Origin of the sequence: Paenibacillus chibensis (assembly GCF_004001045.1) — a bacterium.
Classification (GTDB): Bacteria; Bacillota; Bacilli; order Paenibacillales; family Paenibacillaceae; genus Paenibacillus_AQ; species Paenibacillus_AQ chibensis.
On the sequence record NZ_BIMK01000011.1, the window covers coordinates 1 to 115,343 of the forward strand.

General features: G+C 50.5%; 104 protein-coding genes, 1 tRNA gene, 4 pseudogenes and 1 riboswitch (1 of these 110 running past the window's edge). Of the genes and pseudogenes, 85 read left to right on the forward strand and 24 right to left on the reverse strand.

The genetic code is table 11. From position 1 onward, the window contains the following. The first annotated feature begins 318 nt into the window (after positions 1-318). From PCH05_RS10850 to PCH05_RS10870, 5 genes and pseudogenes are all read left to right on the forward strand, one after another. Positions 319-921, forward strand: coding sequence for a hypothetical protein (locus PCH05_RS10850; protein WP_127602414.1), 603 nt, complete (start codon positions 319-321; stop codon positions 919-921). Positions 922-932: 11 nt separating this feature from the next. Continuing rightward, the gene (locus PCH05_RS10855) at positions 933-2,030 is read left to right on the forward strand and encodes a hypothetical protein (protein ID WP_127602415.1); all 1,098 of its coding nucleotides are present in this window, start codon (positions 933-935) and stop codon (positions 2,028-2,030) included. Between the two features lie 775 nt (positions 2,031-2,805). Continuing rightward, entirely contained in the window at positions 2,806-3,726 is a 921-nt protein-coding gene (locus tag PCH05_RS10860; RefSeq protein ID WP_127602416.1) for an AraC family transcriptional regulator, read from the forward strand. Between the two features lie 119 nt (positions 3,727-3,845). After that, positions 3,846-4,373, forward strand: a pseudogene (locus tag PCH05_RS27650) (aminoglycoside phosphotransferase family protein); the annotation flags it as partial. Between the two features lie 279 nt (positions 4,374-4,652). Continuing rightward, positions 4,653-5,222, forward strand: a complete 570-nt coding sequence (locus PCH05_RS10870) for a GNAT family N-acetyltransferase (RefSeq protein WP_127602522.1) — start codon at positions 4,653-4,655, stop codon at positions 5,220-5,222. A 442-nt stretch (positions 5,223-5,664) separates the two neighbouring features. Here the strand turns inward: PCH05_RS10870 and PCH05_RS10875 are convergent, their stop codons facing one another. Beyond that, positions 5,665-6,210 carry a TetR/AcrR family transcriptional regulator gene (locus tag PCH05_RS10875; protein ID WP_127602523.1) on the reverse strand — a complete coding sequence of 182 codons (546 nt, stop codon included), beginning with the start codon at positions 6,208-6,210 and terminating at the stop codon, positions 5,665-5,667. A 213-nt stretch (positions 6,211-6,423) separates the two neighbouring features. On the opposite strand from PCH05_RS10875, the gene PCH05_RS27505 reads away from it, so the two are divergent. The 3 genes from PCH05_RS27505 to PCH05_RS10890 all read left to right on the forward strand — a co-directional run bounded on the left by PCH05_RS27505 (position 6,424) and on the right by PCH05_RS10890 (position 8,093). Continuing rightward, positions 6,424-6,579 (forward strand): hypothetical protein, encoded by a 156-nt coding sequence (locus tag PCH05_RS27505; protein ID WP_174806251.1) that lies wholly within the window; start codon positions 6,424-6,426, stop codon positions 6,577-6,579. A 68-nt stretch (positions 6,580-6,647) separates the two neighbouring features. Next, positions 6,648-7,061 (forward strand): cupin domain-containing protein, encoded by a 414-nt coding sequence (locus PCH05_RS10885; protein ID WP_127602417.1) that lies wholly within the window; start codon positions 6,648-6,650, stop codon positions 7,059-7,061. Positions 7,062-7,256: 195 nt separating this feature from the next. Further along, positions 7,257-8,093: an SDR family NAD(P)-dependent oxidoreductase gene (locus PCH05_RS10890; protein WP_127602418.1), complete on the forward strand. Its 837-nt coding sequence runs from the start codon at positions 7,257-7,259 to the stop codon at positions 8,091-8,093. A gap of 45 nt (positions 8,094-8,138) precedes the next feature. Here the strand turns inward: PCH05_RS10890 and PCH05_RS10895 are convergent, their stop codons facing one another. Beyond that, positions 8,139-9,077 carry a helix-turn-helix transcriptional regulator gene (locus PCH05_RS10895; protein ID WP_127602419.1) on the reverse strand — a complete coding sequence of 313 codons (939 nt, stop codon included), beginning with the start codon at positions 9,075-9,077 and terminating at the stop codon, positions 8,139-8,141. A gap of 101 nt (positions 9,078-9,178) precedes the next feature. Between PCH05_RS10895 and PCH05_RS10900 the strand changes: the two genes are divergently transcribed. Then, positions 9,179-9,628: a VOC family protein gene (locus PCH05_RS10900; RefSeq protein ID WP_127602420.1), complete on the forward strand. Its 450-nt coding sequence runs from the start codon at positions 9,179-9,181 to the stop codon at positions 9,626-9,628. A 92-nt stretch (positions 9,629-9,720) separates the two neighbouring features. Here PCH05_RS10900 and PCH05_RS27510 read toward each other — a convergent pair whose 3' ends face one another. The 3 genes from PCH05_RS27510 to guaD form a co-directional block, all read right to left on the reverse strand. Next, a complete protein-coding gene (locus tag PCH05_RS27510; protein WP_127602421.1) occupies positions 9,721-10,305 on the reverse strand; it encodes a hypothetical protein in 585 nt (194 codons plus the stop codon). Between the two features lie 142 nt (positions 10,306-10,447). Then, positions 10,448-11,803 (reverse strand): uracil-xanthine permease family protein, encoded by a 1,356-nt coding sequence (locus PCH05_RS10910; RefSeq protein WP_127602422.1) that lies wholly within the window; start codon positions 11,801-11,803, stop codon positions 10,448-10,450. Positions 11,804-11,839: 36 nt separating this feature from the next. Continuing rightward, positions 11,840-13,204, reverse strand: coding sequence for a guanine deaminase (gene guaD, locus PCH05_RS10915; RefSeq protein WP_127602423.1), 1,365 nt, complete (start codon positions 13,202-13,204; stop codon positions 11,840-11,842). A 274-nt stretch (positions 13,205-13,478) separates the two neighbouring features. On the opposite strand from guaD, the gene PCH05_RS10920 reads away from it, so the two are divergent. After that, a complete protein-coding gene (locus tag PCH05_RS10920) occupies positions 13,479-14,609 on the forward strand; it encodes a beta-ketoacyl-ACP synthase III (protein ID WP_127602424.1) in 1,131 nt (376 codons plus the stop codon). Between the two features lie 109 nt (positions 14,610-14,718). Here PCH05_RS10920 and PCH05_RS10925 read toward each other — a convergent pair whose 3' ends face one another. Further along, positions 14,719-15,138: a GNAT family N-acetyltransferase gene (locus tag PCH05_RS10925; protein WP_127602425.1), complete on the reverse strand. Its 420-nt coding sequence runs from the start codon at positions 15,136-15,138 to the stop codon at positions 14,719-14,721. A gap of 169 nt (positions 15,139-15,307) precedes the next feature. Here PCH05_RS10925 and PCH05_RS10930 point away from each other — a divergent pair, with 169 nt between their 5' ends. After that, complete coding sequence (locus tag PCH05_RS10930; protein ID WP_127602426.1) at positions 15,308-15,724, forward strand: iron chaperone; 417 nt, start codon at positions 15,308-15,310, stop codon at positions 15,722-15,724. A 102-nt stretch (positions 15,725-15,826) separates the two neighbouring features. On the opposite strand, the gene PCH05_RS10935 is transcribed toward PCH05_RS10930, so the two are convergent. Further along, entirely contained in the window at positions 15,827-17,470 is a 1,644-nt protein-coding gene (locus PCH05_RS10935) for a histidine kinase N-terminal 7TM domain-containing diguanylate cyclase (RefSeq protein ID WP_246049472.1), read from the reverse strand. A 196-nt stretch (positions 17,471-17,666) separates the two neighbouring features. Between PCH05_RS10935 and PCH05_RS10940 the strand changes: the two genes are divergently transcribed. The 12 genes and pseudogenes from PCH05_RS10940 (at position 17,667) to PCH05_RS10985 (ending at position 28,272) form a co-directional block, all read left to right on the forward strand. Then, positions 17,667-18,608, forward strand: a complete 942-nt coding sequence (locus PCH05_RS10940) for a phosphotransferase (protein WP_127602428.1) — start codon at positions 17,667-17,669, stop codon at positions 18,606-18,608. Positions 18,609-18,642: 34 nt separating this feature from the next. Beyond that, entirely contained in the window at positions 18,643-19,662 is a 1,020-nt protein-coding gene (locus tag PCH05_RS10945; protein ID WP_307719530.1) for a phosphotransferase family protein, read from the forward strand. Positions 19,663-19,701: 39 nt separating this feature from the next. After that, entirely contained in the window at positions 19,702-19,845 is a 144-nt protein-coding gene (locus PCH05_RS27255) for a hypothetical protein (RefSeq protein WP_164766619.1), read from the forward strand. A 244-nt stretch (positions 19,846-20,089) separates the two neighbouring features. Then, positions 20,090-21,610, forward strand: coding sequence for an aldehyde dehydrogenase (adh, locus tag PCH05_RS10950; RefSeq protein WP_127602429.1), 1,521 nt, complete (start codon positions 20,090-20,092; stop codon positions 21,608-21,610). 15 nt (positions 21,611-21,625) lie between these two features. Next, positions 21,626-22,003: a DUF779 domain-containing protein gene (locus tag PCH05_RS10955; protein ID WP_127602430.1), complete on the forward strand. Its 378-nt coding sequence runs from the start codon at positions 21,626-21,628 to the stop codon at positions 22,001-22,003. Positions 22,004-22,165: 162 nt separating this feature from the next. Further along, entirely contained in the window at positions 22,166-23,089 is a 924-nt protein-coding gene (locus tag PCH05_RS10960; protein WP_127602431.1) for an AraC family transcriptional regulator, read from the forward strand. 279 nt (positions 23,090-23,368) lie between these two features. Beyond that, positions 23,369-23,947, forward strand: a complete 579-nt coding sequence (locus tag PCH05_RS10965; protein ID WP_127602432.1) for a GNAT family N-acetyltransferase — start codon at positions 23,369-23,371, stop codon at positions 23,945-23,947. A gap of 101 nt (positions 23,948-24,048) precedes the next feature. Next, positions 24,049-24,130, forward strand: a riboswitch (ZMP/ZTP riboswitch). 68 nt (positions 24,131-24,198) lie between these two features. Further along, positions 24,199-25,035: pseudogene (locus PCH05_RS27655) on the forward strand (bifunctional 5,10-methylenetetrahydrofolate dehydrogenase/5,10-methenyltetrahydrofolate cyclohydrolase); the annotation flags it as partial. Between the two features lie 60 nt (positions 25,036-25,095). Beyond that, positions 25,096-25,701 (forward strand): annotated as a pseudogene (locus PCH05_RS27660) (cyclodeaminase/cyclohydrolase family protein); the annotation flags it as partial. Between the two features lie 2 nt (positions 25,702-25,703). Next, positions 25,704-26,543, forward strand: coding sequence for a phosphotransferase family protein (locus PCH05_RS10975; RefSeq protein ID WP_127602433.1), 840 nt, complete (start codon positions 25,704-25,706; stop codon positions 26,541-26,543). 229 nt (positions 26,544-26,772) lie between these two features. Next, a complete protein-coding gene (locus PCH05_RS10980; RefSeq protein WP_246049474.1) occupies positions 26,773-27,630 on the forward strand; it encodes a helix-turn-helix transcriptional regulator in 858 nt (285 codons plus the stop codon). Between the two features lie 129 nt (positions 27,631-27,759). Further along, positions 27,760-28,272, forward strand: coding sequence for an ankyrin repeat domain-containing protein (locus tag PCH05_RS10985; RefSeq protein ID WP_127602434.1), 513 nt, complete (start codon positions 27,760-27,762; stop codon positions 28,270-28,272). Positions 28,273-28,425: 153 nt separating this feature from the next. Here PCH05_RS10985 and mtnB read toward each other — a convergent pair whose 3' ends face one another. The 7 genes from mtnB to PCH05_RS11020 form a co-directional block, all read right to left on the reverse strand. After that, complete coding sequence (gene mtnB, locus PCH05_RS10990; protein ID WP_127602435.1) at positions 28,426-29,106, reverse strand: methylthioribulose 1-phosphate dehydratase; 681 nt, start codon at positions 29,104-29,106, stop codon at positions 28,426-28,428. A gap of 3 nt (positions 29,107-29,109) precedes the next feature. Further along, positions 29,110-29,787 carry a 2-hydroxy-3-keto-5-methylthiopentenyl-1-phosphate phosphatase gene (locus PCH05_RS10995; protein WP_127602436.1) on the reverse strand — a complete coding sequence of 226 codons (678 nt, stop codon included), beginning with the start codon at positions 29,785-29,787 and terminating at the stop codon, positions 29,110-29,112. Beyond that, the gene (locus PCH05_RS11000) at positions 29,784-31,007 is read right to left on the reverse strand and encodes a 2,3-diketo-5-methylthiopentyl-1-phosphate enolase (protein ID WP_127602437.1); all 1,224 of its coding nucleotides are present in this window, start codon (positions 31,005-31,007) and stop codon (positions 29,784-29,786) included. The genes PCH05_RS10995 and PCH05_RS11000 overlap by 4 nt, the downstream gene beginning before the upstream one ends. Continuing rightward, a complete protein-coding gene (gene proC, locus PCH05_RS11005; RefSeq protein ID WP_127602438.1) occupies positions 31,004-31,864 on the reverse strand; it encodes a pyrroline-5-carboxylate reductase in 861 nt (286 codons plus the stop codon). The genes PCH05_RS11000 and proC overlap by 4 nt, the downstream gene beginning before the upstream one ends. 51 nt (positions 31,865-31,915) lie before the next feature. Beyond that, the gene (locus tag PCH05_RS11010) at positions 31,916-33,163 is read right to left on the reverse strand and encodes a glutamate-5-semialdehyde dehydrogenase (protein ID WP_127602439.1); all 1,248 of its coding nucleotides are present in this window, start codon (positions 33,161-33,163) and stop codon (positions 31,916-31,918) included. 34 nt (positions 33,164-33,197) lie between these two features. Beyond that, the gene (gene proB / locus PCH05_RS11015; protein ID WP_127602440.1) at positions 33,198-34,301 is read right to left on the reverse strand and encodes a glutamate 5-kinase; all 1,104 of its coding nucleotides are present in this window, start codon (positions 34,299-34,301) and stop codon (positions 33,198-33,200) included. A 356-nt stretch (positions 34,302-34,657) separates the two neighbouring features. Continuing rightward, positions 34,658-35,866, reverse strand: coding sequence for a pyridoxal phosphate-dependent aminotransferase (locus tag PCH05_RS11020; RefSeq protein WP_127602441.1), 1,209 nt, complete (start codon positions 35,864-35,866; stop codon positions 34,658-34,660). Positions 35,867-36,056: 190 nt separating this feature from the next. On the opposite strand from PCH05_RS11020, the gene PCH05_RS11025 reads away from it, so the two are divergent. Continuing rightward, positions 36,057-36,872, forward strand: a complete 816-nt coding sequence (locus tag PCH05_RS11025) for a carbon-nitrogen family hydrolase (RefSeq protein WP_127602442.1) — start codon at positions 36,057-36,059, stop codon at positions 36,870-36,872. Positions 36,873-36,932: 60 nt separating this feature from the next. Here the strand turns inward: PCH05_RS11025 and PCH05_RS11030 are convergent, their stop codons facing one another. Next, positions 36,933-37,847, reverse strand: a complete 915-nt coding sequence (locus tag PCH05_RS11030; RefSeq protein WP_127602443.1) for a LysR family transcriptional regulator — start codon at positions 37,845-37,847, stop codon at positions 36,933-36,935. A gap of 178 nt (positions 37,848-38,025) precedes the next feature. On the opposite strand from PCH05_RS11030, the gene leuC reads away from it, so the two are divergent. The 21 genes from leuC to PCH05_RS11135 all read left to right on the forward strand — a co-directional run bounded on the left by leuC (position 38,026) and on the right by PCH05_RS11135 (position 68,261). Next, complete coding sequence (gene leuC, locus PCH05_RS11035) at positions 38,026-39,447, forward strand: 3-isopropylmalate dehydratase large subunit (RefSeq protein ID WP_127602444.1); 1,422 nt, start codon at positions 38,026-38,028, stop codon at positions 39,445-39,447. Positions 39,448-39,461: 14 nt separating this feature from the next. Further along, complete coding sequence (leuD, locus tag PCH05_RS11040; protein WP_127602445.1) at positions 39,462-40,064, forward strand: 3-isopropylmalate dehydratase small subunit; 603 nt, start codon at positions 39,462-39,464, stop codon at positions 40,062-40,064. Between the two features lie 238 nt (positions 40,065-40,302). Further along, entirely contained in the window at positions 40,303-41,814 is a 1,512-nt protein-coding gene (locus PCH05_RS11045) for an N-acetylmuramoyl-L-alanine amidase family protein (RefSeq protein ID WP_127602446.1), read from the forward strand. Positions 41,815-41,849: 35 nt separating this feature from the next. Continuing rightward, positions 41,850-42,485 carry a GerMN domain-containing protein gene (locus PCH05_RS11050; protein WP_127602447.1) on the forward strand — a complete coding sequence of 212 codons (636 nt, stop codon included), beginning with the start codon at positions 41,850-41,852 and terminating at the stop codon, positions 42,483-42,485. Between the two features lie 269 nt (positions 42,486-42,754). Beyond that, positions 42,755-44,209: an N-acetylmuramoyl-L-alanine amidase family protein gene (locus PCH05_RS11055; RefSeq protein WP_127602448.1), complete on the forward strand. Its 1,455-nt coding sequence runs from the start codon at positions 42,755-42,757 to the stop codon at positions 44,207-44,209. A gap of 29 nt (positions 44,210-44,238) precedes the next feature. Then, positions 44,239-44,892: a GerMN domain-containing protein gene (locus PCH05_RS11060; RefSeq protein ID WP_127602449.1), complete on the forward strand. Its 654-nt coding sequence runs from the start codon at positions 44,239-44,241 to the stop codon at positions 44,890-44,892. 214 nt (positions 44,893-45,106) lie between these two features. Further along, entirely contained in the window at positions 45,107-47,839 is a 2,733-nt protein-coding gene (locus PCH05_RS11065; RefSeq protein ID WP_127602450.1) for an S-layer homology domain-containing protein, read from the forward strand. An 87-nt stretch (positions 47,840-47,926) separates the two neighbouring features. Beyond that, the gene (nth, locus tag PCH05_RS11070) at positions 47,927-48,589 is read left to right on the forward strand and encodes an endonuclease III (protein WP_127602451.1); all 663 of its coding nucleotides are present in this window, start codon (positions 47,927-47,929) and stop codon (positions 48,587-48,589) included. Between the two features lie 49 nt (positions 48,590-48,638). Next, complete coding sequence (locus tag PCH05_RS11075) at positions 48,639-48,911, forward strand: NAD/NADP transhydrogenase alpha subunit (protein WP_127602452.1); 273 nt, start codon at positions 48,639-48,641, stop codon at positions 48,909-48,911. A 209-nt stretch (positions 48,912-49,120) separates the two neighbouring features. Beyond that, on the forward strand, positions 49,121-52,777 hold the full coding sequence (locus PCH05_RS11080) for a dynamin family protein (protein WP_127602453.1): 3,657 nt from the start codon (positions 49,121-49,123) through the stop codon (positions 52,775-52,777). 407 nt (positions 52,778-53,184) lie between these two features. After that, complete coding sequence (locus PCH05_RS11085) at positions 53,185-54,957, forward strand: ABC transporter ATP-binding protein (RefSeq protein WP_127602454.1); 1,773 nt, start codon at positions 53,185-53,187, stop codon at positions 54,955-54,957. A gap of 56 nt (positions 54,958-55,013) precedes the next feature. Continuing rightward, positions 55,014-56,822, forward strand: a complete 1,809-nt coding sequence (locus PCH05_RS11090) for an ABC transporter ATP-binding protein (protein ID WP_246049489.1) — start codon at positions 55,014-55,016, stop codon at positions 56,820-56,822. A gap of 223 nt (positions 56,823-57,045) precedes the next feature. Next, positions 57,046-58,236 carry a formate-dependent phosphoribosylglycinamide formyltransferase gene (gene purT, locus PCH05_RS11095; RefSeq protein ID WP_127602526.1) on the forward strand — a complete coding sequence of 397 codons (1,191 nt, stop codon included), beginning with the start codon at positions 57,046-57,048 and terminating at the stop codon, positions 58,234-58,236. After that, positions 58,226-58,687, forward strand: a complete 462-nt coding sequence (locus PCH05_RS11100) for a GNAT family N-acetyltransferase (RefSeq protein ID WP_246049475.1) — start codon at positions 58,226-58,228, stop codon at positions 58,685-58,687. The genes purT and PCH05_RS11100 overlap by 11 nt, the downstream gene beginning before the upstream one ends. A 230-nt stretch (positions 58,688-58,917) precedes the next feature. Next, complete coding sequence (locus tag PCH05_RS11105; RefSeq protein WP_127602457.1) at positions 58,918-60,597, forward strand: response regulator; 1,680 nt, start codon at positions 58,918-58,920, stop codon at positions 60,595-60,597. Between the two features lie 7 nt (positions 60,598-60,604). Next, positions 60,605-62,380: a sensor histidine kinase family protein gene (locus tag PCH05_RS11110; protein ID WP_127602458.1), complete on the forward strand. Its 1,776-nt coding sequence runs from the start codon at positions 60,605-60,607 to the stop codon at positions 62,378-62,380. Continuing rightward, complete coding sequence (locus tag PCH05_RS11115; RefSeq protein WP_127602459.1) at positions 62,377-63,357, forward strand: substrate-binding domain-containing protein; 981 nt, start codon at positions 62,377-62,379, stop codon at positions 63,355-63,357. Before PCH05_RS11110 ends, PCH05_RS11115 begins: the two co-directional genes overlap by 4 nt. A 195-nt stretch (positions 63,358-63,552) precedes the next feature. After that, positions 63,553-64,608, forward strand: coding sequence for a galactose ABC transporter substrate-binding protein (locus PCH05_RS11120; protein WP_127602460.1), 1,056 nt, complete (start codon positions 63,553-63,555; stop codon positions 64,606-64,608). A gap of 119 nt (positions 64,609-64,727) precedes the next feature. Then, positions 64,728-66,239 (forward strand): sugar ABC transporter ATP-binding protein, encoded by a 1,512-nt coding sequence (locus PCH05_RS11125; RefSeq protein ID WP_127602461.1) that lies wholly within the window; start codon positions 64,728-64,730, stop codon positions 66,237-66,239. Positions 66,240-66,261: 22 nt separating this feature from the next. Continuing rightward, the gene (gene mglC, locus PCH05_RS11130) at positions 66,262-67,290 is read left to right on the forward strand and encodes a galactose/methyl galactoside ABC transporter permease MglC (protein ID WP_127602462.1); all 1,029 of its coding nucleotides are present in this window, start codon (positions 66,262-66,264) and stop codon (positions 67,288-67,290) included. 194 nt (positions 67,291-67,484) lie between these two features. Continuing rightward, positions 67,485-68,261 carry a CAP domain-containing protein gene (locus PCH05_RS11135; RefSeq protein WP_127602463.1) on the forward strand — a complete coding sequence of 259 codons (777 nt, stop codon included), beginning with the start codon at positions 67,485-67,487 and terminating at the stop codon, positions 68,259-68,261. A gap of 130 nt (positions 68,262-68,391) precedes the next feature. Here the strand turns inward: PCH05_RS11135 and PCH05_RS11140 are convergent. Further along, positions 68,392-68,464, reverse strand: a tRNA-Lys gene (locus PCH05_RS11140). Between the two features lie 259 nt (positions 68,465-68,723). Between PCH05_RS11140 and PCH05_RS11145 the strand changes: the two genes are divergently transcribed. The 10 genes from PCH05_RS11145 (at position 68,724) to PCH05_RS11190 (ending at position 79,980) form a co-directional block, all read left to right on the forward strand. Next, positions 68,724-69,569 carry a GDSL-type esterase/lipase family protein gene (locus PCH05_RS11145; RefSeq protein ID WP_127602464.1) on the forward strand — a complete coding sequence of 282 codons (846 nt, stop codon included), beginning with the start codon at positions 68,724-68,726 and terminating at the stop codon, positions 69,567-69,569. A 32-nt stretch (positions 69,570-69,601) separates the two neighbouring features. Further along, positions 69,602-70,576 carry an ABC transporter ATP-binding protein gene (locus tag PCH05_RS11150; protein ID WP_127602527.1) on the forward strand — a complete coding sequence of 325 codons (975 nt, stop codon included), beginning with the start codon at positions 69,602-69,604 and terminating at the stop codon, positions 70,574-70,576. Next, complete coding sequence (locus tag PCH05_RS11155) at positions 70,569-71,558, forward strand: ABC transporter permease (RefSeq protein WP_127602465.1); 990 nt, start codon at positions 70,569-70,571, stop codon at positions 71,556-71,558. Before PCH05_RS11150 ends, PCH05_RS11155 begins: the two co-directional genes overlap by 8 nt. An 80-nt stretch (positions 71,559-71,638) precedes the next feature. Beyond that, positions 71,639-73,624 carry a DNA topoisomerase IV subunit B gene (gene parE / locus PCH05_RS11160; RefSeq protein WP_127602466.1) on the forward strand — a complete coding sequence of 662 codons (1,986 nt, stop codon included), beginning with the start codon at positions 71,639-71,641 and terminating at the stop codon, positions 73,622-73,624. Between the two features lie 11 nt (positions 73,625-73,635). After that, positions 73,636-76,080: a DNA gyrase subunit A gene (gene gyrA / locus PCH05_RS11165; RefSeq protein ID WP_127602467.1), complete on the forward strand. Its 2,445-nt coding sequence runs from the start codon at positions 73,636-73,638 to the stop codon at positions 76,078-76,080. 166 nt (positions 76,081-76,246) lie between these two features. Continuing rightward, positions 76,247-76,657 carry a MarR family winged helix-turn-helix transcriptional regulator gene (locus tag PCH05_RS11170; protein ID WP_127602468.1) on the forward strand — a complete coding sequence of 137 codons (411 nt, stop codon included), beginning with the start codon at positions 76,247-76,249 and terminating at the stop codon, positions 76,655-76,657. A 38-nt stretch (positions 76,658-76,695) separates the two neighbouring features. After that, positions 76,696-77,916: an MFS transporter gene (locus PCH05_RS11175; protein ID WP_127602469.1), complete on the forward strand. Its 1,221-nt coding sequence runs from the start codon at positions 76,696-76,698 to the stop codon at positions 77,914-77,916. A gap of 195 nt (positions 77,917-78,111) precedes the next feature. Continuing rightward, positions 78,112-78,456, forward strand: a complete 345-nt coding sequence (locus tag PCH05_RS11180) for a YojF family protein (protein WP_127602470.1) — start codon at positions 78,112-78,114, stop codon at positions 78,454-78,456. Between the two features lie 41 nt (positions 78,457-78,497). After that, on the forward strand, positions 78,498-79,154 hold the full coding sequence (gene bshB2, locus PCH05_RS11185; protein WP_127602471.1) for a bacillithiol biosynthesis deacetylase BshB2: 657 nt from the start codon (positions 78,498-78,500) through the stop codon (positions 79,152-79,154). A gap of 73 nt (positions 79,155-79,227) precedes the next feature. Continuing rightward, the gene (locus PCH05_RS11190) at positions 79,228-79,980 is read left to right on the forward strand and encodes an SAM-dependent methyltransferase (RefSeq protein ID WP_246049477.1); all 753 of its coding nucleotides are present in this window, start codon (positions 79,228-79,230) and stop codon (positions 79,978-79,980) included. Between the two features lie 65 nt (positions 79,981-80,045). Here PCH05_RS11190 and PCH05_RS11195 read toward each other — a convergent pair whose 3' ends face one another. Together PCH05_RS11195 and PCH05_RS11200 are read right to left on the reverse strand one after the other, a co-directional pair. Next, positions 80,046-80,765: an RluA family pseudouridine synthase gene (locus tag PCH05_RS11195; RefSeq protein ID WP_127602472.1), complete on the reverse strand. Its 720-nt coding sequence runs from the start codon at positions 80,763-80,765 to the stop codon at positions 80,046-80,048. Positions 80,766-80,773: 8 nt separating this feature from the next. After that, on the reverse strand, positions 80,774-81,637 hold the full coding sequence (locus PCH05_RS11200) for a class I SAM-dependent methyltransferase (protein ID WP_127602473.1): 864 nt from the start codon (positions 81,635-81,637) through the stop codon (positions 80,774-80,776). Positions 81,638-81,770: 133 nt separating this feature from the next. Here PCH05_RS11200 and PCH05_RS11205 point away from each other — a divergent pair, with 133 nt between their 5' ends. The 9 genes and pseudogenes from PCH05_RS11205 to PCH05_RS11235 all read left to right on the forward strand — a co-directional run bounded on the left by PCH05_RS11205 (position 81,771) and on the right by PCH05_RS11235 (position 89,336). After that, entirely contained in the window at positions 81,771-82,181 is a 411-nt protein-coding gene (locus PCH05_RS11205; protein WP_127602474.1) for a hypothetical protein, read from the forward strand. Then, a pseudogene (locus PCH05_RS27665) lies at positions 82,126-83,033 on the forward strand (4-hydroxyphenylacetate 3-hydroxylase N-terminal domain-containing protein); the annotation flags it as partial. The gene PCH05_RS11205 and the pseudogene PCH05_RS27665, both read left to right, overlap by 56 nt. Positions 83,034-83,114: 81 nt before the next feature. Further along, a complete protein-coding gene (locus tag PCH05_RS27670; RefSeq protein ID WP_246049490.1) occupies positions 83,115-83,729 on the forward strand; it encodes a 4-hydroxyphenylacetate 3-hydroxylase C-terminal domain-containing protein in 615 nt (204 codons plus the stop codon). Positions 83,730-83,776: 47 nt separating this feature from the next. Continuing rightward, on the forward strand, positions 83,777-83,926 hold the full coding sequence (locus PCH05_RS27265; RefSeq protein WP_164766621.1) for a hypothetical protein: 150 nt from the start codon (positions 83,777-83,779) through the stop codon (positions 83,924-83,926). 171 nt (positions 83,927-84,097) lie between these two features. Continuing rightward, positions 84,098-85,027 carry a carbohydrate ABC transporter permease gene (locus PCH05_RS11215; protein ID WP_127602529.1) on the forward strand — a complete coding sequence of 310 codons (930 nt, stop codon included), beginning with the start codon at positions 84,098-84,100 and terminating at the stop codon, positions 85,025-85,027. A gap of 52 nt (positions 85,028-85,079) precedes the next feature. Further along, positions 85,080-85,946, forward strand: coding sequence for a carbohydrate ABC transporter permease (locus PCH05_RS11220; RefSeq protein WP_127602475.1), 867 nt, complete (start codon positions 85,080-85,082; stop codon positions 85,944-85,946). A gap of 97 nt (positions 85,947-86,043) precedes the next feature. After that, positions 86,044-87,423: an ABC transporter substrate-binding protein gene (locus PCH05_RS11225; protein ID WP_127602476.1), complete on the forward strand. Its 1,380-nt coding sequence runs from the start codon at positions 86,044-86,046 to the stop codon at positions 87,421-87,423. 83 nt (positions 87,424-87,506) lie between these two features. Next, positions 87,507-88,337, forward strand: a complete 831-nt coding sequence (locus PCH05_RS11230) for a sugar phosphate isomerase/epimerase family protein (protein WP_127602477.1) — start codon at positions 87,507-87,509, stop codon at positions 88,335-88,337. A gap of 36 nt (positions 88,338-88,373) precedes the next feature. Further along, positions 88,374-89,336 carry a Gfo/Idh/MocA family protein gene (locus PCH05_RS11235; protein WP_127602478.1) on the forward strand — a complete coding sequence of 321 codons (963 nt, stop codon included), beginning with the start codon at positions 88,374-88,376 and terminating at the stop codon, positions 89,334-89,336. 104 nt (positions 89,337-89,440) lie between these two features. Here PCH05_RS11235 and PCH05_RS11240 read toward each other — a convergent pair whose 3' ends face one another. Beyond that, complete coding sequence (locus PCH05_RS11240; protein ID WP_127602479.1) at positions 89,441-89,863, reverse strand: GNAT family N-acetyltransferase; 423 nt, start codon at positions 89,861-89,863, stop codon at positions 89,441-89,443. Positions 89,864-90,056: 193 nt separating this feature from the next. Between PCH05_RS11240 and PCH05_RS11245 the strand changes: the two genes are divergently transcribed. Beyond that, entirely contained in the window at positions 90,057-91,190 is a 1,134-nt protein-coding gene (locus tag PCH05_RS11245) for a 5-methyltetrahydropteroyltriglutamate--homocysteine S-methyltransferase (RefSeq protein ID WP_307719532.1), read from the forward strand. Between the two features lie 116 nt (positions 91,191-91,306). Here PCH05_RS11245 and PCH05_RS11250 read toward each other — a convergent pair whose 3' ends face one another. Next, a complete protein-coding gene (locus PCH05_RS11250; protein ID WP_127602481.1) occupies positions 91,307-91,549 on the reverse strand; it encodes a hypothetical protein in 243 nt (80 codons plus the stop codon). Positions 91,550-92,092: 543 nt separating this feature from the next. On the opposite strand from PCH05_RS11250, the gene PCH05_RS11255 reads away from it, so the two are divergent. The 13 genes from PCH05_RS11255 (at position 92,093) to PCH05_RS11315 (ending at position 106,576) form a co-directional block, all read left to right on the forward strand. After that, a complete protein-coding gene (locus tag PCH05_RS11255) occupies positions 92,093-92,950 on the forward strand; it encodes a MurR/RpiR family transcriptional regulator (protein WP_127602482.1) in 858 nt (285 codons plus the stop codon). Between the two features lie 295 nt (positions 92,951-93,245). After that, positions 93,246-94,160, forward strand: coding sequence for an N-acetylmuramic acid 6-phosphate etherase (gene murQ, locus PCH05_RS11260; protein WP_127602483.1), 915 nt, complete (start codon positions 93,246-93,248; stop codon positions 94,158-94,160). A gap of 35 nt (positions 94,161-94,195) precedes the next feature. Next, complete coding sequence (locus PCH05_RS11265; protein WP_127602484.1) at positions 94,196-95,617, forward strand: ABC transporter substrate-binding protein; 1,422 nt, start codon at positions 94,196-94,198, stop codon at positions 95,615-95,617. Between the two features lie 87 nt (positions 95,618-95,704). Then, positions 95,705-96,607: a carbohydrate ABC transporter permease gene (locus PCH05_RS11270; RefSeq protein WP_127602485.1), complete on the forward strand. Its 903-nt coding sequence runs from the start codon at positions 95,705-95,707 to the stop codon at positions 96,605-96,607. A 21-nt stretch (positions 96,608-96,628) separates the two neighbouring features. Next, the gene (locus PCH05_RS11275; protein ID WP_127602486.1) at positions 96,629-97,489 is read left to right on the forward strand and encodes a carbohydrate ABC transporter permease; all 861 of its coding nucleotides are present in this window, start codon (positions 96,629-96,631) and stop codon (positions 97,487-97,489) included. Position 97,490: 1 nt separating this feature from the next. Continuing rightward, complete coding sequence (locus PCH05_RS11280; RefSeq protein ID WP_127602487.1) at positions 97,491-98,687, forward strand: anhydro-N-acetylmuramic acid kinase; 1,197 nt, start codon at positions 97,491-97,493, stop codon at positions 98,685-98,687. Positions 98,688-98,717: 30 nt separating this feature from the next. Beyond that, positions 98,718-99,686, forward strand: coding sequence for a GNAT family N-acetyltransferase (locus tag PCH05_RS11285; RefSeq protein WP_127602488.1), 969 nt, complete (start codon positions 98,718-98,720; stop codon positions 99,684-99,686). Next, positions 99,686-100,393, forward strand: coding sequence for a PIG-L deacetylase family protein (locus tag PCH05_RS11290; RefSeq protein ID WP_127602489.1), 708 nt, complete (start codon positions 99,686-99,688; stop codon positions 100,391-100,393). Before PCH05_RS11285 ends, PCH05_RS11290 begins: the two co-directional genes overlap by 1 nt. A gap of 122 nt (positions 100,394-100,515) precedes the next feature. After that, positions 100,516-101,655 carry an exo-beta-N-acetylmuramidase NamZ family protein gene (locus PCH05_RS11295; protein WP_127602490.1) on the forward strand — a complete coding sequence of 380 codons (1,140 nt, stop codon included), beginning with the start codon at positions 100,516-100,518 and terminating at the stop codon, positions 101,653-101,655. A 61-nt stretch (positions 101,656-101,716) separates the two neighbouring features. Next, positions 101,717-103,282, forward strand: a complete 1,566-nt coding sequence (locus PCH05_RS11300) for a glycoside hydrolase family 3 protein (protein WP_127602491.1) — start codon at positions 101,717-101,719, stop codon at positions 103,280-103,282. Between the two features lie 41 nt (positions 103,283-103,323). Beyond that, positions 103,324-104,244: an N-acetylglucosamine kinase gene (locus PCH05_RS11305; protein ID WP_127602492.1), complete on the forward strand. Its 921-nt coding sequence runs from the start codon at positions 103,324-103,326 to the stop codon at positions 104,242-104,244. Positions 104,245-104,514: 270 nt separating this feature from the next. Beyond that, positions 104,515-105,690 (forward strand): winged helix DNA-binding domain-containing protein, encoded by a 1,176-nt coding sequence (locus tag PCH05_RS11310; protein ID WP_246049481.1) that lies wholly within the window; start codon positions 104,515-104,517, stop codon positions 105,688-105,690. 22 nt (positions 105,691-105,712) lie between these two features. After that, the gene (locus PCH05_RS11315) at positions 105,713-106,576 is read left to right on the forward strand and encodes a tetratricopeptide repeat protein (RefSeq protein ID WP_164766622.1); all 864 of its coding nucleotides are present in this window, start codon (positions 105,713-105,715) and stop codon (positions 106,574-106,576) included. A gap of 1 nt (position 106,577) precedes the next feature. Here PCH05_RS11315 and PCH05_RS11320 read toward each other — a convergent pair whose 3' ends face one another. Beyond that, entirely contained in the window at positions 106,578-107,078 is a 501-nt protein-coding gene (locus PCH05_RS11320; RefSeq protein WP_127602494.1) for a hypothetical protein, read from the reverse strand. A gap of 370 nt (positions 107,079-107,448) precedes the next feature. Here PCH05_RS11320 and PCH05_RS11325 point away from each other — a divergent pair, with 370 nt between their 5' ends. Further along, complete coding sequence (locus tag PCH05_RS11325; protein WP_127602495.1) at positions 107,449-108,501, forward strand: hypothetical protein; 1,053 nt, start codon at positions 107,449-107,451, stop codon at positions 108,499-108,501. Between the two features lie 142 nt (positions 108,502-108,643). Here PCH05_RS11325 and PCH05_RS11330 read toward each other — a convergent pair whose 3' ends face one another. After that, positions 108,644-109,264, reverse strand: coding sequence for a DUF1796 family putative cysteine peptidase (locus PCH05_RS11330; protein WP_127602531.1), 621 nt, complete (start codon positions 109,262-109,264; stop codon positions 108,644-108,646). 238 nt (positions 109,265-109,502) lie between these two features. On the opposite strand from PCH05_RS11330, the gene PCH05_RS11335 reads away from it, so the two are divergent. From PCH05_RS11335 to PCH05_RS11355, 6 genes are all read left to right on the forward strand, one after another. After that, positions 109,503-110,351 (forward strand): sulfite exporter TauE/SafE family protein, encoded by an 849-nt coding sequence (locus PCH05_RS11335; RefSeq protein ID WP_246049482.1) that lies wholly within the window; start codon positions 109,503-109,505, stop codon positions 110,349-110,351. 251 nt (positions 110,352-110,602) lie between these two features. Continuing rightward, positions 110,603-111,046 (forward strand): hypothetical protein, encoded by a 444-nt coding sequence (locus tag PCH05_RS11340; protein ID WP_164766623.1) that lies wholly within the window; start codon positions 110,603-110,605, stop codon positions 111,044-111,046. A 122-nt stretch (positions 111,047-111,168) separates the two neighbouring features. After that, complete coding sequence (locus PCH05_RS11345) at positions 111,169-111,834, forward strand: spermine/spermidine synthase domain-containing protein (protein WP_127602498.1); 666 nt, start codon at positions 111,169-111,171, stop codon at positions 111,832-111,834. A gap of 200 nt (positions 111,835-112,034) precedes the next feature. Next, positions 112,035-112,373, forward strand: coding sequence for a hypothetical protein (locus PCH05_RS27270; protein ID WP_164766624.1), 339 nt, complete (start codon positions 112,035-112,037; stop codon positions 112,371-112,373). Next, positions 112,373-113,566: a GIY-YIG nuclease family protein gene (locus PCH05_RS11350; protein ID WP_164766625.1), complete on the forward strand. Its 1,194-nt coding sequence runs from the start codon at positions 112,373-112,375 to the stop codon at positions 113,564-113,566. Before PCH05_RS27270 ends, PCH05_RS11350 begins: the two co-directional genes overlap by 1 nt. Positions 113,567-113,608: 42 nt before the next feature. Further along, positions 113,609-114,379, forward strand: coding sequence for a nucleotidyltransferase domain-containing protein (locus tag PCH05_RS11355; RefSeq protein ID WP_174806252.1), 771 nt, complete (start codon positions 113,609-113,611; stop codon positions 114,377-114,379). Between the two features lie 110 nt (positions 114,380-114,489). Here the strand turns inward: PCH05_RS11355 and PCH05_RS11360 are convergent, their stop codons facing one another. Together PCH05_RS11360 and PCH05_RS11365 are read right to left on the reverse strand one after the other, a co-directional pair. Next, positions 114,490-115,089 carry a YjgB family protein gene (locus PCH05_RS11360; RefSeq protein ID WP_127602501.1) on the reverse strand — a complete coding sequence of 200 codons (600 nt, stop codon included), beginning with the start codon at positions 115,087-115,089 and terminating at the stop codon, positions 114,490-114,492. Positions 115,090-115,251: 162 nt separating this feature from the next. Continuing rightward, a protein-coding gene (locus PCH05_RS11365) for a lipase family protein (RefSeq protein WP_127602502.1) crosses the window boundary here: on the reverse strand, positions 115,252-115,343 show its 3' end. Its footprint extends 703 nt past the window's final position; 92 of the gene's 795 nt are visible here — the last part of the coding sequence; its start codon lies off the right edge, out of view; the stop codon is at positions 115,252-115,254.

The following is a 115,343-nucleotide window of genomic DNA, read 5'->3' on the forward strand; positions in this document are numbered from 1 at the left end:
CCTTTTTTTGCTATTTACCTTCATCTCAGTTATATAGCCTTGTGGGAAATCTATAATGCAGAAAGCGGGATGAGGGGCTTCGCTCGTCGGGAGACTTCCAACTTCACCTTCTCCCTACGGGAGTAACGGTTCAGTAGGAATCTCCATCAATTCGTTGCATTCGCCTGCGGCGACCGTTCACCCTTCGGGATTCACTATGAAACGAATTGCGACTCGCTCGCCCCTTGGGAAAGCAGTTGCCCATTCTGGGCAAGCGTCTCATTCGAGACGCACAAAAGCCCAAATAAACCCCATCAACTATCAAAGGAGGTAACTGTCATGCCGAGAAGAAACAAGCCTTACATTACGCAATATTTTGAGCGTGACCGTAATGCATTCACCGCATTATTTCGTACTGGACATGTTAGATACGAGCATTTACTTCAATGTGGATTAGCAGATTCCAGAATCAAAAATTTAATGCGAGATGGTCATTTCGAGAAGGTGTTTTACAAGCAAACTGGTGAGATCAAGGAATGTTACAAACTCACTAAATCTGGACGAACTTTAGCATATCAGCTTTGGGGATTAGATAAGCAGTACCATGCACAAAATCCGTTGCATGATACTGTGATTGCAGACAAGTATTTTAGCATCCCATTGGAATCTCGTGATCAGTGGGTTACGGAAAGTCAAATTCGTGATAAGTTTCTGGAACGATTAGATGAACTGAGGAATCAGGGAAAAGAAGAGGAAGCAAGGATTTATGAGGATATGCATAACAAAGGGTTAATATCGATGCCAGATGCCGTATATGTCGATGAAAACGGAACAGAAATTGCTTTCGAAGTGGTCACGAACACATACGGTCAAGAAGAAATACAGGCAAAAGAAACACTTGTGAAATTAATGAATTATGGATACGAAACATCCAAAGCGTAGGAGGTGAAAAAATGAGCAATATAAACGAAAAGAAACAACGAGTAAGTGAGCGGTATCATGAGTATTTGTTTATTATCTATCATTTTGGCAACAAGGTAATCCTCATGAAACAGCTATTCCGATACGCCCGAATTCTTGGCTTAGCTCAAAGTTATTCAGTCTTTTACGGACAAATTAAGGAATTAGCTGAAGCCGAGATTATACGCAGAGAACCATTTACTGCTTATGGGAAAAAGACACAGCTCCATATGCTCACATTAAAGAAATTCGGAATCCGATTCATTGAGGGTAAAGGAAGCAGTCAAAGTGTAGCGGCAGTCCCGAAATCATATACAAATGAACGTATTCTCGTCTCAATATTCAAAAATTGTTACATCTTGAATAAGTTAATCCCTCGAATACAACAAAAATGCCCCAATATCACCGTTGAGACAGTCATCGAATTTATTAATAAAGATCATAGTAACATTCTGGAATCAAAAAATCGGGGCGTTGTGTTCTTGCATAATATCCTTGATTGTCCAACACTTCATCCCTACTTGAACTCTGACGAGATCAATTATGAAATCAATCGGTTAACGGACATTAAGCAAAAACGTTTAATGGGTTTAGTGGGAGGTGCTTCGCCATCGGAATGTAAAGATCAACTATCCATGTCTCCGAAGCTTACAAAACTGGACTCTTATTCAATAGACAGTTTGATAAATGCACATGTGTATATCGCTCAAGTAAAGATCGTCCAAAATAAACCGTTAATTACTTTATTGCTGTTTGATGTTTATAACAAGCAGGCTATTTACCGAATGGTAACTCAAATTGCATGTGCCTTTCATATGTTCGGACGTTATTTTAACGATTTTTCACTGGGAGTAGGGATTGTCGGTATAGACGAAGTTGCGTGTAGAATATTGGAATCGGAAGCAGAAGCAGAAGCAGTAGTAAGTCATTTCTTTACAAAAGAAATAAGGGGTTCAAGATTGTCTCGTATCTTAGCAGATTGGAGTGTTAGTTCCATTGAACAGGAGCTAATTCAAATCCGATTTACGCATTACGATATAACCAACCAGTATTTGGAGGGCATTAAGCATTCCAATTTAATAAGAAAATGAATCGAGGCAAGTCCATCATTAGGGGTGGATTGGTCTTTTTCATTTGTCAGTTATCAACTCGATTCGACTTGTATATGATATGAGATCTTTCAAAGGAAGTGAAAAGCAATGTCATACCAACTTGCAAAATCGAATAACAAAATAGTCCGTTTAAGAGATTTCGGATGTGAAAATAAAAAGCATCGGCGTTGAAGGTATGATCGCCTAAAAATTTAACCGAGGAACTAACCCTTCCTGGCAGTGCCGTTGATGGTGGGCGTGTTTGCCTTGAAAGTTCGGTAAGGCATAGCCTGCCATAGCCGAACTTATAAAGATTTCCTTCTTCATTGAAGGATGTGACTGTCCTGGTTCCCGAAAGGGATAGGGGGGCAAGCAATAATCGTGGTGATTACGGAGCGTTTGATACCAGACCTTGGCTCCGCTGAGCTTGTCGCTATTTGCGAGGCTGATGATACGGATACCTCGGCGATTATACGTCATATTACTATCACAGCTCACCCTTGCTACGCTTAAATTAACCATTTTGGCGTAGCAGGGGGGGGCATCGAGCCGTTTGCCTAACTCAAACCGCCATATTAAAAAAACAACCCGATGCTGATGCATCAACTTAGCGGTTGCGTAGATAAGCATCAGAAGGCGAGATGGTCGGGGAGGCAGAAACCGATAGGTATAATAAACAATGTATTTCTTACTACATGTAAGGTATCCTTGTAATACATTTCAAGTGTATAATTTTGGTAGTTAATATTACATAGAAAATTGGGGAATTCGAAAAATGAATAAAGACTATAAAGATAGAATTGATAGAGTAATTGAATATATTCGGCAAAATAGTAATCAAAAACTCAACCTCGATATGTTGGCGGACGTTTCATGTTTTTCAAAATATCATTTTACAAGAATATTTACATCGATTGAAGGTGTGACCCCAGTAGCATTTGTAAATCGAGAGCGATTACAGAAGGCTGTATATTTTTTGGCTGAAACCAACAAAACCATATTAGAAATATCAAATCAATGCGGGTTCGAATCAGTATCAACCTTCAATGCTCTCTTTAAGAAGCACTATGGCAAGACCCCAAGCGAAATTAGAAATAGCATAAAGAAAAATAGCAATTTCTCTTTACATTTCAGCAAGAAGCAAGAAGAGTTATCTCCTCCTGTGGATTACAATAGAGATGGGAGAAATCATCTCTTGAAGAGGGCTTGGGATAAAATGATAACAATTAAGGAACTGCAAGAATATGAAGTGGCGTATGTTAGACATGTTGGAAGCTATTTGGACACTCATGTTGCATGGGAGAAGTTGGGACACTGGGCTAACCAACAAGGACTTACTCCGAAAAATCATTATTTTATAGGAATATCCTTGGATGATGGAAATCTTGTAGAAGAATTGGCTTGTCGTTACGATGCTTGTGTTACTTTGCCATGTGGATTTGAAAAACACGAACAACATAAAACGCACGTGGAATTTAAAACACTTTCTGGTGGAATGTATGCTTTATATCCGTACTACGACACAATTGATAAATTCGTTCTCGCCTATCAAAGCGTATTCGGTTTATGGTTGCCGAATAGTGAGTATGATGCCGACGATAGACCATGCCTCGAATTTTGTATGAATGATCCTGCTAAGGATAAGGAAGGGAAATGCAAAGTCGATTTATACATACCTGTCAAGACGAGAATATAAATAATCGTATGGAAGGATGATCATTATTGGGTAGCCCTATAAGTAATGTGGATTGGGTAGAAAAAAATGAAATTATGAATGATTTATTGAATCAAGAAGCCACCTTGACCACGCATTCAATGAATCATGGATTTGAAGCTGAAGTCATGAAAATAAGTTCAGATAATGAGAGCTTTGTATTGAAGGTATGGAATAAGAGTTCCAAACCTGATATTCGTTTTCAATTCCATTTATTGAATGTTCTTTTCGAACGAGGAATATCAGTCTCTAAGGCAGTTGGTTGGGGGATAAGTCCAAATGGAGATAAGGTGTTGTTAACAAGTTTTGGAGGTACGCCCGTTCATAAACTGAATGAAAAGAAAATGACTGAAATTGCGAGCATATTATCAAAAATACATCAAATCCACGTTGAAGAGATTGGAAACATACATCTTCCAAAGTACGATTTTATTGAATACTTTTTTCCTGGGGTCAGAGAACATGATGACATATTTAATGCGTTATCCTCTCTTATTCGAATAACTCCAATAAAGCAGGAATGTATTATTCATGGTGATTTTCATTTAGGAAACTTATTGGAGGACAATGACCGATACACCGTAATAGATTGGACGAACGGACAATTAGGGGATTCCAGATATGATTTTGCATGGTCTCTAACGCTACAAAAGATATACATTTCGTATGGACATGCACAGGTGTTTCGTTCAGGTTATCTGTTGGAAAATAATATTCAGCAGGAAGAACTTGAAGTTTTTGAAGCTTTGGCTTGTCTCAGGTGGATATTGCTTAATAGAAACGGTGGTGTACTCAAACGACCTAATACAATGGAGAAAGTAAAGAACCTAATCATAAACAATCGATTCCTTAATGAGTTGGAGTTCAAAGATTTTCCAATAATAAAGAAAGTATGGAGCGGTGACGGTATGAACTTAGAAGCAGTTTTTGATCAATTTCCTATCCTAAAGTCAGATGAATTCGTATTGAAAAAGATTGAAGATCATCATTTAGACGAAGTTTTTGAAATCTATGACAATGATATAGTATTTGAATACTGCGGTATAATACCCAAACATAATAAAGATACTGTGAAAAACATGATAGGGCATTTCGAGAGAGATTATAATAAAAGGTTAAGGGTTAAATGGGGAATATTCTACAATTCTCAACCCGATCGGTTGCTTGGTATTATTGAGGCTCTTGATTTTAATCAAAAGGTAAATGTGGTGACGATTGGCTACTTTTTGACGGAATCGCATTGGGGAAAAGGAATTGCTACCGAGGCTCTAAAAATATTACTCAATTTCTTGTTCATGGATGTCAACGTAAACAGAATTCAGGCAGAAGTGATGCCTCTAAATGAGAATTCAAAAAAGGTACTATTGAAAAACGGCTTCATCAAAGAAGGAATGCTAAGACAAGCAACATTATGGTCAGGTAAAGGGATTGTCGATATAGAGATATACAGTATTTTAAGAGAAGATTATATAAAATGATCGTGAAAATGAATAGTTACTGCTAATTTGCATATAACATAAGGTAAATATATCAGGCGTACTGTTTAGTACATCTTTTCTCGGTAAGGAAATAAAACAGTAAAAAATCAAGTTGGTAAGTGAGAATGGAAGGGGATGAGTTTTTCTCCTTCCATTTATTTTTACCTTGCGTAACGAATCGGATATAATGGGACAGTGACTTAAAGGATGAATACGGTCACATCTTAGTTTAATCTACCGTCAGCACTCATCCCATGTGGAGTCGGTCCTATTGCTGGTTAGAAAATGAGATGGTAGCATGCCGCCCTGTATTTTTCGAAAACCTAAAAACCCAGCCATCTTCTCCATGAAGAATGGCTGGGTTTTTATTTGAATGCTAAAGAAGTAAATAATAGATGGAAAGCTCTGAATGATCTCCTATCGCGGATGTCCCTCAGACCTCTTATAAATTCCTGTCCAACAAGATCCCTACTTGTTCTGCCACAACATGAGTCGGTTCGGATAATCCATGGGTGAACCAGTTTTCGACGATCTCAACGACAGCGGCTCCAAAGAATTTAAGAATTAATTCCTTGCTTAAACCTTGATTTATCCCTTCGGTTATATCTACATCGCGCTCCAATTCCTCGATTACAAATTTCAGGAAATGATTACGAAAAGCAGAAGTCCCCTTAGTGCCAAGCATGGTTGAAAAGAATGAAGAATGACGTTCAAAGTATTCAAACCAAATCAGATTCCCCTCGGCAAAACTCATCTCCGATGCTGATTCGCAAAGCTTCCTCAATTCATCGATATGTTCCTTGATGAGCTTATCCAGTAAATCATATTTATCCTCATAGTGATCATACACGGTTCTACGACCGACATTGGCCCGATCGGAAATATCTTGAACCGTAAGTTGATCAAAGCCTTTTTCGGACAAAAGTTGAATAAAAGCCTTCTTGATGGCTTCTTGTGATTTGAGTACTCTTCGATCTACCTTTGGCATCTGCTTCACCGATCTTTCTATCGAATAACCGCACAATATCTAATCATTTGTATCATAACGTACAAAACATCGTATTTTGATAATTGAAGACGTTCTTTTAACATTATATATTATACACAGATGTGCGATATCGCATCAATATATGTTTTCTGACGCATTGTTGCTTCCTTCGGGATTATTAGGAAATGGAAACCATCAAGAGGAGATGAGAATATGGATCGTGTGGAGAAGAGCCGTGAAAAATTCCAACAGCTGTTTGGCGATCATGTACCCGCCTCATATTTTACGGACCCGGAGTTCCAGGATTTCGGCTTTCCTAGAGCGCTAAATGCGTTAGCATGCGTGAACGAAATAATTCCTGAAGATTAAGTCAAGCTATAGCAAGATGTTTTAATCAAGATTATTCAAAACCATACCGTTCATTGGAGGAATTAAACATGGCTAAGCATGAAGAAGTGAAACATGGTGTGATTTTCCCGGCAGGAGTAAAAAACGACGCATTCGCACAATTTTTTGTGGGACAAAGCTATCTTAACACCCTGATTGCCGACCCCAAAGTGAATGTAGGGGTAGGGAACGTAACCTTTGAACCGGGATGCCGTAACAACTGGCATATTCACCGTGACGGATTTCAACTGTTATTGGTCACAGGAGGCGAAGGCTGGTACCAAGAAGAGGGACAGCCTGCTCAGTTCCTGACACCCGGCGATGTGATTGTCACTCACGATGGCGTGAAACATTGGCATGGCGCTGCTAAAGACAGCTGGTTTGAACACATTGCGATCACGGCCGGCAAGCCGGAATGGCTCGAACCCGTTTCCGATGAAGTATATGAACAAGCAGGCAAATAAGCTCTTATAAACGAAAAGGGGACGACATTTTGACCCGTAAATTTCATATTGAAAGACGTCGAAAAATTGCAGGATGGCGGGCTATCGCTGAAATATACAGCAAAACCGGTTGTTGGATCGCGGAAACTTACAGCGACTTCAAGAGATTTTTAATAAGAGACATCATCTACACATACAAAATTGGAGGAATACCCTATGTTTGAACAAAAAGTTTGGTTTATTACAGGAGCAGGGCGCGGTATGGGAGTTGATATGGCAAAAGCAGCCTTGGCAGCAGGTCATAAGGTCATCGCTACGGGTCGGAATACGGATAAAGTAACGAACGCGATCGGCAAAGCAGAAAATCTGCTCGTGGTGAAGCTGGACATTACCAATCTTGAGGAGTCCCAAGCCGCCGTCAAAGCAGGCGTAGATCGTTTCGGAACGATCGATGTACTGGTCAATAACGCCGCCAGCTTCTATGCGGGTTTCTTTGAAGAGCTGACTCCGGAGCAAATTCAAAAACAGCTCGACACCAACCTTATTGGGCCGATGAATGTCACAAGAGCCGTTCTTCCAGTTATGCGCAAAGCTCGTTCCGGTCATATTATTTCCATTTCTTCGCTCGCTGGCATCGTCGGGCAAGACTTCTGCGTTGCGTATTCCGCTTCCAAGTTTGGTCTTGAGGGCTGGATGGAGTCTCTTCATTTGGACGTTGCTCCATTCGGAATTCACACCACGATCGTTGAGCCAGGCTTCTTCCGTACAGCATTGTTGGAGCCGGAATCGACCCATTGGGCGGAGCTTAGCATTGGTGACTACGCGAAACGTACGGCAGAAACACGTTCGGCATGGGAATCCATGAACGGTAAACAAGCTGGTGATCCGTCCAAGCTTGCCCAGGCTCTTCTGACCATTGCCAGTGAGAAGCAGCCGCCACAACGCTGGATTGCCGGTGCCGATGCTGTTGCTGCAATTGAACAAAAGGTGAATGATCTTCAGAAACAGATGGATGCATATCGCGACTTATCGATGTCTCTCTCATTCGAATAAGTTAAGTTTTGGGATCGAATATTATAGGAGTATGTATGGAGGAAGCTATATCTTTTGATAGTGTTTTAATAGATTTTCCATTCGATCTTGAATGATTTGTTTTAACGAATCAGGTTTCACTGAAATTACATGATGGCCAAATTTCAAGAAGTAGTCTGCGATAAAATCCTCTTCTCCTGGTTGATAGAAGCCCTTAATAACGTTCCCCTCGCGGCTCTCTAATTTCATCGAAGGATAATGTTCTTTATAGAAAATATCCTGGGCATGTTCGGAAATCTCCACTTCAAAATCAATCCTATTCTCGGAACGGTGAATGTCTAAGGAGCGGCTGATAAGTTCATCGACGGAAAAGGGAGAGTTCATGTCCTTTTCTTCGAAAAAGGTAATTCTGTCACATCTGAAAACGCGGTGTTTATTCGTAGTTAACTCGATTCCAGCAGCATACCATTGACCGAATTTGGCGGAAATTTTGAAAAATTGAACATCGTAACGTTTTTCTTGATTATTTTTGGCGTATTGAATTCTGCAGCTGCTCTCATGAAGAATGCTCTTGAGAATTTGATCTAAAAAACGGCTCACATGATGATGCGGATACATCTCAAATTGAAGGACTTTTTTCATGTTGCGAATCTGCTTGATTTGTTCTTTGGAGAGGCAGTTTTCAAACTTCTCTTGCAGCCGATTCACGCTTAAATGAAATGGCGTGGATTGATAAGCTTCCAGCGTCAACATGGCAAAATACAGGGCATACACTTCATCCATCGTAAAAATAATGGGCGATAGCAGCCTGTTTTTCAACAAGCCATATCGTCCATGTCTGCCTTGCTCCGAAAAAATGGGCATGCCCAATGCCTCCAATGAGCTGATATCGCGCAGAGCCGTGCTTTTTGAAATATGGTATTTATCCATGAGGTCACGTAAATTAAAAAATTCCCTGCCGTTCAAGTATCTGATCATGTCGTTCAATCTTTCGGATTTCTTCACCGTCATTCTCCTTGGAAAGGTGTCAATATTTGAAGCCTTTCTATTCTATAATAAACTCAAGGCAGACATCAAATAACCGAATTCCAAAGGAGACGGATCCAATGAGCGCAACGCTGGAAGTAGCTATTTTCTTATCCATGAACGGAAGAGCGAAAGAAGCACTCGCTTTTTACCAAAACCACTTTAATGCAGAGGTATCGTTGCTCGTTACCTATGAAGACATTGCCAAGCGCGACAGTTCGCTGCAGCTTACGGATCAGAATAAGCATGATATTGCTCATTCTGTCCTATCTATCGGCAAAACCAAAATCATGCTGGCGGAAAGCCACATGGATACGGGAGAAAAATACACCGTTGGAAATAACACCTCACTGTGTATTCAAAGCGCAGACCTAGAAGAAATTGAACGTTTTTACAAGAGCTTGACCGCAGATGATCGGGTTCGAATCCTTGCTCCTTTATCCGGCAATGTGTTTAGCAAAGCATACGGCGTTATTGAAGACCCGTTCGGCATTCAAATCCAGTTGATGTATGATGATCGGTTGAAATAAAACTTGCATATAACGAAGAAAATGAAATATTCATCAGTGATCGATAGAACTCGTTATGTATCGGTAGGACGCTTGTTTAAGACTCGATGATATTATTTAGGCTTACCTGCTCTCCATTTAAATCCGCAGTTCATGCATCCATTGACGATTTCATTTCTTCCAACGAATCCGACTAAAATGCTTACCGGCACGGATAAGCTCATGGATATCCAGCAGATAATGGCAACGATCGCAATGAAACCATCCATACCGCCACCAGCTGTGCCGCTTCCAGTACTGCTGCCAAGCTTCACGTTAGCGAAGAGCAGATAAGAGCCGAATATGCCGATTACAATAAGCACGAGTGGGAGCAAAAACATCGTTGCGAAAGTTTTGAACATCTTCGAAAAGCTGTAGCCTCTTTTGTTGGCGACGATTTGTTGTGATCTGCATTTACGACATGCGACCATCTGATTTCCTGAATTATTCGGACGAGGTTCCGTTTTCCCGGATTGACCCGTTCTATGCTGGCTGCTTTGGGGAACGGGTGACCGGGATTGACTGCCGGCTGTTCTCGCAGCTTGGCCAGTCCCGGTTCTATTGGTATACGGTGTTGCAGGTCTTGGCGTTTTTTGCATGGATATGCGGCTCCTTTTTGTCGATAAATTGTTAGAATAGCTGTATTCAAATTTCGGCAAGGTTTTCCAAAATCCTCCTTAAAGTCCCCCTCGTTCACATATAGAATGGGGGCAAGTGAAATGGAAAAGACCATACCAACAAGAGGCTGCCTCCATAATGGAGACAGCCTCTTCTATTACGGAGCAGGAATCCTGGATTCCATTATCTCCGGCGCGGCAATAGCTTATTCAATAGAATCGCTGCCAGCGAAGCGGCCAGAATCGGCGAACCGAGCAAATACTGCACGAACGTAGGCAGGGAATACAAGAAATCCTTCGGAATGAGCACCAGCGCCAGGGTCAGAATCATCGGCACGGCAACGACGTACATTTCTTTTTCACCGATTTTCTCGTTTTTCATGACCTGAATGCCGTTAATCGCGATAATGCCGCACACGATGGTGAATACGCCGCCGATGACCGCGGTAGGAATGGAAGAAATCAGTGCCGCCAGTTTGCCTGAGCATCCGAAGAGGACAAACCATCCGCCGACGGCCAGAAAAACACGGCGGCTCGCAATGCCAGTGATGGAAATGATGCCTGCATTCGTCGAATATCCGGTTACTGGCGTCGAACCGAGTACGGCAGCGATCAGACAGCTGATGCCTTCACCGATGACACCGCGGTTAATGTTCTTCTCGCTTAATGGTTTATCGATCACGTTACTGACGGCGAACCATGTGCCTGTGGTTTCTGCCAGCAGGACGAGATAAATAATGATCATGGTGACGATTGCCGAAAAGTTGAACGAAAAGCCGAAATCGGCAAACGGCATCTGAGGCATGCTGAACCATCTGGCCTTGGATACGGCCGAGAAATCCAGGACGCCCATGAAATTGGCCGCAATGCAGCCGGCAACGAGCGCGATCATGACGGACATAATCCGAAAGATGGATCCTTTGCGCGGGATGAGCGAACCGAGAATGACGAACAGGATAAGCACAGCGCCCGAGATCAGGGCTAAGAGTACGTTTTGATTCATCGTCGCGTCAGCGGCGCCGTAGATGTTGTCCCGTATGGCAACAGGCAATAATGACAGTCCGACAATGAAGATAATCGTACCTCCGACAATCGGCGGAATCAAGGATTTGACGATTTTGTTGAAAAAGCCGGTAAAGCCCAAAATAATGACCAGCACCGCGCCAATCAGGCTTGCGCCAAGCACGGAATTCCAGCCTAGCTGCCCGCCGCCGCTAGCGGCATAAATGCTCACAATGGCACCCAGCGGTACATAGGAAGGACCTTGGGCGATCGGCAGCTTCATGCAAAAATACGTTTGTACGATCGTTGCCAGACCGGCTGCGATAAACGTCGATTGAATCAAAGCGCTGGACTGGCCCGATTGCAAACCGATCAACATGGCGATCAGGAAAGGCACGACATAAACGTCCATAGCCAGTACATGCTGTAAGCCGAGAAGGATGGACTTGGCGGCCGATACCTTTTCATCGGGTAAAACCGTTAATTGCTGTGGTTCGGATTGCAATGGAAGTTCCTGCTTGTCTGCTTGCGTAATCACTCGGATGGACACCTCTGATGGTTTATTTTTTCAATTCTAACGCGAATGCACTCTTTCGCCCTGCACCCATACTTCGCGAATGTTTTCCGGACGTACGAGATACAGTATTTTTTGGAACACATCCTCTAACGCTTCCTTGTCATCAAAAATCGGCAATTTGGCGGATGGCAGCTTCGTATCGATAATCTGCACATCCCACGCGAATTTTTCCTCGATACGCCCGATCGGAAGGCTTAAGCTCTCACCCCCGCCGGCCGTCGCGAGATAGAACGCTTCATGAACCGTGATACGTGATCCAGGTACGCCGCGTTCTTGGGCAGGCAGGGAGGTGTTCACTCCATCCTCGAGCATGCGCGACGAAATGACCGCTTGTCTGATGTTATCGAACAGACTGGGCGAGAAGCCCCCGGAAATATCCGAGCCGAGTCCAATCTCGACGCCTTTTGCATGGAAATGGGCGATCGGAATGACGCTGTTGGCAAAGTATGCGTTGGAAATCGGGCAATGGGCAACCGCGGTTCCGGTTTCAGCGAATAGCTCCGCATCGGGGTCATCCAGGAAGTTGCAATGCGCCATGACCGATTTGTCACGGAGCAGGCCAAAGTCATGCAAGGCAAAGGCGTCGTTTTTATCGAACCGGTCTTTGACATAGCCATGCGCCCAATCGCTTTCGCTGCAGTGCGATTGAACATACGTATCATATTTGTCAGCCAGCTCGCCCAAGCCTTTTAAGGCCTCATCCGTGCAGCTTGGAATGAACCTCGGGGTCACGACCGGATATACTCCTTGCTTCGTCGTTTTGGCCAATTCTTTGACGGCTAGAATGAATTCCTCCGTATCCGCCAGTGCGGTAGGGGTATCCGCGTCTCGATAGAAATCAGGATTCTGCTGCGGATCATCCATGACGACTTTTCCCACGAGTCCGCGTTGACCTTTATGGGCACATATTTCGGCCAGCAGGAGACTGGCTTCTTTATGCACCGTCGCAAAATAGAGTGCCGTGGTTGTCCCGTTCGCAAGCAATGTGCTTACCACTTCATCGTAGATGGCTTTTGCAAAATCCAGATCCGCGAATTTGGATTCCAGAGGAAAGGTATACGTATTTAACCAGTCATAGAGCGGAATGTCGAGTGCCGTCCCTGATTGCGCCCATTGAGGTGCGTGCACATGCAAGTCGATAAAACCAGGCAGGAGGTATTGCCCTTCCGCTAATGAATGGAAATGGTTTTTGTCCTGATACGCATCTAGCAGAAGTGGATAGTCAGGTTCATCCGGTGCCACGATTTTTTCAATCGTCCCGTCCGAATGGATACAAAAGAGATGATCCTTCAGGATTTGAATTTCTTTGGGGGATTTGCTGGTGAATGCAGTGCCTCGGAATATTTGCTTATAATTTTTCATTTTACCCGCCTTAATGTTCGTCTTTTAAGATGTATTTGTAATTATAATTCGTAAAGATAGACAAGTCCATACTGAAAAGACGAATAAATACAAAATAGCATTTCAAAGGGGCTATGAATATGGAAGGCGGGGAGCATTCGCATAAAATTAAAATTGATGAAATCGATGGAATATAATGTAATAAAAACGTCATAATCTATCTAATTCCAATACTTTACAATTGTCGAATGATAGATAATAATTAACAAATATACAATATATTGCGAGGTGCTCTATGAATCCGGTTTATATCACGAGTATAGGCAAGTTTCTGCCCGGCGCTCCGGTAAGCAATGATGAAATCGAGGACTATCTCGGCAAAATTGGAGGGAAGTCTTCCAAAACGAAGCGGATCATTCTGGAAAAGAATCAAATCAAGTATCGTTACTATGCGATGGATCAAGAGCAAAGGAGCTTGTACTCCAACGCGGAAATGGCCTCCCGTGCGATTGGCGATGCTTTTGAACGACATGGCAACATCACCGCCGATGACATCGGTTTCCTGGCGACGGGAACGACTCGAGGCGATGTGCTTCTGCCTGGCTTTGCCAGCATGGTACATGCGGAAGCGGGTTTACCCGTCATGGAGATCGCTTCGCATTCCGGATTATGCGCAAGCGGCATGCAAGCGCTCAAAAATGCTTTTGTACATATCAAATCCGGTGAGCACGAAGCTGCTATCGCCTGCGCCAGCGAGTTTTTGAGCCGTGAATTCAAACATACCAAATTCGAAGCCCAAGGCATGACGAGCCGCGTTCCCTTCGATACCGATTTCTTGCGTTTTATGCTGTCGGACGGATCGGGTGCGGCGATTTTGCAGAACAAGCCTTCCTCAACGGGGCTCTCACTGCGGATCGAGTGGATTGATAACAAGTCGTATGCGAATCAATACGATGTGTGCATGTATTCGGGACTCAGCAAAGAGGACGGTTATCGCTCCTGGCTGGACTACCCTTCGATTCATGAGGCTGCGGATCACGGAGCGCTCAATATGAAGCAGGATGTCAGATTGGTCAATGAAATCACCAAGGTGGGGACGGATCGGTTTTTGGAGCTCGTGAAGGAAGGACGGCTGAACCCTGAGGAGATTGATTGGATGGTTTGCCACTACTCCTCGCATTTTTTCAAGGAAGAGATATTCCGGCTGCTTGCCGAAGCGGGAGTGGTCATCCCGGATGAAAAATGGTTTACCAACCTGTACACCAAAGGCAATACGGCGGCGGCTTCCATCTATATCATGCTGGAGGAGATCTTTAACGAAGGACATCTTGCCGAGGGCCAGCAAGTGGTGTGCGTCGTTCCTGAAAGCGGTAGATTCCAAGCGTCTACGATGCTCTTGACCGTGGTGGGACCAAGGGCTGAATAAATAGAGAAAGCAAGGGCTCGATGCTTTTGAAAAAGGGACTGGAACTCGATTAGCCTAGTTTCGAATAATTAATCCAAAGGCACAAGACGCTTGTGCCTTTTTTTCGCTGCTAAAGATCCTTTTTTAAATAATAGTGCGTAAAGCCTCCGGCATTCTCAATCGTCCCATAGACGACAAATCCTTGCTTTTGATAGAAATCCAGTGCTTGAAAGCTTAAGGTATCGAGCTTGATAAAATCGCATTGTGCCGCTTTGGCGATGCTTTCCGCCTCGGATACAAGCTTGGTTCCATATCCGCTTTTTCGCAGCCGTTCATCCACGAACAAATACTCAATCTCCATCCAGTTCCAGCATATTTCGCCGGTGATTCCCCCGAAAATTTGGCCCGCGGCATCTTTTAAATACAGCTGTACCTCCTGGTATCTGCCTTTGAATTCATCCGGGAAATGCATCAAGTTAAACTGGATCATTTGGTTGACGACGTAATTTTTGTCCTCGGTATCGGAGGTCCTGGAGATATACAGTTCCATAAGTTTGCAGCGCTCCTTTCGTTCTCTGACGCAAATGGTTTTGTCACTTTCCTGATGTATAATGTAATCAATGTAATCACACCATGCGAAGTGCAAAGCATAAAACACTTTCGATAAGCACGTCAACATTCCCGGCGTGTCCAGATGAATCAACAAGGGAGCTGAACCCATGAACGACAAGAAAACAGTTTACGGATCGATCGACGAGTATATCGCTGCGTTTCCGCTTGACGTGCGGGATATCCTCCAAACGCTGAGACGGGTGATTCAAGAATCGGCGCCGAAGGCGAAGGAAAAGATCAGCTACCAGATGCCGACGTTTGAGCTTCACGGTAATCTCGTGCATTTTGCCGCTTTTAAACACCATATCGGTTTTTATCCTGCATCGGGCGGTGTTGAGGAATTTCGGGAGGAAATCAAGGCATACCATACGTCAAAAGGGACCATTCAGTTCCCGTACGATCAGCCGCTTCCGGTTGAGCTGATACGCCGCATCGTTGCATTCAGGGCCGAGCGTAATCTTGAGAAAGCCGAAAATAAAAAGAAGAAGATGAAGCAACAAAAAGACAAGCCGACGACCCTTTAATGCTTCAGCGGTTCGGCCTGTCTATTTTTCCTGTAAAACGATGCTCAATCCATAATGAAATAATTATGTAGGTATGCATTTTTGCACATGATGTATGAAACTTTAGCGGACCGCGCCGACCATCCGGTTGCGACCCTCTCGTTTGGCTTGGTATAACACTTGGTCAACGGCTTGAAACAGGTCATTGATCATGGCTTTGGCATTCGTGACCTCATCATGCGGCTGCTCATGTATTGACAATACCCCGATGCTCACCGTGATGGACAGGGTCTGGTTGTCATGCGGAATGCAGATGTGATTGCTTTCGACGGCGAATCTTATTTGCTCCGCGAGAAGATCTGCTTCCTCGGAGGAGGTTTCCGGCAAATATACGATGAATTCCTCGCCCCCAAAGCGGGCCAGCACATCTTGAGGCCGGAGCTTCTGCTTAATCGCGTTCACCGTGCTGCAAATGACCTCATCACCAACCATATGTCCATAATTATCATTGATCAATTTGAAAAAATCGATATCCAGCAACAGGATCGAAAAAGGATTGCGCGATTCATTCTTTTTAATGACTTCATGCTCCAAATGCTGGGTCAGATATTCCCGGTTGTAGCATCCGGTTAAACCGTCTGTGATCGCCATTCGCCTCAATTTCTCATTCGTCAGATACAGCTCCTGCTGCATGGCGATCAAGGATTGATTCTGCTCATGCAGGATTTCGTTCTGCAAAGTGGTCTCATCAATCAGAAGACGCAGCTCGGTCATATCCTGAAACGAAATGATCCGCCCGACCCGATTGCCGCCGACCAGGATCGGTGAGACATGGAGATGAACGTAGCGCTCTTCGGCTTTCGTGTAAAGAACGTCGAGCTCAGTGGTCTTTAGCGGGCTTTCCCGATAATTCCGGATGAACAGCCCGATGCTGTCGGCCGGACCCTCCTTGGGAAGGATAGCCGTGATATCGAATCGATCCCCGATGCGGAGTTCGATTTCCGCAGGCAAGGACTGGTTGGTTTCAACAATGATCTCTTCGTCGTCCAGGACCACGATGCCGAGCGTGATCGTATTAATGATATCCTGGTGGGCGATGGTTACGATATCAAACACCTTGTCCCGGTGAATGGCGATGATAAAGAATAAGGCCGAACATAAAATACCCAGCGACGTCAGTCCCGGAATAACGGTATTGGAAATCGGAAAAAGCACATTAAACCAGATATCTGCCGCAATGAATGAAAGCACGACCACGATTCCTCGGAGCACCTGCTGTACCTGCTTTTTGAATCGGGCCGAATGGTTGGAAACCAGCGTCTTATAAATCAGATACAGCGAAACAAATCCGTATCCGATTAAAACCGGGGCTGTAATCCAGAAAAGCGGTCCGTAGATTCGCTCAGAATACCCGCCTAGGACAGGCTGCACAAACCATTCATGGGGATTCCATATGGTAAGCAGCGCTCCGAGCAAGGCTGGGATCGGGATCGTCAGTGATACGATCCGTTTCGGCGGCTTGGATTGATTCGTGAGCAGCAGCGTGAAGTACAGCCATCCCACCGCCAGAAAAGCCATGTCCACAAAAGCGAGTTTTACGTATAATAATTGAAGAATGGGATCCTTCGTCATCTTGATCGCAAACTGGCTGAAAGGCCATAGCATCATGGCGGAATGAAAGGCCATATAAGCTTTGTGCAGGTTCGTAATCGTAACGGAGGCAAATACGTAAACCAATAAAACAAACAGAAGGATACATACACTCAAGTCGATCCATGCCATAGCACCCAATGTACACCTCTTATGTAAAATATAATCTACTTATTCTACCATGAACGAATGGAAAATGATGTTTCTAATTTTTAACGATCAATTTAATCACGATCAATATATCTATATGAAAACATACTCTATGATAGTAACTATTGTAAAGAAATTAAATGGATAAATAAGGAGTAAAGAGATGGGAAAAGCGAATATATGGGATGCGGATTGGGAAGTTTCGAAAGAATTGGCGGGCAGATTAATATTCGGCCAATTTCCACAGCTGGCTGGAAAGCCGCTCCGTTTACTGGGGTATGGCTGGGATAATACCGTCTATGCGGTCGGAAATGAATTCACCTTTCGTTTTCCGCGCAGAAAAATAGCCGTGAATTTGCTTGAGATGGAAGGGAGAATCCTGCCACAGCTTGAGGAGTACATCGACATTCCATACTCCAAGCCGCTTTTTTTCGGGCAAGCCTCCGAAGACTTCCCTTCGCCTTTTTTAGGATATACGTATTTGGAAGGAACGTTTCCCATCGGATTGACGGATGAGCAGCGCCTCCGATCTGCCAGTTCCCTTGCGCGATTTTTAAAAGGCCTGCATGCATTTCCGGTTGCAGTCGCTCGAGCGCAAGGCGCTCAGCAGGATCACCGTAACCTGATCGACATCGCTTCCCGAAAAGAAAGGATGCTGGGTTTCTTAGGCGAGCTCAAAGTTCATTTGACAGCGGATGAAGTGCGTGTAATCGAAAGCTATTTAAGGCAGATTACGCTGGACCAGGCAAGCCCGAGAGAAGTATTCATGCACGGAGATTTGCATTTCAAAAACATGCTCGTAGACGGGACAGGCGGCATATCCGGAATCATAGATTGGGGAGACATGAATATCGGTCATCCGGGCTGTGATTTGAACATCGCTTACAGCTTTGTTCCCCCGCAAGCGCGGGCTGCCTTTTTCCAAGAATACGGGGCAGTAGATGAAGAAACAAAAATATTGGCACGGATGATCGCGGTCTATATACCGATGCTGATTCTTATACAGTCCATAAGCGATAACGATGAAAGCACAGCGAAGGAAGCCAAAGCGGTGATCTTCCGGGCGCTTATCGATGAAGACTCGGGGCAGGAAATGATGGATTAGAGGCCGAAACAGAAAGTATTCCAAGTAATGGCGGGTGATTCTTCTGTCCACAACGATCTACTTTTTTTCCAACCCAATCGGAGAGGTCACGGACCGACAATTGCAGGCGGTTCTGGACCGGTATGGTCTCGGAACCCTGATATCCTGCGAAAATCCGCTTCATGGCGTCGGTAAGCAGACCCTCATAATCCATTCTTCCACGGGCGAATATGTGCTCAAAGGGAAGCCGCTGTTTGATACGCAGTTCATTGAAGAGCAGTATTTCGTGCATAATCTGCGCTGCAGGACCGAACTGCCCGTGCCTGATCCTTATGAAGTCGATGAAACTCAACATATTTTGGCTTTTCGTTATGCTGTCATGCCTCGGCTGCCGGGAATGCATCTTTCAGGCACGGAGGCCGAACTTGAGACAGATGAGAAGAAACAAATCGCTGAACGGTATGCGGAAGGGCTGCTGCAGCTGCACAGCTGGAAAACGACCGTGTTTGGCGAATTCGCTCCTGATGAACCGGGAGATATTCGCCCTTTTGCAGGAGGATATCCGGCCTGGCTCTATGAGAGAATACGCTACTGGCTGAAGGATGCTGCGAAGTACTCCGAAATCACGGAAGCGGATGCCATTTGGGTAGAACAAGTGCTTCAAGCCTCGGCGACTGCATTCCGGCAGCTGCAAACACCATGCTTCGTGATGGGCGATTATAAAACAGATAACATCCTGATGAAGCGAACCCCGGACGGCTGGCGCTTGAGCGGCATTTTCGACTTTACGACGGGTTATTTTGGCGACGGTATCGCCGATTTGCCGCGGATGGTTGCCATGTATCTGGAACAGGGAGAGCAAGAGCTGGCCCAGCATTTGATCCGCGCGTACTATAACGGATCGGATGATCGGGAAGGCTTTCTAGACCGCTTCAGAGTCCATATGCTGCATCAGCGGGTATTGGATTGGGGATGTGCGAAAGCAACGAACAGCGTCACGTGGGATCCGCAACTTACCTTTACAGATTGGGCGTCGCCCTTTACGGAAGCTGCCACGCAGCTATTCTATCCATGAGCTGAACCCCATGCAACAAATGTAAATCCAAACGCCTGCTTGGAAAAGATTAAGATGTACATCCTGGAAGATTACTATGACCTGGATGGCAGCTATCAAAAGAGTAGAGTCTCGTATTACGAATCGGAGAAGCAGCAGCTCAAAACACATATTTTGGATGCGATCCGAATACTAAATAAATAGATATATGTAAAATAGTTCCAACAACCTATTGGAGCCACTCTACGAATCTCGTATGATGGAATAACCGCCTGGGAAAGGAGGACCGATGCAGGCGCGCTCTACAAAAGCATATATGCATTAAGCGAAAGAGCTTCTATCAATCATTTTGTATGCGCTTACTTATGATCGTTTTAGTTTCTTCCAATGAACCTTGACTGATGAGATGACATGACATGAATCTTAAGTTAGAGGAGGCTGTTCGTACATGGTATATGCGGAACCAGGACAGAATGGATCGAAAGTGACTTTTAAGAAGCGTTATGAAAATTATATCGGCGGCAAATGGATTGCTCCCGTACAGGGACAATATTTTGAAAATATATCGCCGGTGAATAACCAAGCTTTCTGCGAGGTGCCGCGTTCGACCGCGGATGATATAGAGCTGGCCCTCGATGCAGCCCACGAGGCCAAAAACACTTGGGGACGCACCTCCGTGGCAGAACGGTCGGTAATCCTCAATAAAATCGCAGACCGCATCGAGAATAATCTGGAGATGCTGGCTGTCGCGGAAACATGGGATAACGGCAAGCCGATCCGGGAGACGATGGCAGCAGATCTGCCGCTTGCGGTGGATCACTTCCGCTATTTTGCCGGCTGTATCCGGGCACAGGAGGGATCGCTCAGCCAAATCGATGACGATACGGTCGCTTATCATTTCCATGAACCGCTGGGAGTTGTGGGACAGATCATTCCTTGGAATTTCCCGCTGCTGATGGCGACCTGGAAGCTGGCGCCCGCGCTCGCAGCCGGCAACTGCGTTGTGTTGAAGCCCGCCGAACAGACGCCGGCTTCGATTCTGGTCTTGATGGAGCTCATTGAGGATCTGCTCCCTCCGGGCGTGGTGAATATCGTCAACGGCTTTGGTCTGGAAGCAGGCAAGCCGCTTGCGTCCAGCAGCAGAGTCGCTAAGGTGGCGTTCACGGGCGAAACGACCACGGGACGGCTCATCATGCAGTATGCCTCTCAAAATCTGATCCCTGTGACGCTGGAGCTTGGGGGCAAGTCGCCGAACATCTTTTTTGAAGACATTATGCGCCAGGACGATGCCTTTTTTGATAAGGCTTTGGAAGGCTTCACGCTGTTCGCACTCAATCAGGGAGAGGTGTGCACATGTCCTTCCCGCGCTCTGATTCAGGAATCTATCTACGATGAGTTCATGGAGCGTGCTTTAAAGCGCGTTGCTGCCATCAAGCAGGGGAACCCGCTGGATCCGGCGACCATGATTGGCGCCCAGGTGTCCACGGAACAGATGGAGAAAATCCTCAGCTATATCGACATCGGCAAACAGGAAGGCGCCGAATGCCTGATCGGCGGCGGGAGAGCTTCCATAGCCGGAGTTTATTCGGACGGCTATTACATACAGCCGACGGTGCTGAAAGGCGAGAATCATATGAGAATTTTCCAGGAGGAAATTTTCGGGCCGGTGGTCGCGGTGACAACCTTCAAGGACCAGGAAGAGGCGCTCGCCCTTGCGAACGACACGCTTTACGGCTTAGGGGCAGGGGTATGGACACGGGACGTGAATACGGCATACCGGGTTGGACGCCAGATTCAAGCCGGCCGTGTGTGGACCAACTGCTATCATGCTTATCCGGCGCATGCCGCTTTCGGCGGATACAAATCCTCTGGAATCGGGCGCGAGAATCATTTGATGATGCTCTCTCACTATCAGCAGACCAAAAACCTGCTCATCAGCTACAGTCCGAACAAGCTCGGATTTTTCTGAGATGGGGAGCTTCCGATGATTCCGGAGGAGAGCGGTGTTCGCAAGGTGATCGCAACGGAGGAAGCGCTTGCGTTGATTGGATTTCTTCAGGCCAAGCATGGACCGGTCATGTTTCATCAATCCGGCGGCTGCTGCGACGGCAGCTCCCCCATGTGCTTTCCTCTCGGCGAATTTCTCGTAGGGGACAGCGATGTGAAGATGGGAGAGATCGGCGGCGCTCCTTTTTACATGAGCAGAGCCCAGTACGAATACTGGAAATATACGCAGCTCATCATCGACGTCGTTCCCGGCCGGGGAGGCATGTTCTCGCTGGAGGGGCCTGAAGGCAAAAGGTTCCTGACGCGTTCCCGCGTGTTTAGCGAGGAGGAGCTGCAGGAATTGAATTTGAAATAACCGCGAATAGACGCCATTCAAGCTCCTTGAGGGATTATCCTTCGAGGAGCTTTATATGTCCGGGCACAGCGGTCCCGAATCTTAAATTAGATGCTTCCCCAGGCTTCGATTTTGCATGTATAATTCTGGTAAACCTGATGAAATGAGAAACGGAGATCCCCTGTGACAAATCTTCCATATCAAGAAAGAATCGATTCTGTCATCCGGTATATTCAGGAGAACAGCAGCGAGAAGCTGACCCTGGACCAATTGGCTGCCATATCCCATTTTTCAAAATACCATTTCAGCCGCATCTTCTCGGCAACCGTCGGCATGACGCCCGTCGCTTATGTGAACCGGGAGCGCGTCCGGAAATCCGTGCAGCTTCTGGCCGAAAGCCATCTGACCATGCTGGAAATATCCAGCCGCTGCGGCTTTGACTCGATATCCGCCTTTCATGCGGCATTCAAAAAGCATTATGGCATGTCGCCTGGAGAAATGCGGAGAAGCATCGGGCAATCGAGCAATTTTCAGGCAGACCTGAGCAATAATCCGGAAGAATCGGCATCTGCAACCCATTACAATAGGAATAGTACATCATCACTATTCACGAGGATGTGGGAACAGTTGATTCGAATCGAAGCCATGTCGGACGTCGAAGTCGCATGTGTCAGGCATACAGGCAGTTATCTGGATACGTACAAGGCCTGGGACAAGCTGAGTCAGTGGGCAGGGGAGCGCGGCTTGACCCCGGACAGAGAACGGTATATCGGGATTTCTCTCGACGATATTCGTGTAGTCGATGAACTGGCGTGCCGTTATGACGCCTGCGTCACTATACCGGAGGGCTTCGTCAAGGAGGGCAATGAAGATGTGCGATTCGCGACGCTTTCCGGCGGTTGTTATGCCGTGTATTCCTATTATGATACGATTGATAAATTCTTTCTCGCATTTCAAAACGTATATGCCATCTGGCTGCCAAACAGCGGATATGAAGCGGATGACAGGCCCTGCCTCGAAGTGTGCCTGAATGATCCCGCTAAGGATCCGGAGGGTAAGTGTAAGGTCGATCTATACGTACCGGTGAAGAAAAGAGGGATGGTTTGAATCCGAAAACATCGTTCGCGGGAAAAAGGCCGCAGCATCCCCTGCACCCCTTCGAGTGGGTGGAGTCAACGCCTGCATTGGAAGAGCTCTTGGCACTGGAACCGGCAGTTCCAGGGAATACCGTGGGTCCGCTGGATGCTGCTCAGCCGAATGGGAAGTGTACCGCAGGAAGCCTTTATTCAGAACAAGGCGGCTTCTCTTATGAGCAAAAATCGTTATATAAAAGAGCAGGCATTAGCTGGCTATATAGTTCACAAGAAAACATGGGACGGTGATAGCATGAATATCGAAGCGGCTTTTGGATCGTTTCCAGTATTGAAATCGGAAGTCATTCTCCTGAAAAAGATCGAGCTCCTCCACGTGGACGAGGTCTTTGAAATTTATGACAACGACAACGTCTTTACCTACTGCGGCATCATACCTAAGCACAACAAGAATACGGTCCAGAACATGATCGGTCACTTCGAGCGCGATTATCTGAAAAGGACAAGGATGAAATGGGGCATATTTGCCGTGCAGGAACCGGATCGATTGCTGGGGATTATCGAGGCTTTTGATTGGAATTCCAAGGTCGGATCGCTGTCAGTGGGTTACTTTTTGGCTGAGCGGCATTATGGGCAAGGAATAGCAACCGCTGCGCTGAAGCGCTTGATCTCGTTTTTGCTGGAGGAAGTCCATGTCAACCGGATTCAAGCGGAGGTGATGCCAAGCAATGAAGCCTCCAAAAAGGTGCTGCTGAAGAACGGTTTTGTGAAAGAAGGACTTTTAAGGCAAGCGGCAGTCTGGTCGGGAAAAGGAATTGTCGATCTGGAAATATACGGATTATTGAAAGCGGACTATGGGAACCGCTCTTCATGACCGAGTGTACTCGGCCGCTGATTGGAGAGCCGACGGCGAATTATGAAGCATTCCGGACTGCTTTCCGCACGAATTTATGCTACAATAATCCTAAATTGATTACAGCCGTGTGTGACTGGCGTAACGTGGGGATACCACGAGGGAGCACATGGATCATAACAGCCGTACGCCTGGGCGAAGTATTTGGTGGTTCCTTGAACCGGCCAAGTACTTTTTTCTGTTTATAACACCATTTATCGGAGGCGACTGGAATGAGCATGCTGCTTAAAACGAAAGATCTGGCGAAAGAGGTTTCGGAATCGATTATGGCCGAGGTGATCCGGCTGAAGGAAACTGGAGTCCAGCCGCGGCTGGCTACGATTTTGGTGCAGGGGGATCCCGCATCGGAGTATTATGCCAAAGCAAAAGAGAAAAAGGCCCATCAGCTGGGCATCGCTTTCGATTTGATCACATTCGGGCCTGAGGTGGACGAGCAGCGTTTGCTTGAGGAAATCGAACGACTCAACCAGGATGCGTCCGTTCACGGAATCATGCTGGAGCTGCCGGTACCCAAGCAGATCAGCGTTCAAAAATGCTCGGATGCGATCGCGCCGGTAAAAGACGTGGACGGCATATCCTCGGCGAACAAGCTGGCCTGCATGACAGGAGCCACCGGCATTTATCCGGCAACGCCGCAGGCCTGCATCCGGATCGCCAAGCACTTCGGCTTCACGCTGAAGGGTAAACACGTCGTGCTGGTAGGACGCGGCGAAACAGTCGGCAGACCGCTGATGCAGCTGCTGCTTCGTGAAAACGCCACGCTGACCGTCTGCCATTCCCATACGCAGAATCTTGCCGGCCATATCGCCAATGCCGACATTCTGATGACCGCAGCAGGGCATGCCGGACTGGTCACCGCAGACATGCTGCATCCGGAGCTGGTCGTCATCGATGCGGGAATCAATGAGACGGAAAACGGGATTACCGGGGATGTAGTTCCGGACGCGGCAGAAGCTGTCAAAGCCGTTACACCCGTGCCAGGCGGCGTAGGAACGCTGACCACGGTGATGCTGTTCGATAACCTCTTGCTGGCGATCCGCCTGCAGCAGGCGGGTCAAGCCGAGAAGACAGACGCGGCAACGCCGGTTTTTGATCAAACGATCCGGGATTTCCTGCAGTCCGCTGCATCCAGCGCACCTACGCCGGGCGGCGGCAGTATTGCCGCTTTGTCCGCAGCACTTGGGGCATCCATGGGTTCCATGGTGGCCAACATTACGAGCGGACCGAAATTCGAGCATGTCCAAGACCAGATGGCCGGAATCGTAAAGTTCATGCAGTCCGCAATGTGCGAAGCCGAAAGCTTCCTGAAGAAGGATATGGAATCATTCGCCGGCTATATGTCTGCTTTGGCTTTGCCGAAATCAACGGATGAGGAAAAGAAACTCCGCTCCACCGAGCTGCAGAAGGCTGCCGTTCAAGCTGCTTCCGTACCGCTTCACCTGATGAAAAGAAGCTGCGAAATCATGACTGAGCTGGACAAGGTAACGGATGTTGTCAATAAGAATGTCATTTCCGATCTGGGAATCGCCCTCATCAATCTGGATGCAGCGGTTCAGGCAGCGTGGATTACAGTGGAGATCAACCTGGGCAGCATCAAGGACGAGAGCGTACGCAGCTCCTTCCGGACGACGGGAGCGGAGCTTGCAAGCCGATCGGCCGAGCTGAAGCAGCGGGTATTGGATAAGATTAAGGAGAAGTTGGTGTCATCGTATTGATCATGAATCTATGGGAAGAAATCGTGAAAAGCATAGATGCTGGCGCCAGGCTGCTTCGTTCCGCCGCGCTCACAGGCGGCGTTTCCGCGGAAGTGACGATGCTGGAGATAATGAAAACAGACGGACAGAAGGAAAAGCTGGTCGTCCGTCAGCATGGTGCTGCGGACCGCAGCAGGAACCCTCAGATTGAGCAAGATGAATTCAGGCTGCTGCGCGGACTACATGCGGCGGGGCTTCCGGTTCCCCGCCCGATTTTTTGCGCCGGAACCGAAGCGCCGAAGCCCTACGTCGTCACCGAATTTGTAGAAGGACAAGTGGATATGTCGCCGGTGAACCTGATCGCAACTGTGGAGAGCATGGCTGACACGTTAACGGACATACATCAAGTGGATTGGTCACGGTACGGTCTGCATTTTCTACCGAAGCAAACGGATTGGTGCGCAGCCTTACTGGGCAAACAGCCTGCGCAGTCGGATGAATCGCTTCATGAAACTCTCATCCGCGGAATACTGGCAACGACTTGGCCGCTGCCCCATGCCCATAAGGATGTGCTTCTGCATGGGGATTACTGGCCGGGAAATCTCCTCTGGAACGAAGGGCGGCTTGCCGCCGTGATGGACTGGGAGGATGCGGCGCTGGGAGATCCGCTTTTCGATTTTGCCAATGGAAGGCTTGAAATCCTGTGGGCTTTCGGTGAAGATGCGATGCAACGATTTACGAAGAGGTATCAATCACGCTTCCCGAAGCTGGACTACTCGCTGCTTCCCTGCTTTGATCTCATGGCCGCACTCAAGCCTGCAGGCGGATTGTCCAATTGGGGACTTGAGCCGGAGATCGAGTGAAGTATGCGCGAACGTCATCGTTGGTTTACCGCCCAGGCCATCGGGCAATTGAATGTTTGAAGTACGATCACACGCTAGGACATGGTTTTCATAACGGATATACAGATAACCGGCGATAAGCCGGTTATTTTATTTTGACAACGAAGCATTTACAATGGATAGATATAGGATTCATTCCATAATCAAGAATCTGCATGAGGTAGGGATAGGTAGGAAGGAGCGCGGGGCAATGAGTAACCGGAACAAGAACGATTATTCGCCGATCCTTCATGAGAAGAGCGCCGAGTATTACTGGAAAGGGACGGGAGCGCTGTCCATCAAAACCTTCAGCGGCGGAAGGGCGATGTACCAAGCGGGACATGGGCATTTTGCGGTGGAGGAGGGCAGATATTTGCTGCTTAATCAGGGGCAGGAATACAGCATCAGCATTGAAGCGGACCGTCCTGTCGAATCCTTCTGCGTGTTTTTTCCTGAGGGCTTTGTACCGGAGGTCGGAAGGAGCTTGACGATGCCGGTGAATACACTGCTGGACGAGCCCTTTCGGTCGGATAATGGACAGATTGATTTTGTCATGAGAACCTATGAGATCCTGCCCGAGCTTTCGTGCGTTCTTCAGCAGATGAGGCTCGACTCCATGCAGCAGCTTCATGACGAAGCTCGCTTGGAGGAGCAGCTGTATGTTTTGGCCAGCGTCCTGATCGGTGAACATCTTCAGGTAAGACGCCAAATCGCTGAGCTTTCATCCATCAAAGCTTCGACACGGCAGGAATTATACCGCCGCCTTTATACGGGATATGAGTATATCCTCGCTTATTATAAGCAGCCCATCTCAGTGTCGGAGGTGGCGGAAGCAGCATGCCTGTCAACCAATCATTTCCTCAGAAGCTTTAAGCAGCTTTTTGGTGCCACACCCTACCAGATCATAAAGGAGAAACGGCTGCGGGAAGCGGAAAGGCTCCTCAGGCATACGGATTTGCAGGTGACTGAGATTTGCTTCGAGGTTGGTTTCCACAGCCAAGGTTCCTTCAGTGCTTCGTTTGCCCGGAGGTTTGGCGACAGCCCATCGGCTTACCGCCATGAGAAATGATCTTGCAGCTTTCAGCCTCCATGTCTCAAGGATCAAGACCATAAAAAAGGTGATTTTGAAGAAGTCAGCTGGCACATCCTGATCTATGCTGGTACATATCATTTATCAATCGAAAAGAGGGAATGGAGCATGAATTATCCATCGACGGAGCCATATTTTCAGGCAGCCAGGGAAGGAGATGCGGCACGGCTGCAGATGCTGCTGGGCTCGCAACCGGACCGAGCGAACATGGAAAATGAAGAAGGTTTAACTCTGTTAGGCTATGCCGCTCATTATGGGCAGGTTGAGGCGGTAAGGGTGCTTATTGAGGAAGGGGCAGATATCAATGCGGTTTCCCACTCCCGGATATCATATATTCCCTCCAATACGGCACTGCATGCAGCCATCGCCGGAGAACGAAACATGGATGTCATTCGGCTGCTGCTGAGTCATCAGGCGGATACGCGTATTTTTGACAGCAATGGGCATACATGCCTCCATACGGCAGCGTATCATGACGACAATACCGGGCTGATTCGTCTTTTACTGGAGCACGGAGCGGATATCCACGCGCGTTTGGGCGAAGGGGAATCTGCTTTGTCGTTGGCGGAGAAGCAGGGAAACCATCAGGTGGCGGAGCTGCTCAAGCAATATGGCGCATAATCGACCGTTAACAAAAGCGTCTACCGAAGGTTTTTCAAAGATGACAGACCGTTGATTCCTATGTTACAGAGATGGCCATGCTTCGAATTTAATATTATATGATATTTAAAAAAGCCCCGACTGTATCTTAGGATACGTCAGGGCTTGTCTTGTTTATGAACGGCGGCCGTCGGCATTTACTGGCGGGACGCTGCTTTTGAGCAGCATGCTGTGATACAGGTATTCAAAAATGAATTCGAACGCTTCCAGATGCTTTTTGGCTTCAAACGCGTTTTTGCCCCACGCGTAGATGCCGTGTCCGCGCAGAAGAATTCCTGGGATGCGTTCATCCAGTACGTCCGGCACCAATTCCGCGATTGACGGGATATGGGCAAAATTCGGCAGCACAGGGATGGAAACCGGCGCGTTTTCTTCCCAGATGTTAAATGCCTTAATCAGCTCGATCCCCTGGGCCGGAACCGCGCCTTGATCGCCGAACCATTCGCTGATGACATTGTTGAATACGGTATGGACGTGGAAAACGGCGCCGCAGCCGGTCATGCGGTAGATTTCACAGTGTATGAGAGTCTCCGCGCTCGGCTTCAGGCTCGTCGTTTCCACGGCGAGGCCGCTTTGATCCACGAACAGAAAGTCCTCCGGCGTGCTCAGCGATTTGTCCTTGCCGCTTGCGGTGATGGCGAAGTAGAACTTTTCCGGATCGAAATCGCCTACGCGCATGGATAAGTTGCCGCTGGTTCCGGGAAACCAGTTCTTCGCGGCAAACTGCTGCTTGATTACGCGGAGCTCGTCCAGCACCTGCTGTTTATGCTCCAGACTGATGCTTGCAAACGTCATAGGTTACAGCACTCCTTGTTGATGTTTCTGTTTGAGGTCGGCAATGATATCAAAAAAGTTCTGGAAAGGCATATGCTTCACGCCCAGTTCAGCGCATTTATCCGTCAGAATGGAGCGGGAGTACACCATGTCGGCAATTTTGGCTCCTTCAAAATCCGTCAGGCTGTCGCCGATCAGAATCCGCTCGTACTTCTCCTCAGGGAAACGGCGCATGACGGTTGTCTTGCACATGCCGCATCCATTCGTACATGGATCCTGGCACGGATGCGGCCATAAAATTTCGATGGTGTCCCCGCTGAAGTCCGCGCCATTGCAGAAGATATGATCCGCCGGAATATTAAACGGTGCGAGCAGCGGATCGATGAAAAAGTCCATGCCGCCACTGGTCACGTAAAATTCGATCTCAGCTTGCTTCACATAATCAAGGAATTCGCGGAAACCTTCCCGAATCCCCGCGCGGTTTAGTACGAAGTCCACGATCTCATCCTTGCGGCTGGCAGGCAAAAGCGCGAACATCTCTCCGACGCCTTGGCGCAGCGTAATTTCCTGATCCACGGTCCGCTTCATGATCGGCTCATAGCCCTCCGGCTTGAAATGCTTCATGATCGCTACGATATTGTCGGAGAGGGTGATCGTTCCGTCAAAATCGCAAAAGATAACGGGCTTTTTGCCTGCTGTCATCGTTCTCCCCCCCATGCTTCAAGCGCTGCTTTAAGCTCCGGATGTGCGGCGTCCGCATATTCCGCCAAGCGGATGCCCTGCTGCGCCGCTTCAATGGCTTGCACGAAAGCGCGGCCGCCGGCTTCGGTTCCCATCGGATGACCATGGATGCCGCCGCCGGCATTGACGACCACATCCTGGCCGAAGTCGCGGAGGATCAGCGGCACAAGGCCGGGATGAATCCCTGCGGATGGAACCGGCATGCTGGTTCGGATAGGAAGCGCAGATGTAATCAATTCGTCGCGAATCGCCATGTTTTCTTCACGCGGCATCGTGACCGACCCGTAAGGCGAAGGGAAGAGGACCAGGTCCGCACCGGCAAGGCGCATCAGCTGGCCAAGCAGGACGGAAGCGGAAATACCATAGTGCTGCGACGGATAGTAGGCGCCGGCCAGCGCCGGATGCGCTGCAATCGGCACGGTAATTTCCGGATCCGAGCTCAGCTCGTGCAGCACATCATAGCCATAGGACAGCACGTTGAAGAGCAGGGCGTTGGCACCGGCATCAATGGCTTTAAGAGCGTGCGATTTCAGGCTCGAAGTGCGGCCGGTCAAATTGGCTGCATACAGCAGCTTTTTCCCGGTCTCGCGGCTGGCCGCTTCCGCAGCCTTGAGACATACCTCGACGCGTTTCTCGATCGGCGTCAGCTCATTTTCGAACAATATTTCATCGTCTTTGATGAGGTCTACACCGCCCAGCGCCTGCTTGGTGAACTGGTCGCGCAGCTCATCGATGTTCAGGCCGATGACGGATTTGAAAATGCTCATCAGCAGCGGACGGTCGTGAACGCCTAGAATGTCACGGATGCCTTGAATGCCGTATTTGGGGCCGGGGAATGCGGAAAGATAGTCATCCGAAAATCCGAGCTTGGTGAGCTTGATCCGGCCATCCATGGAAATTTTGCCGAAGACGGTTACCAGCAGGGCAGGAATGTCATTGCTGAAATTGACGTCAGGATAAGCAATGGTCACATCCGCAAAGCGTTCTCCCGGCTGCAAGCCTTCCGGCTCATGCACGTCGACCTGCAGGACTTGTCCCAAATGCTTTTGCATGGATTCGCGTTTGGCCTGCGGCAGCTCCGTCCAGCTGCCGACGGTCATGCCGACGGCAATTGATTCGGCTTTTTTGCGAAAATCCGCTTTGTCATCATATAAGCGATATGTGGCCGTACAACTGCTCATGAAATTCCCTCCTTCAAAGCGGCTCCCATTTCCTTCGAGCGTTCTGCGCAGCGGGCGACGGCAGCTATGACCGTTTCGAAGAATTCGCCCTTGTCGAGCGTTTCCAGCGCGGCCTGCGTCGAACCGTTAGGAGAAGTTACCTTTGCCCGAAGAGCCGCTGGCTCTTCGCCCGTCAGCTGCACCATGCGGGCTGCTCCCAGCACGGTCTGAACGGTCAGTTCGCGGCATTGCTGCGGCGTTAACCCGCCGCGGATGCCCGCAGCCATCATCGCTTCCATCATATAGTAGATGTAGGCCGGGCCGCTTCCGGAAATGCCGGTGAGGATTTCGAGCTTGTCCTCTTCGACGATCGTCACGGTACCGACCGCGCCGAATAAGGTCATCACGATTTGGCGCTGTTTGTCGTTGATTTCCTTGGAGTAGGAAATTCCTGTTGCCCCGAGTCCGATGGAGCTGGACGTATTCGGCATCGTTCTGGCTACCGGCTGATTACGGCCAAGCAGGTCTTGGATTGTCCGTATGGTCAGACCGGCAATGACCGACACGATGAGGGTGTCATCCGAGAGCAGCGGTCCGAGCTTGCGCAGGACTTCCGCCGCATCTTTGGGTTTGATGGCAAGCACGATGACCGGGGAGCTCTGCAGGATATCGGGAATCAGATCTGCATCGTTGCTGACCTGAACGCCATAGAGATGCTGCAGTTCTTCTAATCGGCTCGTGTTGGTACGGTTAAGCATGGTGATGTCGGATGCCTGGACTACTGATTTGCCGATCAGGCCCTTCACGATGGCCTCAGCCATCGCGCCGGCACCGTAAAAGGCTATGAATTCTGTAATCATCGCTTGTTGTTGACTCATTTTATCCAATCCTCCCGGCGGGTGCTTCGTTGAATGAATCAAGCAGAATAGCTACCCGCGAATTTGTCCATTGCCATGGATGATATATTTGGTGGAAGTCAGAGCAGGAAGTCCCATTGGACCGCGCGCATGAAGCTTTTGCGTGCTGATTCCGATCTCCGCTCCAAATCCGAATTCGAAACCGTCGGTAAACCTTGTTGAGGCATTGTGATACACTGCTGCGGCATCGACCTCCTGCAGGAAACGCTCTGCGTTAGGCGTGCTTTCGGTCACGATGCATTCGGAATGCCTGGTGCCGAAGCGATCGATATGAGCCATGGCTTCATCCAAAGTATCGACCAATTTGACGTTTAAAATATAATCATTATACTCCGTTGCAAAATCCTGCTCGTCGGCAGGAGTGGCCCAAGGCAGAATGTGCAGCGTATTGGCGCAGCCGCGGATTTCTACGCCTGCCGAACGAATCTGCTCGGCAAGCCGTTCCAGGTGCTTCGCAGCAAACCCGCTGTTCACCAGCAGCGTCTCCATGGAGTTGCAAACCGAAGGCCGCTGCGCCTTGGCGTTGATGGCGATGGCTTCCGCCATCTCAGGCCGAGCGGTTTCGTCTACATACGTATGGCAGATGCCCGCACCCGTCTCGATGACGGGGACGGTGGCATTTTCCACGACATTGCGGATCAGCGACTGGCCGCCGCGCGGAATAATGACATCGAGAAGCCCGTTCAGCTTGAGCATTTCATCAACCGAAGAACGGTCGGCGCTTTCGATAAGTTGGATCGCATCCGGTGGAATATCCGACAGCGCCAGGGCACTGTGCAGCACCTCCACGATTTTCCGGTTGGAGGAAAGAGCAGAGGAGCCTCCGCGGAGCACGACGGCATTGCCTGCTTTCAGGCAAAGTCCGGCAGCGTCGACCGTAACGTTTGGACGTGCCTCATAGATAATGCCGATCACGCCGAGCGGTACGCGGACTTTCGTGATCTGCAATCCGTTGGGGCGCTCGAAGCTGTCCAGCACGTCGCCGACGGGATCCGGAAGGGATATGATCTGCTCCAGCCCTTCAGCAATAGCGTCAATGCGCTGCGGGTTCAGCGCAAGCCGGTCCAACAGGGAAGGTGATGTGCCTTGCGCCTGTCCACGTTCCAGATCTTCGCGGTTGGCAGCGATAATCTCGTCTTTATGGTTTCTTAATCCGTCAGCCATCGACTGCAGCGCCTTATTTTTCTGATCCGTACTCAGCCTGTTAAGCACGGCTGCGGCAGTTCTGGCTTGTTTGGCTTTCGCCTTTACTTCACTCATGTATAAACCTCCTTCTCGCATGACTCTATGATTTTTATTTTAATGTAATCCATTCATCCCTGTGAATCACTTCTAGGCGATGGACCATCTCCAAGGTTTGGATGACTTCAGAGCTGCTCATGCCCTGGATGCGCCGGAGCTGCTCGACGTCATAATTCACGATTCCCCGGCCGAGCACGGTGTCTTCCATACTGAGGACCTCAACCACGTCGCCGGCCTGAAAATGTCCTTCTACCTCTTTCACACCTACCGGCAGCAGGCTGTGACCCCCATTAACGAGAGCTTGCTCCGCACCCGGGTCTACCTTGAGCGATCCCAGCGGGGTAGACATGAATCCGAGCCACTGCTTTTTCATCGGCAGCGAATGGAGGCGGGTATCGAAATAGGTTCCTCTGCCTTGACCGGCAACCGCGTCGCGAAGGTCCCCTACAGAGTCTACCTTGCCGACAAAAACCGGAACCCCCCCACGCATGGCGATCTTGGCGGCGTCGATCTTGGAACGCATGCCGCCGGTGCCGACGGATGATCCCGCTCCACCGGCGATCGCGTAAATTTCTTCCGTGATTTCTTCCACATGATCAAACCGGACAGCGTTCGGATGATTGCGGGGATCGGCGGTATAAAGGCCGTCTGTATCCGTCAAAATGAGAAGCTGCTGCGCTTTGACCAGATTAGCCACGAGCGCGGAGAGCGTATCGTTATCGCCGAATTTGAGCTCATCGACCGAAACGGTGTCGTTTTCGTTGATGATCGGGATTGAACCCTGCTTGAGCAGCTCTTCGATTGTCATACCGGCGTTGTTCATGCGCTTGCGGTTCCCGAAATCGGTTCGCGTGAGCAGAATCTGCGCGGTGGTGATGTCATGGGAGGCGAAAGCTTCCTGGTAAGCCTGCATCAGCAGCGCCTGGCCGACAGCGGCTGCGGCCTGCTTTTCATGCAGCAGCTTGGGACGGAAGCTGTATCCGATCGCGAGGAAGCCCGCGGCTACCGCTCCCGATGTTACGAGCAGGACTTCACATCCCGCTTGTTTTAAAGCCGATATTTCGCTCGCGAAAAAAGCAACGGCGTCCCGGCTTAGCCCGCCCTCTACGGATGTAAGCGAGCTGCTTCCAATTTTGACGACGACTCGCGTCGACATAATGCATCACTTCCATTTTCATATTATAGGCTTATGCTTCATAACTTCCATAGAACAAAAAAAGCTTTCGTCCTTTAAGTAAAGGACGAAAGCTTAGCTTCCGCGGTACCACCTTTATTGATGACCTGAATCATCCGGCTTGAGGCCTTGTAACAGAAGGCACTGTCCCGCAGGTTGCTGCAGGCCGTTCAGGGGTAGGATTCGGAGGGCGTTCGGGTAAATTCTTTCAGCCGGTGGAATTTACTCTCTGTTTGCGCGTTTTTGCCGCTCGTACTGGTCCCGTCGTCACGTTTGCAAGGTATGGAAAACCCGTTATTTCACATAGAATACCACGGAATATCCGGGTTTGCAAAAATTTAACCGAAAATTTTCAATTCCCCGATTCGTCTCGCGGCTTCCCGGAGCCTTTCTTCGGAGGTCAAGAGGCCAACCCGCACATAACCTTCGCCATGCTGGCCGAAACCGATGCCCGGAGCTACGGCCACCTTGGCTTGTTGCAGCAGCAGATCGGCAAAAGAAGCCGAAGTATGCCCTTTCGGGACAGGCAGCCAGCTGAAGAAAGAACCGCCTGGCTTATCGGCATGCCAGCCCACTTCGGACAAGCCTGCGAAGAAGGCGTTTCGGCGGGATTCATAGCGGTTGACCAATTCTTGCACGCAGTCCTGGGAGGCGGTAAGCGCTTCGGCCGCCGCGGCTTGAATGCCGCCGAACAAGCTCACATAGATATGATCCTGAAACTGATTGATCATGGATATGATTTCCCTGTTACCCAGCGCAAAGCCTACGCGCCAGCCGGCCATGTTATAGGTTTTGGATAGCGTGTAGAACTCAACGCCGACCTCCTTCGCGCCCGGTGCCTGCAGAAAGCTCACGGGACGCTGCCCGTCGAAGCCGATCGCGCCGTAAGCGAAATCGCTGGCAACGACGATGCCGTGCTCAGCCGCAAATTTGACGGTATCCTCGTAAAAGGAGAGCGGGGCGGTGGCAGAAGTCGGATTGTTCGGATAATTCAAAAACATGAGCTTCGCCCGTTTGCGATCTGACTCGGAAATGCTGCCGAAGTCCGGCAGGAAGGCGTTATCCTTGCGGAGCGGCATGAACGACATTTCCGCTTTTGCAAGCGCAACGCCGGACCAGTAATCCGGATAGCCGGGATCGGGAACAAGACAGAGATCGCCGGGGTTGAGCAGAATTTGCGGAAGCTCGACGAGTCCCGTTTTTCCGCCGAACAAGATGGCGACTTCAGTCTCGGGATCCAGCTTGACGCCATAGTCATCAAAATAGCGTTTGGAGATCGCCTCCTTCAGGAAGCTGAAGCCTGTAAAAGGCGAGTATTTATGGTACAGCGGATTGGCAGCCGATTCCTGGAGCGTTTGGACGATATGGGGCGGTGTGGGCGTGTCAGGATTGCCTTGTCCCAGATTGATAACGTCATGTCCGGCTGAAATTTCGCGATTGACCTTCTGCACGAGCGTCGCGAAAAACTGCGTCGGCAGCTTCGTCATCACTTCGGCAGGCTCGATATGAAATGCAGATTCATAGGACGGATTCTCTGTAGATTTCATCTTATTCATCACTCCGGTTCTTGCTCTAGGCTTCTCAAATAGAATAGATTTAATCTATCATGATTTAACCGGGCTGTATAGAGGGATTAGGGCGTACTTGCCCGATTCTCTTCCTGCCTATATGATGGATACAACATGGCGGTACGACCAGGTCCGTCAAGAGGTTCAGCGACGAACGAGGGGGAGAAGCATGGGAAACAAACAGGAGACAAAGCTGGCGGTAGCTCTGATTCAGGCGGATATCGAAATCGGCAGCCCGCAGGAGAATAAAAAACATCTGGAAGCCTTGATGGAGTCCGCTGTTCAGGCAAATCCGAAACCGGATTTGCTGGTATTGCCCGAAATGTGGAACACGGGTTACGCGCTGGAGCAGATCCATGACATCGCCGATCCGGAAGGGGAGGCTTCGCGCGAATGGTTATCATCCTTCGCTGCCAAGCATGAGGTTATGGTTGTAGGCGGTTCGGTGGCCGTCAAAACAGGGGATGAAATCTATAACACGATGTATGCATTCGATCGTACCGGCCGTCAGGTCGGCGAGTACGCGAAGCTCCATTTGTTCCGGCTCATGGATGAAGAAAAGCATTTGACGGCCGGAACCCGTTTGGTGCAGTTTGATTTAGAAGGGGTCCAGGCCGGTGCTTCGATCTGCTATGACATCCGTTTTCCGGAGCTTGCGCGAAGCTTGGCTCTGGGCGGAGCCAAAATGCTGATCGTTCCCGCCGAATGGCCGCACCCGCGCCTTCATCACTGGCGCACGCTGCTGATGGCCCGTGCGATTGAGAACCAGATGTATGTCATTGCCTGCAATCGGGTCGGCAGCAGCCGCGGAACGGACTTTTTCGGCCATTCCATGATCATCGATCCGTGGGGGGAAATCGTCGCGGAGGGTTCTGAATCGGAGGAGATCGTGACCGGTCTGGTTGAGCCGGAGCTTGTGGACGAGGTGCGCGGACGCATTCCTGTGTTTGCGGACCGCAGACCGGAGCTGTATACGGATAAATAAGCGATTATGCTTAAAAAAGGCCCCTGAGCAATCAGGAGCCTTTTTCGTTTAGCTTTAGCCTTATTTTACAAGATCCCGCATCGTATCCTTGAAGGTTTCGATGAATGCTTCAGCCGCCTTGGAAAGGTAGCGTCCCCGCCGGTACGCGATAACCAGAGTCCGGCTCGGAACGGGCTCGGCAAGCGGGAGGTATACCGGAACGAATTCGCTCCGGGAAGAACGCGAGATGAAGCGAGGGACTAATGTGATGCCCATGCCGGTGGCTACGAGCGACTGGATCGTTTCCATATTGTTGCTTTCGAACACCACCTTGGGTTCAAATCCCGCTTTTTGGCATAGGTCAAACGTAATCTTCCGGAAGCCCTGACCTTTCTTGAGGACGATAAAGGATTCTCCGCTCAGCTCTTCGATCCGGACGGGGACCGGTTTGCCGCGCTTGACTCTTGCCGCCAGCGGATGGCCGGCCGGAACGGCCAGATCAATGATCTCTTCGCCGATCGTCTCGTAGGTCAGCGACGGTTCCTGCAGTGGAAGCGATAGAAGGCTTAGATCGGTTTTGCCGCCAGCGGTCAGCTTTTCAAGATTCATGGACGAATCCTCCAGCAGGGCAATTTCGATGTCGGGATATTTCTGTTTAAAAGAAGGCAGGACATGCGGGAGCAAGTGCGCTCCGGTAATCGGCATGCTGCCGATCATGACCTTGCCGCCCCGGAGCTGGGATATATCCGACATCTCCTGGCGCAGCAGCTCCACGGCGTCCATGATTTTTTGGGCTTGATCCATAAACTGCGCTCCGGCATGGGTCAGCTCCACTGTGCTTGTGTTCCGCTGGAACAGCAGGACACCGAGTTCCTTTTCCAGCTTGGACAGCTGTTGGCTTAAGGAAGGCTGTGCAATGTGCAGCTTCTCGGCAGCCCGGGAAAAATTCCGTTCCGCTGCGATCTGGAGAGCATACTGCAGTTGTCTTAATTCCATGTTCATCGTTCCTGTTCATTATGAATTCGGTCAAGCGTGCTCATAGTTATTTCCTATTACTTTTATAGATATTATATCTTGGAACAATCAAGAGGGAAATGCTATATTAATTTCATTCAAGAGAAACTGCAGACAGCGGTACTCTACCAAGGACGAAAAACCTAGATGAGGTGAGAAGATGAGTAAAAGAACAATGTTTGAAAAAATCTGGGATAACCACGTTATTCATCAGGAAGCAGGCAAGCCGAGCATCCTTTACATCGATTTGCATCTCGTCCATGAAGTCACATCCCCGCAAGCCTTCGAAGGACTTCGCCTGAGCGGACGCAAGGTGCGCCGTCCCGAGCTGACCTTCGCGACAATGGACCATAACGTACCGACAAAAGACCGCTTCAATATTAAAGATCCGATTTCCAAGCAGCAGATCGACACGCTGACGCAAAACTGCCGCGATTTCGGCGTCACTCTGTTTGATCTCGAGACGATCGACCAAGGCGTCGTACACGTTATGGGACCGGAGCTCGGACTCACTCATCCGGGCAAAACGATCGTTTGCGGCGACAGCCATACATCCACGCACGGCGCGTTCGGCGCGCTGGCCTTCGGCATCGGCACGAGCGAGGTTGAGCATGTGCTCGCGACGCAGTGCCTGCAGCAGGCGAAAGCCAAGACGATGGAAGTCCGCTTCGTCGGCAAGCGCAAAGCAGGGATCACTGCCAAAGATATGATTCTCGGCGTCATTGCCAAATACGGCACCGACTTTGCTACAGGGTATGTCATCGAGTATACGGGTGAAGCGATCCGTGAACTGACGATGGAAGAGCGAATGACTGTATGCAACATGTCCATCGAGGGTGGAGCCCGCGCCGGCATGATCGCTCCGGACGAGACTACGTTCGACTACCTCCGCGGCCGCCAGTATGTGCCTGAAGGCGAAGAATTTGAACAGCGCGTGGAGGCATGGAAGCAGCTTGTTACCGACGAAGGCGCCTCTTACGACCTGGTTGTGGAATTCGACGTGGAATCCCTGATTCCTCAAGTCACCTGGGGCACAAGCCCGGGCATGGGTACGGATATTACATCCAAAGTACCTGTACCTGCCGAGCTGCCAACGGAAAATGAACGTAAGGCTGCTGAAAAAGCCATCGAATACATGGGCCTGACACCGGGTACCCCAATGAACGAAATCGCCGTCGATTACGTATTTATCGGCTCCTGCACGAACGGACGGATCGAAGATTTGCGTGCCGCTGCGCAGGTAGCCAAGGGCTATAAAGTTTCGGATCAGGTGACTGCCATTGTCGTTCCGGGCTCCGGACGGGTTAAACTTCAGGCCGAAGCCGAGGGTCTTGACAAAATCTTCGTGGAAGCGGGCTTCGAATGGCGCGATGCCGGATGCAGCATGTGTCTGGCGATGAATCCGGACGTGCTTCAGCCGGGACAACGCTGCGCTTCGACCTCGAACCGCAATTTCGAAGGACGCCAAGGACGCGGCGGACGGACGCATCTGGTATCTCCTGCCATGGCAGCAGCAGCTGCAATTAAAGGACGGTTTACCGACGTGCGCGACTGGAATTTTAAATCTGAAGTGGTTAGCTAAGGAGGAGAACAGACATGGAAGCTTTTACTAAATTAACCGGCCTTGTTGCCCCGGTAGACCGGGTTAACGTGGATACCGATGCCATTATCCCTAAACAATTTCTGAAACGGATCGAACGTACCGGCTTCGGGCAGTATCTGTTCTTCGAATGGAGATTCGACGAGCAGGGCAATGACATTGCCGATTTCTCTTTGAATCAGCCTCGCTACCAAGGCGCTTCGATTCTGATTTCCAGAGCCAACTTCGGCTGCGGATCTTCCCGTGAGCATGCACCATGGGCGATCATGGATTATGGGTTCAAATGTGTTATTGCACCGTCCTTTGCGGATATTTTCTATAATAACTGCTTCAAAAACGGCATTCTGCCGATCAAGCTTTCCGAAGAGCAGGTTGAAGATCTGTTCCAACGCACGGCGGCACATGAAGGTTACCAGCTGAACGTCGATTTGGAGAACAAAACGATTACGGACAGCGAGGGCCTGCATATCGATTTCGATCTCGATGAGCATCGCCGCCAGTTCCTCCTTCAAGGTCTGGATGATATCGGCTTGACGCTCCAGCATGAAGACGAAATTTCGGCTTATGAGCAGAAGCACGCTTCGAGTCTGTTTGCGTAATCGGATCAAGCGTCTGAATACGAAAGACTTCCAACAACCTCGTGGGGTTGATGGGAGTCTTTTTTTGCATTTATAAAGGAAGAAATACGAAAAAGGTAAAATTGTGCAGCCACCGAGGAGGAAAATGCACCCTTCATGGCGAATATTGCCTATATTCCGACGATAATGATTTTTTTTAGATATATTTGTTTTTCATGCCCAAGAATCGGCAAAAAAATCAGTTTGGCAGAGGTGGACAATGAAGAAAACCGGATTTGTATTGTTTTTGTTAATGTTTCTCGTCATGATGGTAGGCGTCCAGGATCGGGCTGCGGCAGCGCCCGGCAGCGTACAGATCGTATTGGACGGCAATGAGCTCAAGGTATCCAAGGATACCAAGGTAACGAACGTAAACGGCAGCACCATGGTTCCTTTCCGCGTCATCGGAGAGAATTTAGGCTTCGGCGTGAAATGGGAGCAAAAATCGCAAAAGGTTCTGATCAACAAGGGCAGCAAATCCATCGAGCTGGTCGTAAACGACAAGACCGCAACGGTCAACGGCAAGAAAATGACGCTAGACAACCCGCCGCTTCTGCAAAACAATATCGTCGTCGTACCGGTACGTTTTGTTAGCGAGCAGATGGGAATCCAAGTGAGCTGGGACGGAGCGAACCAGACCGTTTATTTGACCACAAATCCTCAGCCACCGAAAACCGACAGCGGCACTGGCGCGGGCAATGGGGATGTTCCGGTTGCTGATCCTTCGCCTGGAACGCAGCCGTCGGGAGGCACTTCGACTACGGAGCCGGGAGAGGTATCTGATCCTTCGGTTACGGTACCTCCTGTGACAGGTAATGCGGTGATTAGCGGCATCAGTTTCAGTGAAAATCGCCTGATGATTGCCTCTCAAGGAGGTACGGTTACACCGAAGGTGTTCACGATGTCCGGCCCGGACCGGATCGTCGTGGATTTGCCGAACACGGCCTTCTCGCCTGATTTTCTGGGAGGCTCTTCGAATGTAGCCGGCAACCAGGGGCAACTGGATGTTACCGGCTATCCGGACTTGAAGAACATCAGGTACTCTCTCTTCAGCAGCAGTCCGTCAACGGTAAGGATCGTGCTCGATTTGAGCGCCCCGAAGGCATATTCGGTATACAGCGATCCGTCAACCTCCGGGCTAATCATTGTTGATCTGAATAATTCCACTACGCCTACGAATCCGGTTGGGGGCAGCGGCAAGAAAATCGTTGTCATCGATGCAGGCCACGGCAATCAGGACCCGGGTACGATCGGGTACTCCAAGACGAAGGAAAAAGATTTCAACCTCGCGGTCGCCCTGAAGGTCGGTCAACTGCTGGAGAAGGAACCGAACATCGATTTTGTGCTCACACGCAGCGATGATACGTTCCTGAAGCTGGAGGAAAGAGCCCGGATCGCGAACGATTTGAACGCGGATGTATTCGTATCCATTCATGCCAACAGCGGGCCAATAGCGGCAAGCGGCAGTGAAACATACTATCAAAGGGATGCCAGCAAGGCTTTGGCAAACGTCATGCACAAATATCTCGTCAAGGCCACAGGCCTCCCGGATCGCGGAGTTAAATACGGCAACTACCATGTCATCCGTGAGACCAAAATGCCGGCCGTGCTGCTGGAAGTAGGTTACCTGAGCAATCCGAAGGACGAAGCAGCCCTCTTTAGCGAAAGTCTGCAGAATTCGATCGCGCAGGGCATCGTCAATGGCATTAAAGAATATCTCGGAGTACAATAAAAACAAGTCATTCGCAAGTAGAAGGAGGCGGTCAAGTGAACAGAAAGCTGTTAAGCGCTGCGGTACTAGCCTTGGTAATGGTTGTGGGAGCAGGCTGTGGACAAAAACCGACAGCAGCGCCAGCTCCGCAGGAGGCAACCCAGAGCCCCAATGATTCTTCAGCTGTGAACGCAGCGCAGCCGGATGATTCGAATGGCTCCGAAGCCGAAGGGAACGACCAAACGGAGAATACGCAGCCGCAAACGGACAAGCCGGATCAGAAGCCAGAGGATTCCGCTGTACAGAAGCGAACCATCGAGGTTTATTATACAGATCCGCAGGAAATGGAATTGAAAAAGAGCGAAATGGAAATCCGGTTCAAAAATGATGCTGACAAGTACCGCGAGGCATTCAAGGCATTGCAAACTAGCGGTAACAGTGAACTCATTCCTCTATGGGGCAAGATGGAGCTGAAATCTATGGATGTAAAGGATGGGGCCATGACCATCGATATCCATATGCCGGATGAAGCACGACTCGGAGCCGGCGGCGAACAGTACGCCCTGGACGCACTGTCCAAAACGATGTTTCAGTTCAAGGAAGTTCAATCAATCGAGCTTCTGGTGGATGGACAACAGCTGGAAAGCTTGATGGGGCACGTGGACCTGGATCACCCGATGAAGAGAAACTAGCTTGAACGATGTTAAATGTCAAAATAAGACCGCTTGCGCGCAGACTCTATCTGTGCTCAAGCGGTTTTTATTTACTTTGACGACGTATGTATGCATAAACGACTATCTTTGTCTATCTTAAGACATAGAATAAGTTTTGCATGAATAGGAATATATTCGCAACTTTTCGCAGGCAACAGCGTCTAATAAATGTCTGGTGCTGTCGAAGGAAAGCCAAAGCTGAAACGTCAGAGCTAAGGACAAAAATCTAAGAATGGTAGGGGTGAAGGATGAAGAAATTCGGTTTTATGGCAGTGCTCTTATTTGTCTTCATTTTGGCTTTTCCTCACAATGGACAAGCTGCGGCGGGAACCGCCAAAATTTATCTGGATGACAAACAATTGACGCTGTCGGGAAATGCAAAAGTGGAAAATGTGAATGGCAATATCATGATTCCATTTCGTGTCGTCGGAGAGAATCTAGGGTTTGACGTCGCATGGGAACAAAAGACGCGCACGGTAACCATAAAAAAAGATTCTGATGTGATTAAACTTGTAGTCAATCAAAAAACGGCGGATGTCAATGGAACGAAAGTAACCATGAACATCGCCCCCATTTTGCGCACGGACACCGTAATCGTACCGCTGCGCTTTATCAGTGAACAAATGGGACTCAAGGTCAATTGGGACAATAATAAAAAGGTCGTATACTTATATACCCAAGAAAATGATAATGGAAACGGAAACGCAGGAACAGGCGCCGGGAACGGTGGCGGTTCAGCGACCCCGGGTACCGGCAGCGGTGACGGCGGAAGCGGTAATGCGGCGACTGCTCAGGTTAACGGCCTCAGCTTCAGCGACAACCGGCTGATGATCGCCACGACCGGACAAGCCAAGGTCAATGCTTTTAAAATGACCGGACCGAACCGGATTGTTGTGGATTTGGAGAACGCGAATTTCTCCAATACGTTCAGCAGCAGCAACTCCCCCCTGGATCAAAACTCGGTGGGATCGCTGGATGTCACCGGTTATCCTGCCGTTTCAAAAGTAAGATATTCGCTTTACAATAACAATCCTTCGACTGTACGGGTGGTTATTGACCTGAATTATGCGACGAATTATAAGCTGACTAATGAAAATGGTTTATGCATTATCGACTTGAATGTGTCGGATAGTGGAACGACGACGCCGCCAGTGGGCGGAAACGGCAAGAAAATCGTCGTGATCGATGCAGGGCACGGTGCTCATGATCCGGGTACAACCGGAGTTACGGGCAAGAAAGAAAAGGATTTTAACCTGGCAGTCGTACTGAAAATTGAGAAATTGCTGAAGCAGGAGCCTAATATCGATGTGGTTCTGACACGAAGCGACGACACGTTCCTTGAACTGAAGGACCGCGTCAAGATTGCCAATGATTTGAAAGCGGATGTGTTTGTATCGATCCATGCTAACAGTGCAGGCTCCTCGGCCGCTTCCGGCAGCGAGACGTACTATCAGCGTGATGCCAGCAAGGCGCTGGCCAACGTGATGCACAAGTATTTGGTACAAGCTACCGGCCTTGCCGACCGTGGCGTGCGGTATGGCAACTTCCATGTCATTCGCGAGACGAAGATGCCGGCCGTTCTGCTTGAAGTCGGATACCTCAGCAATAAAAACGATGAAGCGACTCTTTTTAACGAGAACGTGCAGCAGCGTGTTGCTCAAGGAGTCGTGAATGGACTCAAAGAATATCTGGGCGTTAAATAGGAAATGTCCCTTAAAGGAGGCGGCAGAGAATGAGTAGGAAATTATGGTGTGCAGGCATTTTGGCTTTGGTGATGATTGCCTCGGCCGGCTGCGGCCAGAAGCCGACAACCGCACCGGAAAGCGGACAGCATGATACTGTCTCCGGGGAGCAGCAAACGACTGGCAGCGGCAGCGAAACGCCGCCTGAGGAACCATCGAAGGATGGTGACAGCGGCAACACCGCCGGAACAACCCAAGGCGATTCGTCGAAGGGATCATCTGTCGATTCTTCCAAGGTCACGGATTCCAAGGCCAAAAAAGAAATGATCGATGTTTATTATACGGATCCGCAGGAACTCGATTTGAAAAAATCCCAGAAGGAAATCAGCTACAGCAGTGACTCGGATAAATATGCGGAAGCCTACAAGGCTTTGCAATCGAGCGGCAAGCCGGAGATGATTCCGCTGTGGGGGAAAATCGAGCTGAAAAAACTGGATATCAAAAATGGCGAGCTGACATTGGACATTCATATGCCCGACGAAGCGAGACTCGGGGCAGGCGGCGAACAATACGCGCTGGATGCGCTGACCAAGACGATGTTCCAGTTTGACGAGGTCAAATCGGTGGAGCTTCTGGTTGACGGAGCCAAGGTAGACAGCCTGATGGGCCATGTTGACTTGGAGCATCCGTTTACAAGACACTGAAAAAATTAGGGCAAAAGCAGGAGTAGGCGCCCTTCTTGTCGAATAGCATATAGGCTTTATTTTTGTGGATATGAAATGAACTAAAGCTTGCGCTCATCAAGCTGCCCAATAACCCTTCTGGTTTCTGGGCGGGAGCGCAATCTCTTTAGTTCTTTCTGTTATTTTCGGGATCATGCAAGAGTGCATTATCCTTCAGTGAGAAAGGGGAAAAAGAATGAATTCGAAACGCAGCTATACAATTCCTTATTCCAAAAAAGCAGTCGCTGCCGTAATCGCAGGCATGATGGCGTTAGGTACGGGTACTGCCGTATTTGCAGACACGGTGAGTACTACCACTTCGGCTTCGGTGACGGCCAGCGGTCTTTTTAGCGACGTCAAGAGCGGGTATTGGGCAGAAAAGCATATCTATAAACTCGCTTCCCAAGCCATTCTTCTCGGGGATAAAGGCTTATTCCGCCCGAATGATTCCGTTACCCAGCAGGAAGCTGTCACGATGGCGATCCGTTTTGCCGGCCTGGAAGATAAAATCAACAGCAATGCCGCAGTGGCTTTGCCGACGAATATTCAGGTCAATACCTACTTCAAGCCCTATGTAGCACTGGCGCTGCAGCAAAACCTGCTGGATAAGACTGCGGAAAACGCTGCAGTGAATTCGAAGCAAACCTGGGGTGAAAGAAAAGCGACCCGTGAATGGATCACCGAAGTCATGATTCGCGCGCTCGGCAAGGAAGGCGATGCTGCCTCTCTGGCTGCCAAAGCAACCTCATTTGCAGATAACGGCAAAATTTCCGCTTCCAAAAGAGGTTTTGTCAATGCTGCCCTGGAGCTCGGATTGACCAACGGCGTCGACGGAAACCGCTTTGACCCGCAAGGGACAGTAACACGGGCACAGCTCGCCACGTTCTTCAGCCGCGCGGAAGCCTTCAATGACGTGAAATATAATAATTCTGCGGAAGGCATCGTCACCGGTCTCGGAACCAACAAGCTCGACCTGTATGTGGACGGAAGCATCCGTACATACGCGCTGGATAGCGCCACCGTTTATTATACAAGCGATTCCGACAATAAAATCAGCTTTGCCGATTTGAAGCCGTATACGAAAGTGATGGTGATCGGCAGCACGAATAAAACCGCATACGTGGAGGTGACGGACGCGAAGACGCAGCTCGAAAACACAGAAGGTACTTTCCAAAAGCTGTCCCCTGGCAGCGTCCTGTGGCTGGAAACCAATAACACGTTTAAAGAGTTCACTTACGATGCAAGCACGACATTCCTCGATCAAAACGGCGCCAAAATCGATCCGTCGGCCCTGGTCGTCGGCAGCAAGCTGCAAATCCAGCAGGAGACGTTCAGCGCCGCCAAAAAACCGGTTATCATTCAAGTGAAATCGGGCATTATCAATAAAACCGGATCCGGTACCCTTCAAAGCGTGGATACGGCCAGCAAGTCGTTGGTCATCAAAAATGCGGCAGGCACCGTGGAAAGCTACACATGGGACGACAGCCTGATCGTGAAATACCAGAATCAGCTGCTGTCGCCTTCCGAGCTTAAAAACGGAGCCGTTATCAATTACACCGTTAAAAATAACGTGTTAGCCTCGATCGAAGTGACGCAAGGCGTGGAAAGAACGATTCGCGGTTCGCTTTACGAGGTAGGTGCCAACAACGCGACCATCACCTACAAGCGTGACGGCGGACAGCTCGAAGTAAAGCTGCTTGCCGAGAAGCCTGAGCTTGTGATCAGCGGAATTGCCGCTCCGGTGCTTGGCGACCTGATTGCTGATTCCCAGAATGGCGATCAGGTGGAGCTGACCCTGAACCCGCAGGATCAAGTGACCAAGATTCAAGTGCTGAATCGTCAGATGGAACAAAAGAAAGGCGCTACTATCGTGTCCTATGAGCCGAAGAGCAAGCTGCTCACGCTGCTGGATTCGAATAAAAAGCCTTATGTCGTTTCCCTCGATGAGAAAACGAAACTGACGTACAATTCTCCTGATCCTACGCTGGCAGGCATCGAGCCTTATCTGGTGAACGGACGCAAGGTCAACATTACGTATCTGACCAACCGTGCGTTGTCGCTTGAAGTCATCTATCAATACGAAGGCAAGGTGTCCGCGCTCGACCTGAACGGCAAGAAGCTGACCTTGCTTGCAAGCGACGGCCAAACGATGACCCTGCCTTATACCAATCCCGTGGTTCAAGTATACGGCAAAAGCAATGCTTCCCTGTCCGACATTAAAGTGGGCAGCGATATCGCAGCGGTGCTGAATGCGACGCAGGATGCGATCCAATCGATTCAGGTGAAATCGAATGTGCAGTTCGAAGTGGTCAGCGTGGATTACAGCAACTCGCGCTTGACGGTGAAGAAGGACGGCATCACCAGCCAGCTCTACGTGGACAAATCCATTTTGGCCGGTGAAAACGGACAGGGAATTACGGTAGCCGATCTTCGTGCAGGACAGCTTCTGAATGTCACCTTTAACGGTGTGACTCCGGCAGCGGTTCAGGTCGTGAAACTGACGACCGGTGAAGTAACCTCCGTCAATGCAGCTTCCGGTTCGCCTAGCCTTACCGTCAAAAATTATGGCGGATCCACGGAGACGTTCGCGCTGAACAGCGCGTCCAAGATCATCAATGATGCCGGCAGCGCCTTGAACATCAATAACGTGGCAGCAGGCAACCGCGTTGAAGTCCGTAAGGATGCAGACGGCAATACGGTCGTCAAAGTGCTGAATGTGACGACCCAATCCTTCTGGAAATATGACAGTTATGCGAAGGAAATATATGTGAAACGGCAGAATGTCAATGATACCGGGTATTATCCGCTTTCTCCGGCAGCATACATTCACCAAGGAGATACCACTTTGACCGTGCAATCCCTGAAAGAAAATGATAATATTGTACTGTATTTAAACAATGGAACGATTGTCGAGATACAGAAACAATAGTATGCTTTGGGAATGGTCATGAGATACACCGTCTTGATACGGGGAGTCTTACCTGTATCAAGACGTTTTTTTTGCAGGAGGTAAACGATGAAGGCAGCAACCGTACGTCATATACTCGATACGATCGGAGACATGTTTCCCGACGCCCATTGTGAATTAAACCACAGCAATGCTTTCGAACTGACGATTGCCGTTCTGCTGTCCGCGCAGTGTACGGATGAGACGGTAAACAAGGTGACCAAGGACTTATTCGAGAAGTACAAGTCTCCCGAAGATTATGTGGCGGTTCCATTGGAGGAGCTTGAACAGGATATCCGGAGAATCGGTTTGTACCGCAATAAGGCGAAGCATATCCGCAATCTTTGCATGCTTTTGATGGAACAGTACGGCGGAGAAATACCGCGGGAGCATGATGAGCTGGTGAAGCTGCCGGGAGTGGGGCGCAAGACGGCAAATGTCGTCGTTTCCAACGCCTTCGATGTACCGGCCATTGCCGTCGATACGCATGTGGAGCGGGTTTCAAAGCGCCTCGGACTGGCGGGCTGGAAAGATTCCGTGCTGGAAGTGGAGAAAAAGCTGATGAAGCAGGTACCGCGTGAAGAGTGGACCTTGACGCATCACCGCCTGATTTTTTTTGGACGCTACCACTGCAAGGCCCAGAATCCAAAATGCCAGGTCTGCCCGCTGCTGGATGTATGCCGCGAAGGAAAAAAACGTATGAAGACGTCCCAAATCAGAAAAGATAAGTAACACAAACACAGGATAGGAACTACAAAGCTGGAGAAGGATGGGATAAACAATGAAATGCATCTCGGTATATACTGACAATTTCGAAAAATTTTCCGATATTATGGATGAAGTGATGGAGACGGAACTGACTGAAAACGAAGAGAAGGAATTCGACGGTATTACGGTCAGCCACTCAGGCGAAGTTCCTGAGCATTACCTCGATCGCATGTCTACCAAGCCTGAAGTCGTAGTCATGAAGGACAAGTCCCGGGGCACAACGATTTTGCAGCACGGCAAGGTATTCGAGATTTTGGTGCCTGAGCTGGAGAACGCCAACGCGTAAATGACAAGATAAATAAATTGAGCATAAAACCGAAGTTCTTCGGTTTTATTTTTTTTGCCTGGAAAGATGTTCAGCGCTTCCCGTTTAAAATGTTTCTCATTCACCCTGCATGATGTTAAAATGAAACTATTTGAGGCACCCGCATAACGTATGATAACTTGACAAAGAACGCAATGTGTAGCGAATAGAGATTGGGGAGAGAAGGCAGCATGTCGACATCGAGTCCTGTAATTCAACTAAATACCGGCTCACTGCAGCGTTTGCAGGAAAGCCTGGGTGGCTGGGGAGATGACAAATCCGCGAGACTGGCGGGAGATTTATTGAATAAAGCTGCGGCGGGAGAAATGACGATCGCCTTTTGCGGGCATTTTTCCGCGGGCAAATCGAGCCTGATCAATTCGCTTTGCGGTAAAAAGGTGCTTCCATCCAGCCCGGTGCCCACGAGCGCCAACGTGGTGTCCATCCGCAATGGGGAACCGCGCGCCTTGATTTATCCTGTAACCCCCGAAGAAGCTGCGCCCGAGGCGAAACCGCAGGAGGTTTCGCTGGATGAGCTGTATACATATTGCACGAACGGAGGGGCCTATTCATCCGTTGAGGTATGGGATCACATTCCGCTTCTGGGCAGCCGCGGGGTGCTGATGGATACGCCGGGAGTGGACTCCACGGACGACAGCCATCAGAAGGCGACGCATTCTGCGCTGCATTTGGCGGACACGGTGCTGTATGTGATGGATTACAACCACGTACAGTCCGAGAATAATCTTGCCTTCGCGAAGAGCTTGTCCGACTGGGGAAAGCCGCTGTATTTGGTCGTGAACCAGATCGATAAGCATCGGGAGCGTGAATTGTCCTTCGAGCATTACCGGGCGGAGGTGGAGGCCGCGTTCAAACGCTGGCAGGTCCATTACGAAAGCTTGCTGTTTACGACGCTGAAAGAGCCGGAGCATCCCTATAATCAGTGGAAGCAAATTCAGGAGCTGATTGCCGAGCTGATTGAAAAGCGGGAACCGATTCTCAAATACAGCCTGGATTGCTCTGCTCACCATATCGTGGAACAGCATGTGAAGGCTTATGCCGAATCCCTTGAGGAGACGAAGCAGCAGCTATTGGAAGAAATGGGCGGAGAGGAGCAGGCCGCCCGGCTGGAAGCCGAAATCGCGGGCTACCGGAAGGAAATGGAGCGGCTCAAGGAGCTCCCTCAGACGCAGCGCGAGAGTATCCGCAAGCAGGTGGATGCCCTGCTGGATAATGCGAATATCACGCCGGCGGAGCTGCGGGAGACAGCCAAGCAGTTCCTGGAGAGCCGCAAGAGCGGCTTCAAGGTCGGGCTGCTATTTGCCGGAGCCAAAACGCAGCAGGAGAAGCAGGAGCGTCTGGATAAGCTGACCGAGGCGCTGCGGGAACAGACTTCGGCATCGGTGGAATGGCATTTGCTCGAGCTTATGAAGCAGTGGGGCAAGACCGAGAAAATCTGGTCGGAAGAACGGGAGCAGCGTCTCCAAGCGTCCATGCCGCAAATCAGCGGAGACATGCTTGAAAATTCCGTGAAGCCGGATGCGGTGATATCCGGCGAATATGTTTTGAATTACTGCCGCATGCTGTCGGCAGACATCAAGAGCCTGTACCGCCGCGCCGCCATGAACGCGGCGGAGGAGATGCTGGCGGATGTAGCCGCATCCGCCAAGGAAGAGCAGCAGCGCGTCGTCGCAGCCCTGAACGCGCTGCTGGAGCAATCGGCCGCGATGTCCCGCTATATGCAACTGGAGCGGGACATCGCGGAGCGCGCCGCGGCAGCAGGCGGGCTGCTGCCGCAGCGCACGGGCCTCACCCCCGGCCTCCTGCCGGTGGTGAGCGCCCCGGCCCCGGCCCCGGCGGCGGCGCAGCCGCCGGGAATGGACGCGGGCGCGCGTGAGAACGCGCCCGCCCACGCCCCGCGCAGCGGGGCGGAGCCGCTCGGCGGCGCGGCCTTCGGCCGCCGCCAGCGGCTGGATGCGGCGGCAGCGCGCCTGCAGGACGCGGCGGCGCTGCTCGCGCGCTATCCCGCGCTGGCTTCCGCCGCGCGGGGGCTGCGCAGCCGGGCCGAGAGCCTGGCCGGCGGCTCGTTCACGCTGGCGCTGTTCGGAGCGTTCAGCGCCGGCAAGTCCTCGTTCGCCAACGCATTGCTCGGCGAACGCGTACTGCCGGTATCGCCGCATCCGACCACGGCGGCGATTAACCGGATTCTTGCGCCGCAGGACGGCTTCGCCCATGGCACGGCGCAGGTGATGATGAAATCTCCGGAGACGTTCAAGGAGGACCTGGAATACTCCTTTTCCGTACTGCAGCTGGGCACGCCGGATAAAACCGGATGGCTGCAGGCGATTGAGCAGCTGAAGCCGGAAGGCATTCACCCTGCGGGGCTGCCTCATTACGGCTTCCTGAAGGCAGCGGCTGCGGGCTGGCAGGAAGCAGAGCCGCTGCTGGGCAGCGTGCAGACGGTCGATATGGACGGCTATAAAGCGTTCGTTGCGGATGAAACCCGTTCCTGCTTCGTCGAACGGATCGATTTATACTACAGCTGCCCGCTGACCGAACAGGGCATCGTGCTTGTGGATACGCCGGGAGCGGATTCGCTCCATGCCCGGCATACCGGAGTCACGTTCCAATATATGAAGCATGCGGACGCGATCGTATTCGTGACGTATTACAACCATGCTTTCTCCAAAGGCGACCGCCAGTTCCTGACCCAGCTCGGCCGGGTGAAGGACAGCTTTGCGCTCGATAAAATGTTTTTCATCGTCAATGCCGCCGACCTGGCTTCCTCGGAAGAGGAGCTGGGGCAGGTTGTGAAGCATGTGGAAACCAATCTGAAAGCAAGGGGCATACGGCTTCCGCATATTTATCCGGTTTCCAGTATGAAAGCATTGGAAGCGAAGCTGGACGGCAATGCGGGTCTTTATGAGGAATCCGCGTTCGAGGCCTTCGAGAAGGCGCTTGGAGCCTTTGCCGGCGAGGAGCTGCCGAAGCTGTCCCTGGCGAGTGCCGTACAGGAAATGTCCGCGGTACGCCAGCGTGTGACCGAATGGGGAAGAATGGCGCGACAAGACGCCGGGACTCGGGAACAGCGGCGCGCACAACTGGGCGACGTTAATAAACGGGCACTGGAGCGGATTGATGCTTTCGCCCGTCAGGATGTATCGCGCGAGGTCGATCAAGAAACGCGCGAATTGATGTTCCATGTCAAGCAGCGCATCGGATTCAGCCTGGGTGAATTTTTTACCGAAGCCTTCCACCCGTCGGTCCTCCGCGAAGATGCCGGACAGTTGAAGCGTATCTTTACGGACTGCGGCCGCGAGCTCGAGCGAACGATCGTTCACGAGCTTGAGCAGGAGCTGTGGGCAACGACGCTGCGTCTGGAGAACAAGGGCAAGGCGGTTCTCCGGACGGCAGCGGAAGCGGCGGTGGAAGATATCCGGGGCTATGATCCGGTCATTCTGCTGGCTCCCCCCGAAGAGAAGCCGTGGGCAGCACCCGAATGGAAGGAGCAGGGGCTGGCCAGCTTCGTAGATTGGTCAACCTACTGGGCTTTATTCAAGTCGCCGAAGCAATTTTTTGAAAATGGCGGCAGGGAGAAGCTTAGAAATACCGTCGAGCCGGTCATTAAGGAGGCGCTGAGCGAGGAAGCCGCCCGGAAACAGGAATGGCTGGCGTCCTATTACAGCGATCTTGTGGGCTCGGCGCAGGCGAGACAGAAGGAAGCGTTAAAGGAACAGCTGCAGGAAGCGATGGAGGCAGCGACTGCTTCCCTGTCAGCAGGAGAACAACCCGAAAGCTGGGATCAGCTGGCTGCGCAGCTTCAGGACATGGAGCAATCGTTGGCTTAGCGCGAATAGAGGGATAACGAAGAAGAGGAGCGCCTTGTGGCGCGCCTCTTTTTGATTTCTGAAATCCTCCGTATAAACAGGGGATGACTTCATGCTTTATATGAAATCTTGAATCGTTTTCGAAGTAAAAAAGCAGGAAAGCGGCAATCCCGGATTCCGAAATGGAAGCACTTTTACAGGTATTTGAATACAAACACTGAGTATGGCAGAGATATCGAGGATTTTCTAACATTTGATAAGGATTTCGGGATTATGCAAAGGTATTGCCCATTGATTGCCAATGCGGCGAAAATATGCCCGGTTATCCTCTTTGCCGCCTTTGAAAGACGATGTTAAACTTCATAAATATTCAACATCACTTCCAGGTTGAAGTGATAAAGTTTGAGATGACTCGAAGGAGGAGAACCATGAATGTTCTCAGGCAAATGCAGAGCTTTTTTTGGGAGAAGCGGAGTTTTTTATATCTATCTATACTCTGCCTCGCCATAGCTACTGCCTTGGGGCTAGTAACCCCGAACCTGCTGCGCAAGCTGATTGACGATGCGATTCAGCCGCGGCATTTTGAAAAAGTCCCCGCTTTGGCGTTATCCGTCATCGCTGTGGTCGTCGTGAAAGCGCTTATGCAGTTTCTAAGCGGACTGCTCGGCGGACGAATGGGGAACTATCTGGCATACCGGTTGCGTAACGGCTGCTACGAGAAACTGCAAGTCTTGTCTTTCCGGTATTACGACACGGCCAGAACGGGGGATTTGATGTCCCGCCTGACCGGGGACCTCGAAGCAATTCGTCAATTCATCGCCTTCGGGATCCCGCAAATTCTAAACACGATTCTGATGGTGGTTTTCGGGGCGATCGTCATGCTGTCCATCAGCTGGCAGCTTACGCTTCTGACGATGATCAGCATTCCTTTTCTCGTCATCGTGGCGCTGAAATTCGAAAACCGCATCCATCCTGCATTCCAGGAAATGCGTCTCGCGCTGAGCGCGCTGACTACCTCGGTGCAGGAAAATATAACGGGCGTGCGAACCGTCAAATCCTTTGCGCGCGAACCGCACGAAGTCGATAAATTCTCGCTGCGCAACGAACGTTATAAGAACAACCAGATTCATGCATCCGGTTTGTGGAGCAGTTACTTCCCGTTAATGGAGCTGCTCGCTTCCATCTGCGTCGTGATTCTGCTTGGGGTCGGGGGGACGCTGGTTATTCACAAACAGCTCACGCTCGGCGAATTGGTCGCATTTTTCAGCTTGATCTGGTACATTATCGGTCCAATGTGGAACATCGGTTATCTGATCAACAACTATACGCAGTCCGAGGCTTCGGGCGAGCGCGTCATGGAACTGCTGAATCAGCCTATCGACGTACAGGACAAAGAGAACGCGATGGTGCTCCGGCCTGAGGATGTGAAAGGGCATGTGACATTTGACCATGTTACGTTTGCTTACGGCAATAAATTGGCCGCGATTCAGGACATCAATTTGGATGCGCCCCCGGGAACGGTGATCGGTCTTTTGGGAGGCACCGGTTCGGGTAAATCCACCATCATTCAGCTGCTGATGCACGCATACAACGTAAATGGCGGAAGTATTAAGCTTGACGGCGTAAATATCAACGATATCCAGGTGCAGAGCTTGCGGAGTCAAATTTCCTCCGTGTTCCAGGAGACGTTCCTCTTCTCCTCCAGCATCCGTAACAACATCGCATACGGCATGAAGGATGTATCCATGGATGATATCATCCGTGCCGCCAAACTCGCCAAAGCCCATGATTTTATTATGGAAATGGCGGATGGATACGATACGGTTGTCGGCGAACGGGGAATGGGCCTGTCCGGCGGACAGAAGCAGCGGATCGCCATTGCGCGCGCACTCCTGAAAAACCCGAAAATTCTGATTCTGGACGACGCGACGAGTGCCGTCGATATGGAGACAGAGCATGAAATTCAGTCCGGATTCCAGGAGGTCATGCGCGGGCGCACCACCTTTATCATCGCTCACCGGATATCCTCGCTGCGTCATGCCGATGAAATCCTCGTGCTGAACGAAGGCAAAGTCGTGCAGCGCGGGAAGCATGACGAACTGATCACGATGTCCGGACCTTACCAGGATGTCTACAATATACAATATGCAGACCACATTGCCCGGATGAATGGTAATGCAGGAGAGCAGGTGAGCTCATGAGTACGGCACTGAATACCGATAAGCGCCCTCAACACGAATCCGTGAAGAAGGGCAAGATGCCGGGCAAAACCGGCGAGCGCTTCGTCTATCAGGATGACGAAATTATTGAAAAACCGTTTAACTGGTCGCAGCTCACAAGATTGTTCTCTTATATGAAGCCATATGCGAAGCAGATGCTGCCCCTGGTTATTTTGATGATGATCCTCGGTACTGTAACGAAGCTGACGGTTCCTTATTTGACCAGTATGGCGATCGATAAGGCGATTTCTCCGAAAGCAGGAGGATCGACAAGCCTTACGATGCTGTATACGATTACGGCGATCGTACTTGTTCTGTACATCATTCAGTGGCTGGCAAGTACATACCGGATCAAATATACGAATATTATCGGCCAGCGTGTCATATATGATCTGCGAAGCGATCTGTTCAAGCATATTCAGAAGCTGTCGTTCAACTTTTTCGATAAAAGGCCGGCAGGCTCCGTGCTCGTGCGCGTGACCAATGACGTGAACTCGCTGCAGGAACTGTTTACGAACGGCGTGGTGAACCTCATGATTGACTGCGTACAGCTCGTGGGAATCGTCATTATCCTGCTCATGATCAATTGGAAGCTGGGCCTCGCGGTTATATTAACCGTTCCGGTGATGTTCATCATCTCGACCAAGCTGCGGGTGCGCATCCGCCGGGCGTGGCAGGACGTACGGATGAAGAACTCCAGAATCAACTCCCACTTGAATGAAGCCATTCAAGGGATTCGCGTGACGCAGGCATACACGCAGGAGCAGGAGAACATCCAGTTCTTCGACAAAATGAACATGGAAAGCAAAAAATCATGGGACCGTGCGTCGATGCTTAACCAAGGCTTCGGTCCGCTGATCGAAATTACGGGCGGTCTCGGGACGCTGATCCTGTTCTGGCTGGGCGCTTACCTGATCCAGCATGATCAATTGACCGTAGGTCTTCTCGTGGCATTCTCCAGCTATGTCGGCAACTTCTGGGAGCCGATCAACCGCCTGGGCCAGATGTACAATCAGCTGCTCGTGGCGATGGCTTCATCGGAACGTATTTTTGAGTTCATCGACGAGAAGCCGAGCATCGACGACAAGCCGGATGCCGTTCCGCTGCCGAAAATCAAAGGCGACATTAAGCTCGATAACGTCGTATTCGAGTATGAAAAAGGCCGTCAGGCGCTGAAGGGCATCGATCTGGATGTCGATGCGGGCCAGACGATTGCGCTCGTCGGTCATACCGGCTCAGGGAAAAGTACGATCATTAACCTGCTGAGCCGTTTCTATGACATTTCCAGCGGCAAAATCACGATTGACGGCTACGACATCCGCGACGTTCAACTGGAAACGCTGCGCAGCCAGATCGGCATCGTGCTTCAGGATACCTTCATCTTCTCGGGCACCATCCGGGATAATATCCGGTTCGGCCGCCTGGATGCGACGGATGAAGAGATCGAAGCGGTCGCACGGGCGGTCAACGCCCATGAATTTATCAAGAAGCTTCCCGGCGGATACGATACCGAGGTGGAAGAACGAGGCAACATGCTGTCCATGGGTCAGCGCCAGCTTCTTTCCTTCGCGCGTGCGCTCCTGGCCGATCCGAGAATTCTGATTCTGGATGAGGCTACGGCCAGCATCGATACCGAAACCGAGCTGAAAATCCAGGAAGCGCTCAAAGTGCTGCTGAAAGGCCGTACTTCCTTTATCGTCGCACACCGATTGTCGACGATCAGGCATGCGGATAAAATTATCGTCCTTGACCATGGCGAAATTAAGGAGCAGGGCAATCACGGTGAGCTCATGCAGCAGCGCGGAACGTATTTCGGCTTGATCGAAGCGCAGTTCAGATTCATTTAGAACGTCTGGCATCCAAAAGATTTTGGAGAATATTACAACAATCTTTTGAAAAATCAATAAACTTTTCCTAAATATCGACAGACGAAAGGCCTAGAAATAAGGACAGTTTGTGAACATTGATGGAAATTGTCGGAGCACTCTTGCAATCTTTCTCTTTAACCCTGAAAATAGTTATAGAGGTATACAAACGTGGTATACATGATTAGGGGGGAATTGGGAAGTGGTGTGGGGTGCTCCTTTTTCTGCACATGCCAAGAAGATGCTGCTACTCGGCAGCGGCGAATTGGGGAAAGAAGTGGTGCTCGAAGCCCAGCGACTGGGAGTTGAGACCATAGCCGTGGACCGCTATGCAAATGCGCCTGCGATGCAGGTTGCGCACAGGTCCCATGTGATTGATATGCTCGATGCCGATTCCCTGAAACAGATTATTCATCAGGAAAAGCCGGATGTGATTGTACCGGAAATTGAGGCTATAGCTACACATGCTTTGCTTGAACTTGAAGAAGAAGGATTTCACGTCGTCCCAACGGCTAGAGCTGCTCGTTTGACGATGGATCGCGAGGGGATTCGCCGATTGGCGGCCGAGAAGCTGGGCCTTCCAACCGCGGATTACCGATTTGCCGACAGTTTGGAAGAACTGAAGGAAGCCGTTGCAGTGCTGGGAACGCCTTGTGTGGTCAAGCCCATCATGAGCTCTTCCGGCAAAGGGCAAAGCGTATGCCATACGGAATCCGAGGCAGAAGCCTGCTGGAACACCGCGATGGAAGGCGGCCGTGCGAAGAGCACACGAGTCATCGTGGAGGCTTTTGTATCGTTTGAAAGCGAAATCACGCTGCTTACGGTACGTTCTGTAAGCGGGACCATTTATTGTAAACCGATCGGTCATATTCAGAAGGATGGCGATTATGTCGAATCCTGGCAGCCTCATTTTATGAGCGAGGCATTGCTGAAGGAATCGGAGGCCATTGCCAAAGCCATCACGGATGAACTTGGGGGATATGGCATTTTCGGCGTAGAACTGTTTGTTACCCAAGAAGGAATCATATTCAGCGAAGTATCGCCCCGTCCGCATGACACCGGGATGGTGACCATGATCACCCAGGATTTATCGGAATTTGCCCTGCATGTCAGAGCGATTCTCGGTCTTCCGATCCCGTCGGTGGAACTGCTGACTCCGGGTGCTTCGGCAACTTTGAAAGCGGAACATGCCAGTATGAATTTTGCTGTTGGTGGTATTGAGGATGCTCTTAGTCTGCCTCGCACTCAGGTTCGCGTATTCGGCAAGCCTGAAACCAGAGCGGGCAGGAGAATGGCTGTCGCTTTAAGCGCAGATTCGGATCTTCAAAAAGCACGGAATACGGCTAAACAGGCCGCCAGTCTTTTAAAAGTGGAGGAATATGATCATGAACAGTAACGTTTTGGCTCCTGCCCTGCAGATTCGCAATTCCGACTGCGAATGTGATCTCGATGCGGTTACAGCGTTGATGCGTGAATTGAGTTATCCAACCACAAAGAACGTGATGCGTGAACGCATTCAAGCTTCCGAGAATAACCCTAAATTATGTACGATGGTAGCTGAGCTGGATGGTAAGGTCGTCGGTATGATCGCGCTGAATCAAGTTAAATCCTATGCGAGAAGCGAGACCGCCACGCAGGTATCTGCGCTGATCGTTTCGAATGAACACCGCGGCCAAGGGATCGGCAAAAGGCTGATCCGCAGCGCCGAAGAATGGGGGAAGAACCAGGGCAGCCAAATCCTGTTTCTGACCAGCGGCAACCGCGTGGAGCGTGCGCCTGCCCATGCCTTTTATGAACATATCGGTTTTGAAAAAATCGGCTACCAGTTCGTTAGAAGACTTAAATAATCACGATTGCGTGTTTGATATGCCCGTTTCCTTTCCGGAGACGGGCTTTTTGTTTATCTTTTTTTCCAATAGCTGCGCATGAAAGAATATGTATTTACAAGCTTCGGCTCTTTGATATAGAATACCTTAGTAAAAAAAGAGTAAGCGTTTACAAGTATATCATGCTTTTGCCGCGTTTTCTAAGATTTGTTGCTCAAGAAACATAGAAAGCCAAAGGATGGATGAGACCGATGTATAAACTGTTATTGGTTGATGACGAAGAAGATGTGAGGGACGGACTCGTCGAAGAGATTGATTGGGCAAACCTCGGCTTTCAGGTGGTGGACACCGCTGAGAACGGCAGGGAGGCTGCCGAGCTTTTTGACAAACAAATTCCGGACGTGGTGGTTACGGACATTCAAATGCCTTTCATGGATGGGCTGCAGCTTGCGGGTTGGATCCGCGAGCATTATCCGATGACTAAAATCATCATTTTGACGGGATTCGATGAGTTTGAATATGCACAGAAAGCGATCAAGCTGCAAATTGATGAATATGTTCTTAAGCCCTTCACATCGCAGGAGCTTGTTGACGTCGTGCTGAAGGTCAAGCATCAGATGGAAACCGAAATGGCCGAAAAAGAAAATGCTCAAGTCCTTATGGAACATTACCGCAAAAGCATTCCCGTGCTCAGGGAGCTTTTTTTGTCTCAGCTTGTATCGAGGCGGATGACACGTGATGAGATTCGCGAGAAAGCCAGCAGCTACGGCGTTGAACTGGAAGGAGAAAGCTTTTTGGCCTCGGTGATTCGGGTTGATTATGTTCACAATTCGCTTGAAATGCACAGGCAGCAAGGTCTGAAGGCTCCCTCTGGCTCCTTAAGATATTCGGAGGACCGATATCTTCAGTTGTTTGCCGTGCTCAACATCGCTGAAGAAATATGCGAACGGCACGAAGGCTTCAAGGTATTCATCCACTTGGAGGATTGCGTGCTGCTGTCGACGCTGCCGGTCCGTGAAGCGGGGACTGCCGCTCAACAAACTTTAGCCGTTCTGGAAGAAATACGGATGAATGTATTTAAATATTTGAAGCTGACGATGACAGCCGGAGCAGGAACGGTCTGCGCGGAACCGGGGGATTTGCATCAATCTTATCAAAAAGCCATGCAGGCGCTGGACTATCGGCTCATTCTAGGCAATGACCGGGTCATCTGGATTGGGGATGTCGAATCACAGTCAGCGGAGTCGCTGACCTTCGACGAACTGAAGGAGCAATCCCTGATCCGCTGCATCAAGGTAGGGACCCCGGAGGAACTGGATGAAATTCTTGGAACTCTATTCAGCGGTATACATATCGCGCAGCTGTCCGTTCAGGACTGTCAGGTGTACCTGATGGAGATTCTTACCTGCATGATGAAGGTGGCTAAGGAGCATGACGTGGAACTGGAGGAATGGTTTGGTGCCGAGGCGTATCCTTTTGCGGAAATCTATAAATTCAACAACCTGCATGAAGTCAAGCAGTGGATGGGAAGCATCTGCCTGAAGCTGATGAATTCCATCGCCCAGGGACGTCAGTCGGGATATAACCAGCTGGTGGAGAACGCGAAGGAATATATCCGTCTTCATTATCACGACAGCGATATCTCGATCAATAAGGTATGCAAGCAGCTGCATATCAGCACGGGATATTTCAGCAGCATTTTCAAGAAGGAAGTGAAAATGACCTTCGTCAATTACCTCATGCATATCCGCATGGAGGCCGCGAAGGAATCGCTGCGGACGACCGACCATAAAACGTTTGAAATTGCCGAAGCGGTCGGATTTTCGGATCCGAACTATTTCAGCTTCTGCTTCCGGAAGAAATTCGGCATTTCGCCGAAGGAATACAGAAACGGAGCGGGAGGCGGGCAAACGATTGAATATCGAACCTAAACGGAATATGCCGAAATTACCTCGGGTCATCGAGTCCTTCAAGCTGCGCAGCATCCAAACGATCATTACCTTTTCGTTCACCCTGATGACGGTTTTGGTCGTGATCGCGGTCAGCATCATGCTGTATAACAAATTTACCAAAACAGCTGAGGAAAACGCGTATCTTAACATTCAGCAGATCATCGAGCAGGTTAACTATCATTTGGAGCTGTACGTGAAGGGGATGCAGGATATTTATGAAGTGGTGGAGCAGCAAATCAACGATACGCCGGATATATCCAGCCCGGTGCTGCGCGAGCAGCTGACGACGCTGCTGCATACCCGCGAGGATCTGGTTTCTGTAGGCCTATTTACGCCTGAAGGCAAACTCGTGGTGGACATTCCCGCGCTGGAAATGCGCAAAAATACGATGCTGGAGGAACAGAGCTGGTTTGAATCCGCCCATGCACGGCCGCAGAAGCTCTCTTTTTCCCCACCGCACATCCAGAATTTATACAAGGGGCAATACAAGTGGGTCGTCTCCCTAAGCAGGATGATCAAATATAAGGATCAAGGGACGATCAAGGAAGGAATTTTGCTCGTGGACGTCAATTTCCGCACGATAGATGAGCTCAGCCGCAAAGTAAGCTTGGGCAAGCGCGGCTACGCTTATATTATCGACGACCTTGGCAACATCGTGTACCACCCGCAGCAGCAGCTGATTTATGCCGGACTGAAGTACGATAACATTGAAGCGACATTAGAGTATGCCTATGGCAGCTATATCGATAAACCGACGGGCGAGCCTAGATACATCACGATCCGGACCGTCGAACCGATCAACTGGAAAATCGTAGGGGTCGCCTATCCGGATGAAATCGTGACAACGAAAAAAGATCTGAACCAGTTCATCTTCTGGTTTTTGGTCGTCGTATGCGCTGCCGTCGTCGTACTGGCAATGTTCGTATCCGCAAAAATCTCGCAGCCGCTCCGCAGGCTGGAAAAATCGGTGCAAAGCGTCGGGCAGGGCGATTTCAGCACGCCGATCCACGTCAGCGGGGCGCATGAGGTCGTGCAGCTCTCGAAACGCTTCAATTTTATGCTGCATCGCATCCGGCAGCTGATGGACCAGATCATCCACGAGCAGGAGGCCAAGCGCAAGAGCGAGCTCGACGTGCTGCAGTCGCAGATCAATCCGCACTTTCTCTACAATACGCTCAATTCGGTCGTGCGCCTGGCGGAGAAAGGGAAAAAGGAAGAGATTGTGGCCACCATCACATCGCTGTCAAAGTTTTTCCGGATCAGTCTAAGCAAAGGCAAAAACATCATCACCCTGGAAGAAGAGCTGGAGCATGTCCGGCATTATTTGATCATCCAGAAAATCCGCTTCAAAAATAAATTCAATTATGCCATCGAATGCGAGCAGGAAGCGCTTTCCTGCATGACACTGAAGCTGATTCTGCAGCCGATCGTGGAAAACGCGATTCATCACGGCATTGAGAAGATGTCCGACGAAGGCTTTATTCGCATAGCTGCTTGCATCAAGGAGGAACGGCTTGTCATCCAGGTGAGCGATAACGGGCTCGGCATGTCCCGGCAGGTCATGGAGCAGCTTCTGAGCGGGGGAATCCGGAGCGGCGGCTCGGGCGTTGGCGTCAAGAACGTGAATGAGCGGATTCGTTTATATTACGGCAAAGCCTATGGACTCCGCTTCGAAAGCGAGCTGGAGGAAGGCACGACCGTTACCATTATGCTGCCTGTAGAAAAAAATGATGACGAGCAGCCGGATTGGGGGATGTCATGACAAGAACAGTTGCGGGATTAAGAGTATGTCTAATGATCATGTTGATGATTGTGCTGGTATCCTGTGGCGGAGCTGAACCTAACCTGCATGTCCTCGAGAAGCCGAAGAACGTGGATATGATTGTCAAGATGGATCACGGTGATTTTTGGAAAACGGTGAAGATGGGAGCCGAGGTGGCCGCCAAAGAATACAACGTCAACCTGACCTTCAAAGCGCCTCAGAACGAAAGCGATATCGATGAACAAATCCGCCTCGTTGACGAGTCGATCCGTAACAACGCCGATGCCATCATTTTATCCGCTAGCGATTATATGAAGCTGGCCCAGGTGACGGACCGGGCGGCCTACTACAAAATTCCCGTCATTTCGATGGATTCGGAGGTAGCCTCGGCCCGGGTCAAAATGTTCGTCGGCACGAACAATTATGAGGCCGGACAAAAAGCGGCCAAGCGGCTGATTGAGCTGACCGGACCCGATAGCCGGATCGGCGTCATGAATTTCGTCAAAGGGGCCAAAAATGCGGATGAGCGCGAGGAAGGCTTCATGGACTATGTCGCCCGTTTTCCCGGCGTGCAGGTCGTGGATATCGAATACTGCGAATCCGATGAGCAAATAGCGAGGCAGCTGACGCGCAAAATGATGAGCGAGCATCCCGATATTACGGGCATTGTGGCTCTGAATGAGGTGGCATCCATCGGCACAGGCGAAGAGATTCAGAAGCTTGGCCTCGGCGAGAAGGTCAAAATCATTACGTTCGATAGTCCAGCCAAAGTGATGGAGCTGCTGCAGGAGGGGATCGTGCAGGCGACGGTGGTCCAGAACCCTTTTAACAACGGGTATCTGGCGGTCCGTTATGCTGTCCAGGTGATGGAGGGGATTGAAGTGGATGAGCGGTGGGATACGAAATCTACGCTGATCGATCTGGACAATATGCTTCAGCCTCAGAACCAGAAGCTCTTATTTCCATTCGTAAAGTGATTTGAGCTATGCAGCCGTTCAATATGGAATGACGAAACACTTCAAATGAAGCAGGAGTACAGTATTTTCAAGGCATGAGAATTTTAATAGAACACATGAGAATTTTATATTCGAATCCGGGCTTCGATCCAGCATAATGAAAACGTATCCAGGGGATGCGACAAACCAGTAGATAATCAGGAGGTCACGATTACGATGAAAAAGATAACTTCCGTATTGCTAGCAGGTGCTCTGCTCGGAACGGTGATGGCAGGCTGCTCCAGTGGCAGTGATAAAAGCGCATCAGGCGACGGCGGCAGCAAAAGCTCTGACAGCGGCAAGGAGCCATCCGTTGGCGTAGCCATTTATAAGTTTGACGACACCTTCATGACTGGCGTGCGCAACGCCATCAAGGCAAACGCTGAAGGTAAAGCGAAAGTAGACATCGTTGACAGCCAGAACTCACAGCCGACACAAAACGATAAGGTTGATCTGTTCATCTCCAAGAAAACGAATGCTCTCGTCATCAACCCGGTTGACCGCACGGCTGCAGGCGTCATTATCGACAAGGCTCAAACGGCGAACATTCCGGTCGTTTTCCTGAACCGCGAACCGCTGCCGGAAGACATGAAGAAGTGGGATAAAGTGTATTACGTCGGCGCGAAAGCCGAAGAATCCGGCACGATGTCCGGCGAACTGATCGCCGATTACTGGAAAGCGCATCCGGAAGCGGACAAGAATCATGACGGCGTGCTGCAGTACGTGATGCTGAAGGGCGAGCCTGGACATCAGGATGCCGAACTGCGTACGAAGTATTCCATTGAGGCGATTGAGAAAGCCGGCATTAAAGTGGAAAAGGTCGAGGAAGACACCGCGATGTGGGACCGCGTCAAAGGCCAAGAGAAAATGGCGGCGTTCCTCGGTGCGCATGGCGATAAAATCGAAGCGGTGCTGGCGAATAACGACGATATGGCGCTCGGCGCGATCGAGGCTTTGAAAGCAGCCGGGTATTTCAAAGATGGCAAAACAATGCCGGTCGTGGGCGTTGACGCAACAGCTCCAGCGCTTGAAGCATTGCAAGAAGGAACGCTGCTCGGAACGGTACTGAACGATGCCAACAACCAGGGCAAAGCCTCTGTTCTCCTGGCCTCCGTGCTGGCGAAAGGCGACACGCCTTCCAAAGACAATATCGGGTTCGATATCACAGATAACCAATATGTATGGATTCCGTACAAAAAAATTACCAAAGACAACATTAACGACGCCAAATAAAGAGAAGAAACGGATTTAAAAGACCCGCGCGTCAACATAAATAACCATCCTGCCGGAAGCGGCGGCCGAACCGGCCGCCCCTCCAAGCGGTGGGGATGAGGAGCAGGGAGCGGAAATCTATGGCTCAAAACGAATACGTATTGGAAATGAACGGGATTTCCAAGGAATTCCCGGGCGTGAAAGCGCTGGATGATGTGACATTCAAGGTTCGGCCGGGAACGGTTCATGCCCTCATGGGGGAGAACGGGGCCGGCAAATCAACCTTGATGAAATGCTTGTATGGAATCTACTCCCCGGATGGGGGCGAGATTTTGCTGGATGGACAGAAGGCACAAATCCATAATTCCAAGGATGCGCTGAACTACGGCATATCCATGATTCATCAGGAGCTGCACCCCGTGCCGTTCCGCAATGTCATGGAAAATATTTGGCTGGGACGGTTTCCTACGGTTGGCCTAGGTCCGATCCAGTTCATTAATCATAATAAAATGTACAGGGACACCGAGAAGCTCTTCAAGGACCTGGACATCGAATTAAGGCCGGATACCCTTGTGGGCAAACTGTCGGTATCCAAGGTGCAGTCGATCGAAATCGCCAAAGCGGTATCTTTCCAGTCCAAGGTGATCATTATGGATGAGCCGACCTCTTCGCTCACCAGCGTCGAGGTGGAGCATTTGTTCCGGATCATCCGGGATTTAAAGAAGCGCGGCGTGGCCATCATTTATATTTCGCACAAAATGGAAGAGATTTTGCAGATCAGCGACGAGGTTACGATCATGCGCGACGGGCAAAAAATTGGTACCTGGCCGGCGGCGGAGCTGACAACGGACCTTATCATTTCCAAAATGGTCGGACGCGATCTGACGCAGCGTTTTCCGGACCGCGAAAATGTTCCCGGAGACGTGCTGCTGGAAGTGAAGGGAATCACATCGCTGCTGCCCAAATCTTTTAAGGATATTTCGTTTGAACTCCGGAAGGGTGAAATTCTGGGGATCGGCGGTCTCGTCGGAGCCCAGCGAACCGAACTGATCGAAGCGTTGTTCGGACTCCGTGGCATCGCATCCGGACACATCAGGATCCATGGCAAAGAGGTGAAGATAAGGACCCCCGAGGATGCTATCAAGCAGGGGATGGCGCTTTTGACCGAAGAGCGGCGGGTTACGGGGATATTTCCGGTGCTGCCCGTGCATGAAAACGCATCGATCGCGAACCTAAGCCGATACCGCAAGTTACTGCTGTTTCTGGACAGCCGGAAGAAAAGAAAAGAAGCGGATATCATGGTCGCGAAGCTCCGCACCAAAACGCCTACCTCTAACACCCTCATTATGAATCTGTCGGGAGGGAATCAGCAGAAGGTGCTTTTGGCCAGGTGGCTGCTGACCGAGCCGGAAATACTTTTGCTCGACGAACCGACGCGCGGTATTGACGTCGGCGCGAAGTTCGAAATCTACACCATCATCAAGGATCTGGCTAAGCAGGGCAAGTCCATCATTATGATCTCTTCCGAGATGCCCGAGCTGATCGGCATGTCCGACAGAATTATGGTCATGTCCGAAGGTCGCCTCACCGGAATTTTGGAAGGTGACGCCGCTTCGGAAGAGGAAATTATGCGGCTGGCTGCACAGCATTAAGGACATCAAAGGAGGAGAACTCATGCTGAACCTAAACAAACTCGGTAGCAGCGGCAGAGTGAAGGGCTTTACGTCCCAGTATGCGATTTATATCGTTCTGGTGCTGCTGGTCGTCGGGATTACGATTTATAATCCGTCATTTTTATCGATCGATTCGCTGCGCAATATTTTAATACAATCCTCCACCCGGGCGATCATTGCGCTGGGCGTAGCTTTTATATTAATTACGGCCGGCACGGACTTGTCCGCCGGTCGGATCGTGGGCTTGACGGCCGTCGTATCAGCGTCCATGCTGCAAACGGCAACCTATGCGAATCGTTTCTTTCCGGATTTGCCACAGCTTCAATTGTTTATCCCCATCGTGCTGGCCATTATCGTGGGCTTGCTATGCGGTTTAATCAACGGGATCGTCGTTGCCAAATTGCATGTGCCGCCGTTTATCGCGACGCTGGGAACGATGGTTGCCGTGTATGGCTTGAATTCGATGTACTTTGATATGGATCCGAATAATTCGCAGCCGATCGGCGGCTTGCGGAAGGATTTTACCCATATCGGCTCCGGATCGATCGGATCAGGGCAATATTCCGTGCCTTACATCGTCCTGATTGCCATTTTCGTCGCATTCATCGTGTGGGTCATCTTCAACTATACGAAACTTGGCAAAAACATGTACGCCATCGGCGGCAACGTGCAGGCGGCCAAAGTTTCCGGCATCAATGTTGCCAAGTACCTCATTTATATCTATATGATTGCAGGCGCTTTATATGGTCTGGCGGGCGTACTCGAGGCCTCCAGAACGGGCGGAGCCACGAACAACTACGGAAATATGTACGAGCTCGATGCGATCGCGGCGTGCGTTGTCGGCGGCGTTTCCACGACAGGCGGAATCGGTACGGTGCCGGGAGTCATGGTCGGCGTTCTGATATTTACGATCATCAACTATGGCTTGACGTTTATCGGCATCAGCCCTTATTGGCAGCTGATCGTCAAAGGCTTGATCATCGTTGCGGCAGTTGCATTCGATATGCGCAAGTACGCTGCCAAAAAATAAAGCAACACATGAGACGGAAGGCCGCAGCCTAAAGGTTGCGGTCTATTCGTGTTTGATGAATATGGAAAATGAATTCCATTATTTGTGGCCTCCCCAAAGGAAACAAATGTGTTACACTGTTTGAGTAAGAGATGACAACTTTGTAACCGGAGCTTATCCATTCTGGTTGAACACCACAAGAAGGAGATGTATCCATGAAAAACAAAAAAGTGATGAAGACATTGATTAGCACGGCATGTGCAGCAGTCCTTGCAGTAGGTCTGATGGGAGCCGGTCCAGCCTCGGCGGCATCCGCGCAGCAAAACGCGGCCCCAACACAAAGCAATCTGCAAAGCTTTCAAAGCCTGCAGGATTTGCAAGCCTATCTGCAAAAATGGCTGCAAAACAATGGCGGTGCTGATATCTTTAAATATCAAATTCAATTCCCTGGATCGGGACAAGTAACGAACCCAGGTACGTCGAAGCCTGAAACTTCGAAGCCTGAAACTTCGGAAACGTCCAAACCTGAGACATCGAAACCGGAAACATCGAAGCCAGAGACTTCGAAACCGGAAACGTCGAAGCCAGAAACTTCCAACCCGTCTACGGGCAACACAACGCAGTCCAGCTACGCTGCGGAAGTGATCAAGCTTGTGAACCAGGAACGTGCCAAAGCAGGGCTGAAAGCACTGACCGAGAACACGAAACTTTCGGGAATGGCTATGGATAAGGCGAAAGACATGAACAACAACAATTATTTCGATCATAACTCGCCAACATACGGTTCTCCGTTTGATATGATGAAGAAATACGGTATTTCATACAGCTATGCCGGTGAAAATATCGCAAAAGGCCAAAAGACACCTGCTGATGTTATGACCGCATGGATGAATAGTTCAGGCCACCGCGCGAATATTCTGAACAGCAACTACACGACCATTGGTGTAGCTTACTACAACGGATATTGGGTGCAAGAGTTTATCGCGAACTAATTTTTATATGAAACCAGTAGTAAGCCTGTCCCGATTAAACAAAGGGACAGGCTTCTTTGTATGAGGCGGCTGACGCAATTTACGGCACAAAAAAACCGAGCGGAGAATCGCCCGGTTTACTTAAACATGATGGGTTATGCAGGGGTCGAACCTGCGACCTGCCGATTAAGAGTCGGCTGCTCTACCAGCTAAGCTAATAACCCCGATCTGTTAACAAGGATTATTATACGCTTGTTTCTCTGAATAATCCACCTGTTCACGGAAAATTCAGAAAAATATTTAATTCATGAAGGATATCATGGTTTACCGGCCGAAACAGGTTGATTTCACGGATTTGACGGCAGTGTCATGCGGATCGCTCGTCGAATTTGCAAATTTTACATAGAAGTTTTATGTTTATGTACATATGTATCTGGCGGATAAAATAGGAGAAGCCATCAGGAAAGGACTGGAGGGATCGGTTTGAATTCATCGAAATGGATTTGGCGGGTGGTGAGCATCGTTTCCGTCTTGGCTACGGTCCTGCTGCTTGCCGGTTTTGTGTACGCGATAAAAGATATCCAAAACCCGAAAGCGGCTGCAGAACAATCGTCTCCTTCGGCGACGCCGCAAGAAAGCACGGGAGCGAAGAGTCCGGAAGCTAAAAAGGACCTGAAGATCGCCGTGATTGGCGACTCGCTTGCCAAAGGCACCGGGGATAACTCGGGTATGGGATTTGCGCGCAGAACGGTGAGTGAGCTGGCAAAGGATTCGGGCAGAAAAGCGACGCTCCTGAATAATCTGGGCATTAACGGTCTCACCACCACGGGACTATTGCCGAAGCTTGAGGAGAAAGGGACACAATATGTTCTTGGACAGGCGGATGTGATCTTGTTATCGATCGGTGGCAATGATTTGTTCCAGGGGGCCGATCTCGCGACAAAGGGCATATCAGGTACTTCCAATCCCGGTACGGGCACGGAACTGGATCCTAAAGACCTCTTAAAGGGCTTGCCTAAGGCGTCGACGCAGCTGAAAGCGATTTTGGAACGCATCCGTGCCATCAATCCTGAGGCGTGGATTGTTTATGTCGGATTGTATAATCCGTTCGGCGATATCGAGGAACTAAAGATCCCGGGAAATCAGGCTGTCGCGAGCTGGAATCAATCGGCCCTGCAGACCATCAATAAATACAGCAGCATGTCGCTGGTTCCGACCTTTGATCTTTTCCAGCATAATCTGGACAAATATTTGTCTTCGGACCATTTTCATCCGAATGGAGACGGATATCAGCAGATCGCCGAACGCATTGTACAAGGGATCCGATAGAAGGATGGCGAAAGGAGAGACAATAGGTGAATATGGCGAACAACCTGGACCGAAAGGAACAAGTCGTTTTATCCGTCGAGCATGTCAAAAAGAAAATCGGAAGAAAATGGATCATCGAAGACGTGACGTTTGACGTCCGCGAAGGTGAAATCTTCGGATTCCTCGGACCGAACGGGGCCGGCAAGACGACGACGATCCGTATGCTCGTGGACTTAATCAAGCCCAGCAGCGGCATGATTCAAGTGTGCGGCTTTGACGTGAACAGGCAGCAGGAACAAGCCCTGCGTTATGTCGGTTCGATCGTGGAAAATCCCGAGGTTTACAGCTATCTTACGGGATGGGAGAATCTGGAGCATTTTGCCCGCATGCAGCCGGGAATCGATAAACGGCGAATCCAGGAAGTCGTCGATATCGTCCGGCTTGATCAGCGGATTCACGATAAGGTGAGAACCTACTCTCTCGGGATGCGGCAGCGTCTTGGCATAGCGCAGGCCTTACTCGGCAGACCGAAGCTGCTGATCCTGGATGAACCGACAAACGGCCTTGATCCAAAGGGGATCAAAGAGCTGCGTCAGTTCATCCGGGAGCTGGCCGATGGCGGACTCGCGGTCTTCGTATCCAGCCATCTGCTCAGCGAAATCCAGCTGCTGTGCGACCGGGTGGCGATCATTAGCCGCGGCAGGGTTTTGGCGGTTGGCCAGGTTGAAGAGCTGGTTGCGGCGAACGCCAAATATGTCATCTGGGAGCTTGAACCTGCCGAAACAGGAAGAAGGCTGCTCGCAGGCCAAGGGATTGACGTCATCGAACAGGCGGATGCCATTTTGGATGACGCGATCATCGCCGGCATGGGACCGGACGCGATTGTTACGCGCATGGAGGAAGAAGATATTTCCGCAGCGGTTAAGCACCTTGTGGCATCGGGAGTCGCTGTTCAAGGCGTCCATCAAATAAATCCGACTTTGGAACAGCTGTTCCTCAAGATGACGGAGGGTGAGAGCATTGATTAACCTGCTGCCCCTGATCAAGAATGAAACGATCAAAATCATTAAGAAAAAACGATTTTATGTCATTTTGTTGATTTTGCTGGTGCTGGTGCCGATTTTCACATATGCACAGATGCGTTCCGCCGAACGTACCCGCGAAAAGTTCCATGGGGATTGGCGGCTTGAAGTTCAACAGCAAATCACCGATAATGAGAATTCGCTCGGCAGCGACAGGGTACCGGATGAATGGAAGAAATACCGGAAAATTTTCGTGCAGCAGCTTCAATATTATCTGGATCATGACGTCAATCCGAATGAGCCGAACGGCGTGACCTTTACCCGCGAGTTTATGGCAAATTCCATTACTTTGTTCATTCCGCTGTTAATTATGGCGATCGCATCCGATATTGTATCTGGGGAGCGCACGAGCGGCACGATCAAAATGCTGCTGACCCGGCCAGTCAAAAGGTGGAAGGTGCTGCTCAGCAAGCTGGTGACGCTGTTCATGTTTTCTTCGCTGATCGTCGTGTCGGCTTTTATCATTACCTACGTCGTATCCGGCGCGGTTTTTGGATATAAAGGGTTTGATATGCCGGTATTTACGGGCTTCCAGATTACAGGCTCCGACGTCGATCTTTCTGCCGTGCATGCTGTTCCGCAGTGGAAGTACCTGCTTATGCAGGGCGGCTTGATCTGGTTCGTAAGCCTGACCATCGCATCGCTGGCTTTCATGGTTTCGGTATTGGTACGCAGTACGGCGGCGAGCATCGTCGTCATGATGGCTGCGCTGATCGCGGGAACGATTTTGACCAATATGGCTTCGGCTTGGAGCAGCGCCAAATATTTGTTCATGGTCAACCTGGAGCTGACGGACTATTTGTCCGGAACGCCTGCTCCGATCGAGGGGATGAATTTGTCGTTTTCACTGGCGGTTTTGTCCGTTTGGGCTGTTGCCGCGCTTATTATCTCATTCCTTGTCTTTACGAAAAGGGATATCTTGAATTAAAATGGACAAGGATAACAAAACATCTGTTTGCATTTTAGGATTAAAGATCCTACATAAAGAAGCACAAAGGGGGAGCATGAATGGTCGAGCAGATCGATATGTTTGCAGAGTCATCACAGGGCGGCGGCAATAAAGGCCATACCGGATACGATGCTGACGACATTCAAGTGCTCGAAGGCCTGGTTGCGGTTCGCAAACGGCCAGGTATGTATATTGGCAGCACAAGTTCATCAGGGCTTCATCATCTGGTATGGGAAATCGTGGATAATGCCGTCGATGAACATTTGGCCAAATACTGCACGAGAATTGATATTACTTTACACAAAGACGGCTCGATAACCGTCGTTGATAATGGACGAGGCATTCCAACGGGAATGCATAAGACAGGGATACCCACGCCGCAGGTGGTTTTCACCATCCTGCACGCAGGCGGCAAATTCGGCGGAAGCGGATATAAGAAATCCGGCGGACTTCACGGCGTAGGTGCTTCGGTAACGAATGCACTGTCCGAATGGCTGGAAGTTGAGATTTACCGTGAAGGTAAAATTCACCGGCAGCGCTTCGAATACTGGCAGGACAAGAACGGGAAAGAGCATGTCGGCGAGCCGGTAACAGGTCTTGAGGTTCTTGGGAATACGAATAAAACCGGGACGAAGGTGACATTCAAGCCCGATGTCCGGGTGTTCCATGCAGGCATTCAGTTCAATTACGACACGCTGGCCGAGCGTCTTCAGGAGATTGCCTTCCTGAATTCCGGACTCCGGATCGTGCTCAAGGACGAGCGTTCGGACAATATGGACGAATTTTATTATGAAGGCGGAGCCAGCCAATTCGTGGAGTTCTTGAACGAAGGTAAGGATGTTCTGCATGATGTTATTCATTTTTACGGTGAAAAGGAAGATGTGGAGGTAGAGGTGGCGCTGCAGTATAACGCAGGGTATACCGAAACGCTCGCTTCTTTCGTCAACTCGATCCCTACCCGGGGCGGGGGAACGCATGAGACTGGTTTTAAGACGGCATACACACGCATCATGAATGATTATGCACGGAAAAACCACATGCTGAAGGAAAAGGATAAAAACCTGGAGGGCAATGATCTGCGCGAAGGCATGATGGCGGTAATCAGCGTCAAAATGGCCGAAGTCGAGTTTGTCGGGCAGACGAAGGATCAGCTGGGCAGCGCTTCCGCACGCAGTACCGTGGACGCGATCGTTTCGGAGAAAATGCAGATTTTCCTCGAGGAAAACCCGCAGGTCGCCCAAACGCTGATCAAAAAGGCGATCCAGGCCTCCAAGGCGCGGGAAGCGGCCCGCAAGGCCCGCGATGATATGCGCAGCGGCAAAAAACGGAGCGAAAGCGCAAGCCTCGGCGGTAAGCTGAGTCCGGCCCAGTCCAAAGACTTTACCCGCACCGAGCTGTTTGTCGTCGAAGGAAACTCTGCCGGCGGCTCGGCCAAGCAAGGCCGTGATTCCAAAATTCAGGCGATTTTGCCCCTGAAGGGAAAACCGCTGAATCCGGAGAAAGCCAAGCTCGCCGATATTATGAAAAACGAAGAGTACCGCATTATCATCAATGCGATTGGAGCGGGCATCGGAACGGAGTTTGAAATCGAAGACAGCAATTACTCCAAAATCATTATTATGACGGATGCCGATACGGACGGTGCCCATATTCAGGTGCTTCTGCTGACCTTCTTCTATCGTTACATGAAGCCGCTTATCGATCAGGGCCGTGTATACATTGCCCAGCCGCCATTATACAAAATCACCCGCAAATCAGGAAAACTCGAGACGGTTCGGTATGCATACAGCGATGAACAGCTGCAGAACTATCTCAAGGAGTTCGGCAAAAATTACGAGCTGCAGCGCTACAAAGGTCTTGGCGAAATGAATCCCGAACAGCTCTGGGAGACGACCATGAATCCCGAAACGCGCACGCTGCTGCAGGTACAAATTGAGGATGCGGCGAAGGCCGAACGCCGAGTATCCACGCTGATGGGCGACAAGATCGACCCGCGTAAGCGCTGGATCGTGGAGAACGTCGACTTTAGAGAGTTCGAGGAATAGAAGGTGAATCCATGAGTTTATCAGAACAGTTTCTGCCGGCTTTTTTGGAAGAGGTCGTCGGTGACCGCTTTGGCCGGTATTCCAAATATATTATTCAAGACCGGGCCATCCCCGATGTTCGTGACGGGCTGAAGCCGGTGCAGCGCCGGATTCTGTACGCCATGTACGAATCTGGCAATACGCCGGATAAGGGCTACCGTAAATCGGCCAAAACCGTCGGTGATGTAATGGGTAATTATCATCCGCACGGCGATTCGTCCATTTATGACGGTATGGTCCGTATGGCGCAGCCGTGGAAAATGGGGCATGAGCTCGTCCAGGGACATGGCAACTGGGGTTCGATTGACGATGATCCGCCGGCAGCGATGCGTTATACCGAGGCAAGACTGTCCTCGATCGCGATGGAAATGCTGCGCGATATCGACAAGCGCACGGTTCAATTCAAAGATAACTTCGATAACACGGCAAAGGAGCCGGTTGTGCTTCCTGCACGGTATCCGAACCTGCTGGTGAATGGGGTCAGCGGGATTTCGGCTGGCTTTGCGACGGAGATCCCTCCGCATAATTTGCGCGAGGTTATCGACGCTTGCGTCGCCGTCATGCAGAAGCCGGAAATCGATTTGGAAGAAATCATGACCTTCATTAAAGGTCCTGACTTCCCGACAGGCGGCCTTATTATGGGCGAAGAAGGGATCAAAGAGGCTTATCGTACCGGGAAAGGGCGCATCTATGTACGCTCCAAGGCGGACATCGAATTTTTGCGCGGCGGAAAGCAGCAGATCGTCGTGACGGAAATTCCGTATCAGGTCGTCAAATCCCGCCTCGTGACCCAGATGGAGAACATTCGACTGGAGAAGAAGATCGAAGGCATCGCCGAGGTTCGCGACGAAAGCGGACGCGAAGGCCTGCGGATCGTCGTGGAGATCAAGAAGGAGGCGGATGCGCAGGGCATTCTGGCCTATCTGCTTAAAAAGACGGATCTTCAGGTCACCTACAACTTCAACATGGTATCCATCGTCAACAAAGCACCGCAGCAGCTCGGACTGAAAGCCATGCTGGAGGCTTACATCGAGCATCAGCGTGAAGTGGTGAGCAACCGTACCCGTTACGAGCTGGAGAAGGCTGAAGACCGCGCCCATGTGCTCGAAGGATTGGTCAAAGCGCTGAACATTCTGGATGAGGTCATCGCGGCCATCAAGGCATCCAAGAACCGTCAGGACGCCCAAAACAATCTGCAATGGATGTTCGGCTTTACCGAACGCCAGGCAGATTCGATTCTCACCTTGCAGTTGTACCGGCTGACGAATCTTGAGATCACGACGCTGCAGAAGGAGCTGGACGAGCTCCTGAAAAGAATCGACACGTACCGTTCCATTCTGGAGAGCGATAAGAAGCTGATCGGAATCATTCGTAAAGAATTGCTGGAAATCCGTGATAAATACGGCTTTGACCGCAGATGCTCCATTCAAGGCGAGGTCGAGGAGCTGAAGGTGAACCTGGAAGTGATGGTGAGCTCGGAAGATGTGCTCGTCACGCTGTCAAATGAGGGATACATTAAGCGAACCAGCATGCTGTCCTTTACACGGTCGGGCGGAGAACGTGGCGGATCAGGGGTCAAGGAGGGCGATTACATCTCGAGAATTCTGGAGATCAATACGCTCGACAACTTGCTGATCTTCACGCAAAAGGGTCAATACTTCCTGCTGCCGGTACACCAGATACCGGAATTCAAGTGGAAGGATCCGGGGACGGCGATCGTCAACGTCATTCATCTTTCCAAAGAAGATGTGATCGTAGGCGTTGTTCCGGTGAATAATTTTGAGGAACCGGACCGTTCGCTCGTTTTTGTCACGAAAAAAGGACAAGTAAAGCGCACGGAGCTGAAAGAATATATGACGAACAGGTCCAGCGCGGTAGCGGCTTGCAAGGTCGGTTCGGACGATGAAATCATATCCGTAACGCTCAGCGATAACACAAAGGATATTTTGCTGGTCAGCAAGGACGGCATGAGCATCCGCTTCCGGGAGAGCGACGTGAATGCAATGGGCCGTGTCTCCGGCGGTGTGAAGGGAATCCAGCTCCGCGACGGAGACGAAGTCGTTTCCGCTTTGTGGGTGGAGGAAGATGAAGGTGAAATTCTGACCATTACCGATCTTGGATACGGCAAACGCTCCCTGCTGGCGGACTACCAGCCGCAAAGCCGCGGAGGCAAAGGGCTTGCCAATTTTGAATTCAAGGAAGGCAAACGCGTGAAACCGAACGGCAATCGGATCGCAGGCGCTTTCTACTGCCGGGAACCGTTTACGATTACGGCGGTTACGAGGGATGGTCTGAGCTACTCCTTCAGTTCGGAACAGGCTCCGATCACGGAGCGCAAATCGACAGGAAAGCTGCTCGTTCACTTAGAGAAAAAAGACGAAATTACGTCTTTGCTGGTTCATCCGGAATCATCCTGATGAATGCTGTCAAAACAGTGCTCGATCCTTAGAAAAAGGTGTCTTCGCCCGCTGCGGGCGGGGATGCCTTTTTCTTAAAAAAATTTAAGATGAAGGAAGGAATTGAAGCGAAATTGCGCGAAAGTTAATCCTGTAAAAGATTGCTTGGGAAAGGAAGGTAATCCGGGTGCAGACTTCCGAATTTGCGAAAATATGGTCAAGATTGAGCAAAGATTACAAGATACATATGGAGAATGAACTCGCTCCGGCACTCACCGAAGCGCAGCTTGCCGTGCTGGAGGTGCTTGGAGAACAGGAGCGCATGAAGCCGTCCGAGCTGACACCGCTGCTTGCAACCAGTCCGGCCGCGGTGACGATGCTGCTGGATCGGATGGAGAAGAACGGGCTGATTACGCGAGAGCGCGACGGAAGCGACCGCCGGATCGTCTGGGTGTCCATCTCAGAGAAGGGCCGCCAGGAGGCTGCACGCGGCGTGCAAATCCGCGACGCCTTTCTTGCCGGGATTCTCTCCCGTATTTCCGCACATAATCAGCAGCTATTGATCTATTTATTGGGCAAAATAACCGTAGCGCCTTAACAGGCTCGAAGAATAAATGTGTAGAGGAAGTCAACCAGATGAACAATGCAGCACTCTTAAAAAATCCGAAACAAAGAAAATTGCTGTTCAGCGCCGGATTGAGCTGGCTCTTTGATGCAATGGACGTAGGAATTATATCGTTTATCGTGACCGCGCTGACGTTGGAGTGGAAGCTATCCCCTCAGCAGGTGGGCATATTGACCAGCATGAACTCGGTAGGCATGGTGTTCGGCGCAGCCGCCGCGGGATATTTGGCTGACCGTTTCGGTCGCAAGAAGGTACTGTTGTGGACCTTATTGATTTTCTCCGTGGCCAGCGGTTTATCCGCCCTCGCCTCGAGCTTTTGGGTGCTGTGCCTGCTCCGGTTCATTACAGGCATCGGCCTGGGAGGAGAGCTCCCTGTCGCGTCCACGCTCGTTTCCGAGAGCATGCCTGCGAGTGAGCGCGGCCGTGCGGTCGTCCTTCTGGAAAGCTTTTGGGCCGGCGGCTGGCTGGCCGCAGCGCTGATCTCTTACTTTTTGATTCCGACCTATGGCTGGCAGATTGCATTCGTAATCGGGGCGTTACCTGCGTTCTATGCGCTGTATTTGCGCCGTGCCATAGACGATTCCCCGCTGTATCAAAGCAACCGGCGGCAGGTAGCCTCCCGGTCCTTTGCGGCGAAGCTGGGATCCATTTGGACCAGCAAACATCGCCGGACCACGATCATGCTGTGGATTCTTTGGTTTACCGTTGTGTTTTCTTACTACGGCATGTTTCTCTGGCTTCCCTCGGTGATGACGATGAAAGGCTTCAGTATGATTAAGAGCTTCGAGTACGTGCTGATCATGACGATAGCGCAGCTGCCGGGTTATTTTACGGCCGCCTATTGTATCGAAAAGTTCGGAAGGAAATTCGTGATGATCACCTATTTGGTTCTGACCGCTGCCAGCGCCGCCTGGTTCGGGACTGCGGATTCCGCAGGGATGTTAATCGCTGCAGGCATCTGCTTGTCCTTCTTCAACCTGGGGGCATGGGGTGGGCTCTATGCGTATACACCGGAGCTGTATCCAACCTCGGTCCGATCGACCGGCGTTGGCCTGGCGACTTCGGTAGGCAGAATCGGAGGCGTGATCGCTCCGTTTCTGGTTGGTTATATGGTCCAGCGTCATATTGAGATCAGTACGATATTCATCATGTTCTTCGTCATCATCCTGATTGGCGCGATTGGTGTACTGCTGCTTGGTACCGAGACGAAAGGAAAGGAATTAACGGATTGACGTCTAGAGATCGTGATAAAAGGCTGCCTTTGGGCAGCCTTTTTGGCTTGAAAGGCACCCTTATTCAAATATTCGATCAGAATATGCGAAATGCGGTTTGTGAAAATGTCATGCTTTGAATTATAATTAAATATGTTGCAGTTTAAAGCAAGGATATAGAGTTAGACAGACGTCATGGAAACGGAGGGATTGAGGATGCAGCTGATTAACCCGCAGATGGTACAGGAGCTTCTCGACAAATTACAGGACCAGGATCTTTATATACATCTGGAAATGACGACCGGCGCATATGCGTCGCATGAGGATGAATCCAAATTTACGGCCTCGACATTCATTAAAAATGGTGTCGTCCGCTACAACCGGGGGACGATTGCAGGCTTTGGCCCATACCGGGTTGGTCTCAAGATGGAGCAGGGCTGGGTATATTCCCAAGGCTTGACTCATTTTGACGAAACGGAAACGGAACGCCTCGTTATGGCAGGACATGACAGCGACGGCAAGCTTGTCGTGGCTCTGCAGTTAAGTAAAGAACCGTTCTAAACGGTATGCCATGCATAAACAGAGAAAGGGTGAACAGAGATATGGAGAATCATATACTGGTCGTTTTTCCGCATCCGGACGATGAATCTTTTGGAACTTCCGGGACGCTGGCCAAACGAATACATGAAGGGGCAAGAGTGACGTACGCCTGCCTGACGCTGGGAGAAATGGCCCGCAATATGGGCAAGCCGCTGATGGCGAACCGGATTACCCTACCCGAGCTTCGGAAGCAGGAGCTGGCGGAGTCGGCGCGTTCCATCGGTATTCAGGACGTGCGGATGATGGGCCTTCATGATAAAACGATAGAATTCGAGGATCAGGGCATGCTGGACGGGATGATTCGCGATTTGATCGACGAAGTCAAGCCGTCATTGATCATCACATTCTATCCGGGTTACAGCGTACATCCGGACCATGACGCTACAGGTGCAGCGGTGATTCGCACGGTAGCGGCCATGCCGAAGGGACAACGCCCCGTCGTCAACTGCGTTGCGTTCTCCAAGGGCTGCGAGAAAATACTGGGCAAACCTGACGTAACGGTGGATATCCGCGATTTCCTACCGAACAAATTCGGATCGATTAAAGCCCATAGCTCGCAGTTCCGCTGGAAGGATATGCTCGGCAGCTATAGCGAGAATGACGAGCAGGTCAAAAGCCGTTTCAGTCAGGAAAGATTCTGGACGTATCATTTCGAATAAGTTACGATCTCTGTACGTAAACATGATGTTAGCGTAGAAGAGAAATCGAAATCGAAAGGTGAGCTGAGAAGAGATGAGCAGAGCAGAGGAAAGTGGATCGTTAGCCAAAAGTGTAAGGCTCGACAGGAATGCAGCTGGTGATGACGAGGGCAGACTGGAGCGAATCGTATTCATCGGAAGGACGTTCGATGAATACATACGCATGTTCGCTCTGGAGGCCCAGGATATAGCTGGACTGCGCATTCTGGATTGCCCAAGTGGGGCATGTTCGTTTACGGCGGCCGCGCATCAGCTAGGCAGCCAGGTGACATCGGCGGATATTGCCTATTATCATGACGCGGAGAAGCTGTATGAGAAGGGGCTACAGGATGTGGTTCACGCCATGGAGCATGTCGAAGCCGAGAAACACCGCTACATTTGGAGCGAATTTCAATTCGTAGAGGATTTGCGTGCCGAACGTCTGAAGGCGCTTGAAGCTTGCCACGAGGATATGCGGCTTCACCCGGAGCGGTATGTTCCGGTCACGCTGCCCTCGCTTCCGTTTGAGGATGGACTATTCGATTTAACCTTATCAGCGCATTTCCTGTTCACGTACGCCGACAGGTTAAGTGAAGAATTTCATCGGTTAACGCTTCGCGAACTGCTGCGGGTGACGAGGAGGGAGCTTCGGATCTTTCCGCTTGTCGATCAAACCGGCAGAAGTCCGGTTCTGGTAGAGAGCTTGATTGCCCTTGCTTCCGCACAGGGCTTCGCAGCTGAGATCAAACAGGTGCCCTATCATTTTCAAAAAAATGCCAACCAAGTCCTGATTCTTCAAAAGAGATGACGTTCATGTAAAAAAGCCGGAGCAGTTGTACACTGCCCCGGCTTTTTTGTGCTTATATCCAATGGTTACTCTGACTTTAATCGGTTATATATCGCTTCGTTCCAAAGGCTCCACGGATGTTCAGCCGGTGGAAGGGAGACGAGCTTTACGTCTTCTTTGGTCACGGGATGCGGGAAGCTTGCGATCACAGACCATAAAGCGATTTGTTGTCCGGGTTTGTTGACGCGGCTTCCGTATTTCTGATCCCCGTATAAAGGGCATCCGGCCTGATTCATCTGCACACGGATCTGATGGGAGCGTCCAGTGTGCAGTTCGACGCGAATCAGGCTGAAAGCGCCGGTCGTACCGAGAACTTCATAGTCCAGGACGGCTTCCTTTGCTCCAGGAGCGCCTTTTTTGACAACCGAGACCGTATTAGTCTTCGGATCTTTCAACAACATGTCTCTCAAAGTCCCGCGAGGGGCAGGCATTTGTCCGTGCACAACTGCCGCATAGACTTTACGGAAGCTGCGGCTGCGTACCGCTTCGGATAAGCGGGATGCTGCTTTGGAGGTCTTGGCGAAAATCATCGCGCCGCCAACCGGGCGGTCCAGCCTGTGCACCAAACCGAGATACACGTTACCCGGTTTGTTAAAGCGCACCTTGATGTCATCCTTGAGCAGGGACAGCAGATCGGGATCGCCGCTGACATCCGCCTGGGTGGGGATGTTGACCGGTTTTACGATCCCCAGCAGATGGTTGTCTTCATATAAAATCGGAATTTGGGAAAGATGTTCTTGACTCATCTTGTTCCCTAAGACTCCCAGCGTCCCAAAATTCCGCAAGGCAGATGAAGTCCCGATGCCGTAATCGGAAGTCCAAGCTCTCCGCAGGAAATTTGCCCGCCAAAGCGGCGTCCAGCCGTCATGGAGAGAATATTATGAAGAACGGTCGGCGAAATTCCGGTCGTATAGGAATTAATCAGCATAAACAGCGGCTGCTCGGACAAGATGCTCATGCAGCTTTCGACGAATGGATACAGGCTCGTCTCAAGCTTCCACATTTCTCCGCCTGGACCGCGTCCGTAAGAAGGCGGATCCATAATGATCGCATCGTAGTGATTACCTCTGCGCTGCTCCCGCTGCACGAATTTGAATACGTCATCGGTAATAAAGCGCACCGGATGATCGCCGATACCTGTCAGCTGCAGATTTTCCTTGGCCCACTGGACCATGCCCTTGGCTGCGTCGACGTGGACGACCTCCGCACCGGCATAAGCAGCCGCTACGGTTGCTCCGCCTGTATAAGCGAACAGGTTAAGCACTTTGATCGGCCGCTTTGCCGCCGAAATCTTGTCCATCATCCAGCGCCAGTTGGCCGCCTGTTCCGGAAACAGCCCGGTATGCTTGAAGTTGGTTGGCCGGATATGGAATTTAAGTTGATCATAGGATATGGACCAGCGGTCCGGAAGACTTTTTTTCATGTCCCATTGCCCGCCGCCGGAGGAGCTTCTATGATAGTGGGCGTGCACTTCACGCCACATGCCGTTTTCTTTTTCAATTGGCCATATGATCTGCGGATCGGGTCTGCGGAGAATGACGTCTCCCCAGCGTTCCAGCTTCTCGCCGTTCCCCGTATCGATCAATTCGTAATCCTGCCAATCACGAGCTACATACATGTACATTCCATCCTTCTGTGCTATTTTTCGATTAGCTTATATTGTACAACATTTGGCGGTAACAATGCACTTCTTAGCGTGATCTGGGGTAATGTTATTGCATGAAAGATGTTCGAGAAAGGAGCGCGAGAAAATGAATAGCAGACGGCTCTTACCGAAAACGCTCGTTGGCTGCGGTGCGGTCGGCGCCCTTTTGTACGGATATGCGGCGCTCAAATACGGGGTATGGGATCTTTTTGGAATATTGCTTTTCGCTGTTTTGCCCGCCACCTATGGCTTCATGCTTGACAAACGTGATCGGAAAAGGGCAAGTGCGCATATGGAGAAGGAGATTCTGAAATTGGCGGCCAACCGGAAAAACCTGCTTACCGCAGCGGATGTAGCCTTATGCACATCTTTAAATATGGAACAATCGAGCGAGGCGCTGGAGGATTTGCGGCGAAAGGGATATTTGCGTCTAAAGGTGGCTGATAACGGCGCATTTGTATATGAATTTCAATCCTTTTTATCGATGGAGGAAAAGCTCAGCGCGGAAAGAGTGTAGGCAACAATTGGGCGCGTGGCCCTTCCTGATCAGCAATAGCCTGAATAGAATATGGTTAACTATTCATTCAAAGGGGGCCTCGCCTGTGCCGGCAAAAAACGGAAAGCAGTTCTTGGACCGAATTAATCTTGCCAAACCCAGCGTTTGGTTTCGTGGAGAACAGATCGATGGGAGGCTTTCGGATCATTCTGCTTTTCGGGGACTGATGTCTGTTCAGGCAGAGCTTTATGATATGCAGCTTCACCCCGATTTGAAGGAACGGATGACCTATGTTTCCCTACAACCGGCGATCCCGTCGGGTTGTCCTTTTTACAGCCGAAAACGGTGGAGGATCTGCGAAAGCGCAGACAGATGATGATGCTCTGGGGGGAAAAGCATCATGGACTGCTGGGGCGTTCGCCGGATTATATGAACACGGGTTTAATGGCTTTTTTTGCAGCGTCAGAAATCCTGGAAGAGAAGGATCCGCGATTTGCAGACAATTTGCGGAAGTATTATGAATATTGCCGGGAAAACGACATCTCGCTGTCCCATGCGTTCGTGCAGCCCCATGCCAGCCGTTACGATGAGCTGCTCGATGACGGAAGCATAGAATCCTGCGCAGCAAGCATTGTGGAGGAGAATGAAGACGGCATGATCGTCACGGGTGCCTTTTTGCTGGCGACGCAGGGCGTGACCACGGATGAGGTTTTGGTATATCCGCCCGCGTCATTTTATATGCCGGAGGAGAACAACCCGAGAACGTTTGCTTTTGCCGTTCCAAACAATCTGCCGGGGATCCGCTGGATCTGCCGCGAAACCTTGGTTGGCGGCGATTCAGGCTACGATTACCCGCTGAGCTCGCGCTTTGACGAGATGGATACGCTGGTCATTTTTGACCGTGTTCTGGTGCCGTGGGATCGTGTGTTCATTCACGGCGATGACCGTCTGTCGATGCGCTTATTTTCCGAGAGCGGTTTTCATGTGCACTGCGGCCATCAGGTCCTGTGCAGATATATATCCAAGCTGGAGTTTACCCTCGGGGTCATTTTGTATATGGCGGAGGCGCTGGATAAAAGCACTTTGCCTGCCACCATCGAGAAGGTAACGGAAGTTATCGTTCACCTCGAAACGCTGAAATCCCTATTGATCGCTTCGGAGGAAGGCGCGAGCTTGGACCGTTTCGGAAGCATGCTGCCGGATCGGAAGCCATTATGGACCTCAAACGTGATCTTTCCGAAAATTTATCCTAGAATGATGGAAATCATTCAGCTCCTGGGCGGCAGCAATATCATCATGATTCCTTCCAAGCGGGATTTCGGGGGTCCGTCGAGGCCGGATCTCGATAAGTATCTGCGGGGCAGCGGCGTCAACGCTGCATCCAAAACCGCTTTGTTCCGTCTGGCCTGGGAGCTCAGCTCCAGCGGATTCGGAGGCAGACAAACGCTGTACGAGCGATTCTTTTTCGGGGACACCTCGGTGGTTGTCAATCGGCTCCATCACGCGTATACGGACAAAGAAATGTATATGAATAAAGTCAAAGCGTTTTTGGGCGAACAAGTCGAATAATCTTCTGGCTGCGTGAATAGATATAGATCGGGGAAACGCAAGTCGGCATGACATGGGAGTCGAGGGGCCGTCCGAAAGAGCCATCCTGCTTGTCTGGGAGGCGGACGGATATGACAATCGACCAATTGATCGCGCTGCTGACGCTTGTGGTGATGATCATCACGCTAGCGGTAAATCATGATAAGCCAAAGCAGTAACGGAGAAGGAGAGCCGAAGGGCTCTCTTTTTCTTGTCGCTAAAAAAGTGGACATATTCTGTTCCACGCTACATACAAATGGTACAAATGCTCCACAGGATTCTGGCGTTATCTTCTGAAACTTTTGAGAAGCAGTCGGAAGGAGGAAAACAGCTTGGTATTCAACGCAAAAATGAAAACGGATACATCCCCGGAAGTCATCAAGCGGAAAAAGAGATTCACCCGGAACGACTGGATGGGTTACCTGTTCAGCGCGCCATTGATCATTGGGGTGCTCGCATTCGCCATATACCCGATGATCGCCGCTCTGATCATGAGCTTTCATCAGACCTCGGGGCTGTCTGTCGGCGGTAAATGGGTGGGGTTCAGCAATTATGATTACGTGCTGCAAGATTCCTTATTTTGGCAAGCGCTTACAAACACGTTTTTTATCGGGATTTGGTCTGTGCTGCTCGGCATTATTTTATCGTTTGTGCTGGCGAGCCTGATCAACAATCTGAATTGGACGATGGGGAAAAATTTTTTCAAGGCTGTTTTTTTTCTGCCAAACGTCGTCTCCGGCGTTGCAACGACGCTTCTGTTTTCGTTTCTGTTTTTTCCTTCGAAGGAAGGGCTTCTGAATTTCGTCATCGGCCTGTTCGGCATCGAACCGGTGGGCTGGTTTACGAATCCGGAGGTATCCAGATACAGCATCGTTCTGATGAGCTTATGGGGGGCGCTTGGATACAATACGATCATTTTCCTGGCCGGATTGCAGAGTGTTCCCCGTGACCTGTACGAAGCAGCTGAGGTGGACGGTGCGGGGACCTATCGTAAATGGCTGTATATCACGATCCCCTACCTGCGTCCGATTTTCGTCTTCATGCTCATTATGGGTACGATCGGCGGCATGAAGCGGTTCACTGATGTCTGGCTGATCGGGGGGACGGCAGGCAATCCGGGAGGAAGCCTGATGACCGTGGTCCTCTATATTTACCGCAATGCCTTCCTGGCCTCGCAGATGGGAATGGCGACCGCGGCCTCGTATCTTTTGTTCATCATCATTTTCGTTCTCACTGCATTACTGATGCTCTTGAACCGCCGTAAGGACAGCTTTGATTGAATGGACATTTAGCGGTTAAGGCATTATCAACCTAGTTAGGAGGTCGGTTAGGATGGACACCGCGGAGATCAAGCTAACGCAGCGACGCAAAAAAATATCGCTGAATCAATGGATTTTGACAATCGTTCTGTTTCTGGGATCCTTCGTCATGATCGTCCCGTTTCTGTGGATGCTGGTTACGAGCTTTGACTGGGCAGCCCGTCTTCATATCAATTTCCCGCCGAGGCTGTGGCCGGAAGAGCCTTCCGTCAAAACCTTTGAAGCGGCATTTACCAGCATCAAGATGTTCAGGTATATTAGCAATTCGATCGTCGTGAGCGCAGGGGTTATCATCATCAGTGCCCTGTCGGCGCTGTTGTCGGGATATGCTCTATCGAAGCTCCGGTTTAAGGGATCGAATATTGTTCTTTTACTTGCGCTCAGCACCATGATGATCCCTTTCGAAATGACGATGATCCCTCAGTATTTGCTGTTCAGCAAGCTCGGCCTCGTCGACAACTATTTGGCGTTTTATCTGCCCGCCCTCAATTATGCGTTCGGTACCTTCCTGGCGAAAGCATTCTTCGATCAGCTTCCCACCACGCTCAGGGAGGCGGCGATCCTGGATGGAGCCAAGGAATTGTCCGTGTTCAGCCGGGTGTATCTGCCGCTGTGTACGCCGATTATCGCCACCATGGTTATCCTGTTGTTTCTCGGCGTATGGAACGATATGCTGTGGCCGCTGCTGATTCTGAAAAAAGCGACCAAGTATACGATCCAGATTGGCCTGGCGATGTTCACCTACAACAATGGCATCGACAAACAGCCTTCCATTATCATGGCTGCTACGACTGTAAGCTTGATACCGGTCGTTGTCGTATATATGTTCCTGCAGCGTTACATCATTGAAAGCATTGCTTTGTCGGGAATCAAGCAGTAGGCAGCGTCTGCATCTTGCGTCTACCGGAGGTGGGACCGTCAAGTTGTTTGGTATTACGTGATTTCAAGTGTGATGAAAAAGGGGGAACGGAAAATCCATGAAAAAGGCATTATTACTTATCATGTCCTGCGTGCTCGTCTTGTCGCTTGCGGCCTGTTCGGGCGGTTCGGACACGGATGTGACCGGCGGGGTGGAGATCAAGAAGGTCTCCGATATGAAAGGAACCGTGAGGGTGGCTCTGGCGGGCTGGCAGCTGGATAACGGCATCAACGCCCAGACGGGAAATCCGACGATTGGCCTGAATGATTATCTCGATCAAACCTTTTATAAAATGTACCCGAACATTAAGCTTGAGCTGTATCAAATTCCATGGGAAAACGTCAAAGCCAAGCAATCCGCGATGCTGTTGTCCGGAGATGCGGACGTGATGTACACCGGTGGCGCTTTTGCATCCCAATGGTATCAGGAAGGGCTGCTGCGTGATCTGGATGATTTGATCAAGGAAGATACGAGCTTTGATCCCAACATTTATCTGGCAGGCATCATGAACAATTCCTATAGCACCAAGTCTCCCGACGGTACGAAGCAGTTCGGCATTCCGGTAGCTCTGGGTCGCAGAATGACCATTTACGACAAAAAGCTGTTCGAGGACTGGGGCGTCGAACCCTTAACCGCCAAAGCGGATCCGGCAGAAATTCTGGAAAAGGCCAAAAAAATGACGGGCAAAAATCCGAAAACAGGCGAAGACAATTATGGCCTGTACTGGAGCGGCAACTCGCTGAACGGTTCGACGTTTGTAGCACTGACGCTGGCTTTCGGCGCGAAGGGGGCTGAAGGCAGCCTCAAGGACGTAAAAAGCATCAAATGGCATCTGAATACGCCGGAAATGGTGAAGGTGATGGAATGGCTGAAGGAAGCATCCAAGCTGCCGCCTGCGGGATTCGTCAACGCCCAAGGGGCCGAAAATTTCGGACTGGACAAAAATAACATCGCCATCGCGCTGGATTCGACCGGCGGCGCGACGATGAACGAGTATCAAAGCAAGAAGAACAAAGATCTGCTCGACCGATTCGAGCCGGTACTGAACATGGGTCCGAAAGGCGAAGGCTGGGTTGCCGTCGACCCGTTCATTATGGCGAAGAAAGCCAAGGACGTCAAAGCATCCTGGGAGGTGCTCAAGTTCCTGACGAGTCCGATGACGCAAAAATATATGTATGACAACTTTGCGCAAACGCCAACCCTGAAAAATGCCGATTTTGTGTCTCCTGAGGATAAGTACGTGAAAAAAGCGCTTGAAATTGCGGAAGTGGGCCATTCGGAGCTGATGGACGAAGCCAACCCGTTCTATATGAGCGATATCGTGCCTGCCGTGAACGGCTTTATCAGCAAAGCGGCGACAGGAAATGCGCCGGATATCCAGAAGTTCCTGGACGATCTGCAGGCGCGCGCGGAAAAATGGTCGGCGAACTTAAAGTAATACATGAAGGTGCAAAGCCCGCAAGGGCTTTGCACTTATCCGTTTCTGACGAAAATCAGCACATGTGGTAGAGGAGGATGAAGATGAAAAAAGGAATTAATCAGTGGTGCTTTCCTGCGGGAACTTCGCTGGGGAAGGTGCTTCGAACAAGCGCCGCCGCTGGATTCGAGACGATCGAGCTGAATTTGTACGCCCCCGGGGGAATCGGGCTTACCATGGATACCACAGCGGAAGAGGCGAAAGCCCTCGGACGTCTTGTGCGCAGCTACGGGCTGTCGATCAGCAGCCTGTCTACCGAAATGCTCGGAAAGTATCCGCTCAGTTCTCCGGACAAAGACGTTCGGTCCCAGGGCGTGGAATCGATCCGCAAACAAATTGAACTGGCGCTGGAGCTTGAGGTGGATACCATTCTGGTCGTTCCGGGGTGGATTGAGCCGGACGTGACTTACGAGGATGTATGGGAACGGTCCCAGCGTGCGCTGCAGCCGCTCATCGACGAGCTCAGCGGCACCGGCGTAGGCATCGCGATCGAAAACGTTTGGAACAAATTTTTGTGGAGTCCGCTCGAAATGGCGCGTTATATCGATCAATTCGAATCGCCGCAAGTGGGAGCCTACTTCGATGTAGGCAATACGCTGGCCTTCGGCAAACCGGAGCACTGGATCCGCACACTGGGAGAGCGCATTCGCAAAATTCACGTGAAGGATTTCCGGGTACAGGTGGGAAATCATCACGGCTTCGTACCGCTCTTGTCGGGGGACGTGGACTGGCTGAACGTCCGGCTGGCACTGAGCGACATTCAGTACAGGGACAGCTTGACGGCGGAGCTGGAGCCGTATGCCAGCTTCCCGGATCAATTAATCTTTGACACGTCCCGGCATCTGGATGTTATTATGGGAAAAAATCCCCATTAAATTCAGCAGAGACATCGAAACGGAGGAGATCGATTCATGATTCGAATTGGAGTCGTGGGAGCCGGTATTATTGCGGCAGAGCATATGAAGCATATTCATCGCAACGAACGTGCGGAGCTGGCTGCTGTGTGCGACGTTGCGCCCGGAGCGGCAGAAGCGGCAGTGAAGCAGTACGGAGGGAAGGCTTACACCGATTACGACAGCATGCTGGAACAGGAACAACTGGATGCGCTCTTCATTTGTGTTCCGCCTTTTGCACATGGCGATATGGAGGAGAAGGCTGCGGCTAAAGGGATTCATTTGCTGGTCGAAAAGCCGCTGGGCCTGAGCATGGAAGAAGTGCGCCGGAAAGCGGATGTGCTCGAGCATTCGGGAATTATCACCGGCTCGGGTTACTGCTTGCGGTATATGGAATCCGTACAGCGTGCAAAGCGATACCTTGAAGGCAAAGAAATCGCCATGGTGCGGGCGTACCGGTTCGGAGGGCTTCCGCCTAACGTCTGGTGGGTGGACCACGCCAAGTCGGGCGGCCAATTGGTTGAACAATCCACGCATAATCTGGATATGATGCTGTACCTGGCTGGGGATGTCCGCAGAGTGTCCGCGGATATGGCCCTCCTGCTGAGCCGCGACGTGCCGGGCATCACGACGCCCGATGCGGCTTCGGTAAACATGGTATTCGAGTCGGGAGCCTTGGGGCATATCGATACGGGATTTTTCCCGCAGCCGGACGGGCGCGCATCGCTTGAAATCATGGGGCGGAATTTCCGCCTGACGCTGGAAGGTCAAGACCTGACGATCCTGGAGCCGGAGCAAACGACGATTCTCCGGGGCAAGGGGGATTTCTATCAAATGCAGGATGACGCGTTTATCCGAGCGGTTGAAACGGGGGATCGCAGTTTAATTCTGGCGGATTACACCCAAGCGCTCCGGACCCTGGAAGTGACGCTCGCCGCGAACGAATCGGCTAAGACGGGCCAGCCGGTATTTTTTGCGTGAATTTTATTCTATAATTCGATTGAAAAAACGGCAGCCCGGGCGGAAATACCCGGGCTGCCGTTTTTTATATACGCAGCACTGAAAACCATCTTGCCCGTGAACGTTTATGTAATGGATTTGGAGTAAAGGAATAAGCCTTCTCTTCTCTGCCAGCCGGATTGGCTCCAGAAATGGTTGCCGAGTTCGTTATCTGCAATCACCAGCAGATGGCATTTATCGATATGGCAGCGCTCCAGCATCGAAAGACTGTTCTCCACCAATCGTGTCGCAATGGAGCGTCCGCGGTATTCCGCATCGACCGCCAGATGATAAATAAACCCTCTGCGCCCGTCATGGCCGCATAGAATAGTACCGATAATCCGCTCTTCATCCAGACAAACAAAGCTCATTTCCGGATTTCGCTCCAGGTAAGCCATAATCGCTTCTCTGGAATCGGCTTCGCTTAACCCCATTCCCTCAGTTCGTTTCCACAACTCAATAGAAGGATCATAATCCCGAATCGTCATCTGCCTGATTGTATATTGCATCTTCATAACCTCGCTATATGGGATAGAATGGGTATCTGTCTTAAACATAAAGGCTGGCCACGTAACTGACAAGAAAAAAAAATATTCTGGACACACCGTCAACCAAATCACATTTTTTGCTTGTTAACCTTGCGGATTAGTAGGATAATCATAAGAAATCGACATTTCGAAACGCTAAAAAGGAGAGAACATGATGGAAGAGACAACAGTAACCTTGGACAGAAAAGTACCGCCATTCCGGGCGGATCAGGTCGGCAGCTTCCTGCGGCCTCAGGTCTTGAAGGAGGCGAAAGCCAAGTTTAACGAAGGCTTAATATCTAAGGAAGAGCTTCGATCCGTAGAGGATGCCGAGATTATCAAGCTGGTGGAGAAGCAGAAGAAGGTAGGCTTGACCGCCGTAACCGACGGTGAATTCAGACGGACCTGGTGGCATCTGGACTACATCGAAGCGCTGGAAGGCATCGAGGTATTCGATTTGAGTGCTTCCGGACTGTTCCATGGCGCGATGAACAAAGCCAAAGGCTATACAGTAGCAGGCAAGCTCGGCTTTCCATCGGACCATCCGTTTCTCGAGGATTTCAAATTCCTGAAACAGGCCGCGGGCGATCATGTTGCGAAATTCACGATTCCGGGACCGAACATGATTTTTTATTCCGGCGTGATCAACAGCCAAAAATATGCGGATCACCCTTCCTATGCTTCGCTCGAAGAGGTCGCCAAGGATATCGTGCAGGTATACCGCGACGCCATTGCCGCATTCTATCAAGCGGGCTGCCGTTATCTTCAGCTCGATGATACCAGCTGGGGCGCGCTGTTCAGCGATGAGTTCAGGGAGAAAATCAAACAGAAGGGCTTCGATCCGGACGAGCTGGTGAAAACATTCGCGGACATCACAATCGATGCGGTTGCAAACAAGCCAGCGGATATGAGTATTACAATCCACATTTGCCGTGGCAACTTCAAGTCCTCCTGGCTGTATGACGGAGGCTATGAGCCGATCGCGAAGGAGCTTTTCTCCAGAGTAAACGTGGACGGCTTCTTTCTTGAGTATGACAGTGACCGTGCCGGGGATTTCAAGCCGCTCCGCCATATTCAGAATCAATGCGTGGTGCTGGGACTCGTTACGACCAAAACGGGCGAGCTCGAAAACCTGGAGGACATCAAGCGGCGTGTGCAGGAGGCTGCCGAGTACGTCCGTCTGGATCAGCTGTGCCTGAGCCCGCAGTGCGGCTTCTCGTCCACAGAAGAAGGGAATACGATTACGGATCAGGATCAATGGAACAAGCTGGGATTAGTCGTTCAGGCAGCCAAAGAAATTTGGGGTTAATTGATCGGCAGGGACAACACGAGGCGCACATGAGCGGTGCTTCGTGTTTTTCTTGTCCAATGGACCGGCAAATCGGCACGAAAAAAAATCTCCCCTTCACGAGGAGATAACGTGCTTCAAATCAACGCAATAGCCAGCAGCGTAAACAGACTTAGCGTCAATATGGAGTTTCTGGTTCCAAAACCATATCCGTAAGGACCGAAAGCCGAGGTTCTGACCGGACCTCCTCCATCTTCCGTCTCGAGGTATACGTGACTTCTGTCAACTTTCACGATTTTTCCTTCATGGATCCTGCCGTCCCTCGTCAATATCCGAACCTTCCGGTGCATGCACTGCATGCAGTTATAATAAGCTTCCACGTCATCAACTCCTTCCTCATGACAAGGCATCATATGAAATGCTGTGGACAAAAGGTAACGGCAGGTACCCCCATACTAAGGCACTGAAAATATTACACGGGTTGCAATAGATTCCGGGCCTCTTTTTCGGTTATGATACAACTATAACGAAGTACTAAGCGACAGCCACATATTTTAGAATGACAAGGGAAGGGGGGCGGAACGATAAGCCTTTGCGCGCTGATAAATTGTATGCGCTTTAACGTTTGAATTCATGAAGACTACGTGTGTAGCAGAGACTGGATACTTCCGCAGGAATCCGTAACATTTTCGACAATATCCAGGGAAAAAACGCACGCCTGATGTCAGGTTTATTGCAATTTGGTCTGCTGTAATATAAAATAGAATTAAAATTTTATGTTGATGGATTATTTTTGAAATTAAATTTCATTTGCATAAAAATGTTAAAAGATCTAATAAATGATCCTTATTCTTGTTTTTCGGTAATTTAAAGTTTATGATGAAAACGGGATTCTATTAAACTGGGAATAGTAGGGGATACATATGTCGATACATGATAACATTCTAATCAAGATCAGGGAAATGAAAGACAGCTTGACTCCGGTCGAGAAGATGGTGGCGGAGTATGTGCTGCAGAATTTGGAGGAAATACCGCATCTTTCGATCAAAAGCCTTGCGCAGCTGACGAAGACCAGTGACGCCTCTGTGCTGCGTTTTTGCAAAACGATGGGATATTCGGGCTACCGCAGCTTTATCGTCAGCATTTCGGCTTCCCTGGGCTCCATGGAAGAGCAGAAGGATCCGTATACGGATATTCAGCCGGGTGATGATTTGACCGTCATTATTTCCAATACGTCAAGAAACAACATCAAATCCATCGAGGATACGATGAGCGTCATCGATAATCATGAGGTGGACCGCGCTGTGCAGGTGCTGCGGACGTGCAACCGTATCGTTTTCTTCGGCATCGGGGCTTCGGGTCTGGTCGGCATCGACGCGGAGCAGAAGTTCTCGCGTATCAATAAAATGTGCCATACATACACGGACGGCCACAGCCAGCTGACCGCAGCCACTCTGCTCGATAAAGGGGATGTAGCAGTCTTTATATCCAATTCAGGCACGACGACGGAAATTCTGGAAGCGCTGGAGATTACGAAGAAAAGCGGGGCCACCATCATCGCGATAACGAAATACAACAAAAGCGAGCTGGCGGATAAAGCGAATATCGTGCTCAACATTTCGACTCCCGAGGTCACGATTCGGAGCGGAGCCATGGGATCGCGGATCGCGATGCTCACGATTATCGATATTTTGTTTGCGGGCGTCGCCAGCGCGGAATACAAGAACGTGAAGAAGTATTTAACCAAAACGCATAACATCATTGCCAGCAAGCACCGTTAATTGAATTCAAAGGCATCGACTGCCCTGCGGCGGAAGATGTCTTTTTTGTGGGATAGGCTAAAAATAAAAAACAATAATTTATTTTAGAATAAAATAATATTTCAAAAACTGTTGACCAAATTGAAATTTATCGTTAATATGAAATCAAGAAAAGGATTTGGCAAATATCAAAAGTGCGGTTTTGATACACATCATGTAGTCAAACATTATATGATAATAACTACATATTGTGCCTTGATCCCGTTCTACGAATTTGCGACTTCCAGAAATTAGACAAATGGATAGGAGGATCGCAATGGATGAGTATCTGGCGGGGCTGACAACGGAAGAGATCAATGAGCAGACTCGGATGATCGATGAATGCACCACAGAAGAAATGCTTCGTCTCATGAATGAGCAAGATGCCAAGGTCCCGGCCGCAGTGGCAGCGGAAATCCCGCAGATTACGAAAGCGGTTGATGTACTGCACCACGTGTTGAAGAATGGCGGCAGAATGTTTTATTTAGGGGCAGGAACCTCGGGCAGACTTGGTGTTCTGGACGCATCTGAATGTCCGCCGACATTCGGCATTGATCCTTCATTAGTGCAAGGTCATATTGCCGGGGGCGATGGAGCGCTGAGACTGGCTGTAGAAGGTTGCGAGGATAGTGCAGAGGAGGGGGTTGCATTAATCGAGCAATGTAAGATCACGGACAAGGATGCGGTTATCGGCATCACGGCGAGCGGAAGCGCAACATTCGTCATCGCGGCTCTGCAGAGAGCGCGGGAGATTGGAGCGGCAACGATCGGGGTCGTCAATAACAAGCCATCTAAATTAGAGAAAGTCTGTGACATCTGCATTGCGCCGGTAGTCGGACCCGAGGTCATCATGGGCTCAACAAGACTCAAAGCAGGTTCTGCCCAGAAATTGGTTTTGAATATGCTTAGCACTTGTACTATGGTTAAGCTTGGGAAGACTTATGACAATCTCATGGTCGATTTGAAAGCGAGCAACATCAAGCTCCGCGATCGATCCATCAGAATCATCAAGTCGGCGACAGGGGTCGATGACGACAAGGCTGCTGCCTATTTAGAAAGTGCTTCCATGAATTGCAAGCTGGCTATCATGATGATCGAAACCGGGCTTGAAGCCGGGCCTGCCGAAGAAGCTCTGAACCGGGCTGAAGGAAGCTTGAAAAAAGCGATACGCAACTTTAATCATGTAGTCTAAAAAAACATTTATATTTTCAAGGAGGCTTGTTTTTCATGAAAAAGAAAATGCGAGTAATGGCAACGGTGTTTGCGCTTAGCATGGCGCTGACGACTTTGTCGGCCTGCGGAAGCAAAGATGATGCCAAATCATCGAATGCAGACGACCCGAACGCAAAAGACACCATCACGGCTTTGCTGCCACCGGTATCTGCGAACTTCCAAAGCAATTTTGAACAAATGGCGAAGGATTTCAACGCAAAATATCCGAACCTGACGCTCAAAATTGAACCTGCAAGCTGGGAAGACATGACGCAAAAGCTGGACACGCAAGTCAACGCGGGCAGCCCGCCGGACATCGCATTTATTGGGTCTGACGGCATTTCGAAATATGTAGATTCAGGTATGGTCATGGATATCTCGGATACGGTTACAGATGAAATGATCAAAGATTATGACCCAGCTCCACTCGAGTACATGAAGAACGGTAAAGGTCTTTACGGCTTCCCGGCTTACATGGAAGCACATGCCATCGGCGGTAACAAAGAATTCATGGAAAAAGCCGGCATCGACTACAAAAAGGTGCAAAAAGAAGGATGGACCTTCGACGAATTCCGTGAAGCCATCAAAAAAGGCGTTGTCTCTGAAAACGGTAAAACATCCCGTTACGGCTTCGTATTTGCTACAGCGGGCGTAACATCCAAAGACTACCTTGGAATCCTGGTGAAGAGCGCCGGCATGCCGGCAGCTTTTGACAAAGATCTGAAATACGCTTACACAAGCAAGAATTTCCTTGAAGTGCTGAAAGACATCCGCGTGATGATCGATGACGGCTCCATGCCGAAAGAACTCAGCTCCATCGATGCTGGTAAGCGTTGGAACATGTTCCTGACAGGTCAAACCATGATCACAGGTAAAGGTCTCGCAGGCTTTGAAAGATCCGCGAAGCTGAACAATGAGAAGCTGAAGAACAAAGACGCAAGCGCAGTTAAAGGCTCCATCCCTGTCGATTACGTCGTACTTCCGGTTCCTGCTTTCGCTGGTGCACAAGCACAAGCAAGCGTTGCCGTTGACGGTTACGTAACATTCCGCGGCACGAAAGAGCCTACGGCTGCCCACAAAGCAAACGTTGTTAAAGCGGCTAACTTCCTGTCCAGCGGCGCAATCGCAGCAACAACCAATAACGAATTGTTCGTAGCACAAATCACCGAAAGCAGCAGAAAAGCAGCGGAAAGCATGCCTGTTGACCGCGATGCTGACAACAAAGCAGCCGTGGAAAGAATGCTGACAACTGCCGTTCCAGCTCGTCCGGACATCCCTACAGATCTCGGCGCGAAAGCCATCAAGCTTGAGGACGAAGTGATTGTTCCTAAGCTCCAAGCACTTATCGCAGGCGAAATTACGCCGGAAACGATGTACGAAGCTGTGAAATCCGCAGCGGTATCGGCCTTCGGTGAAGACGGCATTGTAAAAGACTAGAGAGAATACATCGGAAAGCCGTATGGATTTCCATACGGCTTTCCTCCAATACCTGTGGTACGTTAGTATGAAAGGGGTTTCGCAGATATGACAGATTATGCTAAACCGATCAAACGCCGGAAGTTCAATAGCGATGCAGCTTGGGGATATGCTTTTATCGCTGCCGCACTCATCATTTTTGCGATGTTTACCGCATATCCGGTTGTCAGTGCCTTGATTATCAGCTTTCAACAGTATAAGCCGCTAGGTTCCGAGTTTATCGGATTTGACAACTATACAGAAACCTTCAAGGATTCTTTGTTCTGGAAGGCGGTTGTAAACACCGTTGTTTATACCTTGTTGACGGTTCCGGTCTCGCTTTTCTTATCTTTTGCAGTATCGATCCTGATCTTGCCGTTTAAGAAAAGAATGCAAACCGTATTTAAAGCCGTATATTATCTTCCTGCTGTCGCTTCAGGCGTGGCACTATCTGTTGTTTGGCTGTGGATCTACGATCCGATGCCAGAGGGCATTTTCAACAAGATTACCGCATTCTTTGGTATGGGCACCCACAACTGGCTCGGATCCAGCACATATGCAATGTTTTCGCTCGTTTTGATGGCTTGGTTGTCCAGCCATGGCACGAGCATCATTATTTACCTTGCAGCTTTGCTTGGCATTGATGGTAGCTACTATGAAGCTGCTGAACTTGATGGGGCTAATTTCTTCCAAAAGCTGTGGTACATTGTTGTTCCTTGTTTGAAACCAACAACCTTGTTCTTGCTTGTTACGGGCATCATCGGTTCGTTCCAGGTATTCCAAAATGCATATCTGATGACCGGCGGCGGACCAGATAATGCAACAACGATGGTAGGCTTACTCATTTTCAATAACGCATTTAAATACTTCGAATTCGGCAAGGCAGCAGCACAGTCTCTGATTCTGGCCGCAATTATCGCAGGTATTTCGGTAATCCAATTCAAATTCCTGGGCAAAGACGTGGAATATTAAAGGAAGGGAGATGCAGCAATTATGGCTCTTTACAACGCACATGCTGGGAAACCAGCTGCCAGAAACATCAGAAATACGGCTCTTTTCACCGTGCTTCTGCTATTTGCACTGGCAACGATTTTCCCAATCTACTTTATGATTATTTCTTCCTTTGGTGAACCCGTTGCAGCCGGGGCCATGGATTACAAAATATTTCCGAGCAGCTTCTCGCTTGAATCTTACAAGTTCTTCTTTCAATTCAATACTTACACTTGGCGCTGGTTACTGAACTCCCTGATTGTGGCCACCTCAGTTATGGTGACTAACGTCGTGTTCGCCAGTATGGCAGGGTATGCTTTCTCGAAAATCAAATTCAGAGGCAGAGCCGTTACTTTTTCCGTGATGCTCGTCGCCATGATGATCCCTTATCAGGTCACACAGGTACCTCTTTACATCCTGATCGTAAACGTCTTCCATATTCAAAACACGTATACCGCTTTGATTTTGCCGGGTCTTGTTACGGTTTATAACATCTTTCTTGCCAAGCAATTTATGAGCAGCATTCCGAACGAGATTCTGGAGTGTGCAAAGATTGAGGGCTGTAACCAATTCCAAATTTATTTCCGCATCATTTTGCCTTTATCCAAAACCGTTCTTGCCGTAATGGCGATTCTTACATTTATGGACAACTGGAATACGTTCTTCTGGCCGCTTCTGGTAACGAATTCTATGGATATGCAGACAATCCAAGTCGGACTCAAGAGTTTCAAGTTTGCGAATACGACTTTATTTGCGCCAATGATGGCAGGTGCAACGATTTCCGCGCTGCCCATGTTCATTCTGTTCTTCAGCCTGCAAAAGTATTTCCTTGAAGGCGTAACCGTAGGCGCGGTGAAGGGCTGATATGAAGAGCGAATCCTTGGATATGCATTCAAGCCGCTATGCCGTAGGACTCATGTCAGGCACTTCAGTGGATGGAATCGATGCAGCCGTGGTCAGCATTACGGACAATCCGGACGGGACCATGTCGGTCCAATTGATCGCATTCGAAAATACACCGTATCCGGCTGGCGTGAGACAGGATATTTTCAACCTGTTTGACCCGGCGCAGGCTACTGTGGACAAAATCGGAAGCATGAATGTATTACTCGGCGAACTGTACGCGGAAGCAGCTTTATCCGTGATTGCGGCAACGGGACTTGCGTCCGCTGAAATCGCCGTCATCGGTTCGCATGGACAAACGATTTATCATGCCCCGGAATCCGAAAAGCTGCACGGGTATGACATCCATTATACGGTTCAGATCGGCGAGGGATCGGTGATTGCTGCACGGACGGGAATTCCGTGCGTATCCGATTTCCGGCCGGCGGATATGGCAGTGGGAGGGCAAGGTGCGCCGCTCGTTCCGTTTACGGAATACTTGCTTTACAGAGATGCACACCGGACTCTACTTCTGCAAAATATCGGCGGTATCGGCAATATGACGGTCATACCTGCCGGCTGCTCGCAGGAGCAGGTCTATGCTTTTGATACCGGTCCGGGAAACATGATCATCGACGGCGTCGTCGAGCGTCTGTATCCGGGACCATTAACGATGGACATTGGAGGAGCCATTGCTCGGTCGGGCAACGTTCATGAAGAGCTGCTGGGCCTGCTTCAGCAGGAGCCGTACTATGCGCAGCCTCTTCCGAAATCGACCGGCAGAGAGCATTTCGGCTCGTCTTATATAGATTGGCTGTTGGACCAGGCGAAGCTTCGCGGCATCCAAGCGGAGGATGTCGTGGCAACCGTCACGCGTCTGACCGCTTGGTCGATCGGCGACGCGTACCGCCGTTACGTTCGCGATCAAGATCCGGCGGACGCCCTGCTGGTCGGCGGAGGCGGGAGCTATAATCCGGTATTGATCGGATTTTTGCGTCAGGAAATGGAGCCGTACGGCGTAAAGGTCATGACGCAGGAGGAGGTCGGGCACAGCAGTGATGCGAAGGAAGCGGTTGCATTCGCGCTGCTTGCCGATTATGCCATGAAACGCCAGCCGAACAATCTCCCGAACGTCACCGGAGCTGCAAGACCCATCATCATGGGGAAAATAAGCTATTAATCCTGACAAGAGACGGAGGGGCCGCTGATCATGATGAACACCTGGGATAAGCAGTACACGCAGGCGGTGATCGATTTATGGAACACGGAAGCCGTAAAGGATGGATATAAGGAGCTCACGGAGCAAAGCTTCGAACGGATCTTTGCTTCGAGTCCTTATTTTGACAAAGAAAATACGTTTGTGCTGACTCAAAATGAGCAGGTTATCGGCTTTGCCTGCGGTTGTACCGGGGACGATTTGCCGCTGGGGCAGGTAGCAGGATATCTGACCTGCATCGTCCTTGATGAAGAAAGCCAAACCGAAGAGAATTATGCGGAGCTGCTTCATGCCATTGAACAACGTTTTCAGGAGCTTGGGAAAAAGCAGTCGGACGTCCTGTTTTTCAATCCGATGATGCTGCCGTGGTACATACCGGATACGCCCAAGCATGAGCATAACAACGCACCCGGCGTGCCGGTGGACAGCAGACTGTATTCGTTTCTGCTAAAGGAAGGATATGTGGAGCGTGCCAAGGAATGCGCCATGTACCTGAATCTTGACCGGTTTGCCATGCCCGAGGAGATTCGCGCCAAGCAAGAGAAGGCAGACGCAAGCGGCTACAGCGTGGAGCTGTTCGATGCAGGCAGACATGAAGGTGTGCCGGACATGCTGCAAGGGCTGAATAATCCGCTGTGGGAAAAGGAAATCGGGACATGTACGACCGAGGGAACGCCGGTTGTTGTTGCAGCCCATGGGAACCAGGTTGTCGGTTTTGCCGGTCCGGTCATTCGCCAGGATAACGGGCGCGGCTATTTTGCCGGTATCGGGGTTCATCCCGATCATGAAGGGCACGGACTCGGGACCATTCTGTTCTTCAAGCTGTGCGAAGCCTTCAAGTCGATCGGCACGGATTATATGTCGCTTTATACGGGCAGTTCGAATCCGGCCATCCGGATTTATGAAAAAGCGGGCTTCCAAACCGTAAAACAATTTGCAGTCATGAGAAGGGAGTTTTCATAATGAGTGAACAGAAATTAACGATTTTGGCGATTGGCGGACATGTTGGAGATGCGGAATTAACGGCAGGAGGCGTTCTTGCAAGCCATTCCTTGAAGGGGGACAAAATCGTAACGCTTGCGCTTACGGCCGGTGAACGCGGTGTTCCTGCAGGTCAGGACATGGCGGAATACCGCGAGCAAAAGGTAAACGAGGCCAAAGCTTTCGCAGATATGCTGGGCGGCGAATCCATCGTATTCGACATTCCGGACGGGGAACTGAAGGATACCGAAGAAATGCGTCTGCGCGTTTGCGACGTGATCCGTCAGGTCAAACCGAACGTGATCATCACGCATTGGAAGAACAGCATGCACAAAGATCATGCGACGACGCATCACATCGTGAACGACGCGCGTTTCTTCGCGGGACTGGCATCATTCGAAAGAGAACTGCCCGCTCATTTTGCGGCCAGATTGTATTATGCGGAAAACTGGGAGGATGCGGTGGACTATAAGCCGTACGTCTATGTTGATTTTTCGAAGGAAGCTTTTGATTTGTGGGTTAAAGCGACCGAACAGCATTGGTTCGTGACCAACAGCAAATCCTTCCCTTACCTGGAGTATTACAAGCACTTGGCACGTGTGCGCGGCATCGAGGCACGCAAAGAGTACGCCGCCACTTTTATGGTTCCGGAAGAAACCAAACGCGTGCTGAAGAGCGAACTGTTCTAATGAAACGATCATGACATATGGCTGCCTGCAGGGCAGGATTCAACAGGTCAAGGCTTGATTGAATTCAGCGAAGCGGCAGTCATTTTTTTCAAAACTATCTGGTCTTAAGGGAGGAAGCAGCGATGATTCTGAACGGAATCGATAGGGTCATGGAAGCCGCTCATTTGTTGAAGGGGAAAAAACTCGGTCTGATTACGTCGCCGACCGGACTCAATAAGGATTTTGTATCGACGATCCAAATTTTGCATGATCACTTTCATTTGGCCGCGCTTTTTTCGCCGGAGCACGGCGTGCGCGGCGATCAGGCCGCAGGTGCCATGGTGGAGACATATACGGATCCGATTACCGGCGTGCCGGTGTACAGCCTATACCGTAAGGATTCCAAGCGCCTGAGCCAGGAAATGCTCGATGAAGTCGATATGGTCGTCTATGACATTCAGGATGTCGGTACTCGCTACTATACGTTCATCTATACGATGCTGTATGCACTCGAAGACTGCGCAAAGGCTGGCAAGGAGATCGTCATACTGGACCGCATCAATCCGCTGGACGGCGTGACGGTGGAAGGGAACATTCTGAAGCCAGGCTACGAGTCCTTTGTCGGAGGGTATCCGCTCGCGGTTCGTTACGGTTTGACGGCGGGGGAAGTGGCAAAGATGGCCAATGAACAAATGGGCTGGAATGCGCAGCTGCATGTCGTCCGCTGCCAAGGCTGGGACCGCAAGATGCTGTTTCCGGAGACCGGGCGCGAGTGGATTATGCCTTCCTTAGGCATTCCGCGGTTTAACACGGCTTTGATCTATCCGGGAACCTGTCTGTTCGAGGGCACGAATCTGTCGGAAGGCCGGGGAACGACGGCTCCGTTTGAAATGATCGGCGCGCCGTTCATCGATGCGGAGCAGCTCGCGGCCGACATGAACAGCCTGAAGCTGCCGGGGGTTATTTTCCGTCCGGTGTACTTCAAGCCTTCCTTCTCGAAGTTTCAAGGGGAGCAGTGCGGAGGCGTGCAAATCCATATGATGGATTACCGTGCCGCCCGGCCGCTGGAAACGGGCGTCAGACTGCTGTCTACGATTAAAAACCGGTACGAGGAGTTTTCGTTCCTGCCGCCGCTGAAGGAAAATTCAAGGTCGTTCATTGAATTGCTGGGCGGCGACAACGTGTACCTGCAAGACAATCTTGACGCAGATGTCCTGCTGGAGCAATTCCGCGAGGAGAGCCGCGAGTTCGCGAAGCTGAAGACGGAATATCATCTGTACTAAATCCAATTCATTACTGCACGTACTCACCATAAGCTAACCGAGATAAAAGGAGCCGATCCTGATGAAAGAACTAACGCTAAGAGAAAAAGTCGGCCAGCTCATCGTCGCCGGCTTTCCCGGTCATGACATCGATGCCGAGACGCAGCGGCTGATTGCCGACTATAAAATTGGAAATATCATTTTGTTCGCGCATAACGTGATGAATAGGGAGCAAGTAAGGAATTTATGCGCCGACCTGCAGGATGAAATCACGAAGCAAACCGGCCATCCGGCGCTAATCTCCATTGATCAGGAGGGCGGACGGGTAACGCGCTTGCCCAAAGATTCGGTGAACGTAACCGGGGCGATGGCGATCGCCTCGACCGGACGCCCGGAGAACGCGTATGCGGCAGGGCGGATAACCGCCCGCGAAATGCGCGAGCTGGGTATTAATTTCAATCTGGCACCGGTGCTCGATATTAATAACAACAAGCAAAATCCGGTAATCAACGTGCGCTCCTACGGAGATACGGCGGAGGTCGTAACCGAATACGGCCTGCAAATGATGCGCGGCCTACAGGAAGGCGGCGTGCTGGCTGCCATCAAGCATTTTCCGGGCCACGGGGACACGGCAGTGGATTCCCATCTGGGACTGCCTTCGATCGACAAATCGCTTGAAGCGCTTGCGGAGCTGGAGCTGAAGCCGTTTCAGGCAGCTATCGACAGCGGCGCTGAGGCGTTGACCAGCGCGCATATCCTGTTCCCGGCGATTGAGAAATCCGGCGTACCTGCGACGATGTCGCGTACGATTATCACCGATTTGCTCAAGGACAAAATGGGCTATCAGGGGCTTGTCATTTCAGACTGCCTTGAAATGAACGCGATCCAGAAATTTTACGGTACGGCGGAAGGGGCTGTCGGGGCGCTCAAAGCGGGAGTGCATCTGCTGTTCATCAGCCATTCCGGCCAGCTTGTGATGGATGCGGTGGAACGGATCGAGCAAGCGGTTCAATCCGGCGAGCTGCCGATAGCCATCGTGGATGAGGCGGTGGAGAAAGTGCTGCAGTACAAGGCCAAATATGGCGAAGTCAAGGACGGAGGCATGACGGAAGCGGAGCATGCCGTGAACCGGCGCGCAGCCGAGTCTATTAGCCTGGAAAGCATTTGCCATGTGAGCGGTACATTTGCACCGGTCGTTCCTCACGCGCCAGGGACGATCATCATCGGCAGCCTGCCGTACCGTCCGGATCAGGCTTCCAGCTTAGCGAGTGCGGAGCTCAGCTTCCCGGCCGAAGCGGGAGCCGCTTTGGGAGCCCGGCATCTGGTGATGGATTTAAATCCGGACGCGGAAGAACAGCAGCGGCTGCTGGAGGCGGCTAAAGGCTGCTCGGATGTCGTCATCGGCCTGTATAACGCCTGTGATAACGCAGGCCAGCTTGAGCTGGCGAACAAGCTTGCAGCCGCCGGCCATCGGGTGACCGCAGTCGCGCTTGGCAAACCGTACGATTTGGAATTGCTGGAAGCCGGCGTTTGCGGCTTGGCCGCTTTCGAATATACGAAGCTGGCGATCCAGTCGGTCATCCGGATCTTGAGCGGAGAGAAGCAGCCGACGGGTAAACTGAGCCTGAGCTTGAATCTCAATTCATAATTTCGTGCGTTCGGGAGCACATGAACGAGGATGTGACAGCAATGAAATATGCAGCCGGTTTGGACGGCGGAGGCACCAAAACCGCCGTTACGGTAACGGATGAGCAGGGGAATGTGGTCAGCAGCTTTACTTCCGGTGCCATCAATTATAATGGCCAGGACGAAGCCAGCGTTGCCGCACACCTGCATGAAATCGTGGGGAAAATCGGCCAAGCCTGCGGCGGAATCGAGCACTGCGCGCAAATATGCGTAGGCGCTGCCGGCGTGAGCAATCCGAGCGTGTCGAGCCGATTGGAGGCTCAAATTCGCGGCGGAGGGTACGAAGGCGGCCTCCATATTACCGGAGATCATGAAACGGCGCTTTATGGAGCCCATCAAAGACCCGACGGCATGATACTGATCGCGGGTACCGGCTCGATTTGCCTCGGCAAAAACAAGGACGGCCAGTCTCACCGTGCAGGCGGTTACGGGCATCTGATCGATGACGAAGGAAGCGGGTACGCCATCGGCCGGGATCTGCTCAGTGCGGTGGTGCAGGCCTGTGACGGCCGCATACCGGAGACGGCGATCACCGAGCTGGTATATCGTCAGCTGCAAATCGGCTCCGTGCAGGAAATCGTCGGCTTTGTGTATGACAAGCGTACCCATAAAAAGGATATCGCCGCGGTCGCGCCTATTCTGTCAGAGGCTTGTGCGGCCGGGGATCAAACGGCGCTCAACATCGTGGACAAGAGCGCATCGTCGTTACTGCAGCTGGTTATCCCGGTTGCGGAAGCTCTTTCGCTTCAGAAGGATAGCCTGGCGATGACGGGCAGCGTACTGCTGAAGAATACCTTTGTGCAGTCGAAGTTCAGGCAGAAGCTCCATGAGCGTTATCCGGAAATGGAATGCATTACGCCGAAAAGCGATGCCGCCATGGGTGCGGTGCTGATGGCGCTGGAACAGATGCAAAAGCGAATATAGGCATTGCGGACGAAAAAGGGCTCCGCCGGAATGGTTCAAGCAGAGCCACGGAGCGGTTTCCAACGTGCCGAGAAGCGATGATGAAAGAAATAACGGGCACGCGCCCGCTTCATAAGTATGCTGGAGTGTAAATGGATTCACACGTAGACCCCTGAAAAGGGGTCTTTTTATGATCTGCAGAATGAAGGGTTCCTCCGATTGCTGATATCTTCTAGAAGACGTATATTGGTAATAACAAAAATACATACGTAGGAACAAGGGGGATTTTATTTGGTCAAGCCACGCAAGCCGGATACTCCTAGCGTCAGCGAGCCATGCGAGATCCTGACCATGAAGGCGCTCAATCGTGCCCTGCTGGCAAGACAAATGCTGCTGGAACGCTCGGCGTTACCAGCGCCGGAAGTGATCGGCAATCTCGTTGGCCTGCAGGCGCAGGCCCCGCATTCGCCGTATTTTGCGTTGTGGACGAGAATTGAAGGTTTTCGCCAAGAAGATTTAACGCGATTAATCGAGAGCCGACAATCCGTACGAATCGCGCTTATGCGCTCAACGATTCACCTGGTTTCAGCAGAGGACGCGATACGGTTAAGGCCACATGTTGAGCCTGTCCTGGAACGGGGACTCATGGGGAATTACGGTAAAAAACTTGCGGAGCTGGATTTGAATTACATTGCTGAGGCTGGACGCACGCTCGTAGAGACGGAGCCATTAACGTTAAAGGATCTGGGCCTAAAGCTGTCGATGCAGTGGCACGGCCGCGATCCGGAAGCCTTGGCCATGGTGATCCGCAACAAGGTTCCGCTGGTGCAAATACCACCCCGGGGGTTATGGGGGAAAAGCGGCCAAGCCGTTTATACGACTGCTGAGGCATGGCTTGGAAATGAGGCCCGCGAACCTGCGCCTATGGATTCGATCGTTTTGCGTTATTTGGCGGCATTCGGACCGGCCACTGTGAAGGACATTCAGACCTGGTCGGGCCTCACCAAGCTGAAAACGGTAGTGGATCGATTGCGCCCCGTACTGGCGGTGTTCCATGATGAAGCGGGGCATGAATTATTCGATCTGCCGGATGCTCCCAGGCCTTCTGCAGATACGCCCAGTCCGCCGCGTTTTCTCGGAGAATTCGATCAAATGCTGCTCTCCTATGCGGATCGATCCCGGGTGATGTCGGAAGCGGATCGGACGAAGGTCTTTACGAACAACGGCATCATCCGTTCTGTCATTTTGGTCGACGGCTTCGTTCACGGGCTATGGAAGCTGAGCGAGAGCAAAACGAAGACGGTGCTGGATATCGCCCCTTTCAGGCAACTCGACGCACGCCAATTGGAGGCGCTTAAGGAAGAGGGCTCGAAGCTTTTGCAATTTGCGGCCCCGGAGCGGCACGATACTGAAATTCGTTTTGCGGACGTCCGTGAGGATGATTCCGGTTCAAATAGCGTGAACTAAAGAAGGGGTGGGGAGACGTATGATGAGAGATTTTGATAAGCTATGGGATTATCGGCATCCGGCGGAGACGGAGCAAGCGTTCAGGCGGGAATTGACGGCAAAGCAAAACCGGGAAGGCGGAGAATACCTTGCGGAGCTGCGGACGCAAATTGCGCGCACCCTGGGACTTCAAGGGAAATTCGACGAAGCGCATGACACGCTGGATGAGGTGCAAGCGGTGCTGGCGGAGGACTGGCTGACAGCCCGCGTGCGTTATTTGCTGGAGCGCGTACGGGTATTTAATTCTTCCTCGAGACAGACGGAGGCGATTCCCCTGTTTCTTGAAGCCTGGAATCTGGGGATCGAAGCCGGCGAGCACGACTATGCAGTGGATGCGGCGCATATGCTGGGCATTGCCGAATTGACGCCGGAGACGCGCATGGCCTGGAATTTGAAGGCGCTGGCGCATGCCGAGGCGCATCCCGGAGCGAGCCGCTGGCTCGGCTCCCTGTACAACAATATCGGGTGGGCGAAGGTGGACGCGGGCGAGCTTGAGGAGGCTCTGGATTTATTCGAGCGCGCTTACGCGTTCCGCCGGAAGCAGGATAATCCGGGTGCGACTTTCATTGCCAAGTGGAGTATCGCAAAGGTATTGAGACTGATAAGACGGACGGAAGAAGCGCTGGAAATCCAGCAGGAATTACTGGCTGATATCGAACAGGGGGCCGAGCAGGACGGCTATGTTTACGAGGAAACGGCTGAATGCCTGCTGTCGTTAGATCGGCTGGAGGACGCCAAGCCGTATTTTGCCAAGGCATACGAACTGCTGTCACAGGACCGCTGGCTGGCCGGGCATGAACCGGCACGTGTGGAACGATTGAAGGAGTTGGCCGTACAAGCGCGTTGACTCAGAGCTCTTGCTTTTCCCCAGTGATCATATCCTCTTGATAGACTTTCGCGGTCGTTTTTGTGACGCTATACCAGCCATATGTGGCAATATGGTCCGAAAGGTCCTCGAAAACGTGTATGGAATATTCCTTGTCATCGGCGCTGTCGATCATCATTTCCAGATGATATTTGTCGGCGTCTTTTTTTATTTTCTGGTAGACCAGCTCCATGGCTTTGTCTTCAGTGATGACCGTAGTGAGGGGGTGTTTGCCGATGTACAAATCATTACCCTGCAAAGCGACATCTTTGCCGATGGACTCGGATACGGGGCGGATCGGCACGTAAGTTGTCCCCTTATAAATAAAAACATCCGCGGTTTTGGTCTGGGTACCGTCCATATACAGATTGATGTTTTTCCAAAACACCTGGATGCTTGTCCCGCTGGCTGCAAAAGCCGTCACACCGGTTACCATGGAGCCGAGAACGATGCCGAGAACCAGGCCTTTCACTTTGTCTTTCATGTGATGAACCTCTTTTCTTTCATTATATGATAATGAAATTATAAATCGGATAAACCTTTCTTGAAACGGCTGAAAGCTCTATTTTTCCCATGGGAGAAAACGTCGAAATGATAGATTTTATGCGATTGCCCGAGAAATAACGGCATTTCCATCCGATGGGGAGCGGTCGGGTAGCTGTACCTTGATGTTTTGAATGGATGATCAAGAAGAGCGCATGGAGCCATGTAATCCCACGTAGACTAGAGAAGCGGTCGCATAAGGCGAATACTTTTTGACGAATGCTTTGTCGCTGGAAGGGGTTCCTTGCGCACCGATGCTCCGACGGATAAACTGGAATCGCATCATTCATCGATCGAGGAGGCGAGGGGCAATGAACATCGGTTTCGCTCGGGAGGCTGCGGCGGATTGGGTCAGGCGCCACGGCAGACGTCTAGCCGGGTATATGGGAGCTTATTTCAGCGGGTCCACGGTGGGTCGTCCGGATCATGAGTCTTTGGCCGTTGGTTCGGACGTGGATGTCGTTGTCGTTCTTAGGGGCGATGCGGCTCCTCCGAAGCTGGGCAAGTTCATTTATCGGGATACGCTGATTGAGGTAACGTTTCTTACCTATGAACAACTCGAATCCGCAGACCGGGTGCTGTCATCTTACCATCTCGCCGGAAGCTTTCGCGTCCATACGCTGATCGACGATCCGACGGGGCATTTGACTCGGCTGTTTGAGCAGGTATCGGGGCGTTTTACCGAGGTGTATTGGGTCAATCGGCGCTACCGGGAAGCAATCGAGAGGATCGAAAACGGACTGGGATCGCTTGACGTTTCGTCTCCGCTTCATGAACTTGTCATGTCATGGTTATTTCCGACGGGAATCATGGCGCATGTTCTGCTCGCGGCAGGGCTTCGCAATCCGACGGTCAGGCTTCGCTATTTGGCGGCACGAAGCGTACTGGAGGACTTTGGACGTGAAGAAGCGTATCCCGAGCTCCTGGACTTCCTGGGCAGCAAGGATTGGACCGCGGAACAGGCGGTGCAGCATTTGCGCGGGTTGGAGCAGACCTTCGACGCTGCCGCCGAAGCGGCCCATACGCCTTTCTTTTTCAGCTCGGACATTACGCCGGCAGCGCGTCCAATTGCCATTGATGGCACCCGGGAATTGATTGAAGCCGGAAATTGGCGCGAAGCGGCATTTTGGATCACGGCAACGTATGCGAGATGCCATTACATATTGAGCTGCGATGCGCCGTCCGAGGCGGAAGCGCTGAGGCCGCTGTTTTGCGATCTCCTTGCCGACTTGGGGCTGGCAGCCAAGCAGGATTTTCTCGACCGGGTAGCAGCAGCGCTTAGTTATCTTCCTACATTAAAAGAAATCGCTGAAGACATCATGCGGAAGCATCCGGAGATTCGCCATGATGAACCTGCGGAATAAGGCGCGATGTCCTCTGCTGGAATGGAAGATAGAAGATCGCCTACAAGATTAAAAGCCTGAGCATTTCGCTCAGGCTTTTTGATTTGGAATATTTCGCTGTAAGCCATCGCCATGCGCCGCAATACCGTCGCCGTAAGCATGTTCAGTGGCGTTTCGCGTCATAATCTTTTAGCCGAATGCTCTGAAGCAGGATTCTCCACGCATTGTGATCGCCCTCCCATGTACTCCCGGCAGGCATCTCCACGATCATCACGCGTTCCTGACTGCTCGGAAGCATACGGAGCGGGAATCCGTTGCCGGGAATCGCGAACAAAAAATAGACATTGGGGTTTGGGTAGGTTTCCGTATTCACGACGCTCCACGCTTCACGCTCGTCCGCAATCGTACGGATCAGCAGCGTATCTTCGGCAGAAGATAGAACCGACAGAAGGCGTTGCGTCCGCCTCGTCAACCGTTCCTTAAACTCGCGATAGTCATGAAGGGGCGGTTTGACCGGATCATTCCGAAAATCATGGAATGAGAGGCAGGTGGTGAATCGGTCGCGAATGTAATGGGAGTTTTGGGATTGACCGTATACCTCCAGGTTTTCCAGTTCCATGAAGCCTTGAAAACGGTTGCGCAGTACCCTGCACAGCTCGGAAGTTTGGGCGAAATTGAACCAGTCCAGGGGACCGGCTTCTTTCCGCAGCCGATTGCGGCGGAGTTGAGAGGCGACCTGGCAGCTGTGCCCAAGGCTGAAAATGGTGTTGAAGGCTCGATTCATCACATCGATTCACCTCCTATAGAAGATCTATTATTCTATTCCTTTCCATTGTCGAAGGGTTGGATTAATAGAGGGCTTCTCAAACGCTGTATAATCGATTTTAAGCTGTGTTTTCCTGAAATGAATATCCCTGCTTTGAATGATGGTTTTCGATAGGTTATAGGTTATCTGTAGTGCGTTAAAAACGGTATTTTCATATGATAATAGGTATGATATGGTTTGATGACGAACAAAGGAGGTGAGAATTCATGCAACAAACGATAATGAATGGGCGGCGAACAGTAATAATCGACATAAACGCCTTGAACGCGTCAAGCGTGGAGAGCAGATCATGACGGCGAGCCTGATTGCGTTGGCCGTTTTCGCGGTATTTATCGGCTCGCTCATGCGATCCATGTTCGGCTTTGGGGAGGCGATTGTCAGCATGCCGCTGCTGACGCTGCTGCCGATTCCTCTCCAAACATCCGTTTCTTTGATCGGGTTGGCGGGATTAACGGTTGCAGTGTTAACAGTATTCAGCGGCTGGCGTCACATTGAAAGACCTGTGCTCATCCGACTGGGTATTTCCACGGTGATCGGCATTCCCGTCGGGCTATACGTGCTGAAGTCCATTCCTTCCCATATCATCACATCCGGACTGGGGATTTTTTTGATGGGGTACGGTGTTTATTGCTTGATGAAGAGCAGACTATCCCAAACCTCGGACAAGCCTCTCCTGGTCAGCCGCGGATGGGTTTGGCCATTCGGATTTGCTGCCGGCGTGCTTGGCAGTGCTTATAACATCAACGGCGTACCGGTCATGATCTATGGCACGTTGCGGCGGTGGGCTCCCGAACGGCTGAGAGGTACGCTGCAGGCTCATTTTCTGATATCCGGGGTACTCGTTGTCGCGGGTCATGCGCTTGGCGGATTATGGACTTCGGATGCGTTTGTGTTATATGCGTACTCCCTACCGGCTATTCTTCTCGCAACGGGGCTTGGCGTCCTTTTTAGCAAAAGGATTCCTGCAAGAAGATTCGAACGTATATTGTTTATGATCATTATTGGTCTTGGGATTCTGTTGATGCTTCCCCGTGGCAGGATGTGACGAACATCCTATGAGACGGCAGGACTCCAATCTGATTTTGCCTTCCATTCTCCATGAAGCTTATTCCCGACTCCGCATAGGAGCCAGGAATGAGCTTTTTTTTGGCATGTCACAGCCTCCTGTTTCGAAAATGAAGGAATATTATTACATTTGCCGAATACATTAGCAGTCCGAGCAATTGGAATAATATGCTAAATTATGGCACGGAACATGTTTTAACCATGATGGGATGAAACGGGAGGAAAATGTAATTGAGACACCCCAACAGCTATAACCGGATGTTTTACCTTGCGAGTAAGTCTTATATTTCAAAAAGTCCCAGACGCATTCGAGCTTCGGCGGTGAGAAGCAACATCGTTCATGTCTTATGCAAGTATATCATCGTCCTGAGCTTTATTTTATTGATGCCCGCTTTATTGTTGACGTTCGCCTCGATCATTGAAGCCAATTTGTCGTTACATTCCATCGCTTCCATTTACATATTCATATTTATTGGAGTTACCATTTTCGGAAATGTGATCTTACGATACAGCGAGGCTAAAATAGACGCGGCAGAAGTGATGATTGAATTCGAGAATACCGAAGAACGTGAAGCTTATGTGTATGAAGCACTCTATCCGCGCATGACAGGGAAAGTTCATAAAACCATGATCTATTCGGGCCCCAGGGAGAATGATCAGTCGAAGTATCTTTAATGCCGATAACGGGCTTTAAAGATGCTTTTTTTATGCTCGGCAAGGCTATCAGAAAATGATAAGGGTATAATAGAAGTGAGACACATGCATTTATCTCATTCCAGAACGGGAGGTAAGGAACCATGAATATCGCACCGGAAATCATTGAACGCAGCCACACGGAACGTGGAGACATTCAACTGCAAAAAAGAGAGAATCACTACGAGATCATTTACAACGGTACTTTTCTGATGGCAACATATAACGGCGAATCGGAACGACTGCTTGTTAGAAATGCTTTGGAGAGATGCAGGCGACCGCATAAAGTGCTCATTGGCGGGCTGGGCGTCGGTTTTTCTCTGGAGGAAGCGTTATCCGATCCGAGGGTCGCTCAGGTGGATGTTGTTGAGATCGAGGACGTGATCATTCAGTGGAACCGCCAGCATCTGGCTCGGTTATCCGGTTATGCACTGGAGGATCCCCGAACCCATGTGATCCATACGGACCTGGTACAATGGATGGAGGATGCTCCGGATACGTATGATGCCATTTGTTTGGATATCGATAACGGTCCGGATTGGACCGTCTCGGAATCGAATAACGGCCTGTACTCGGAAAAAGGCATCGCCGCACTGATCAGGCTGCTGCGTCCTGACGGAGTCCTGACCTTTTGGAGCGCAACCGCTTCGCCGCAATTCGTCGACTTTTTGAAGCTCTTTTTTGCTGAGGTCACGGTGGAATCCGTTCCGCAGGAGCGGGGAGAACCCGATTATATTTATTTGGCAGCTTCGCCTAAAATAGCGCATTAAACACGCTGCTTTATTTTCCAGACGACACGATTCCCAAAGTCTGCAGAGATCTTCTCTGCAGACTTTTTTCTATCTCATGGATTCAGGCGGTTGCCGATTGCTTGTATGCAAGCCATAACATTAGTAAACTAATACCGTAATGATAGACCGAGAGCGTCGTAAACGACTTCAATATATAATTGAAAGCAGAGGGAGTATTCATGACTGCGAATAGCAAAAGAAGGGAAGATATGCTGAAATTCCTGGGACAAGCACAGAACGAAACCGAGCTGAAAAAATGGTACCGCATCATGGAGGATATCCACGCAGACCGGGTATCGGGAACAAAAGAGGATTTTCAGGTTTTGTCCAAGGGCTTGGAGTACGCGATCAGTATTTTTGCCGAACGGCTCCGGCAAGAAGGGTTTGCGTTGTTATCCAAGTTTGCTGCCACGGAAGACAAGCGCTTTCATCAAATCATGAAATCCAATCTCGGCAAAGCGCGGATCGCGAAACCATACCCCGAGGAAATCAGCCGGATCGCCGGGATGATGACGTAATGGAGCTCCTTGAAAAAGTGCAAAGCCTCCCTCTGGTACCCGGCGTCTACCTCATGAAAGATGCGCAAGGAGGCGTCATCTATGTGGGGAAATCCAAATGTTTGCGGAAAAGAGTTCAGTCTTATTTTTATAACAGCAAATCGCATTCGCCGAAGATCAAGAAACTCGTTCATCATGTTAAGGATCTTGAGGTGATTCAGACCGATACGGAATTTGAAGCTTTCATGCTGGAATGCAGTCTCATTCACAAGTACAAGCCGATGTACAACAGAAAAATGAAAAATCCGCAGTCTTATTCGTATATTACGATACCCCAAAAGGAAGGGCTGCGCCGTATCGAGGTTACTCATCATCCTTCGCCTGAAGTGGACAGCCTGGTTTTCGGTCCCTACACCGCGAGCAGAAACACGGTCGAGCAAGCGCTGCTGCGAGTCCAGGAAATTTTCCGGATCGCATGCAGCCATGCGGCTTCAGGTGCGGTGTCGCCATGCCTGAATCATTCGCTCGGATTATGTCTGGGCATGTGCCTCGGCGGAGAAGGGCTTCAGCAGTATAATCAGCTTATGAACCGCTTGACCGGACTTCTGGATGGATCGGATTCGAGTTTATTGGATGATATGGAGCAGCGGATGGCGGAAGCGGCAGCAGGGTTCGATTTTGAAAAGGCGGCGAAATACCGGGACGCGATCCAGTCCGTTCATGTGCTGCGGCAGAAGGAAAAGGTGATCGGCTTCGCGGAGGAGAACCGGAACATGATCATCTACGAAGCCTTGGACGAGGAAACGATCAAGCCTTTTTTGATTAAAAGGACCTCGGTTCTGTATAGCGGAAAATTTAAGGTGGGTGATCGAAAAAAGCATCTACGGGATCAACTCGAATACCTCGTTCAGGCGTATTTCAAGCTCGATGAGACCGCGTACGCCGCTGAGGTGGGCAGGGATGAGATCGATGAGGCGCAAATCATATACAGCTATCTTCAGCAGCAGGCTCACCATGTGCTGGAAATTCCGAATGAATGGCTTGTGCAGGAAGGGGAGCCGCGTCTTGTGCAGGAACTCGATGCATGGCTCACCAAAGTACAGGGAAATGAAAGGGACCAGGCTGCAAGCAGTGGAGAAGGAAATCAGTCAGCTGCGACAAAACGATCAGGAGCAAGAGTACTGGATCCAGGCCATTCGGCAGGCAATAATTAACAGCGGAAGAACCATCGAACCCGTAACAAGGAGATGAAGAACGTGAACGACCTTATTGTTGAGAAACTCCGAGATATTGAAAATGAACATGCGGCCAAGGTTTTGTTTGCGGTCGAATCCGGCAGCCGCGCTTGGGGTTTTCCGTCACAGGACAGCGACTACGATGTTCGTTTTGTCTATATTCAAAAGCCGGAGTGGTATTTGTCCATTGACGAGAAAAGGGATGTTATTGAGGTGCCGATCAACGAAAGGCTGGATATTCATGGCTGGGACATCCGCAAGGCCCTCAAGCTGTTCCGAAAATCCAATCCGCAGCTGCTCGAATGGCTGGTTTCGGACATCGTCTACGCAGAGGCTTTTGGATTCAGAACTGATATGCTGGATCTGAAGGAACACGTTTTCTCCGCAAAAGTATCCATGCATCATTATTTAAACATGGCCAAAGGCAATTTCAGAACGTATTTGCAAGGGGAGCGGGTGAACATCAAAAAATATTTTTATGCCCTGCGTCCGATTTTGGCCTGCAAGTGGATTGAAACCTACCACACCACCCCTCCGATCCTGTTTCACGAATTAGTTGACGATCTGGTCCGCGAACCGGAGCTTCAGCATGCCATTGAGGAGCTGCTCCGCCGGAAAACCGCCGGTGAAGAGCTGAGTTTAGAGCGGCGCGTAGATGTCATCCATCATTATATCGAACACGAAATTCAGCATTTAACCATGATCACGGGGGAGGCGCAGGCAGAGCATTCGGATCCGACGGATATGCTGGATCGGTTGTTTCGGAAATATCTGCTGAAAGTCTGGGGGTGAGAAAGTAACACATCTTCCTGACTACGAGCTTAGGAGTAAAATTGACACAGGGTATGATAACGAAAAGGCAGCTCCAGGTTGGGGCTGCCTTTTCGTTATGGCATACGTTATTATTTAGCCAACAAGTTGATATGATCCAACTCGGTGCTGCTGTTAAAGACAAACTCAAGCTTGTAGTCTCCGCGGAGATAAGTGAGCTTCGTTTGCGTCGATTTACCGTTTTTGAACGTTGTCGTGGCGCTCGGAGCATACCAGTTTTGCTTCAACATTTTCATCGTAATGCCGCCGATGTTGGTTTGGCGTTCCACGTTGGTGCCGAAATAGCGCATTTCATGAATTTTGTTGGATTGATAAGCAAACGCATAACCGGGATTACCCATTTCCGCGCCGTATACGTCAAATGCGCCCGTATTTTTACCTGGAACCGTTGGCTCGCCGATTTTCTTGATGACGTTTTGTTTTGTGCTTTGACCGACGGTAAGTCCGCTTACCGCTCCAGGGAACTGTCCTTTCAAAGCGGGTTTATAGAAGCTGTTCAGCGTTTTTTGAGCCTGCTTCACTGCATAGTCATTGGTACTGGCGCTGGCCGCTGCAGCATCCACTTGATGAATTGGCAAGAGACTTTGACCTGCTCCGAATGAGCCGAGTCCGATGACGCCCGCCATGGCGGTCGCAATAATAGCTGTTTTTGCAGCATGTTTTTTCATCATGAAAATCCTCTCCTTGTAGCATGTAATTACCACATGTTTTCTGTATCCAATCATTTCTCGCATTCCGATGATATGATTCATGATAGTAGAACGAGAGCAGGATTGGGTTACGAATACATGAAGAGGATATGAAAGTTTTGATACGGTAGCCTGGGAATAGGTTCAAGAACCCGTATCGGAGCCCGGACAGAGACCCGGAGTAGCGGAAGCCAGCTCGAGAGAATACTCGGGCTGCTGCTTGGAAAGCGCGGTAT

Excerpts from the sequence above, each read along its gene's own strand:
- PCH05_RS11105 (WP_127602457.1), top strand. The coding sequence starts at position 58,918 with ATGTATAAACTGTTATTGGTTGATGACGAAGAAGATGTGAGGGACGGA.
- PCH05_RS10985 (WP_127602434.1), top strand. The coding sequence starts at position 27,760 with ATGAATTATCCATCGACGGAGCCATATTTTCAGGCAGCCAGGGAAGGA.
- PCH05_RS11030 (WP_127602443.1), bottom strand. The coding sequence starts at position 37,847 with ATGGAATTAAGACAACTGCAGTATGCTCTCCAGATCGCAGCGGAACGG.
- PCH05_RS11240 (WP_127602479.1), bottom strand. The coding sequence starts at position 89,863 with ATGCAATATACAATCAGGCAGATGACGATTCGGGATTATGATCCTTCT.
- PCH05_RS11315 (WP_164766622.1), top strand. The coding sequence starts at position 105,713 with ATGAGAGATTTTGATAAGCTATGGGATTATCGGCATCCGGCGGAGACG.
- PCH05_RS11230 (WP_127602477.1), top strand. The coding sequence starts at position 87,507 with ATGAAAAAAGGAATTAATCAGTGGTGCTTTCCTGCGGGAACTTCGCTG.
- PCH05_RS11085 (WP_127602454.1), top strand. The coding sequence starts at position 53,185 with ATGAATGTTCTCAGGCAAATGCAGAGCTTTTTTTGGGAGAAGCGGAGT.
- PCH05_RS27270 (WP_164766624.1), top strand. The coding sequence starts at position 112,035 with ATGACTGCGAATAGCAAAAGAAGGGAAGATATGCTGAAATTCCTGGGA.
- PCH05_RS11065 (WP_127602450.1), top strand. The coding sequence starts at position 45,107 with ATGAATTCGAAACGCAGCTATACAATTCCTTATTCCAAAAAAGCAGTC.
- PCH05_RS10900 (WP_127602420.1), top strand. The coding sequence starts at position 9,179 with ATGAGCGCAACGCTGGAAGTAGCTATTTTCTTATCCATGAACGGAAGA.
- PCH05_RS11345 (WP_127602498.1), top strand. The coding sequence starts at position 111,169 with ATGAATATCGCACCGGAAATCATTGAACGCAGCCACACGGAACGTGGA.
- PCH05_RS11265 (WP_127602484.1), top strand. The coding sequence starts at position 94,196 with ATGAAAAAGAAAATGCGAGTAATGGCAACGGTGTTTGCGCTTAGCATG.
- proC (WP_127602438.1), bottom strand. The coding sequence starts at position 31,864 with ATGAGTCAACAACAAGCGATGATTACAGAATTCATAGCCTTTTACGGT.
- PCH05_RS11330 (WP_127602531.1), bottom strand. The coding sequence starts at position 109,264 with ATGAATCGAGCCTTCAACACCATTTTCAGCCTTGGGCACAGCTGCCAG.
- PCH05_RS10885 (WP_127602417.1), top strand. The coding sequence starts at position 6,648 with ATGGCTAAGCATGAAGAAGTGAAACATGGTGTGATTTTCCCGGCAGGA.
- PCH05_RS10980 (WP_246049474.1), top strand. The coding sequence starts at position 26,773 with ATGAGTAACCGGAACAAGAACGATTATTCGCCGATCCTTCATGAGAAG.
- PCH05_RS11190 (WP_246049477.1), top strand. The coding sequence starts at position 79,228 with ATGAGCAGAGCAGAGGAAAGTGGATCGTTAGCCAAAAGTGTAAGGCTC.
- PCH05_RS11290 (WP_127602489.1), top strand. The coding sequence starts at position 99,686 with ATGAGTGAACAGAAATTAACGATTTTGGCGATTGGCGGACATGTTGGA.
- PCH05_RS11010 (WP_127602439.1), bottom strand. The coding sequence starts at position 33,163 with ATGAGTGAAGTAAAGGCGAAAGCCAAACAAGCCAGAACTGCCGCAGCC.
- PCH05_RS11120 (WP_127602460.1), top strand. The coding sequence starts at position 63,553 with ATGAAAAAGATAACTTCCGTATTGCTAGCAGGTGCTCTGCTCGGAACG.
- PCH05_RS10995 (WP_127602436.1), bottom strand. The coding sequence starts at position 29,787 with ATGACAGCAGGCAAAAAGCCCGTTATCTTTTGCGATTTTGACGGAACG.
- PCH05_RS11320 (WP_127602494.1), bottom strand. The coding sequence starts at position 107,078 with ATGAAAGACAAAGTGAAAGGCCTGGTTCTCGGCATCGTTCTCGGCTCC.
- PCH05_RS11100 (WP_246049475.1), top strand. The coding sequence starts at position 58,226 with ATGAACAGTAACGTTTTGGCTCCTGCCCTGCAGATTCGCAATTCCGAC.
- PCH05_RS11175 (WP_127602469.1), top strand. The coding sequence starts at position 76,696 with ATGAACAATGCAGCACTCTTAAAAAATCCGAAACAAAGAAAATTGCTG.
- PCH05_RS11025 (WP_127602442.1), top strand. The coding sequence starts at position 36,057 with ATGGGAAACAAACAGGAGACAAAGCTGGCGGTAGCTCTGATTCAGGCG.
- PCH05_RS11305 (WP_127602492.1), top strand. The coding sequence starts at position 103,324 with ATGAAATATGCAGCCGGTTTGGACGGCGGAGGCACCAAAACCGCCGTT.
- nth (WP_127602451.1), top strand. The coding sequence starts at position 47,927 with ATGAAGGCAGCAACCGTACGTCATATACTCGATACGATCGGAGACATG.
- PCH05_RS11200 (WP_127602473.1), bottom strand. The coding sequence starts at position 81,637 with ATGTATGTAGCTCGTGATTGGCAGGATTACGAATTGATCGATACGGGG.
- PCH05_RS11255 (WP_127602482.1), top strand. The coding sequence starts at position 92,093 with ATGTCGATACATGATAACATTCTAATCAAGATCAGGGAAATGAAAGAC.
- PCH05_RS27265 (WP_164766621.1), top strand. The coding sequence starts at position 83,777 with ATGACATGGGAGTCGAGGGGCCGTCCGAAAGAGCCATCCTGCTTGTCT.
- guaD (WP_127602423.1), bottom strand. The coding sequence starts at position 13,204 with ATGAAAAATTATAAGCAAATATTCCGAGGCACTGCATTCACCAGCAAA.
- PCH05_RS10920 (WP_127602424.1), top strand. The coding sequence starts at position 13,479 with ATGAATCCGGTTTATATCACGAGTATAGGCAAGTTTCTGCCCGGCGCT.
- PCH05_RS11205 (WP_127602474.1), top strand. The coding sequence starts at position 81,771 with ATGAATAGCAGACGGCTCTTACCGAAAACGCTCGTTGGCTGCGGTGCG.
- PCH05_RS11115 (WP_127602459.1), top strand. The coding sequence starts at position 62,377 with ATGACAAGAACAGTTGCGGGATTAAGAGTATGTCTAATGATCATGTTG.
- PCH05_RS10890 (WP_127602418.1), top strand. The coding sequence starts at position 7,257 with ATGTTTGAACAAAAAGTTTGGTTTATTACAGGAGCAGGGCGCGGTATG.
- PCH05_RS11225 (WP_127602476.1), top strand. The coding sequence starts at position 86,044 with ATGAAAAAGGCATTATTACTTATCATGTCCTGCGTGCTCGTCTTGTCG.
- PCH05_RS11080 (WP_127602453.1), top strand. The coding sequence starts at position 49,121 with ATGTCGACATCGAGTCCTGTAATTCAACTAAATACCGGCTCACTGCAG.
- PCH05_RS11220 (WP_127602475.1), top strand. The coding sequence starts at position 85,080 with ATGGACACCGCGGAGATCAAGCTAACGCAGCGACGCAAAAAAATATCG.
- PCH05_RS10940 (WP_127602428.1), top strand. The coding sequence starts at position 17,667 with ATGGGAAAAGCGAATATATGGGATGCGGATTGGGAAGTTTCGAAAGAA.
- PCH05_RS10875 (WP_127602523.1), bottom strand. The coding sequence starts at position 6,210 with ATGCCAAAGGTAGATCGAAGAGTACTCAAATCACAAGAAGCCATCAAG.
- PCH05_RS11055 (WP_127602448.1), top strand. The coding sequence starts at position 42,755 with ATGAAGAAATTCGGTTTTATGGCAGTGCTCTTATTTGTCTTCATTTTG.
- PCH05_RS11280 (WP_127602487.1), top strand. The coding sequence starts at position 97,491 with ATGAAGAGCGAATCCTTGGATATGCATTCAAGCCGCTATGCCGTAGGA.
- PCH05_RS11275 (WP_127602486.1), top strand. The coding sequence starts at position 96,629 with ATGGCTCTTTACAACGCACATGCTGGGAAACCAGCTGCCAGAAACATC.
- PCH05_RS10870 (WP_127602522.1), top strand. The coding sequence starts at position 4,653 with ATGAACTTAGAAGCAGTTTTTGATCAATTTCCTATCCTAAAGTCAGAT.
- PCH05_RS11045 (WP_127602446.1), top strand. The coding sequence starts at position 40,303 with ATGAAGAAAACCGGATTTGTATTGTTTTTGTTAATGTTTCTCGTCATG.
- PCH05_RS11295 (WP_127602490.1), top strand. The coding sequence starts at position 100,516 with ATGATTCTGAACGGAATCGATAGGGTCATGGAAGCCGCTCATTTGTTG.
- murQ (WP_127602483.1), top strand. The coding sequence starts at position 93,246 with ATGGATGAGTATCTGGCGGGGCTGACAACGGAAGAGATCAATGAGCAG.
- gyrA (WP_127602467.1), top strand. The coding sequence starts at position 73,636 with ATGAGTTTATCAGAACAGTTTCTGCCGGCTTTTTTGGAAGAGGTCGTC.
- mtnB (WP_127602435.1), bottom strand. The coding sequence starts at position 29,106 with ATGACGTTTGCAAGCATCAGTCTGGAGCATAAACAGCAGGTGCTGGAC.
- PCH05_RS10855 (WP_127602415.1), top strand. The coding sequence starts at position 933 with ATGAGCAATATAAACGAAAAGAAACAACGAGTAAGTGAGCGGTATCAT.
- PCH05_RS10975 (WP_127602433.1), top strand. The coding sequence starts at position 25,704 with ATGAATCTATGGGAAGAAATCGTGAAAAGCATAGATGCTGGCGCCAGG.
- PCH05_RS11125 (WP_127602461.1), top strand. The coding sequence starts at position 64,728 with ATGGCTCAAAACGAATACGTATTGGAAATGAACGGGATTTCCAAGGAA.
- leuC (WP_127602444.1), top strand. The coding sequence starts at position 38,026 with ATGAGTAAAAGAACAATGTTTGAAAAAATCTGGGATAACCACGTTATT.
- PCH05_RS11000 (WP_127602437.1), bottom strand. The coding sequence starts at position 31,007 with ATGAGCAGTTGTACGGCCACATATCGCTTATATGATGACAAAGCGGAT.
- PCH05_RS11350 (WP_164766625.1), top strand. The coding sequence starts at position 112,373 with ATGGAGCTCCTTGAAAAAGTGCAAAGCCTCCCTCTGGTACCCGGCGTC.
- PCH05_RS11020 (WP_127602441.1), bottom strand. The coding sequence starts at position 35,866 with ATGAAATCTACAGAGAATCCGTCCTATGAATCTGCATTTCATATCGAG.
- PCH05_RS11150 (WP_127602527.1), top strand. The coding sequence starts at position 69,602 with ATGGCGAACAACCTGGACCGAAAGGAACAAGTCGTTTTATCCGTCGAG.
- PCH05_RS11245 (WP_307719532.1), top strand. The coding sequence starts at position 90,057 with ATGGAAGAGACAACAGTAACCTTGGACAGAAAAGTACCGCCATTCCGG.
- PCH05_RS10860 (WP_127602416.1), top strand. The coding sequence starts at position 2,806 with ATGAATAAAGACTATAAAGATAGAATTGATAGAGTAATTGAATATATT.
- mglC (WP_127602462.1), top strand. The coding sequence starts at position 66,262 with ATGCTGAACCTAAACAAACTCGGTAGCAGCGGCAGAGTGAAGGGCTTT.
- PCH05_RS10930 (WP_127602426.1), top strand. The coding sequence starts at position 15,308 with ATGAACGACAAGAAAACAGTTTACGGATCGATCGACGAGTATATCGCT.
- PCH05_RS10850 (WP_127602414.1), top strand. The coding sequence starts at position 319 with ATGCCGAGAAGAAACAAGCCTTACATTACGCAATATTTTGAGCGTGAC.
- PCH05_RS11180 (WP_127602470.1), top strand. The coding sequence starts at position 78,112 with ATGCAGCTGATTAACCCGCAGATGGTACAGGAGCTTCTCGACAAATTA.
- parE (WP_127602466.1), top strand. The coding sequence starts at position 71,639 with ATGGTCGAGCAGATCGATATGTTTGCAGAGTCATCACAGGGCGGCGGC.
- proB (WP_127602440.1), bottom strand. The coding sequence starts at position 34,301 with ATGTCGACGCGAGTCGTCGTCAAAATTGGAAGCAGCTCGCTTACATCC.
- PCH05_RS27505 (WP_174806251.1), top strand. The coding sequence starts at position 6,424 with ATGGATCGTGTGGAGAAGAGCCGTGAAAAATTCCAACAGCTGTTTGGC.
- PCH05_RS11195 (WP_127602472.1), bottom strand. The coding sequence starts at position 80,765 with ATGAGTCAAGAACATCTTTCCCAAATTCCGATTTTATATGAAGACAAC.
- bshB2 (WP_127602471.1), top strand. The coding sequence starts at position 78,498 with ATGGAGAATCATATACTGGTCGTTTTTCCGCATCCGGACGATGAATCT.
- PCH05_RS11285 (WP_127602488.1), top strand. The coding sequence starts at position 98,718 with ATGATGAACACCTGGGATAAGCAGTACACGCAGGCGGTGATCGATTTA.
- PCH05_RS11360 (WP_127602501.1), bottom strand. The coding sequence starts at position 115,089 with ATGATGAAAAAACATGCTGCAAAAACAGCTATTATTGCGACCGCCATG.
- PCH05_RS11075 (WP_127602452.1), top strand. The coding sequence starts at position 48,639 with ATGAAATGCATCTCGGTATATACTGACAATTTCGAAAAATTTTCCGAT.
- PCH05_RS11270 (WP_127602485.1), top strand. The coding sequence starts at position 95,705 with ATGACAGATTATGCTAAACCGATCAAACGCCGGAAGTTCAATAGCGAT.
- PCH05_RS11300 (WP_127602491.1), top strand. The coding sequence starts at position 101,717 with ATGAAAGAACTAACGCTAAGAGAAAAAGTCGGCCAGCTCATCGTCGCC.
- PCH05_RS10955 (WP_127602430.1), top strand. The coding sequence starts at position 21,626 with ATGATTCCGGAGGAGAGCGGTGTTCGCAAGGTGATCGCAACGGAGGAA.
- PCH05_RS11235 (WP_127602478.1), top strand. The coding sequence starts at position 88,374 with ATGATTCGAATTGGAGTCGTGGGAGCCGGTATTATTGCGGCAGAGCAT.
- PCH05_RS27670 (WP_246049490.1), top strand. The coding sequence starts at position 83,115 with ATGCGCTTATTTTCCGAGAGCGGTTTTCATGTGCACTGCGGCCATCAG.
- leuD (WP_127602445.1), top strand. The coding sequence starts at position 39,462 with ATGGAAGCTTTTACTAAATTAACCGGCCTTGTTGCCCCGGTAGACCGG.
- PCH05_RS10925 (WP_127602425.1), bottom strand. The coding sequence starts at position 15,138 with ATGGAACTGTATATCTCCAGGACCTCCGATACCGAGGACAAAAATTAC.
- adh (WP_127602429.1), top strand. The coding sequence starts at position 20,090 with ATGGTATATGCGGAACCAGGACAGAATGGATCGAAAGTGACTTTTAAG.
- PCH05_RS11090 (WP_246049489.1), top strand. The coding sequence starts at position 55,014 with ATGCCGGGCAAAACCGGCGAGCGCTTCGTCTATCAGGATGACGAAATT.
- PCH05_RS11110 (WP_127602458.1), top strand. The coding sequence starts at position 60,605 with ATGCCGAAATTACCTCGGGTCATCGAGTCCTTCAAGCTGCGCAGCATC.
- PCH05_RS10965 (WP_127602432.1), top strand. The coding sequence starts at position 23,369 with ATGAATATCGAAGCGGCTTTTGGATCGTTTCCAGTATTGAAATCGGAA.
- PCH05_RS11325 (WP_127602495.1), top strand. The coding sequence starts at position 107,449 with ATGAACATCGGTTTCGCTCGGGAGGCTGCGGCGGATTGGGTCAGGCGC.
- PCH05_RS11060 (WP_127602449.1), top strand. The coding sequence starts at position 44,239 with ATGAGTAGGAAATTATGGTGTGCAGGCATTTTGGCTTTGGTGATGATT.
- PCH05_RS11215 (WP_127602529.1), top strand. The coding sequence starts at position 84,098 with ATGAAAACGGATACATCCCCGGAAGTCATCAAGCGGAAAAAGAGATTC.
- PCH05_RS11135 (WP_127602463.1), top strand. The coding sequence starts at position 67,485 with ATGAAAAACAAAAAAGTGATGAAGACATTGATTAGCACGGCATGTGCA.